Genomic DNA, 94,790 nt, shown 5'->3' with positions numbered 1-94,790 from the left:
TTGATAGGTTGGGTGTGTAAGCGCTGTGAGGCGTTGAGCTAACCAATACTAATTGCCCGTGAGGCTTGACCATATAACACCCAAGCAATTTGCTAGCGCGAATTGCGGTGGTGAAGACGAAACGAACCGAAAGTTCGAACGCACATCACAAAATCACATATCCGAATTCGCTGGGCTGTCCATCTGGACATTCTGGCTACAGAATTTCTTGACGACCATAGAGCATTGGAACCACCTGATCCCATCCCGAACTCAGTAGTGAAACGATGCATCGCCGATGGTAGTGTGGGGTTTCCCCATGTGAGAGTAGGTCATCGTCAAGATTCATTTCGCAAAACCCCTATCTGCGCATGCAGGTAGGGGTTTTGTCTTTTCAGCTTCTTAGCCGGAAAGTCGGCTCCCACATTTCGAGCTGGAACACTAGAATAGAGCCGACGTACCTATTCAGAACCTCGAGATGCCCAACCCAGTCGAAACCCAAGCGTTAGAGCAGTTGCCGCTGGACGAACTGGTCGCCTGCCACGAGTGCGACCTGCTGATGCGCAAGCCGAAACTGCAGCATGACGAAAAAGCCCAATGCCCGCGCTGTGGCTATGAGCTGTACGCTCACCGGCATAATGTGGTGAATCGCAGCCTTGCCCTGGTGCTGACTGCACTGCTGCTATTCGTGCCAGCCAACTTCCTGCCCATCATGCAGTTGCATCTGCTTGGCCAGACTTCCGACGATACGGTGTGGAGTGGGGTGGTGGGCTTGTACAACTCGGAAATGCGCGGCGTGGCCGTCGTGGTATTCCTCTGCAGCATGGCCATTCCGTTCCTCAAGCTGATGTGCCAGCTGGTGGTATTGCTGAGCATCCGTCTCAACACAGGGCGCAGCTTCGGCCTGCTGTTCTACCGCATCTATCACCACGTGCGCGACTGGGGCATGCTCGAGGTCTACTTCATGGGCGTGCTGGTGGCGATCGTCAAGCTGGTCGACCTGGCCGAGCTGACCGTTGGGCTGGGGTTGTTCTGTTTCATCAGCCTGCTGCTGGTCCAAGTATGGCTTGAAGTGGTGATGTCGCCCCACCAGATCTGGAGCGCGTTGTCGGGGGAGGATCTCCATGCGGGCGATTGATGCAGGCATCCGGGTCTGCAATGAGTGTCATGAACTGAATCGACAAGCGCCTGACGGTGCCTCGCAGGCCTGTACGCGCTGTGGTGCCATCGTGCATGCGCGGCGCCCCAACAGCATCCTGCGCACCTGGGCGCTGCTGATTGCCGCCTCGATTCTGTACATCCCGGCCAACCTGCTGCCGATCATGACCGTCAGTACGCTGGGGCAGGGCAGCCCGGACACTATCATGTCGGGTGTCATCACCCTGCTCCAGCACGGCATGGTGCCCATCGCGGCCGTGGTGTTCATCGCCAGTATCCTCGTGCCCACCTTCAAGCTGGTGGGCATCGGCCTGCTGCTGTATTCGGTCCAGCGCCGCCAGCCGTTGTCGGCGCGGCAACGGATCCTCATGTACCGCTTCATCGAATTCATAGGGCGCTGGTCCATGCTGGATATCTTCGTCATTGCCATCCTGGTGGCGGTGGTGAATTTCGGCCGTATCGCCAGTGTCGAAGCCAACCTGGGCGCTGTCGCCTTCGCTACTGTGGTGATTCTCACGATGCTCGCTGCTTTAACTTTCGATCCCCGTCTGATCTGGGATAACACGGAGTCGGATGACGACCATGAGTGACATGCCAACGGCTAAAACCCGCCCAGCCTCCAATTGGTCGGCCATCTGGATCCTGCCGCTGATCGCGCTGATGATCGGCGGCTGGCTGGCCTGGCAGGCCTATCGCGATGCCGGTGTGGAAATCGAGGTCCGTTTCGAAAGCGGTGAGGGTATCGTCGCCAACAAGACCGAAGTGATCTACAAAGGCATGCCGGTCGGTAAGGTCAAGAGCCTGGTGCTCGATGCCCAGGGGGAAAACCAGGGCGTCATCGCCACCATCGAGATGAACAAGGCCGCAGAGCCGCACCTGACCAAGGGCACGCGCTTCTGGCTGGTCAAGCCGAGTGTCACCCTGGCGGGTATCACTGGCCTCGAGACACTGGTGTCAGGCAACTACATTGCCGTCAGCCCCGGTGAAGGGGAGCGAACCAAGCGCTTCACTGCCCTGAAGGTGGCACCGCCGTTATCTGACAGCGAGCCTGGGCTGCACCTGATTCTCAAGGCCGAGCGCCTGGGTTCGCTCAACCGCGACAGCCCGGTGTTCTACAAGCAGATCCAGGTGGGTCGGGTGAAGAGCTATCGCCTCTCCGAAGACCAGAGCACAGTAGAGGTCAAAGTGTTCATCGAGCCGGCCTACGCCAGCCTGGTGCGCAAGCACACGCGTTTCTGGAACGCCAGTGGCATCAGCATCGATGCCGGCCTGTCCGGGGTCAAGGTGCGCAGCGAGTCGTTGTCCAGCATCGTTGCCGGGGGCATCGCCTTTGCCACGCCGGAGTACCGCAAGGACAGCCCGCCCACTGACCCGAGCCTGCCATTCCGCCTGTATGAAGACTTCGACGCCGCCCAGGCGGGTATCCGCGTCAAGGTCAAGTTGAGCGACTACGAGGGCCTGCAGGCCGGGCGCACGCCGGTCATGTACAAAGGCATTCAGGTCGGTTCGCTGAAAGCCCTGAAGATGGAAGACAACCTCGGCAGCGCCATGGCTGAGCTGACCCTGGACCCGCTGACCGAAGACTACCTGGTCGACGGTACGCAGTTCTGGGTGGTCAAGCCTTCGATTTCCCTGGCAGGTATCACCGGCCTGGAAGCCCTGGTCAAAGGCAACTACATAGCCATCCGTCCGGGTGAGAAGGGCGCCACGCCGCAACGCGAATTTGAAGCAAGGGCCAAGGCGCCGCCGCTGGATCTCAAGGCGCCTGGCCTGCACATGGTGCTGTTCGCCGATACCCTCGGTTCGCTGGAGGTCGGTAGCCCGGTGATGTACCGCCAGGTCAAGGTGGGCAGCGTGCAGAGCTACCAGTTCGCCCGCAACAGCAACCGCATCCTGATTGGTGTGCACATCGAAAAAGAGTACGAGAAGCTGGTCAACGGCTCCTCGCGCTTCTGGAACGTCAGTGGCATCACGCTCACGGGCGGCCTCTCCGGTATCAAGATCAAGAGTGAATCGCTGCAGACCCTGATGGCCGGTGGTATCGCCTTTGATACGCCAACACCGAATGTGGCACTCAAACGCCATATTCCGCGCTTCCGCCTGCATGACAGCCAGGAGGCGGTAAACCGTGCCGGTACCCTGATCACCATTCGTGTGGACCGTGCCGATGGCCTCAAGCCGGGCACGCCCATCCGTTTCCGCGGCCTGGATGTGGGCAGCATTGAAAGCGTCGACCTGACCAAGGACCTGCAGGCGGTGCTGTTGCGTGCTCGCATCACGGAATCGGCAGACCGCATTGCGCGGGCAGGGACGCAGTTCTGGGTGGTCAAGCCGGCGCTCGGCCTGGTGCGTACCGAGAACCTCGATACGCTGATTGGCGGGCAATACCTGGAGGTGCAGCCTGCGGTGAAGGACAAAGGCCCGCAGCGCGACTTCATCGCCCTGGCCGATGTGCCTGAGGTCAAAGGTGAGGAAGTCGGCCTGCCACTGACCCTCAGCGCCCCGCGCCGGGGTTCGATCAAGCCTGGCGTGCCGGTGACTTACCGTGAAGTCGCGGTGGGCAAGGTGACCGGCTTCGAGCTGGGCCAGACGGCAGACCGGGTACTGATCCACATCCTGATCGAGCCGCGCTATGCCGCGCTTGTGCGTGGCGGCAGCCGGTTCTGGAACAGCAGCGGTTTCGGTTTCGACTGGGGCCTGTTCAAGGGTGCCACCGTGCGTACCGAATCGCTGGAAACGCTTATCGATGGCGGCATCGCGTTCGCCACGCCTGACGGCGAGCAGATGGGCAACCCGGCGCGGCCGCAGCAGACCTTTGCCTTGTTCGACAAGCCGGAGGATGCCTGGCTGCAGTGGGCGCCGAAGATCCAGATCGCCAAGTGATGCTGGAGCAGGGCTGCCAGGCGCAGCCCTGCTTTTTTTGTTCATGCATGCTCGTTGCACAAAGTGCAGGCATAAAAAAACCGACCCTAGGGTCGGTTTTTTCGACTAAAGCGTCGCTTAGGCGGCTGCAGCTTCTTTCAGCGCCTTGATGTGGCCATTCAGACGGCCTTTGTGGCGAGCAGCTTTGTTCTTGTGGATGATACCTTTGTCGGCCATACGGTCGATTACGGGTACAGCCAGAACGTAAGCGGCTTGCGCTTTTTCGGCGTCTTTTGCGTCGATGGCTTTAACTACATTCTTGATGTAGGTGCGGACCATGGAACGCAGGCTGGCGTTGTGGCTGCGACGCTTCTCAGCCTGTTTTGCACGTTTCTTGGCGGAAGGTGTGTTGGCCACCGTCGAGCTCCTCGAAAGACTTTAGGTAAATAGCAAACAAAATAGGCCGCGAATCATGCCGATCAGTTGACCGGATGTCAAGGCCACCTGCAGGGTTCCGCCGAGCGGCGCACCAACAGGAGGGAAATATTCCTTTCTGCTGCACGACCTGTAAACTCGGGAATTTTTGGCTCCCCTGCGAAGGCGCGGGAGTATCGCACATTCGGACGCTGTCTGGCAGCGTCCTCTGCCCTTGGCGTGAATCTTTTCGATGAACCTGCTCAAATCCCTGGCTGCAGTCAGCTCCATCACCATGGTTTCCCGGGTGCTGGGCTTCGTGCGTGACACCATCCTGGCCCGTGTTTTCGGTGCCGGCATCGCCACCGACGCCTTCTTCATCGCCTTCAAGCTGCCCAACCTGCTGCGGCGGATCTTTGCCGAGGGGGCTTTTTCCCAGGCGTTCGTGCCGATCCTGGCCGAATACAAGACCCAGCAAGGCGAGGAGGCGACGCGCACCTTCATCGCCTATGTCAGTGGCCTGCTCACGCTGGTCCTGGCCCTGGTCACGGTGATCGGCATCTTCGCCGCGCCCTGGGTGGTCTGGGCCACCGCGCCGGGCTTTGTCGACAGCACCGAGAAATACCAGCTGACCACCGACCTGTTGCGGGTGACCTTTCCTTATATATTGCTGATCTCGCTGTCGTCCCTGGCCGGCGCGATCCTCAATACCTGGAACCGCTTCTCGGTCCCGGCCTTCACGCCGACCCTGCTCAACGTGGCGATGATCATCTTCGCCGTGCTGCTCACGCCGTACTTCGACCCGCCCATCATGGCGCTGGCCTGGGGCGTGCTGGCCGGCGGCCTGGCACAGTTGCTGTACCAGCTGCCGGCGCTGAAGAAGATCGGCATGCTCGTGCTGCCACGGCTGAACCTGCGTGACAGTGGCGTTTGGCGCGTGCTCAAGCAAATGCTGCCAGCCATCCTCGGCGTCTCGGTCAGCCAGATTTCGCTGATCATCAACACCATCTTTGCCTCTTTCCTGGTGGCCGGCTCGGTGTCGTGGATGTATTACGCCGACCGCCTCATGGAGCTGCCCTCGGGCGTGCTCGGCGTGGCGTTGGGCACCATCCTGCTGCCGACCCTGGCCAAGACCTACGCCAACAAAGACCGCGAAGAGTATTCGCGGATTCTCGACTGGGGCCTGCGCCTGTGTTTCCTGCTGGTGCTGCCATGCACCCTGGCCCTGGCAATCCTCGCCGAGCCACTGACCGTCGCGCTGTTCCAGTACGGCAAGTTCAGCGCTTTCGACGCAGCAATGACCCAGCGCGCACTGATTGCGTATTCGGTAGGCCTGCTGGCGATCATTCTGGTCAAGGTGCTGGCACCGGGCTTCTATGCGCAGCAGAATATCCGTACACCCGTGCGCATCGCGATTTTCACCCTGGTCTGCACCCAGCTGTTCAACCTGGCCCTGGTCGGGCCGCTGCAGCACGCGGGCCTGGCCCTGGCAATCAGCCTGGGCGCTTGCCTCAATGCCGGCCTGCTGTTCTGGAAGCTGCGCAGCAAGCAGCTGTTCCAGCCGCAGCCGGGCTGGGCGCTGTTCCTGCTCAAGCTGGTGTTGGCGGTGACCTTGATGGTGGCGGTACTGCTGGTGGGCATGCACTACCTGCCAGCCTGGGAACAAGGCAACATGTTCGAGCGCTTCATGCGCCTGGGGGCCTTGATCGCGGCCGGTATCGTGACGTATTTCGGTTGCCTGTACCTGTGCGGCTTCAGGCCTCGGCACTTCGCCCGCAACGCCCTGCACTAAGGGCGACGGCGGGTCAGGCGTCGGTTTTTCATCTTCCACGCCGCCCCCGGGCGCTGCTGCCTGTCACCAGCGCCCGGGTGTGGTTATAATCGGCCACTTTATGAGCAAGAAGCGCGTTATGCAGCTGGTTCGAGGTCTTCACAACCTGCGCCCCGAGCACCGGGGCTGTGTCGCCACCATTGGCAACTTCGACGGGGTTCACCGCGGCCACCAGGCGATCCTGGCGCGCCTGCGCGAGCGCGGCCAGGCGCTTGGCCTGCCGACCTGCGTGGTGATCTTCGAGCCGCAGCCACGCGAATACTTCGCCCCGGACACCGCACCGGCTCGCCTGGCGCGCCTGCGTGACAAGGTCGAGTTGCTGGCCGCCGAAGGCATCGACCGGGTGCTGTGCCTGGCCTTCAACCAGCGCCTGAGCAAGCTCAGCGCGGATGAATTCGTCAAGGCGATCCTGGTCGACGGCCTGGGCGTACGCCACCTTGAAGTGGGCGACGACTTCCGCTTCGGTTGCGACCGCGCTGGCGATTTCACCTTCCTGATCGAAGCCGGCAAGCAGTATGGCTTCACCGTCGAGGCTGCCAACACGGTGATCCAGGACGGCTTGCGGGTCAGCAGCACCGAGGTGCGCAAGGCGTTATCCGAAGGCAACTTCGAGCTTGCCGAGCATTTGCTGGGCCGCCCATACCGCATCACCGGGCGTGTCCTGCACGGCCAGAAGCTGGCCCGCCAGCTCGGCACGCCCACCGCCAACATCCAGCTCAAGCGCCGCCGCGTGCCGCTGTCCGGGGTTTACCTGGCCAGTATCGAGATCGACGGCAAGGCCTGGCCGGGTGTCGGCAACATCGGGGTACGCCCTACCGTGGCCGGTGACGGCCGCCCGCACCTCGAGATTCATCTACTGGATTATGCCGGCGATCTGTATGGCCGGCGCCTGACGGTGGAATTCCACCACAAGCTGCGTGAAGAGCAGCGATTCGCCTCCCTGGAGGCGCTGAAGTCGGCGATCGATGCGGATATCGCCGCCGCACGTGCACATTGGCACGCTCAACCGCTAACGAAGAGCCTGAAATGACCGACTACAAAGCCACGCTTAACCTTCCGGACACCGCCTTCCCCATGAAGGCCGGCCTGCCTCAGCGCGAACCGCAGATCCTGCAGCGCTGGGACAGCATTGGCCTGTACCAGAAGCTGCGCGAAATTGGCAAGGATCGTCCTAAGTTCGTCCTGCACGACGGCCCGCCCTATGCCAACGGCAAGATTCACATCGGTCATGCGCTGAACAAGATTCTCAAGGACATGATCGTCCGCTCCAAAACCCTGTCGGGCTTCGACGCACCGTATGTGCCGGGTTGGGACTGCCACGGCCTGCCGATCGAGCACAAGGTCGAGGTCACCCATGGCAAGCACCTGACCGCCGACCGCACCCGCGAGCTGTGCCGCGAGTACGCTGCCGAGCAGATCGAAGGGCAGAAGACCGAGTTCATCCGCCTGGGTGTGCTGGGTGACTGGGACAACCCGTACAAGACCATGAACTTCGCCAACGAGGCCGGTGAAATCCGCGCCCTGGCCGAAATGGTCAAGCAAGGCTTCGTGTTCAAGGGCCTCAAGCCTGTGAACTGGTGCTTCGATTGCGGCTCGGCCCTGGCCGAAGCCGAAGTCGAGTACGCCGACAAGAAGTCGCAGACCATCGACGTGGCCTTCCCGGTCGCCGATGCCGACAAGCTGGCCGCCGCATTCGGCCTGGCCTCGCTGGCCAAGCCTGCCGCCATCGTGATCTGGACCACCACCGCCTGGACCATCCCCGCCAACCAGGCGCTGAACATCCATCCGGAGTTCAAGTACGCCCTGGTCGATACCGGCGAGCGTCTGCTGGTGCTGGCCGAAGAGCTGGTCGAGTCGTGCCTCAAGCGCTACAACCTGGAAGGCTCGATCATCGCTACCGCCCAAGGTTCGGCCCTGGAGCTGATCAACTTCCGCCACCCGTTCTACGACCGCCTGTCGCCGATCTACCTGGCCGACTACGTCGAGCTGGGCGCCGGTACCGGTGTGGTTCACTCTGCGCCTGCCTACGGTGAAGACGACTTCGTCACCTGCAAGCGCTATGGCATGGTCAACGACGACATCCTCACTCCGGTGCAGAGCAACGGCGTGTACGTCGAGTCGCTGGAGTTCTTTGGCGGCCAGTTCATCTGGAAGGCCAACCCGGCCATCGTCGAGAAGCTGAGCGAAGCCGGTGCGCTGATGCACACCGAAACCATCAGCCACAGCTACATGCACTGCTGGCGCCACAAGACCCCGCTGATCTACCGCGCCACCGCGCAGTGGTTCGTCGGCATGGACAAGCAGCCAAGCACCGGCGAGCCGCTGCGTGAACGCGCGCTCAAGGCCATCGAAGACACCAAGTTCGTACCGGCCTGGGGCCAGGCGCGCCTGCATTCGATGATCGCCAACCGCCCGGACTGGTGCATCTCGCGTCAGCGCAACTGGGGCGTGCCGATCCCATTCTTCCTGCACAAGCAGACCGGCGAGCTGCACCCGCGCACCGTCGAGCTGATGGAAGCCGTGGCCAAGCGTGTCGAGCAAGAAGGCATCGAAGCCTGGTTCAAGCTGGACGCCACCGAACTGCTCGGTGACGAAGCGGGCCAGTACGACAAGATCACCGACACCCTGGACGTGTGGTTCGACTCCGGTACCACCCACTGGCACGTGCTGCGCGGCTCGCACGGCATCGGCCACGGCACCGGCCCGGTCGCCGACCTGTACCTCGAAGGCTCCGACCAGCACCGCGGCTGGTTCCACTCGTCGTTGCTCACCGGTTGCGCCATCGACAACCACGCGCCGTACCGCGAGCTGCTGACCCACGGCTTCACCGTGGACGAGAACGGCCGCAAGATGTCCAAGTCGTTGGGTAACACCATCGAGCCGGAGAAGGTCAACAACACCCTGGGTGCCGACATCCTGCGCCTGTGGGTTTCGGCCACCGACTACTCCGGTGAAATGGCGGTTTCCGAGCAGATCCTGCAGCGCAGTGCCGACGCCTACCGGCGTATCCGCAACACCGCGCGCTTCCTGCTCTCCAACCTGTCCGGCTTCGACCCGGCCCGTGACCTGCTGGCCCCAGAGGACATGCTGGCCCTGGACCGCTGGGCGGTGGACCGTGCCCTGCTGCTGCAGCGCGAGCTGGAAGAGCACTACGGTGAATACCGTTTCTGGAACGTCTACTCGAAGATCCACAACTTCTGCGTGCAGGAGCTGGGCGGCTTCTACCTCGACATTATCAAGGACCGCCAGTACACCACCGGCGCCAACAGTGTCGCCCGCCGTTCCTGCCAGACCGCGCTGTACCACATCAGCGAGGCGCTGGTGCGCTGGATTGCGCCGATCCTGGCCTTCACTGCCGACGAAATCTGGCAGTACCTGCCGGGCGAGCGCAACGAGTCGGTGATGCTCAACGGCTGGTACCAGGGCCTGAGCGAGCTGCCGGAAGGCATCGAGCTTGACCGCGCCTACTGGGACCGTGTGATGGCTGTGAAGGCTGCGGTGAACAAGGAGCTGGAAAACCAGCGTACCGCCAAGGTCATCGGCGGTAACCTGCAGGCCGAAGTGACCCTGTTCGCCGAGGAAGGCCTGAGCGCTGACCTGGCCAAGCTGGGCGACGAGCTGCGCTTCGTGCTGATTACCTCCGCTGCCAGCGTGGTACCGTTCGCCCAGGCGCCGGCCGAAGCCGTGGCCACCGAAGTCGAAGGTCTCAAGCTGCAAGTGGTCAAGTCCGGCCACGCCAAGTGCGGCCGTTGCTGGCACTTCCGCGCCGACGTCGGCAGCCACCCGGAGCACCCGGAAATCTGCAGCCGTTGCGTTGATAACCTGTCGGGCTCCGGTGAGGTGCGCCACTATGCCTAACCCTGCTGCTGGGCGCTTCGGGCGCCTTGGCTGGCTCTGGCTCAGCCTGCTGGTCCTGGTCCTCGACCAGGCCAGCAAGCTGTATTTCAACAATGCCCTGAGCATGTACCAGCAGATCGTGGTCATCCCTGACTACTTCAGCTGGACCCTGGCCTACAACACCGGCGCGGCGTTCAGCTTCCTGGCCGACAGCTCCGGCTGGCAGCGCTGGCTGTTCGCCCTGATCGCCGTGGTGGTCAGCGGTGTGCTGGTGGTCTGGCTCAAGCGCCTGGGGCGCAACGAGACCTGGCTGGCGGTCGCGCTGGCGTTGGTGCTGGGCGGCGCGCTGGGCAACCTGTACGACCGCATCGTGCTGGGCCACGTGGTCGATTTCATCCTGGTGCACTGGAAGAATATTCATCACTTCCCGGCCTTCAACCTGGCCGACAGCGCCATCACCGTTGGTGCGGTGATGCTGGCGCTGGACATGTTCAAGAGCAAGAAGTCCGAGGAGCCGGCCCATGACTGACACCCGTATCGGCCAGAACACCGAAGTCACCCTGCACTTCGCGCTGCACCTGGAAAACGGCGACACCGTCGACAGCACGTTCGACAAGGCCCCTGCCACCTTCAAGGTCGGCGACGGCAACCTGCTGCCAGGCTTCGAGTCCGCGCTGTTCGGCTTCAAGGCCGGTGACAAGCGCACGGTGGTGGTCGCTCCGGAGAATGCCTTCGGCCAGCCCAACCCGCAGAACGTGCAAGTCATGCCCAGGTCCAACTTCGAGGGCATGGAACTGTCCGAAGGGCTGCTGATCATCTTCAACGATGCCGCCAACACCGAGCTGCCGGGTGTGGTCAAAGCGTTCGATGACGACCAGGTGACCATCGACTTCAATCACCCATTGGCTGGCAAGACCCTGACCTTCGAGGTGGAGATCCTCGAGGTGAAGGCCCTGTAAGCCTGGAGCCGAGCATGCAAATCAAACTCGCCAACCCTCGCGGCTTCTGCGCGGGGGTCGACCGGGCGATCGAGATCGTCAACCGTGCGCTGGAAGTCTTCGGCCCGCCGATCTATGTGCGCCATGAAGTGGTGCACAACAAGTTCGTGGTGGAAGACTTGCGCAACCGTGGCGCCATCTTCGTCGAAGAGCTGGACCAGGTGCCGGACGACGTCATCGTCATCTTCAGCGCCCACGGAGTTTCCCAGGCCGTGCGCCAGGAAGCCGCCGGCCGTGGCCTGAAGGTGTTCGACGCCACCTGCCCGCTGGTGACCAAGGTGCACATCGAGGTCGCCAAGTACAGCCGCGACGGCCGTGAGTGCATCCTCATCGGCCACGAAGGGCACCCGGAAGTCGAAGGCACCATGGGCCAGTACGACCCGAGCAACGGCGGCGCCATCTACCTTGTCGAAGACGAGGACGATGTCGCCAAGCTGCAGGTGCGCGACCCGGACCACCTGGCCTTCGTCACCCAGACCACCCTGTCGATGGATGACACCAGCCGGGTCATCGACGCCCTGCGCGCACGCTTCCCGAACATCGGCGGCCCGCGCAAGGACGACATCTGCTACGCCACGCAAAACCGCCAGGACGCGGTCAAGCAGCTGGCGGGCGAATGCGACGTGGTGCTGGTGGTGGGCAGCCCCAACAGCTCCAACTCCAACCGCCTGCGCGAGCTGGCCGAACGCATGGGTACTCCGGCCTACCTGATCGATGGCGCTGAAGACATGCAGCGCGGCTGGTTCGACCAGGCGGCACGGATCGGCATCACCGCCGGTGCTTCGGCCCCCGAAGTGCTGGTGCGTGGCGTGATCGACCAGCTCAAGGCCTGGGGCGCCACGGGTGCAGAAGAACTGGATGGGCGCCCGGAGAACATCACGTTCTCCATGCCCAAAGAGCTGCGGGTCCGCTCGCTGATCTGATCAGGGGCCTGCGCACAGGGACTTTTCCGGTTCATTTGTGCGCAGGCTGATCCTGCCGCTGGTTGCCAGCACCACCCGATGCTGGCTGGTTGCGGAGGATCGTTCACAGACTTCCAGCCGCCCACCTGACAAGTTGTTGTTCTTCCCCAGCGGCACGCCCAGTGCGCTGAATTTCACCTGGCTTCCGGTATTGGCCTTCACCTGCAATGGCCGGGCGAGGCGATGTTCGCGCAGCAGGTGCTGGTTGTGTTCGATCAGCACACGCCAGCCATTTCCCCAATCATTGTCCAAAGATTGCACCAGCACCGTTTGGCCCTGCAGCATGGCGTGGCTGCGTGCGCTACGCAACGACTGGGCAAGGTCACGGGCTACTGCCGCCCGGTGTAAGCCGTCGCTCAATCTGGCGTAGGCCGGCATGCCCAGCTGTGTCAGCAGCACTGCCACAGCAAGTGCGAACATCATTTGTATCAGTGTTACGCCCTGTTGCTTCACCGTGCATTCCTCCCTGGAACTGCTTCGCTTAGCTTCAGGCCCGCCGGACAAGAGGTCCAGTCGGCCAGGTTTCACGCAATCGCGGGAAAAGTCGCAGGAGGTGCAGGGATGCACGCAAGACAACGGGGCATGACGCTGCTGGAAGTACTATTGGCCGTGGCGGTGATCGCCTTTGGCATGTTCGCTGCGGCGGCGCTGCAGATTCAGGCATTGCAGGCCACCGAGGCGGCGCATCGCGAGGTGCAGGTGGCGCTGGCAGCGCACACCCTGCATGAACGGGCCGGGTCCGCAGGCAAGCTGACGGTGCGTCAGCCATGAGGCGTACCCAGCATGGCTTTGGCCTGGTCGAAACGCTGCTGGCGCTTGCCATCGGGCTGATGTTGCTGACGGCGGCCAGCCAGCTGTTCATCTCGGCTCATCAGGGCTGGCGCCTGCAAGGCGCCGCCGTACGCATGCAGTCGGACGCCCGTTTGGCGCTGCTGCGCATGGCCCAGGACATCCGCATGGCCGGCATGTTCGGGTGCCTGCGCCTGGCGCCTGACGACTTCAAGGACCCGGCTGCGCGAGATGCCTTCGCCCACCCTGTGCAGGCCGGCCCGGCCAGCCTGAACCTGGTGGTGGCGGAGCTGCCGGGGCATACCGGTGCACCGGACTGGACTGTGCTGACCGACTGCGTGAGTGAGGCGCAGGTGCACAGGGGGCGTGCTCAAGGCAGCGGTCATCCCTGGGTACTCCCTGTCAGCCGTCACCGGTATCAACTCGAAGGCAGCACGCTGAGTTTCAGGCGCCGCAACAGTTCGCAGCCGCTGGTCGACCATGTGCGTGAACTGCGCGTTGAACAGGTCGATACGGCGGCCGGGCAACGGGTCGATGTGACGCTGACGCTGTTCGACCCGGCCCTGGAGATCGAGCAGCGCTACGACTTGAGCGTGGCAATCCGCAACGCGCTGGCCGAGCCATGAAGCGCCAGCGTGGGGTGGTGCTACTGCTGGCGCTGGTCCTGAGCCTGCTGCTTGGCCTGCTGGCGGCATCCGCCTTGCGCGATGCCCTGGTTGAAACACGCATGGCCGGCGACCTGCGCGATGGCTTGCAGGCCTTCGAGCAGGCCGAAGCCACGCTGCTGGCGGGCGAGGCCGAGGTGCTGCGGGCACCGCCGCCGTTGTGCCAGGCGTGCCCGCCACCGCCGCGCCCACATGACCTGCAAGGGCAATGGCAGGCCAGCGCGAACGGTTTCTTCCAGTTGCAGAACCTGGGCGAAAGCACGCGCGCCCTGCACCTGCCGGAGGGTGAAGCGGTCTCGCTGTTCCGCGTGACTGCGGTCAGCCGGCAATCCGCATCCAGGCAGGTGCTGGAAGCGATGTACGCCGTTCCGGCCGCTCAAGCACAGGCGCCCCAGCGCATTCTCTGGCGACAAAGACTGAGGGAAGACTGACATGCAGCAAGGGCTGAGCCTGATCGAGTTGTTGATTGTCGTGGCCGTCACCGGCATTCTGGCAGCCATTGCCTACCCCAGTTACAGCGACCAGCTCAGGCGAGCCGCACGCAGCGAAGTGGTTGGCCTGCTGCATGACGCCGCCCTGCGTCTGGAGCGCCAGCGCGTGCGCACCGGCCAATACGCCGAGGGCGACCCGGCGTTGCCCACCGCCAACCGTCACTACAGCCTGCAGGCCCAACGCGGCAGCGACACCTTCACGTTGCGCGCACGGCGGCTGCCGCATGGCCTGATGGCAGAGGATCGCTGTGGTGATTTTCAGCTCGACCAGGCCGGCGTGCAGAGCAATCCGGGTGCCGCCGAGGCCAGTGAACGCTGCTGGGGAAGCTGAAGGTTGAATGGTGCCCGTGCATCGCGGTTTTACTTCAGGTGTTGGATCGACAGATGAGCAAGCAAGTAGTGGTGGTCGGCGGCGGGGTGATTGGCCTGCTGACGGCGTTCAACCTGGCGGCGAAGGTCGGCCAGGTGGTGGTGTGTGACCAGGGCGAGGTTGGCCGTGAGTCGTCCTGGGCCGGCGGCGGCATCGTCTCGCCGCTGTACCCTTGGCGCTACAGCCCCGCGGTGACCGCCCTGGCGCACTGGTCGCAGGACTTTTATCCACAGCTGGGCGAGCGCCTGTTCGCCAGTACTGGCGTCGATCCCGAGGTCCATACCACTGGCTTGTACTGGCTTGACCTGGACGATGAGGCCGAGGCACTGGCCTGGGCACAGCGCGAGAAGCGGCCACTCAGCGCTGTGGATATCTCTGCGGCGTATGACGCGCTCCCGGTGCTGGGCCCAGGCTTCAAGCACGCGATCTACATGGCCGGTGTGGCCAACGTGCGCAACCCTCGGTTGGTCAAGTCGCTCAAGGCCGCGCTGTTGGCATTGCCCAACGTCACCTTGCGCGAACACTGCCAGATCACCGGCTTTGTTCAGGAGGGTGGACGCGTAACGGGTGTGCAGACGGCGGACGGTGCGCTGCAGGCCGATGAGGTGGTGCTCAGCGCCGGGGCCTGGAGCGGCGACCTGCTGCGCACGCTTGGCCTTGAGCTCCCGGTGGAACCGGTGAAGGGCCAGATGATCCTGTTCAAATGCGCCGAAGACTTCTTGCCGAGCATGGTGCTGGCCAAGGGGCGCTACGCGATCCCGCGCCGTGACGGGCACATTCTGGTGGGCAGCACGCTGGAGCATGCCGGGTACGACAAGACCCCGACCGAGGATGCGCTGGCCAGCCTCAAGGCTTCGGCAATCGAACTGTTGCCTGAGCTTGAGGGTGCCACGGTAGTGGGGCACTGGGCTGGGCTGCGGCCGGGGTCGCCTGAAGGCATTCCGTATATCGGGCCGGTGCCGGGGCATGACGGGTTGTGGTTGAACTGCGGGCATTACCGCAACGGGTTGGTGCTGGCGCCGGCTTCGTGTCAGTTGTTTACCGACTTGCTGACGGGGGCTGCGCCGATCATTGATCCCGCGCCGTATGCCCCGGCCGGGCGCCTGGGCTGAGATCGCCGGGGCCGCTTGGCGGCCCAATCGCCGGCTTGCCGGCGATTGGGCCGGTGGGGCCAGCTAATAACTCAGGCTTCAGCTCACCACCGGCGCCTGCAGATGCCGGCTCGGATAATGCTGCTCATAGACCTTGCACACCCGTAGCACCTGCTCATCGGCGAACCGCCCGGCAACCACCTGCAACCCCACCGGCAACCCCTCGCGGGTGAACCCGCACGGCACCGAAGCTGCCGGCTGCTGGGTCAAATTGAACGGGTAGCTGAACGGCGTCCACTCCATCCACTGCGCCATCCCCGACCCCGGTGGCACGTTGTGCCCTGCCTCGAAGGCCGCCAGCGGCAGCATCGGCGACAGCAGCACATCGTAACGCTGGTGGAAGGCATTCATCCGCGCTATCAGTTCGGCCCGCGCCTCCAGCGCCTGGGTGTATTCGCTCAAGCTGATCTGTGCGCCCTGTTCGGCAATCCCGCGCAGACCAGGATCCAGCAGCCCCCGCTGTTCATCGCTCAAGGTACTGGCCAGCCGCGCAGCCCCGGCGAACCACAGGGTATTGAAGGTTTCCAGCGGGTCACCGAACCCCGGGTCGACTTCCTCCACCTGCGCCCCCAGCTGCGCCAGGCGCTGCACCGCTTGCGCAACCAGCGCCTGGACCTGCGGATCGACCTGCACGTAGCCAAAGTTGGCGCTGTAGGCGATGCGCAACCCGCGCAGGTCCTGCCCCTGGCCCAACCACGGTGCCTGCCGGGCTGCACCGGCCAGCCCGTCGCGTGCATCGGGGCGGGCCACGCAGTCGAGCATCAGTACCGAGTCGTCGACGGTGCGGGTCATCGGCCCCAGGTGCGAGAGCACGGTCATGGCGCTGGCCGGCCACTGTGGCACGTAACCGAACGTGGGCTTGATGCCGAAGGTACCGGTGAAGGCGCAGGGAATGCGGATCGAGCCGCCGGCATCGCTGCCCTGGTGCAGTACGCCCAGGTTCAGCGCGGCCGCGGCCGCCGCGCCGCCGGATGAGCCACCTGCCGTCAGGCGGGTATCCCAGGGGTTGCGGGTGATGCCGTACAGCGGATTGTCGGTCACCCCCTTCCAGCCAAATTCCGGTGTAGTGGTCTTGCCCACCAGCACCGCACCAGCGTCGCGCATGAATGCGCTGAAAGGCGCATCGACATCCCACGGGCCAGCGCCGGACGTGGTGCGCGACCCCTTGCGCGTGGGCATCCCACGGGTGAGGGTCAGGTCCTTGATCGACGCGGGCACACCATCCAGGCGGCCGCACGGCTCACCGCGCTGCCAGCGCTGTTCGCTGGCGCGGGCAGCGGCGCGGGCGCCTTCGCCATCCACATGGCAGTAGGCGTTGACCGCCGGGTTGTGCTGGTCGATGCGGGCCAGCACATCATCGATCACCTCGACAGGCGACAGCTGGCGGCGTTGGTACAGTTCGAGCAATTCGACGGCGGTGAATTCGCCGATGGCGGTCTTGCCGGTCATCTCAATAGGCTCCCTGGTTGGCGGCCTGGAACATGGCGCGCAGCAGCACATCGCAGCCGTCGGCGAGGTCCTGTGGCGCGGCGTTTTCGATTTCGTTGTGGCTGATGCCGCCTTCGCACGGCACGAAGATCATCCCGGCCGGGCCCAGTTCGGCGAGGAAGATCGCGTCATGGCCAGCGCCGCTGACGATGTCCATATGGCTCAGGCCCAGCTCGCGCGCACCCTGGCGCACGGCATCGACGCATTGCTCGGCGAAGTACAGCGGTGGGAAGTCGGCGGTCGGTGTCAGCTCGAAACTCAGCCCGTGCTTGGCCGCACTGGCCTCGATCGCTTCGCGCACTTCGGCGACCATGCCGGCAAGGTGCGTGGGGTCGAGGTGGCGCAGGTCGATCGTCATGTGCACCTGGCCCGGGATGACGTTGCGCGAGCCTGGGTGCAGGGTCAGGCAGCCCACCGTGCCGCAGGCATGCGGCTGATGGGCGTGGGCCACACGGTTGACCGCCGCGACCACTTCGGCAGCGCCGACCAGGGCATCCTTGCGCAGGTGCATCGGCGTAGGCCCGGCGTGGGCTTCGACGCCGGTCAGCACCAGGTCGAACCACTTCTGCCCAAGGCAGCCCTGGACCACGCCGATGGTGGTGCGCTGGTCTTCCAGTACCGGGCCTTGTTCGATGTGCGCTTCGAAGTAGGCGCCTACGGCATGCCCGGTGGGCACGCGGGGGCCGGCGTAGCCGATGCGCGCCAGCTCGGCGCCCACCGACAGGCCTTGGTCATCGACCTTGTCCAGCGTTTCCTGCAGGCCGAACTTACCGGCGAACACGCCCGAGCCCATCATGCACGGCGGGAAGCGCGAACCTTCTTCGTTGGTCCATACCACCACTTCCAGCGGCGCTTCGGTGGTCAGCTGCAGGTCATTGAGCGTGCGGATCACCTCCAGCCCGGCCATCACCCCGTAGCAACCGTCGAACTTGCCGCCGGTGGGTTGGGTGTCGATATGGCTGCCGGTCATCACCGGCGCCAACGCCGGGTTACGCCCCGGGCGGCGGGCGAAAATATTGCCGATGGCGTCGACGCTGACCGTGCAGCCGGCCTCGCTGCACCAGTGCACGAAGAGGTCGCGGGCTTGGCGGTCGAGGTCGGTCAGGGCCAGGCGGCACACGCCGCCCTTGGCGGTGGCGCCGAGCCTGGCCAGGTCCATCAGCGATTGCCAGAGGCGCTCGCGGCTGACCAGCGCGCCTTGGCCGAGCCGATGCTGCGAGGGATCGATGCGGGTGTTCATGGGCATTCTCCTGTCAGGCGCTCAGGGCCAGGTAGCGGTTCTTGATGCTCGGGTCTTCGCGGAACTGCGCCGCGCTGCCCTGGTAGGCCACGCGGCCTTGTTCAAGTACGTAGTGGCGGTCGGCGAGGGCGTCGCACACCATCAGGTTCTGTTCCACCAGCAGGATCGACAGGCCTTCGCCCTTGATCCTCCGCAGGATTTTCACCAGCTCGTCGACGATCACCGGGGCCAGGCCCTCGGTGGGTTCGTCGAGGATCAGCAGCTTGGGGTCGTTGAGCAGGGCGCGGGCGATGGCCAGCATCTGCTGCTCGCCGCCTGACAGCGCAAAGCCGCCGTTGCGCCGCCGCTCCTTCAGGCGTGGGAACATCGTGTAGACGTCTTCCAACTGCCAGCGGCTGTCCTTGCGCACGGCAATCTTCAGGTTCTCCTCGACGCTGAGCTGGCGGAAGATGCCGCGATGCTCGGGCACCAGGGCGATGCCTTGGCGGGCGATGTCGAAGATTTCACGGCCGACCAGTTGCTGGCCGTTGAAGCTGATCTGGCCCTGGCGCGGGCGGACGATGCCGAGGATGCTGCGCAAGGTGGTGGTCTTGCCGGCACCGTTGCGCCCCAGCAAGGTCACCAGCTCGCCGTCACCGACCTGCAGCGAAACCCCTTCAAGCACATGGCTCTTGTCGTAGTAGGAATGGATCGATTCGACGTTGAGCATCAGGCGGCCTCTCCAAGGTAGGCGGTGCGCACGCGAGCGTCGTTGCGCACCTGGTCCGGGGTGCCCTCGACCAGGATCTGGCCGTGGCTCATGACAGTGATGCGCTGGCTGATCGACATGACGATGCTCATGTTGTGCTCGATCAGCAGCACGGTGTGGTCGCGGCCCAGGTCGCTGATCAGGTCGGTCATCACCGGGATATCGTCGATGCCCATGCCCGAGGTGGGCTCATCGAGCATCAGCAGGGTGGGCTTGGCGCAGATCGACATGCCCACCTCCAGCACCCGTTGCTGGCCGTGCGACAGTTCGCCGGCCAGGGTCTCGGCGCGGGCGGTCAATTTCAGGCGCTCGAGCACCTGGTCGGCGGTGTTCCAGTGGCTGCGCTTGTGTTCTACGCTGCGCCAGAAGTTCAGCGCGCCCAGGCCATCGCGGCCCTGGGCGGCCAGGCGCAGGTTTTCGCGCACCGACAGGTTCTGGAACAGGCTGGTAAGCTGGAACGAGCGCGCCATGCCCAGCGCCACGCGGCCGTGGGATGGCTTGCGGATGATGTCCTGGCCGTTGAACAGGATCTTGCCGCCGGTGGCCTGGCGCTCGCCGGTGAGGCAGTGGAACAGGCTGGTCTTGCCGGCGCCGTTGGGGCCGATGACTGTGTGAATGGTGCCGGCACGGACCTTCAGGTCGACGCCGGCGACTGCCTTGAACGGCCCGTAGGCCAGTTCCAGGTTACGGGTTTCCAGGAGGTAATCGCTCATCACAAGGTCTCCTTGGTCTTGGCAGGTATCTTGTCGGCACTGGGTCGCGACGGCCGCAGGCGCTTGCCCAGCTCGGCCAGCCCGCCCCACAGGCCGCCGCGCATGAACACCACGACCAGGATCAGGATCGCACCCAGTAGCATCAGCCAGCGCGGCCACAGCTCGGACAGCACGTCGCCCAGCACCACGATGGCGCCGGCACCGAGCAAGGACCCGAACAGCGAGCCGGTGCCGCCGACGATGGTCATGATCAGGATGTTCTCGCTCATCATCAGGTCGATGTTCGACAGCGGCGCGAAGTGCAGCAGCATTGCGTACAACGCCCCGGCGATGCCGGTGATGGCGCCGGACAGCATGAACACCAGGATCTTGAAATGGCGGGTGTCGTAGCCGATGGCGGCGGCGCGGGTCTCGTTCTCGCGGATGGCCAGCAGGGTGCTACCGAATGGTGAGCGGATCACCCGCAAGGCGCCGGCGAAAATCAGCAGGAACAGCACCGCGACGAACACATAGAAGTGCCGTGGGTCGGCCAGGTCGACCAACACGTGGCCGGCGATTTCGATGTTCGGCCGCGGCACGTCGAGCAAGCCGTTGTCACCACCGGTCCACCCGCTGAGGGTGTAAGCCAGGAAGTACGCCATCTGGCTGAAGGCCAGGGTCAGCATGACGAAGTAGATGCCCTTGCGGCGTATGGCCAGCGCCCCGACCAGCAGTGCCAGGAAGGCACCGAACACCGCTGCGCCGAGCAATGCGCTGAACATGCCCCACTTCAAATGAATCATCAGCAACGCCGCGCCGTAGGCGCCCACGCCAAAGAAGATTCCCTGGCCGAACGACAGCAGGCCGGTGTAGCCGAGCAGCAGGTTGCAGGCCAGCGCCGCCAGGGCAAAGATCAGGATCTCGGTAGCCAGGGTAGCCGACGGCAGAACCAGCGGCAGCGCCACCAGGCTGGCGAGCACCAGCAACAGCAGGGCAGGGGTGCGGCCCTTCACGGGCAATGGATTTTTCTCGCTCATCGTCATGCTCTCCCGAACAGGCCATAGGGGCGAACCAGGATGACCGCGGCCATGGCGCCGTAGATCATCAGGCTGGCGCCTTGCGGCCAGAGGCTGGTCATCATGCTTTGCACCACACCCACCAGCAGGCCGCCCACGAGCGCGCCGCCGAACGAGCCCATGCCGCCGATCACCACCACCACGAAGGCGATGCCGAGGATTTCCGGGCCGACGAACGGCTGGGCGCCGCGCAGCGGTGCGAACAGCACGCCCGCCACGCCGGCCAGGCCCACGCCCAAGGCGAAGGTCAGGGAGAACAGGCGGAAGATGTTGGTGCCCAGCAGCGAGACGGTTTCGGTGCTCTCGCTGCCGGCACGCACCAGCGCGCCGAAGCGGGTGCGTTCCAGCAGCAGCCACAGGCCGAGGCCGATCAGTGCGGCAAAGCCAATGAGGAACAAGCGGTAGTACGGGTAGATGAAGTCCCCGACGATCAGCACCCCGCGCAGCTCGGGCGGCACGGCGATGCTCTTGCCCACCGGGCCCCAGATCAGCACCGAGGCTTCCTGGATGATCAGCGCTATCCCCAAGGTGACGAGGATCTGGAAGGTGTGCGGCAAGTGGTAGATGCGTTTGATCAGCAAACGCTCGACTGCCCAGGCCAGCGCCGCCGCCACCAGCGGGGCGATCAGCAGCGCCAGCCAGAAGTTGCCGGTGATCGCCACGGCGGTGTAGCACAGGTAGGCGCCAAGCAGGAAGAACGCGCCGTGGGCGAAGTTGACGAAGTTGAGCAGGCCGAAAATGATCGTCAGGCCCACGGCGATGAGGAAGTAGATCATCCCCAGGCCCAGGCCGTTTAGCAGTTGGAACAGGTACAAATCGAGCATGAGTGTGCCCTCGACAGTGCGCGCAGCGCCTGCCTGTACGAGTGTGTTTGACTAGCGCCGCGGGTTCAGGCCAGGGCGCAACCGGTGTGGTCGACTTCGACGAACGAGCGCCCGGAGCTGATGACTTCGGCCAGGTCGTCCTCGTCGCGCATCTGCCCCTGGGGCTTGCCGCGCAACAGGTAGTAGTCCTTGAGCACCTGGTGGTCGCCGGGGCGGATCAGCTCATCGCCGGTCGGGCCCTGAAAGCGCATGCCCTGCAAGGCGGCCGACACACTGGCGCCATCCAGCGTGCCGGCTTTGCCGATGGCTTCGAGCATGACCTTGGTGCCGATGTAGTCGGCGGCCAGGGGGTAGTTGGGGTTGATGCCGTAGGCCTTCTGGGTGGCCACGACCAGCTGTTTGTTCAGCGGCGTATCGACCTGGTGCCAGTACTGCGCCCCCAGGTACACACCTTCGAGCACGTCGCTGCCCAGCTCCTGGAACTGGTCCAGCCCGGCCGACCACACCAGCAGCACTTTCATGCGGTCCTTGATGCCGAAGTTGACCGCCTGGCGCAGAGCGTTGGACGACTGGCTGCCGAAGTTGAGCAGCACCAGCACGTCGGGCTTGGCGGCGATGGCGTTGGTCAGGTAACCGGAGAATTCCTGCTCCTGCAGCGAGTGGTAGCTGTTACCGATGTGCTCCACGCCGAACTCGGCGAACACTTTGCGGGCGTTGTCCAGCAGCGCATCGCCGAACACGTATTGCGGGGTGATGGTGTACCAGCGCTTGGCCTGCGGCAGCTGGCGAATCATCGGGATCAGTGTCTCGCGGATGGCGCCATAGGTGGGCACCGACCAGCGGAAGGTCGAGGCGTTGCAGTCCTTGCCGGTGATCTCGTCAGCGCCGACCGGCGTCATGAACACACCGCCGGCCTTGTGGATCTCCTTCGACACGGCCAATGCCGAGGACGACAAGGTGCAGCCCTGGAAGAAGCGTGCGCCATCCTGGCCGATGGCTTCCTGTACCTTGCGCACCGCCTTGCCGGCGTTGCCTTCGGTGTCGATGACTTTGTACTTGAGCGGGTGGCCGAGCAGTTGCGGGTATTCGGCAATGGCCAGGCGCGACCCCATGTCGGCGTACTTGCCGTAACTGGCGAAGGCGCCAGACATGGATTTGAGCCCGTAGAAGGTCAGCGGTTCGTCGGCGAATGCCCGGTGCGCTCCCAGGGGGAGGCTACCTAAGGCACCCAGGGCAAGGCCTGCCTTGAGCAGGGTACGTCTTTGCATGAGTAACTCCTTGGTTGTGGTTATTAGGCAGGAGTGCAATGACAAAGCGGTGCGGCCGGGCCTGTGTGCAGGCCTCTGTCCAGGCGGATCAATGGTTGTGCGGGAACTCCAGCAGGAAGTTGCGGGCGACCTCGCCTTCCAGCGCGGTCATGTGGTGTTCGGCGTCGCACATGTGTTCGTGCATCAGCCGACGTACGGCGGGCTCGTCGCTGGCGCGAAGGGCCAGCAGCAGGTGCTTGTGATAGTCGATGTTGGCGGCGGCGAACTGCTGGCGCTTGGGCAGGTAGGCCTTCTTCAGCACCACCAGGTCGCGCAGCAGGTCGTTGAGGAACACCGCCATGAAGCGCAGCAGCGGGTTGGGGCAGCGGTGCGCCAGCAGGGTGTGGAACTCCAGCTCTGCCAGGCGCTGTTCGCGCTGGCCTTCTTCGCTGTCTTCGGGCGTGCTGCAGAAGTCGATGTTGGCCTGCAGGGCGGCGTAGTCCGCTTCGCTCAGCTGGCCCATGACCGATACCGCCAGCTCCACCTCGATGACCTTGCGCAACTGGTACACCTGCTCGCCGTCCAGGTGCTGGAAGTGCAGGTAGTTGCGCAGTGCGCGGCTGGCCGGGTCGGTGCCGACTTCATTGAGGTAGGCGCCGCCGCTGGGGCCGGTGCGGGTGCTGACCAGGCCTTCGACCTCCAGCGCCTTGAGCGCTTCGCGGGCGGTGCCCTTGGAGCACTCGAAGTGCTCCATCAACTCGCGCTCGGTGGGCAGGCGGTCGCCGGGGTGCAGGGCTTCGGTGACGATCGAGCGCTTGACCGATTCGACGATCACGTCGGACAGCTTCTGGCGCTTGCGTTTGGGTTTGAGCATTTCGCTATTTTTCGTATTTATGCGGATAAATAGGATTTAGCGAATTTTGCTGGGATGGGTCAATGGTGGCGGAGGGGGAGGGGTCGTAAATGGTGTGAAAGGGTCGGGGAGGGATATGTGGTTTTCAGATAGACAGGTCGGTCAGTGCCGGCCTTTTCGCGGGCTTGCCCCGCGAACAGGCCGGAACAGAATTAACGCGACTGGCCAGGCCCCTGCTGCAGGTGCGCCTGGCTGCAGTACCACTCATTGCCACGGTGTAACGCCCGGTCATTGGGCAGGTGCACGCCGCAATGGGCGCAGCGCACCATCTGCAACGGTGCGTCGAGTTTGCGCTCGGACGACGATTGCTGGCTGATCTTGAATTTGCGCCACAGCCAGAACGCGGCAGCGATCAGGGCGATCCAGAAAAGTAGGCGAACCATGGTGTCCAGCTTGTCGAGAAAAGAAGCCAACAGTCTAGGACGCGGCCAATAAAAAAGGGAGGCCTCAGGCCTCCCTTTCTCGTACCAGCATGAATCAGTCGAACAGACCAAAGGTCATGTAGCTGAACCATGAGCGGTCTTTTTCGGCTTCTTTCGGGCCTTCCGGCAGGATCGGGTCGCCGTTTTCATCTTTCGGCAACAGGTCTTGCGGCATCTCGGCGCGGGCGTCCTGGAACTGGCGAACCACGTCCTGGTTGGCGCGGGTTTCACCCGGTGGCAGCGGCGTGTCGGTTTCGATCAGGCCCAGGGTGGCCTTGGACAGCCAGCCACGGCCATCGGTCTCGGTCTGCTTCGGCTGGAACTCGCCGTCCACCAGGCTTGGGTGGTCTGGGTAGTTGAGCTTGAGGGTTTCCAGGCTGGTGGCGGCCAGGTCGTCCAGGTGCATCTTCTGGTACGACTCGACCATGACGGCCAGGCCGTCGCCGACCGATGGGGTTTCCTGGAAGTTTTCCACCACGTAGCGGCCACGGTTGGCAGCGGCGACATAAGCCTGGCGGCTCAGGTAGTAGTCGGCCACGTGAATTTCATAGGAGGCCAGCAGGTTGCGCAGGTAGATCATGCGCTGCTTGGCGTCCGGGGCGTAGCGGCTGTTGGGGAAGCGGCTGGTCAGCTGGGCGAACTCGTTGTACGAGTCGCGCGCGGCGCCCGGGTCACGCTTGGTCATGTCCAGCGGCAGGAAGCGCGCCAGCAGGCCGCGGTCCTGGTCGAACGAGGTCAGGCCCTTGAGGTAGTAGGCGTAGTCGACGTTCGGGTGCTGCGGGTGCAGGCGGATGAAGCGCTCGGCAGCCGATTTGGCAGCCTCGGGCTCGGCGTTCTTGTAGTTGGCGTAGATCAGCTCGAGCTGCGCCTGGTCGGCGTAACGGCCGAACGGGTAACGCGACTCCAGGGCCTTGAGCTTGTTCACGGCGCTGGTGTAGCTGGAGTTGTCCAGGTCAGCCTGAGCCTGTTGATACAGCTCGGCTTCGCTGAGGTTCTCGTCAATCACCTCTTTATTAGAGGAACAGGCCGCGGTAAGCCCGAGGATGGCGATCAGCAGCAGGTGTTTCACTTGCATGGCGGCTTGCGTCCCTTTGACGGCCGCTGTCTTGGGCGGTGCCGTCCTGTTATGATGAGCGCCCCGGCCAACCCCGGGACAAAAGAAGCCGTATTTAACCACAAGCTCGCAGCCGAAACCAAAGGCTGTGCGCCCGCCGAATCGAGCATGTCCGAGATCATTCAACTTAGCGCAGAGGTACCGTCCGAACTGGGCGGTCAACGCCTCGACCAGGTCGCCGCCCAATTGTTCGCCGAGTACTCGCGTTCGCGGCTTACCACGTGGATCAAAGAGGGCCGCCTGACGGTCGATGGCGCGGTCGTGCGCCCTCGAGATACCGTCCATGGTGGTTCCCTGCTGGCCCTGGAGGCCGAGCAAGAGGCCCAGGGCGAGTGGGTCGCCGAAGACATCGAGCTGGACATCGTCTATGAAGACGACCAGATCCTGGTGATCAACAAGCCGGCCGGGCTGGTCGTGCACCCGGCTGCCGGGCATGCCAGCGGCACGCTGCTCAATGCCTTGCTGCACCACGTGCCGGATATCATCAACGTGCCGCGCGCTGGCATTGTCCATCGCCTGGACAAGGACACCACCGGCCTGATGGTGGTGGCCAAGACCCTGCAGGCGCAGACCAAGCTGGTCGAGCAGCTGCAAAGCCGTACGGTCAGCCGGATCTACGAGTGCATCGTGGTGGGTGTGGTGATCGCGGGCGGCAAGATCAACGCCCCGATCGGCCGTCACGGTGGCGTGCGCCAGCGCATGGCCGTGACTGAAGGCGGCAAGCCGGCGGTCAGCCACTACCGGGTGCTCAAGCGCTTCCGCTCTCACACCCATGTGCGCGTCAAGCTGGAAACCGGCCGTACCCACCAGATCCGTGTGCACATGGCGCATGTCGGTTATCCGCTGGTCGGCGACCAGACGTACGGCGTGCGTTTCCGCATTCCGCCGGCGGCCAGCGTGGCCATGGTCGAGGCGGTGAAGAACTTCCCGCGTCAGGCCCTGCACGCGCGCTTCCTGGCGCTGGACCACCCGACCACCGGTGAACGGATGGAATGGGCTTCGCCGCTGCCGGACGACTTCACCTGGTTGTTGTCGCTGCTGAACCAGGACCGCGAGAGCTTTATCGGATGAGTGGGCTGACGCAGTCGCTGCTGTTGCCCGACTGGCCTGCCCCGGCCTCGGTCCGCGCCTGCGTCACCACCCGTCAGGGCGGCATCAGCCTGCCGCCCTACGAATCCTTCAACCTCGGTGACCATGTGGGCGATGACCCACGGGCTGTCGCCGAGAACCGCCGTCGCCTGAGCGGCGAGTTCGCTATCCAGCCCGCCTGGCTCAAGCAAGTGCACGGCCTGGTGGTGGCGGATGCCGACCCGTCTGTGGTCGCCGAGGCCGACGCCAGCTGGACCGACCAACCCGGCATTGCCTGCACCGTGATGACTGCCGATTGCCTGCCCGCACTGTTTTGCGACCGCGCCGGCACCCGTGTGGCGGCCGCGCATGCTGGCTGGCGCGGGCTGGCCGGTGGTGTGCTGGAAGCCACCCTCGATCGCCTGGCACTGCCGCCTGACGAGGTGCTGGTGTGGTTGGGCCCGGCCATTGGCCCGCAGGCGTTCGAGGTGGGCCTTGAGGTGCGTGATGCCTTCACGGTGGTGCACCCGGAGGCTGCCGAGGCCTTTGTCGACGGTGAGCGGCCAGGCAAGCTGATGGCCGACATTTATAAGCTGGCGCGTATTCGCTTGGCGGCGCGCGGTGTGACAGCTGTATATGGCGGCGGTTTTTGCACCGTCAGCGATGCGCGGTTCTTCTCCTATCGCCGCACCCCGCAGGGTGGCCGGTTTGCTTCTTTGGTCTGGCTAGATCCTCGCTGACAGGCCCGGCCTCATCGCCGGCAAGCCGGCTCCTACAAGTACCCACCTTTCTTGAAGTTTGCGCCTTCCTGTGGGAACCGGCTTGCCGGCGAATGGGCCTCCGCTAATCCATCAGACTGACCTCGGTCAACCCCGCTACGCTTGAATCTTCCAGAATCAGCCTTATCTATAAGGTCATCTCTGGCAGGTTTCTACATTAAAGGTGCTGTCCATCGCTCCGACCTGCCCTTACAGGAAGGTACTCCCATGCGAATAGACCGTTTAACCAGCAAGCTTCAGTTAGCGATATCCGATGCCCAGTCCTTGGCCGTTGGCATGGACCACCCCGCCATCGAGCCCTTGCACCTGCTGCAGGCGCTGATCGAGCAGCAGGGTGGTTCGATCAAGCCACTGCTGATGCAGGTTGGCTTCGACATCAACAGCCTGCGCCAGGCCCTGGTAAAAGAGCTCGACCAGCTGCCGAAAATCCAGAACCCCACCGGCGACGTGAACATGTCGCAGGACCTGGCGCGTCTGCTCAACCAGGCCGACCGTCTGGCCCAGCAAAAAGGCGATCAGTTCATTTCCAGCGAACTGGTGCTGCTGGCCTCCATGGACGAGAACAGCAAGCTCGGCAAGCTGCTGCTGAGCCAGGGTGTGAGCAAGAAGGCCCTGGAAAACGCCATCAACAACCTGCGCGGCGGCGCGGCGGTGAATGACGCCAACGCCGAAGAGTCGCGCCAGGCATTGGACAAGTACACCGTCGACCTGACCAAGCGTGCCGAAGAAGGCAAGCTGGACCCGGTGATCGGCCGTGACGACGAAATCCGCCGCACCGTGCAGGTGCTGCAGCGCCGGACCAAGAACAACCCGGTGCTGATCGGCGAGCCTGGCGTGGGCAAGACAGCCATCGCCGAAGGCCTGGCCCAGCGCATCATCAACGGTGAAGTGCCCGACGGCCTTAAAGGCAAGCGCCTGCTGGCGCTGGACATGGGCGCGCTGATTGCCGGTGCCAAGTACCGCGGCGAGTTTGAAGAGCGCCTCAAAGGCCTGCTCAACGAGCTGTCCAAACAGGAAGGCCAGATCATCCTGTTCATCGACGAGCTGCACACCATGGTCGGCGCCGGTAAAGGCGAGGGCGCCATGGACGCCGGCAACATGCTCAAGCCGGCCCTGGCCCGTGGCGAGCTGCACTGCGTCGGCGCCACCACGCTCAACGAATACCGCCAGTTCATCGAGAAGGACGCCGCCCTGGAGCGCCGCTTCCAGAAGGTACTGGTGGAAGAGCCGAGCGAGGAAGACACCATTGCCATCCTGCGCGGCCTGAAAGAGCGCTACGAAGTGCACCACAAGGTCGCCATCACCGACGGCGCAATCATTGCTGCGGCCAAACTCAGCCACCGTTACATCACCGACCGCCAGCTGCCGGACAAGGCCATCGACCTCATCGACGAGGCGGCCAGCCGCATCCGCATGGAAATCGACTCCAAGCCGGAAGTGCTCGACCGCCTCGACCGTCGCCTGATCCAGCTGAAGGTAGAATCGCAGGCGCTGAAGAAAGAAGAAGACGAAGCGGCGAAAAAACGCCTGGAAAAACTGACCGAAGAAATCGAGCGCCTGGAGCGCGAGTATTCCGACCTGGAAGAAATCTGGGCGTCCGAAAAGGCAGAAGTGCAGGGCTCGGCGCAGATCCAGCAAAAGATCGAGCAGGCCCGCCAGGAGCTGGAAGCGGCTCGCCGCAAAGGCGACTTGAGCCGTATGGCCGAGCTGCAGTACGGGGTGATCCCGGACCTGGAGCGCAGCCTGCAGATGGTCGACCAGCACGGCAAGACCGAGAACCAGCTGCTGCGCAACAAGGTGACCGAGGAAGAGATTGCCGAAGTGGTGTCCAAGTGGACCGGTATCCCGGTGGCCAAGATGCTCGAAGGCGAGCGCGAGAAGCTGCTGAAAATGGAAGACCTGCTGCACCAGCGCGTGATCGGCCAGAACGAAGCCGTCACCGCCGTGGCCAACGCTGTGCGCCGTTCGCGTGCTGGCTTGTCCGACCCGAACCGGCCAAGTGGTTCGTTCCTGTTCCTCGGCCCGACCGGTGTGGGCAAGACCGAACTGTGCAAGGCGCTGGCCGAGTTCCTGTTCGACACTGAAGAGGCCATGGTGCGCATCGACATGTCCGAGTTCATGGAGAAACACTCCGTGGCTCGCCTGATCGGCGCCCCACCTGGGTATGTGGGTTATGAAGAGGGCGGTTACCTGACCGAGGCGGTACGCCGCAAGCCTTACTCGGTGGTGCTGCTGGACGAGGTGGAGAAAGCCCACCCGGATGTGTTCAACGTGCTGCTGCAGGTGCTTGAGGATGGCCGCCTGACCGACAGCCATGGCCGTACCGTGGACTTCCGCAACACGGTGATCGTGATGACCTCCAACCTGGGCTCGGCGCAGATCCAGGAGCTGGTGGGGGATCGTGATGCTCAGCGTGCGGCGGTGATGGATGCGGTGGGTGCGCACTTCCGTCCGGAGTTCATCAACCGGATCGACGAAGTGGTGGTGTTCGAACCCCTGGGCCGCGAACAGATCGCCGGCATCACGGAGATCCAGCTCGGTCGCCTGCGCAGCCGCCTGGCCGAACGCGAACTGGCACTGAACCTGGGCCCGGAGGCGTTGGACAAGCTGATCGCGGTCGGTTACGACCCGGTGTATGGCGCACGGCCGCTGAAGCGGGCGATCCAGCGCTGGATCGAGAACCCGCTGGCGCAACTGATTCTGGCCGGCGAATTCCTGCCGGGTTCGGCGATCACTGCCAAGGTGGAAGGCGACGAAATCGTCTTTGCCTGATCCATCCGCTTCAAAAAACAGCCCCGCATCCGCGGGGCTTTTTTATGGCCGTAACGTTTCGGCAGCCAGCATTGAGCCCTGTGGGAGCCGGCTTGCTGGCGAAGAAGCCCGCCCAAACCCCGAAAAATCGGGGCCCCGCCAGTTTTTTTCATAACTTGCTGAAATTTTTGAAAAAAACGCTTGCGCAGAAATTAGAGTGCCCCTAATATACGCCGCGTTGTCAGGCACTAAGCGAATCACCAGGAACATCGGTGTTAGCAAAACAACTTAGAAATCAGTAAGTTGAATGAAAAAAAGTGGTTGACAAGCAAAACGAAGAATGTAGAATAGCCGGCCTCAGCAGCGACAAAGCGAAAGCAGAGAAGCTGAAGGGTTCGAAGCTAACACAGACTTCGAAGCAGTAAAGATGTACCGAAGTTCAGTTCCGCGATAGCTCAGTCGGTAGAGCAAATGACTGTTAATCATTGGGTCCCTGGTTCGAGTCCAGGTCGCGGAGCCAATCTCGGGGTGTAGCGCAGTCCGGTAGCGCGCCTGCTTTGGGAGCAGGATGTCAGGAGTTCGAATCCCCTCACCCCGACCATTTTCAGGGTCGTTAGCTCAGTTGGTAGAGCAGTTGGCTTTTAACCAATTGGTCGTAGGTTCGAATCCTACACGACCCACCATGTAAAGAGGGCATCTCGACAGAGATGCCCTTTTTCTTTTGTCTCGCGAAAAGTGTTGGCCAGCACCGCCAACCGCAGGCGAAAAAAAAGGGCCGCATCAGCGGCCCCTTTTCAGCACGATCAGTGCAACTTCAGCCGCGGCTCCGTGCCCCGGCCAATCTTGCTGCCCAGCATCATCATCGCCGTGCGGAAGAACCCGTACAGCGCCATCTGGTGCATGCGGTACAGCGATACATAGAACATCCGCGCCAGCCAGCCTTCCAGCTTCACGCTGCCCATCAGGTTGCCCATCAAGTTACCTACCGCCGAGAAGCGCGACAGCGAAACCAGCGAGCCGTAGTCCTTGTAGGCGTAGGTCGGCAGCGGCTTGTTCTCCAGGCGCGCCTTCAGGCTCTTGGCCAACATTTCGGCCTGCTGGTGAGCCGCCTGTGCACGTGGCGGCACATTGCGGTCACTGCCGGGCTGCGGGCAGGCGGCGCAGTCGCCAAAGGCGAAGATGTCATCGTCACGGGTGGTCTGCAGGGTAGGGCGCACCACCAGCTGGTTGATGCGGTTGGTTTCCAGGCCGTCGATGTCCTTGAGGAAGCCTGGCGCACGAATACCGGCAGCCCACACCTTCAGGCTGGCCTGGATCACTTCGCCGCTGGCCGTCTTCAGGCCATCCGCCGTCACTTCGCTGACCGCAGCGTTGGTCATCACCGTCACGCCGAGTTTTTCCAGGGTCTTGTGCACCGGTACGCTGATGCGCTCTGGCAGCGCCGGCAACACGCGCGGGCCCGCCTCGATCACGGTGATGTGCATGTCCTTGGGCTGGATGCGGTCCAGGCCATAGGCGGCCAGCTCATGGGCGGCGTGGTGCAGTTCTGCCGCCAGTTCGACACCGGTGGCACCGGCGCCGACGATCGCCACGCTGATCTGCTGGCTGGCCTGGTCGCCTGCGTGGGCGCGCAGGTAGTGGTTGAGCAGTTGCTGGTGGAAGCGCTCAGCCTGCTTGCGGGTATCCAGGAACAGGCAGTGCTGCGCCGCGCCCAGGGTGCCGAAGTCGTTGGTGTTGCTGCCCACGGCAATGACCAGGGTGTCGTAACGCAGGGTGCGCGCAGGCACCAGCTCGCGGCCCTCTTCGTCGAGGGTGGCGGCCAGTTGGATTTGCTTGCCTTCACGGTCCAGGCCGCTCATGCGCCCCAGCTGGAAGTTGAAGTGGTTCCACTTGGCCTGGGCCACGTAGTTCAGTTCGTCTTCCGAGGAGTTGAGCGAGCCGGCGGCCACTTCGTGCAGCAGTGGCTTCCAGATGTGCGTGAGGTTGGCGTCGACCAGGGTGATCTCGGCCTGCTTGCGCTTGCCCAGGGTCTTACCCAGGCGGGTCGCCAGTTCCAGGCCGCCGGCGCCGCCGCCGACAATCACGATGCGATGAGTCATGGGGATATCTCATAAGGTTTACGGAATTCGTGGCCCTGGGGGCCGGCCGCAAACTGCATGAGGGGAGGGCGAGCGCGAGGCAGCTCATAGCACCAGTCCACTCAACAGGCGGCTGATGAGGCCCAACCCGATGGTCACCGCCAGCACCAGCACAAGGAGCAGCCATGGCCTGAAGGGCTTGCGCTCGACTTGGTGCTGAGGGGCTTGCAGGTACTCATCGACACGACGCTGATCTTCCGGATTCAGTCGGCTGGTCATGGCAGGGCCTCGTCAGGTAGACGTATGTGACTGCCTGAACGCTACAGCGTTCGGGCAAGTACTTGAGACAAATGATAAAGCTTTCTATCCCTGGCGCCGAGTGTACGCCATCGCAAAGACTCTCGGCACTGGATCAAAGACTGATGCCCACGTCGAACACGATGCTGCGCCCCAGGTTGCCACGCAAAAAATCCGGCGCGTCGGGGTGGGCGAACAGCACCCGGGCAAAGGTCGGCCCCACCAGTGACAGCGAGCGCCAGCCCTGGCGCAGGTATTCGGTGGGCGGCGGGAAATGGGTATTGAGGTCGAGTACTTCGCGCTTGAGGCTGGCGAAGGCGATGATGTCCAGCTCGCTCAGGTCCAGCCCGCGTTCCCGGTAGTTGTGCGCCTTCTTGCGCAGGGTCGGTGCCAGCCGCGCCAGCAGCTCGGTGGCGGCGATGCGCCTGGGCCGTGCCTCGCGCCGCACCAACTGGGCCAGGGAAAAGGCACTGCGCCGGCGCTGCAGCTCTTCGCGCCACTCGTCGTTGAGGCGTCGCCCTTCATCAAGCACGAAAAACACCTCGAACGACGCATCGCGGAAGAGCACATCCGGTGGTTCCTGGCCGGCCGGGGTGAACTCTTCGCTGCGATAGGGGATGTTCAGCCCCTGTAGCAGGCGCTGGCATACCCATCGCTCCCGCTCCCATTTACGTGCATTGGAGAGGAACGCGTTGGCTTGTTCGGCCTGGATGGTGAGCAGGCGCAGGTAGTCTGAGTCATCCATGCAGACAAGCTTAGACGCTAAACCATGACGATAAGATGCTGTTTTGCAATGGGTGTAGACTCAGGTATGTCCACAGGCTCGACAGGGGCATTCATTACGTGATCAGCGCGCAGGTCTTGTCCGATACCAGCCTGACCCTCGGTTGGCTGGGTTATGTGCCTTTACTGGTGTGGGCGGCCAGCCGTACCCGCTGGCTGGAACTGTTCACCGACAGCCGCCGGCAGCACCTCCTGTTCGGCACGGTGTTCTGCCTGTTTGCGCTGTGGTTGGTGCGGCGCGACTTCGACACCGGTGTGTCGTACCACTTTATCGGCATGACCGCCGTGACCTTGCTGCTGGACTGGCCACTGGCGGTGCTCGGCGGGTTTCTTGCCCAGCTCGGTTTGCTGGCGCTTGGGCGCCAGGACCTGGCGGCACTTGGGGTCAACGGCTTGCTGCTGATTGGCCTACCGGTACTGGTCACCGAAGTGTGCGCGATCCTGGTCGAACGCGCGCAGCCACGTAATCTGTTCGTCTACATCTTTTGCTCGGGTTTTTTCCCTGCCGCACTGAGCGTGCTGGTGTGCCTGCTGGCAGGGCTGGGGTTGTTGTGGCTGGATGGGCTGTTCGCCATGCCCGAGTGGCTCAGCGACTTTGTCGGCTACCTGTGGCTGATGATGTTCCCGGAGGCGTTCATCAACGGCATGGTGATCAGTGCGCTGGTGGTGTTCAGCCCGGAGTGGCTGGAGACGTTCAACCGCACGCGGTACCTGCAGGCGCCGTGGAAGGATGAAGAGCGTTGATTTTGTGCTGGCTGTGCTGTCCTCTTCCCGCCGGGCCGCCGCGAAGAGGACAGCAAGCCCAGCTTGCAACTTGCTTAGTGCCGCGGCTCCAGGTCCCCCGAATACAATTCATCCTCGGACTCTTCAGCGCCAGCAATCTTGTGCTCCTCAGCCGCCCAGGCACCCAGGTCGATCAATTTGCAACGGTCAGAACAGAACGGCCGGAACGCGCTCTTCTCGTTCCATTCCACAGGTGCGCCACAGGTCGGGCAATCGACGGTCAATGGCTGGCTCATGGCTGGCCTCCTCGTAAAGTCAGGTAAAAGTGGTGCAGATGGTCGATCTGCGCATGCAGCGCGGCAAGGTCGCTGTCGTTGACCACCACGTCATCGGCATGGCGCAAGCGCTCCTCGCGGGCCAGCTGGGCCTTGAGAATCGCCTGCACCTGCTCGGCGCTGGTGTTGTCACGCAGCAAGGTGCGCGCCACCTGCAGTTCTTGTGGTGCATCGATCACCAGCACGCGCTGGGTTTTCTGGTACTGGCCAGACTCGATCAGCAGCGGCGACACATACACCGCATACGGCGACTCGGCCTTGGCCAGGTAGCTGAAAATCTCCTGCCCGATCAGCGGGTGCAGCAGCTGTTCCAGCCATTTGCGCTGGGCCGGGTCGGCGAAGATCAGCTGGCGCAACGCCGCACGATCGAGCTGGCCGTCGTCCAACAGCACGCCAGGGCCAAAGCGCTCGACGATGCTGGCCAGGGCTGGGCGGCCAGGTTCGACCACCCAACGTGCGGCCTGATCGGCATCGACCAGGTGCACGCCAAGCTCGACGAAGCGCTCGGCGGCGGCGCTCTTGCCGCTGCCGATGCCGCCGGTAAGCCCGAGTATCCAGGGGGTGAAGGCCGCAGTGGTCATCAGAATCCAAGCAGTTGCAGGTAGGAGGCGTATATTTCATCACCCCAGAGCACAGCAATCCACCCCGCAATGGCCAGATAAGGGCCAAAAGGTATCGCCGTGCCGACCGAATGCTTGCGAAGGCGCAGCAGGCACAGCCCGACCACCGCCCCGACCACCGACGACAACATCAAGGTCAGCGGCACCACCTGCCAGCCACCCCAGGCGCCGATCAGTGCCAGCAGCTTGAAGTCGCCGTAGCCCATGCCTTCCTTGCCGGTGATCAGTTTGAACAACCAATACACCGTCCACAGGCTGAGGTAACCGGCCACCGCGCCCCAGAGGGCATCGGGCAACGGCACCACGGTGTGGAAGGCATTGACGATCAGCCCCAGCCAGAGCGTCGGCAACACCAGCACATCGGGCAGCAGTTGCTGGTCATGGTCGATCAGGCTCAGTGCCAGTAGGCTCCAGGTGAGCGGCAGCAGGGCCATTGCTTGCAAGCCGGGCCCCGCATGCCAGGCGACCGTCAGCGAGAGCAGCGCACAGGCCAGTTCGACCAGTGGATAACGTGCGCTGATGGGGTGCTTGCAAGCAGAACAGCGCCCGCGCAAGGCCAGGTAGCTGAGCAGCGGAACATTCTCCCAGGCGCGGATCGGGTGCGCACAGTGCGGGCAGCGTGAAGCGGGCAGGCACAGGTCGAAACGCTCGTGCGCAACGGTCGGTAGCCCCAAAACCTCCTGCGCCTCACGCTGCCATTGGCGCTCCAGCATGATCGGCAGGCGATAGACCACTACATTGATGAAGCTGCCGACCAGCAAGCCGAGCAGCGCCGCCAAGGCCAAGAAGTACGCTGGCTGTTCAGCCAGGAAAGTCCATAAAGTCATGTTCAGATCAAACTACCCAACTGGAAGATCGGCAGGTACATCGCCACCACCAGGCCGCCGACCAGCAGGCCCAGGATCAGCACGATGGCCGGCTCCAGCAGGCTGGTCAACTGGTCCAGCGCCTGGCTGACCTGTTCCTCGTAATGGCTGGCGGCTTTCTCCAGCATCTGGTCCAGCGTACCGCTGGATTCGCCGATGGCCGTAAGCTGCACCAGCAATGGCGGGAACAGCGGCTCCACGGCCATTGCCTGGTTCAGCCCCTGCCCATTGGCCATGCCCTGGCGCAGCCGCTGAATCGCCTGTTCATGCAAATCGCTTCCGCTGGCCTTGGCCACCGTGCCCAGCGCATCCAGCAGCGGCACCCCGGCGGCATAAGCCGTGGCCAGGCTGCGCGCAAAACGGGCCAGCGCCGCCTGCGCGAGCAGCCCGCCGAACACCGGTAAACGCAGCACCTGTGAAGATATCCACAGGCGCGCTGGCGCATGGGTTCGATACAGCTGGCGCACCCCGAACACCAGTGCGAGGGCAGTGATCAGCAGCAGCGGTGCATGCCGCGCCAGCCCTGTGGACAAGTCGATGACCCATTGCGTGAATGCCGGCAGTGCCGCATCGAACCCGGCAAACAGGCTCTGAAACCGTGGAATCACTTCCAGCAACAAAATCGCCGACACGCCCAGCCCGGTCAGCAACAGCAGCAGCGGGTAGAGCATGGCCTTGCGCACCCGTTTGCGCAGCGCCTGGCCCTGCTCCAGCATGCCCGCCAGTTGTTCCAGTTGGCGGTCGAGCGTACCCGACTGCTCCCCCACCCGCACCAGGTTGCAGTACAACCCGTCGAACCACAGCGGATGGCGCTGCAGCGCATCGGCCAACCCCAGCCCCGACGCCACATCCTGTTTCAATCCCGCCAACAACGCCGCCTGCCCGGCGCTGCAACCACTGCGCCCCATCACCTCGAACGCCTGCAACAGCGGCACGCCTGCCTTGAGCAAGGTCGCCAGCTGCCGGCTGAAACCCGCCGGGTCGCTCTTCTCGCGCAGCTGTGGCCAGCGCCAGGCCAGCCTGCTGGCACGCCGCAGGCTGGCAACGCGAATACCCTGGCGCAGCAAGCCCGCACGCACATGCGCCGGGCTACGCCCCGCCACCTGGCCGCTGACCGGCGCCCCACTGGCATTGGTGCCATGCCAGGCATAAAGCTGTGTCGAATGGTTCATGCAAAGGTCCTTTTCTGCCCGTGTGACAAGCTTGGAAACAGCTTGCCGCATCCATGAAGGGGCGCGCGTCCGTGATGCTCACTAGAGTAGTTCAGCGAAGATGACGCCCCGGCAGGCAGGGGTGACAAAAGGTGTCTGTTCAGGCCTACTGCGCCGCTGCCAGCCGGGGTCGAGAGTGACCTCAATGCATACGCGTATCAAAAAGGAAAACGTTCATGAAAGGGCAACGCGGTATCACCCTTATCGAACTGATGATCGTCGTCGCGATCATCGGCATCCTGGCGACCATCGCCATCCCGATGTACACCAACCACCAGTCCCGCACCAAAGCCACCGCCGGCCTGCTGGAAATCTCCGCGCTGAGGACAGCCATGGACCTGCGCCTGAACGAAGGCAAGGACGTGCCCGACGTGGCCGCACTCGGCGGCCAACCCGCGACCGCGCACTGTGCGATCACGGCCCAAGGCACGGCCGCCAACGGCAACGGCAGCATCGTCTGCACCCTGGTCGACGCGCCTGCCAACGTGGTCGGCAAAGCCCTCACCCTGACCCGTTCGGCCAGCGGTTGGAGCTGCGCCACCACCATCGAGGACGATCTGGCGCCGAGCGGCTGCAAAGGGGCGTGAGGGCAGGGCAATAAGTAGGGGAAACAGGGGTTTGCGTAACGAGTGCCGCAGTGGTACGTTGCGCTACACGCCGGTGTAGCTCAGTCGGTAGAGCAGCGCACTCGTAACGCGAAGGTCGCAGGTTCGATTCCTGTCTCCGGCACCACATCCAGCTCCACTGCATTCCGCTGAATGCTTTGGAAGCCCTCTAAACCGGCCTTCTGGCCAATTTATCGTTTCCACGACCCTCCGTCGGGAACCAACTAAATCCCCAATAACCGGGGATATTTGTGGGATACAGCTACGCAGGGCTGCAGGCACTGAAAGGTATGTTCGGCGGTGATCATTAAGGCACGCTGATCGGTAGCTGGCATTCGTGAAATGGTGCAGTTCCGAACAGTAACTTTTAACCGCTAGTGCGCGAGTGCTTGATTTATAAATATGATAATTTGATTGTCGTGATTTTAGTAGAGCACTTTTTTACGGCGCTCTACTCACCAGTCGCGTGTTGTTTTTATATTTTAAAGTGTGGGTTTTATGCGCAGATATTTCCCAGTTGTGGATGAATAGACTGGTAAAATGCGTGTGTCCAGTTATTTACTGAGTTGGCCTTGGTTTGCTGTGTTATAAAAGTTTCGAGCTCTGCTTCTCTTTGGTCAGGTGTTAATTTGTCGGAAATTATTCTTTCAATTTTAGGGGCTTCTTCTGATGTGGCCTTTGCAGTAGAGTATGAGAAACGCTATTTCCTGAGCTTGGAGAGTCTCTAGGAGACCAGGGGCGATTCACAGCAAGGGGACTAAACATTCCCTAGGAAGAACTCATTAAAGTCGCCGCTGAGTAGAAAGGAGCGTCGTTTGAGGTGTTTAGGCCATAAGTCGGGTGCCTACGGGGCAGGAGGGGTTTGATCTAATCTTTCTTCGTTATAGTTTAAGGGGGAGCAGGGGGGAGTGGCCCTGCATTTGATGCAATGCAAATGGACCGAGAATAGGGCAGGCTAGGCTAGCGAGGGTGAAGAGGCACGACAGGTATAGTGTGTGCGGTTGCCCGCCATTGCTAAAAGCAACGAGACCTAATCCTTCCGATGCGAGCACCCGATCTCATAAGTAGCCACCTTGCGGTGTAAAGCCCATCGTGCCTCTTCATCAAGTATCCTAGCCAATTAGTAACCGCTAAGCAATTCCTTTTTCTCTAGGACTGTCAAAAGATCGAAGCTTCGCCAGTTAACAAACCAGATGTTTTCGTCAAAGAATTTTAGTAGGGTTTTCAGTTTTTCTTTTCCTGGCTTACTGTTATGCACTAGCTCATGTAGGCGAATAGCAGTTTCTTTCCGAAGCTCCACGTCTATGTAAGGGCAGGTCAATAAGTCCAGTACCAAGTGAATCTTATGCGAGTTGACCCGTATGTCGTCTAGGTAAATCAAGTGATGCTTTATGCTCTTTTGGATTTTGTTTTTGGCTTCTATATAGAATGACTCTTCCCCGATATAGTAGAGTAGACTGATTATCTCAAAGTAATTCAGGTGGTCATCTGAAGAGAGTTTGGCGATACCATGTAATGCTTCTTTGGGTAGGAGATATTGTGGCCCAAGCTCTTTGCATAAGGCTAGAATATTCATCGCTTCTAATAGGCTAACATTTCTGTCTGTAGATAATGTTCCTAGATGTCCACTCCCCGTAAAAAACTCCTTGCATAGCTGGTATATAAGGGTTTTGATATTGTCGACTTCGTGCGGCATATGTTTTTCGTAGAACATGCAAGCAAGCTTCACTGCTGTGCAAAGCTTGACAGATGAACGGTGGCTCGGGTTGATGCTGTAGAAGTGGAATATTGCACGAATTGTGAAGCTGTAAAAGTTTGTAAATGCTTGGAGTTTAGGCTCCAAGTTTGTTCGGTTTATATTTTCGTCGGTCGCCGAGATAATTCGGTTGCTCAACCAGCCGACTACATAGCCACTAATGAGTTGATATGCGTCTGGGTCAGAACTGCAGGCTGCTTTAATGTCATCAATGAAATGCAATGTAACAGTTTTTTGATTCGACAGCTTTCGCGGCGAGCCATAATCTTCGCCTTCGAATAATGATTCTTTAAGAGAGAAAAGTCTCCGTTGTACCGACCTGAGAGATTTGGTTTTAGAGGTAATAAAGGGTCTTTCTGCTTTTAGGGTCTTAGACTCATTGATGTTAAGCTTGTATGCTTTGCACTCTGATTCGATGGTGTGCGCAACTTGATTTGAAACAATGTCCGAGTTTGAGAATATAAAGAAGTCATCTACATATCTTCGTATGGTGTAGTGAGTGTCTACTTTGTATCCCAGGGCGAGCAGTTTCTTTTCTACTCGTTCATCTATCTCTTGGAATATGATCTCGGCAAAAATTCGGCTAATCTCAGGTCCAATTGGAATGCCAGCCGTCTCATTGTAGTTTGAGCAGCGCATGGTTGTATCGAAGATGTCACCAAAAACCCCATCTATTCCTATGTGGCGCTTAGTGTACTCTTTCGTCTTTATAGCCCACGCTATTGAATGAGTATAAATGCTGTCAAAGCACTTTGAAATGTCCATGGACCAGAATTGAGAATATTTCTTTTCTAAGCTCAGGTAGTCAAAAGATTCAAAAAATTTATGAAGCCGGATGTTCTCTCCGTACGCAAAGTAAGAAGTAAGATGGCGGTCGCTTAACTCGGATTCAGCCGAGGCTATCTTGTCGGACCTGTACTTCTTTATGTTTTCTTGTTGGTTTTTTATGAAGTATTTGCTGGTTACTTTTAGCGGTGCTCTTAGGCTGAACTTGCTTTTAGTGCAGCAAAGTAATATTTGGTTGTCAAACTTTTTGTATAGTTCAACAAAGTGTAGCTGCGAGCGAGGATGGATTAAAGATAGGGTGCGGGGCGATTCAAAGTCTTTTCTTATGTTGTAAACGTAGGGTATAGAGAATTTTGGCTCTTTTGGGTCTGTGAGAAGATGAATAATTATCTTTTTTATGTCCTCAGGCCTTTCGTCTAGTCTCTGAACTTGTTTGTATAATCCGAAGTTGTCGAAGATGACGGGTGTTTCATAGGGGCAGGTCTCAGTTAATAGTATGCGCCCATAGTCCTGCTTACGAACCCGCTGTGATGGCTTGCTTATACTCATAACCAAACCTTTTTTATTACTTCGAAGCTCTTGTACGAGAAAGAGTGGAAGCGCTGACTGTCAAATCCAGTTTTAAAGCTATATCCGATCAACATTTTTCGTCTTCGCATTGATAGCGCTTTTTGTATTCTTTTGGAAAGTGGGAAGTCGTTTGAAAAGATCAGTCCCCTGAAGAATCGGTCTAGTTTTAAAAGGGCACAGTCAACGCTTGTGTTTTTATGGATGTAGTTAAAATATATTCCGGTTTTGATTGTTATCTTTGTCGTGGGGTCGCGAATCTCATAGTTTCCGGTTATTGCGCGTATTCTGTTTTTCAAAAGCTTAAAGTCGCTGGCTTTTCTTTTGCTTCCAATATAGTTGGTGAATGACTTGATAAGCCTTGATTGAAGTTTAAGAATTTTATTCTCTGATATGTCAACTAACACTTCGCGTCGGGATGCGCCGAGCAGTACGTCGTTTGTGCTGTTGTTTGAGATTTTAATTCGATAGCCGAGATAGCTGAGTTCGTAATACCTTTGTACGGATTCGTTTCTCTTTTTTGCAGAGTGAATCGGAGGTATCGGGTAGAAGGAACGTTTTTCCCCGTCATGCAGAACTAGTTCTGAAGGTAAGCATTCGGTAACGAACTCATCGAATATTTCTTTGTCCTTTCTGTCGGATGTAATGGCAATGACATCATCGACAAACCGTCCGTAAAAAAATACGTCATTATCATGTCTTATTGATTGGTCAAACTCCAGCATGCGTAATTCAGCTAAGGCACCGCTAATGGACAGCCCTCTTGGTAAGCCGGGTATTTCATAGATGTCTAGTATGTTGAAAAGCTTTTGAATTAGGAGTATGGTTTGCCAAGTACAGATCCCATCGCTTATGATTTTTTCTAATAATAGCTTTCGGTCGATGCTCTCATAAAAACTTTTGATGTCGTAGCGATACACATTATATCCCAGGCACTCTTGCATTATTGAGATACTATTGCTCACAAGAAACTGTCTATTTGTCTGCGAGGCGGGGTAAGCCGAACGAATGTTTTTAGCCAAAAGTCTTGCGATAAGAGTATCTGTGATATCTCCGAAGCCGTAGCCAAACTTACTTCCAAGGCGGAAAGAGGTAATGCCTGAACAAAATGCGGTTCCGCTTAATATACGTTGCGACGACGCTGTCGCGGCTTTTCGTCGAGCATCAGAAACGTTAAGGCTGCCATCCTTGCATTTGTCAGCGAATGTTATTCGTCGACCCAAATTCGTGGGCGTATACGGCTGTTCTCTCATCGCTGTTGCCGTCCCATTTCCTGCCTCTATGTGATTCCAGAACGGTATCAAAGCCAATTGCTAAATGCCATGACGACGGAGGATCAGTCGGAGCACTGTTTAGGGTGGGTGTATTGTTGCCCAACATTAGCAGATTGTGCGCCCCGGTCGCGGCGACCAGCAGAGCCCGCTTGGCCGCCTCCTGGCCTTGTACCTCCGACAGGTCGAGATAGGGCCGGTCGGCCAGGACCAGCCCGTTGGCCTTGAACGGCACCAGGGGCGCGGTGCCGGTGAAATGCCCGACCAGCTCCAGCAGGTGCTCCGCCGCGATCACCGTCAGCTCGTTGGCCAGGCTGGCTTCCTCTGCATTTACCCGAGGCACCACCAGGCAGCGCCCGGCGTCACGCGCCGCAAGCGCAGCGGGTAACACCCCTTGTACCGGCCGCAATTGGCCGATTGCTGCCCCTCGCAAGAGGGGCAGCTATGAGTCGTTTTATGCCTTAGCCACTTAGGAAAAGCGGGGAGGCGTAGCTCACATTGAAGCTTAAAAATTCCTGATTCGATTCCACGGAAAGCCATAACTAGCTGATTTTTTTATAGATACCCTATGAGGTACAGCTAGAAATCCACCAAATTCCAGCCCCGCAAAAATCGGGCCCTCACGACCAACACCCGTCCGTCTGTCTCCGGCACCACATCCAGATTGGCCAGTGGCGGTTTCTCGCTAATTGGCACCTCAGAAAAGCCCGCCTTGTGCGGGTTTTTTGTGGCTGTTTTTTAGCCTCCGCATCTTTGTGTTTTGAATAGAGGGGCGCGGTTTTCCACTTACGGTTGAATGATTTTCTAGGCAACTATCAGACTGCCGATCAGGTTTTGATCAACGTTTACGGACTACCCCGATTCTATCCAGATAATGCCTTTTCGCTTTTGAGAAAATTTTGAGATGCCCGCTCATCCACTGTTGGGCTCCCCAGCACTGGCTGACCCACCCCAGATTTGTCACAATCGCGCTTTACTGATGGCGTTGTGATATCGCTTCGTGACGCACTCATTTTGGATAGGTGGGAGGCAGAGTGTTAGATCGCGAGTTGATTGAGTTGTCAGCCAGGTCCATCGGGCTAGAGCTGTCATTCCAGAATGGCTCGGCAGGCTATTACCGAGATTTCGGAGACTGCGTTGCCTGGATTCCGTGGGACCCGATCGTGGATGGGGCTGATGCCATGCGGCTTGTGGTGCAGCATGGCATGCAGATAAATGCCGGTGTTGTGAGCTGCCGGGTTGGCGCCCACCAACGAGAGCATCTTCGGGCTTACCCTACAGCGGCAAGCGCGGAAACCGATGTTGATCTCGCAACCCAGGCACTTTGCAGGGCGATTGCTGAGGTCGCGGCAGACATTCACAACGCCAGGGTCGCTGCTTAAGCTTAAGTCAGCGTGGTGGACTGCACAGGCAATGCGCGGCAAAACGAGTTTGTTGCAAGGTAATGCTGGGGAGTCTTGATAAGGCCGGTCGCGGAGCTTTGGTAATCCGTAAGTTTTGAACGGTTGGTCATGAGGGCTAAGAGGCATGACGTGCACCGACGGTGGGCTCAGCCGAATCACCGGTGCAGCAGCGATTTTTCTCTTTCGTGGCGGGATTCTTCCCGCCTGGCCCGATGGCCAGGCAAAGCGCTTGAACTCGGGATGCATTGGAACCGACAGTGCGGTTTCAGCATCTTTGATTCACATGCGCCGAGGGCGGTCGGTAAGACGACCAGCGAGGCGCAGCGTTGAACGCCAGAAGGAGTACTGCCTGTGAGTGCAGAGCAAAAACGCAGAAGCACCATCAACCCGCCCGTTTTCTTTACCAGCGCAGTGCTTGTCCTGTTACTGGTGCTATACGCCAGCCTGTTCCAAGAGCCTGCCCAACGTATTTTCGAGCACGTGCAGCAATGGATCGTCACCAACGCCAGCTGGTTCTACATCCTGGCCGTGGCGGTGGTGCTGATCAGCGTGGTGTTCCTGGCGGTTAGCCGTTATGGCGATATCAAGCTGGGCCCGGACCACAGCGAGCCGGACTACGCCAACAAAAGCTGGTTCGCCATGCTGTTTTCCGCAGGCATGGGCATTGGCCTGATGTTCTTTGGCGTGGCCGAGCCGGTGATGCACTACATCAACCCGCCCGTGGGTGACCCCGACACGGTGGCCGCGGCGCGCGAGGCGATGAACATCACGTTCTTCCACTGGGGGCTGCACGCCTGGGCGATCTACGCCATCGTCGCGCTGATCCTGGCGTATTTCAGCTTTCGCAATGGGCTGCCGTTGACCCTTCGTTCGGCGTTGTACCCGTTGATCGGCGAGCGCATCTACGGGCCGATCGGGCATGCGGTGGATATCTTCGCGATCCTGGGTACTGTGTTCGGGGTGGCCACCTCGCTCGGTTATGGGGTGCTGCAGATCAACAGCGGCCTGAACCAGTTGTTCGGCCTGCCGATCAGTACCACGGTGCAGGTCATCCTGATTGCCGTTACCTGCGCACTGGCCACCTTGTCGGTCGCCAGCGGGCTCGACAAGGGTATCCGCATCCTGTCCGAGCTCAACCTTGGCCTGGCAGTGGTGCTGATGCTCTTCGTGCTGGCGGTGGGGCCGACGGTGTTCCTGCTGCAGGCCTATGTGCAGAACACCGGGGCGTACCTGTCCGATATCGTCAACAAGACCTTCAACCTGTTCGCCTACGAGCCCACCGACTGGATCGGCGGCTGGACCTTGCTCTACTGGGGCTGGTGGCTGTCCTGGTCGCCCTTTGTCGGGCTGTTCATCGCGCGGATTTCCCGTGGCCGTACCATTCGCGAGTTCGTCTGCGGTGTGCTGTTGGTGCCGACCGGGTTCACCTTGCTGTGGATGACGGTGTTCGGTGATTCTGCCATCCACATGATCATGCATGGCGGTGCCCAGGAGCTTGCGGGGGTGGTCGAGCAGGACAGTTCGCTGGCGTTGTTCGCGTTTCTGCAGCATTTCCCGTGGTCGACGGCGGTTTCGATGCTGGCGGTGCTGATGGTGGTGGTGTTCTTCGTCACTTCGGCAGACTCCGGCGCGTTGGTCGTGGACATGCTGGCTTCGTCGGGCAAAGGCCATTCGCCCTTGTGGCAGCGCGTGTTCTGGTCGGTGACCATGGGCGCGGTGGCCATCGCCTTGTTGCTGGCCAACGGCCTCAAGGCGCTGCAGGCCGCCACCATCGCCAGCGCCTTGCCGTTCGCGGTGATCCTGTTGTTTGCCATCTGGGGGCTGTTCAAGGCACTCGGGCTGGATGCCACGCGGCGAGGGCTGCGCACCCAGGCCATGCCCGGGCAGCGCCAGCATCGCCAGGGCCACGGTGGCTGGCAGCGGCGCCTGCGTAACATCGCCATGATGCCGCGCAGGGCGCACGTCACCCGCTTCATCACCGAGGTGGTCAAGCCGGCCTGCGAGGAAGTGGCCCAGGAGCTGCGCAAGCAAGGCTACGACGTCACGGTCGAGGAGCGCGAAGATGGCCGTGTTGCGCTGGAGCTTTCCCACGCAGGCGAAGGGCGCTTCAGGTACGAGGTACGGCCTCGTGCCTTCAATTCCCCCAGCTTCGTACTGCGCGACACGGACGAAGGCAGCGATGCGCGCAAGTACTTTCGTGCCGAGGTGTATCTGCGTGAAGGAGGCCAGGATTACGACGTGATGGGCTGGAGCCGTGAGGATGTGATCGGCGACATACTCGATCAATACGAACGTCACCTGCATTACCTTCATGTGGTGAGTTGAGCCGATACGGGCGGGCTGGCCAACGGCAACGTTGGCTAGCCGTTCAAAAAAACGCATCGAAAGGCAGGGCTGGCAAGCGCGATTGCCTTAGAATTCCACGATGCCGCCAAGGGTCTCTGGTCTGGCACTGCGAGCGACCTGCACCGCACCGTGGCGACTGCTCAACGCTGCCGATCAAGGAAAAGTATTATGGCTAAGCCACACCACTGGAATGACTGGGTTGACGGAGTGAGCCTGGTCCTTCGGACCGTCGTTTACGGCCCACTGCTTTACATCATTTTCATGCCCTGGCTGTGCCTTGCGCTCGTCAGCGCTGGGGCAGTTCCGTTCCTGCCTGGGTTTTTCCGGGCGATGGCCGCGACAGGGTGGCTGGTGGCTTCGGGGCTTACGGTGCTGGCCATTCTGATCAGCGTGGTTCGGGCCAGCCTACGCAAGCGTAAGCGCAGGGCGGAATTGGCTGCCAAAGGCCGGTGAGCATCAGGATGCTTGAGGACCAACGCATCAGGCATAGCACACCACCTGGAGGCACGAAGCGGCCTTATTCCCAATCGCGCAAAGCCGCCACGGGTGTGGTAATGCGCTCGGCGAACGAAACCTGAGTCAGAGAGAATCCCTTACTGCTTGCAACGTTCAAGTCGTTGCTATAGCGGTTTGCGAAGCATGAAAAAGCCCGGCACTCAGGCCGGGCTTTTTCACATCAGGCTAACGCCAATCAGTTGCCGTACACCGGCAGCTGCTTGCAGATGGCCTTGACCTTTTCACGCACGGCGTCGATGACGGCGTCGTTGTTCAGGTCGGCGAGGATGTCGCAGATCCAGCCAGCCAGTTCCTTGCACTCGGCTTCTTTGAAGCCGCGGGTGGTGACGGCTGGGGTGCCGAAACGCAGGCCCGAGGTCACGAACGGGGAGCGTGGGTCGTTCGGCACCGAGTTTTTATTGACGGTGATGAAGGCCTTGCCCAGGGCCGCGTCGGCGTCCTTACCGGAGATTTCCTGCTTGATCAGCGACAGCAGGAACAGGTGGTTCTGGGTGCCGCCGGAAACGACGTCGAAACCACGCTCGATGAACACGCTGGCCATGGCCTGGGCGTTTTTCACCACTTGCTGCTGGTAAGCCTTGAACTCAGGCTGGAGGGCTTCCTTGAAGCAGATGGCCTTGGCGGCAATCACGTGCTCCAGCGGGCCGCCTTGGGCGCCTGGGAAGACGGCAGAGTTCAGCTTCTTCTCGATGTCGGCGTTGGCACGGGCCAGGATCAGGCCGCCACGCGGGCCGCGCAGGGTCTTGTGGGTGGTGGTGGTGACCACGTCGGCGAACGGCACCGGGTTCGGGTACACGCCAGCGGCAACCAGGCCAGCCACGTGGGCCATGTCGACGAACAGGTAGGCACCGACCTTGTCGGCGATTTCGCGGAAGCGTGGGAAGTCCAGCACTTGCGAGTAGGCCGAGAAGCCGGCAACGATCATCTTCGGCTTGTGCTCTACAGCCAGGCGCTCGACTTCGTCGTAGTCGATCAGGCCATTGCCGTCGATACCGTACTGGATAGCGTTGTACAGCTTGCCCGACGAGCTGACCGAAGCACCGTGGGTCAGGTGGCCGCCGTGGGCCAGGCTCATGCCCAGGATGGTGTCACCGGCCGACAGCAGGGCCAGGTAGACCGCGGCGTTGGCTTGCGAGCCTGCGTGCGGCTGGACGTTGGCGTAGTCGGCGCCGAACAGCTCCTTGGCGCGGTCGATGGCCAGTTGCTCGACCACGTCGACGTACTCGCAACCACCGTAGTAACGCTTGCCTGGGTAGCCTTCGGCGTACTTGTTGGTCAGGACCGAACCCTGAGCTTCCATGACCGCTGGGCTGGTGTAGTTTTCCGAAGCGATCAGCTCGATATGCTCTTCCTGGCGCAGAGCTTCTTGCTGCATGGCTTCGAAGAGCTCGGCGTCGTACTTGGCAATGGTCAAATCACGGCTGAACATAACGGTCCTCAAGGATCGGGATGAATTGGGGGGGCATTCTAACCGATTGATTCGCGCCTGGCATATGAAGTGGCGTCAAGTCGCGGACCAATGGGCTTCATGTTGCATCCCGCGCCGTGCCTGGGCTGGCTGGGGGGCGTGAGTTGACTTTCAGGTCCGCTTTTTGGGCGCAGATTTCAGCCGCAGCACCGTACCTGTGGGGGCGCGTCAACACGCTCCCACAGGGATCGGGTCACCTTGCACGGGTTCACTGGAACATGAACAACGTCTCGTTGGCGAACTGCGCCTCGAACTGGTTGGCCGGCATCGGCCGGCCGAACAGGTAACCCTGCACCTCATCGCAACCGTGCTCGCGCAAGAATTCCAGCTGCTCGTGAGTTTCGACACCTTCGGCGATCACCGCCAGGTTCAGGCTGTGGGCCATGGCGATGATCGCCCGGGCGATCTGCGCGTCCTGCTCGCCCTCGGGCAGGCCATCGACGAAGGTGCGGTCGATCTTCAGCACGTCGATGGGGAACTGCTTGAGGTAGTTGAGCGACGAGTAGCCGGTACCGAAGTCGTCGACCGCGATACTCAGGCCCAGCACTTTCAGGCCGTCGAGTATCTGCATCGCTTCGTTCACGTCGCGCATCAGGATACTTTCGGTCAGCTCAAGCTCCAGGCAGGCCGGCGGCAGGCCGCTTTCTTCCAAGATGGTGGCGATGCGGTTGCCCAGCTGGCCGTCGGAGAACTGCCGCGCCGAAATGTTCACCGACACCTTCGGCACGCGCACCTTGGCCTTGTGCCAGGCCTTGAGCTGGCGGCTGGCCTCGCGCAGCACCCAGTCGCCGACATCCACCACCAGGCCCAGCTCTTCGATCACCGGGATGAAGTCGCCCGGTGGCACCAGGCCGCGGGTCGGGTGGCGCCAGCGCAGCAGCGCCTCGGCACCGGTCAGGCGCTTGCCGTCGCCGCTGAACTGCGGCTGGTAGTAGAGGATGAACTCGTTCTGCTCCAGGGCGTGGCGCAGGTCGCTTTCCAGCTCCAGGCGCTCCAGGGCGCTGGCGTTCATCTCGGCCTGGTAGAACTGGAAGTTGTTCTTGCCGCGCTCCTTGGCGTGGTACATGGCGGTGTCGGCGTTCTTCATCAGCTGGCTCAGCTCGCTGCCGTCCTGCGGGCTGAGGGCGATGCCGATACTGGCGGTAACGAAGAACTCGCGGCCCTCCAGCACGAACGGCCGCACCAGGCTGGCGAGGATGTTCTCGGCCACGTGGATGGCGCGGTTGAGCGCCATCTCGCGGGTGGCGCGCGATTGCAGCAGCAGGGTGAACTCGTCGCCGCCCATGCGCGCCACGGTGTCGTCGTCGTCGACGCAGGCCAGCAGGCGCAGGGCCATGTCCTTGAGCATGCGGTCGCCGGCGGCGTGGCCGAGCGAGTCGTTGATCGGCTTGAAACGGTCAAGGTCGAGGAACATCAGCACCACCCAAGACTTCTGCCGGTCGGCCTGTTGCAGCGCGGTGTGCAGGCGGTCCTGGAACAGCGTGCGGTTGGGCAGGTGGGTGAGGGCGTCGTAGTACGCCAGGCGGTGGATGCGCTGCTCGCTGGCCTTGCGCTCGCTGATGTCGGTGAAGAAGCACACGTAGCTGGCCAGGTCGCCTTCGTCGTCGAGCACCGCGGTAATGCCGACCCACGCCGGGTAGCGCTCGCCATCGCGGCGCTTGAGCCACACTTCGCCTTCCCAGCTGCCGCGTTGGCTTAGTTGCTTGAGGATGTAGCGCAGGTGGCCTTCCTGCTGTTCGTCGACGGTGAGCATGCTCGGCAGCTGGTCGAGCACGTCGCTGACCTGGTAGCCGCTGACCCGGCTGAACGCCTCGTTGGCCTGCACGATGTAGCCGGCCGGGTCGGTGATGAGGATCGCCGAGGTGGAGTGCTCGAATACCGTGGCGGCCATGCGCAGGTCTTTTTCCGCCCGGCGTTGCTGGCTGATGTCGCGGCCCACGCCCAGCACGCCTTCGAAGCGCTCGTGGTCGTCCCACACCAGCACCAGGCGCAGCTCGATGGGGATCTTGCGGCCGTCGGCGCGCAGGCAGTCGAACAGGAACAGCTGGGTGGGCAACTGGCGGCGCAGTTGCGCCAGCTGCTCGCTGTCGCCCATGGCTTTGCTGACCCGCTCCATCAGGCTGTAGATGCCGGTGAGCTGGGACGGGTTGGCGATGATCGACTGCCAGCCGTTGTCGAAGATCCAGTCGGCCTGGTAGCCCAGCACCGCCTGCACCGACGGGCTGACGTAGTTCAGCTGCAGGCGGCTGTCGGTGCAGAAAATCACGTCGCTGATGCTTTCGGCGAGCATGCGGTAGCGTTGTTCGCTGTCACGCAGCGACTGGCTGGCCTCGATCTGCACGGTGACGTCCTTGCCCACGCCGATGATCCGCGTCACCAGGCCATCGCCGTCGCGGGTCAGCACTTGTTCGCGGATGTCGTAGCAGCGCCAGCCGCCGTCGCGGTGGCGGAAGCGCAACTGGCAATGCAGTGGCTGGTCGTGGCCGTTGCCGCGCTGCTGTTGGCGCAAGGCCTGGTAATGCGCGGCGTCTTCAGGGTGCAGCAGCAGCTCCCAGAAGCGGTCGCCCATCTGCGCAAGCTCGGTGCGGTCGTAGCCGAGGGTCTGGCCGAGGTGGCGGTTGCTGAAGATCATCCGCTGGCTGAGCACGTCCTGCACGTACAGCTGGTCGGGCACGGTGCGCACCACGTCCGACCAGAAGCTTTCGCGCTCCAGCAACGACAGCTCCACCTGCTTGCGGCTGGTGATGTCGCTGATGCTCAGGATCACCGCCTGGTAGTCGCGCCGTTGCTCGGGCAGGCGCGCCATCAGCCACAGGTGCAGCTCGCCACCCAGCGGCGCGGGCAGGCGTACCTCCAGTTCAAGCAGCGAGCGCTGTTCGATCAGCGCGTCGATCAATTGCATGCCGACGCTGTCGAGGCCATTGCCGCTGCCGTCGATCAGCCGTTGCCAGGCGCCTTCGTGGCAGTCGACATTGAGCAGTTGGCGCGCCACCTGGTTGATCTCGGTGATCTTCAGTTCCTGCAGCAGCGAGCGGCGCAGGTTGGGGTCGAGCGCCAGGCTCTGCTTGAGCGCGGCGAGGTTGCGCAGGTGGTAGCGGTCGAGCTGGCCAGGCAGGCTGGAGAGGTCGAGTACGCACAGCGCTACGCCGGTGCCCTCGAAAATTTCGTGGTAACGCCGGCGGTCTTCCTGCAGGGCGCGCTGGCGGCGGCGCATGTTGATTAGCGCCAGCACGGGTAGCAGGGCGCAGAACAGAGCCAGCAGCACCTTGCCGAGCAGCGCCGGCAGCAGTTTCTGCTGGGCCAGCCCGGCATCGAACAGGCCGCGCAGTTGCCAGGCGCTGTTGTCGATGAAGGCCAGCATCACGCTTTGCAGCGGTTCGTCGCTGCTGTGCGTGGGCGCGTGGCGTTCCAGTACATCGCCACTGCGGCTGTTTTCCAGCAGCCACAGCGGATGGTTGGGGCCGTCGAGGTGCACGGTGAGTGTGCGGTAATAATCGCTGGTAAGGCGCAGCAGCCAGTAGCCGCGGTCCTGTTCGGCCGCCTGGCGCAGCAGCAGGTAGACGGTGCGGTTGTCCGCCGAGTTGGCGAAGAAGTACGGGCGCCCCTGGTTCAGCTGGAACAGCTCGTCAATCAGCTGACGGTCGGGGCTGCCGGCCAGGCTGTCGCTCAGCAGCTGGCCGCTGTGGTCCAGCCAGGCCAGGTCGCGCAGGGTAGGCAGGCGCTCGCGCAGGGTGCCGAGCAGGCTCGGCAGGGCGGCGGGCGTCGGCGCTTTGACATACGGCTGTACCACATTCAGCGCCTGCTGGGCCTTGAGCGCCATGTTCAGGCCCAGGTGGTCGGCCAGCTCGGCGCTCGCCTCCAGGTTCTGCTGGCGCTGGTCGGCCTGGGTGTGGCGGAACTGCGCGAACAGTTGCCATAGCAGCAGGCCCAGCAGCACCAGGGCCAGCAGGGCCAGCGCGCCTTTGACCGAGCCGCGCATCGACGCGGCGGGAGCCGGCGTGGCGGGGCGCAACGGAGACGGATGATTGAGATTGGTCAAGCGTTGATCCTGCTATTGGGCTGGCGATGGCAGGGATTGATCATGCACGGTGTATGCCGGTGCCTGGGTGGCCGGGCCGCGGTGGCGCACTATAAGGCCGGACACCCGAAACGGGCTAGCATGCCTATCATTATGGCAAAGTGCCAGCCCTGCTGAGCGCTGCCGATGGTCGTGGTCAACGCTGGCGGTTCGGCAAGCCCCTGCTTCCTGTGCGAGAATGCCGGCCGCTTCAATGACAACGCATCGGAGATGTTCGCTTTTGGTTACTCACTTTTCCTCCAATGGCCTCGATTCCGCCTGTGGGCGCAGCAGTCAGACCCTTGTCAGCACTGCCGTGACCGAGGACGTATCCTGCAAGTCGTGCCAGCGGTCGCTGGTCAAACCTGAGGCTTCTGCTTCGAAGAACAAGACGCCTTCGTTGGCCGAACTGCGCAAGACCGCCAAGGCGGCAGCACCGGCTGAGGTTGAGGTGGCGGCAAAGCCTGCCACCAAGGCAGTCAGCAACACGCCCGCCAGCCAACCTGCCGCCAAGCCGGCCAAGGTTGCCGAGCAGCCTGCCCGTACTGGCGGCTTCAGTGTCAAATCCGCCTGGGCCGCGCGCCTGGCCGAGCAGGGCGGCGGTTGCCGCTTGCCGCGTGGCAAGGCTAAACAGCGTCACGTCTGAGCCATCCTGGGCCGCACGGCGGCCCCTGTTGATCCCACCATCCGACCACCCTGTGCAACGCCGCGCGTTGGCGTAGAATGGTCGACTTTGTTCAATGACACCCCGTAAACACATCCCCCTGGCCACCTGGCCGGGCGTTTGTCGATGTCTTTACCTATCTGATTAGAGGGCTTGGTTTTGGCTCAATACGTCTACACCATGCATCGGCTGAGCAAGGTCGTGCCGCCGAAGCGGGAAATTCTCAAGAACATTTCCCTGTCGTTCTTCCCGGGCGCCAAGATCGGCGTACTCGGCTTGAACGGCGCGGGTAAATCGACCCTGCTGCGGATCATGGCGGGCGTCGACAAGGAATTCGACGGCGAAGCCCGTCCGATGCCCGACATCAACGTCGGTTACCTGCCGCAGGAACCGCAACTGGACCCGACCAAGACCGTACGTGAAGTGGTCGAGGAAGCGGTCAGCGTGATCAAGGACGCCCAGGCTCGCCTGGACGAGGTCTACGCCGCCTACGCGGAACCGGACGCCGACTTCGACAAGCTGGCTGCCGAACAGGCCAAGCTGGAGTCCATCCTGCAGGCTGCCGACGGCCACAACCTGGAGCGCCAGCTGGACGTCGCCGCCGACGCGCTGCGCCTGCCGGCCTGGGACGCAAAAATCGAACACCTGTCCGGTGGTGAAAAACGCCGTGTGGCGCTGTGCCGCCTGCTGCTGTCGGCCCCCGACATGCTGCTGCTCGACGAACCGACCAACCACCTGGATGCCGATTCGGTCGCCTGGCTTGAGCGCTTCCTGCACGATTTCCCGGGCACCGTGGTTGCGATTACCCACGACCGTTACTTCCTCGACAACGTCGCCGGCTGGATCCTCGAACTGGACCGCGGCGCCGGCATCCCGTACGAAGGCAACTACTCGGGCTGGCTGGAGGCCAAGTCGGACCGCTTGGCGCAAGAGTCCAAGCAGCAGAGCGCCCACGAGAAGGCCATGAAAGAGGAACTGGAGTGGGTGCGCAAAGGCGCCAAGGCCCGCCAGTCCAAATCCAAGGCCCGTCTGCAGCGTTTCGAAGAAATGCAGTCGCAGGAATTCCAGAAGCGCAGCGAGACCAACGAGATCTACATCCCGGCCGGCCCGCGCCTGGGTGACAAGGTCATCGAGTTCAAGAACGTCTCCAAAGGCTATGGCGACCGCGTGCTGATCGACAACCTGTCGTTCGCCATGCCGAAGGGCGCCATCGTTGGCGTGATCGGCGGTAACGGCGCCGGTAAGTCGACCCTGTTCCGCATGCTGATGGGCAAGGAGCAGCCGGACTCGGGCAGCATCGAGATCGGTGAAACCGTGCAGCTGGCCTGTGTGGACCAGAGCCGCGAAGACCTGGACGGTGCCAAGACCGTGTTCCAGCAGATTTCCGACGGTTCCGACCAGATCCGCATCGGCAACTACGAGATCCCGTCGCGCACCTACGTGGGCCGTTTCAACTTCAAAGGCGGCGACCAGCAGAAGTTCGTCAAGGACCTGTCCGGTGGTGAGCGTGGCCGCCTGCACCTGGCCCTGACCCTGAAGGAGGGCGGCAACGTCCTGCTGCTCGACGAACCGTCCAACGACCTGGACGTCGAAACCTTGCGTTCGCTGGAAGAAGCCCTGCTGGACTTCCCGGGCGCCGCGATCGTGATTTCCCACGACCGTTGGTTCCTGGACCGTGTGGCGACCCACATCCTGGCGTACGAAGACGACTCGAACGTGATGTTCTTCGAGGGCAACTACACCGAGTACGAAGCCGACCGCAAGAAGCGCCTGGGCGATGCTGCTGCCCAGCCGCACCGTGTGCGTCACAAGAAGCTGGCCCAGTAAGCCGGTTTAAGCTGCACAAGAATGGGGCCCTCGGTGGCCCCATTTTTGTGCCTTCCATAAAAGCTGCGCTGGCCCTTCCGCGGGCAGGCTCAGCTCCCACAGATTCGCCACAGGCTTTGAAAACAGTGCAGAGCTGGTGGAAGCGGACTTGCCCGCGAAGCGGACACCGCTAAGGTGATTTTGTATACATTTATATAAAGCGCACCAAATAATTTCATAAAAACGACATTTCGCCCTATTCCAGTGCGATTGCTTCTTGGTACATTCGAAAAAAACCAATAAGTCCAATCCCTCTTGGTGAGACGTCTACCATGATCGAATCCGTCGACAATTTCCTCGCGCGCCTGAAGCAACGCGACCCGGCCCAGCCCGAATTTCACCAGGCGGTGGAAGAAGTGCTGCGCAGCCTGTGGCCGTTCCTCGAAGCCAACCCGCACTACCTGCAAGCCGGCATCCTCGAGCGCATGGTCGAGCCTGAGCGTGCCGTGCTGTTCCGCGTGTCGTGGGTCGATGACCAGGGCAAGGTCCAGGTCAACCGCGGCTACCGCATCCAGATGAGCAGCGCCATCGGCCCTTACAAGGGCGGCCTGCGCTTCCACCCGTCGGTGAACCTGGGCGTGCTCAAGTTCCTGGCCTTCGAGCAGGTGTTCAAGAACTCTCTCACCTCGCTGCCCATGGGCGGCGGCAAGGGCGGTTCGGATTTCGACCCGAAGGGCAAGAGCGATGCCGAAGTGATGCGCTTCTGCCAGGCGTTCATGAGCGAGCTGTACCGCCACATCGGCGCCGACTGCGACGTGCCGGCCGGTGACATCGGCGTTGGTGCTCGTGAGATCGGCTTCATGTTCGGCCAGTACAAGCGCCTGGCCAACCAGTTCACTTCGGTGCTGACCGGCAAGGGCATGACCTACGGCGGCAGCCTGATCCGCCCTGAAGCCACTGGCTACGGCTGTGTGTACTTCGCCGAAGAAATGCTCAAGCGCCAGAACCTGCGCATCGACGGCCGCCGCGTGGCCATCTCTGGCTCCGGCAACGTGGCCCAGTATGCCGCGCGCAAGGTCATGGACCTGGGTGGCAAGGTCATCTCGCTGTCCGACTCCGAAGGCACCCTGTACGCCGAAGCCGGCCTGACCGACGCTCAGTGGGACGCCGTGATGGAGCTGAAGAACGTCAAGCGTGGCCGCATCAGCGAACTGGCCGCGCAGTTCGGCCTGGAGTTCCGCAAGGGCCAGACCCCATGGACCCTGCCGTGCGACATCGCGCTGCCGTGTGCCACGCAGAACGAGCTGGGCACCGAAGACGCCCGCACCCTGCTGCGCAATGGCTGCATCTGCGTGGCCGAAGGCGCCAACATGCCGACCACGCTGGAGGCTGTGGATATCTTCCTGGAGGCCGGCATCCTGTACGCACCGGGCAAGGCCTCCAATGCCGGCGGCGTGGCCGTGTCGGGCCTGGAAATGTCGCAGAACGCCATGCGCCTGCTGTGGACTGCCGGTGAAGTGGACAGCAAGTTGCACCACATCATGCAGTCGATTCACCATGCCTGCGTGCACTACGGTGAAGAGGCCGATGGCAAGATCAACTACGTGAAGGGCGCCAACATCGCCGGCTTCGTGAAAGTGGCCGATGCCATGCTGGCGCAAGGCGTGGTCTGATTCGACGCCTCGGGGCTGCCTTGCAGCCCACTCGCCGGCAAGCCGGCTCCCACCGGTACCGCGCCGGCCTCAGGCTCAGCGCTGTCCCTGTAGGAGCCGGCTTGCCGGCGAGTAGGGTGCGCAGCGGCCCTTTTCTTCAAGCCTCGCTTACGATAGCGATGACCTCGATCATCTGGTCCCCCGCCGGCCGCCGCCACATCACCTCATCCCCAGGCCCCGCGCCCAATAACGCCCGCCCCAGGGGCGACCCCCAGTTGATCAGCCCATGGCTGGCATCGGCTTCATCCTCACCCACCAGCTGCACGCTGTGCTCCTGGCCCCGTTCATCAACAAACGTCACCCGGCTGCCAATCTGCACCTTGCTGTTCGAGGTAGCGGCAGGCACCACCTGCGCGCTTTGCACCCTGGCGCTGAAGTAACGCAGATCACGCTCGGCATCGGCCAGGCGCTGCTTGTCAGCACGGTCGCCCTGGGCCTGCTGCTCGGCGCGCAAGGCATTCAGCTCGGCCACGCGCTGCTGCAACTGGCGCAGGCCGCTGACGGTCACGTAATTGGGCTGGTCGCTGACACGCCGCTCCACTGGCTGGTCGGCCTGGGCGGCGGCCTGGTCCTCGTTGACGAATGCTCGGCTCATGCGGGGCCTCCTTGTGCTGGAGACCATGGTGGCAGGTTGCGGGTTTCAATGGATGTCCGTTTGCGACCTAATCGTGGCGGTAGGCCCGGGCGGCGCCGCGGTCCTTCTCCTGCTGCCACTCGCGGTCACGCTCGTCCCAGAAGCGCTCGTGGTATTGGCGTTGCGCTTCGCTGTTCTGCATCGCATGGCATTGGCGAAAGCCGTCGTCCCAGCCGCTTTCGTACTGGCGGTTGTGCAGGTAGCGCGGCACGTCCTTGCTAAAACCGCCAACCATCAACCCGGCCGCCTGGCGGCCGCTGCTGCAACCGTCCTGGAAACCGTCGGCATAGGCGGGGGGATAGCCGCGGCTGATCATCTGCTCGTGGGTGGTTTCGCAACCGGAAAGCAACACCGCAATGCACACGCAAAACCAGTACCGCGACATGGCCACCAGACCCTCTGAATGATGCAGGAAAGTCTAGGTGGCCCGTTGTCGAGGCGCTGTCAAAACCGTGTCAAAGAGTCGGTTGGTTCACAGTGTCTGGTGTTGACTGTACCGGCCCTATCGGCGGCATGCCGGCGATAGGGCCGGTACAGTCAATAGTGATACCACTTCACCTCAAGCATCACTTCGTTCTGCGCGGTAGCCAGGTGGCTGAACTCGCGTGAAGCACTCAACCTCAACCCCAGGTTCTGGCTGATCTCCCACTGCTGGTTCAGGCTCACGCTGCGCCGAACTTCGCCATTGGTGAAGTAATCGCCCTTGGCCTCCAGCGTCAGGTTGCCCAGGCCGTTGCGCCACAACACCCCGCCATTGAACCCTGCCGCGGGGGCGATGAACTGGGCGAAGTCATTGTGGTGCTCGACCCGCACCGTGCCCAGGGCAAAGCCCAACAGGCCGTCGGCCAGCTGCCAGGTGCCGCCGGCACCGCCGTTGACGTGGCTGACCAGCACCTCGTCGTCGTGCTTGCCTGGCACCCGCTCCAGCCCTCCGGCAACCTGCCATGACCACGGTTTGAGCAGGTCGTTGCGGGGTGTCAGCGAGCGGATGGTAGCCAGGTCCAGGCGCTGCACCTGCCAGTCGTTGCCTTCGTACTGGCGCACCTTGAGCTGCAGGATCTCGATCTGCGCGCCGAGTGGGAAGCCATAGGCGTTGTCGTTGAGGTCGTGATAGGCCATGCGCAAGCCGTACTCGGCATAAGCGCGGTCCTCGCGGGTGCCGACGCCGAGCTGCCAGGTGCGCGAGTCGTGGCCGTCCTCGGGCAGCCCTGGGCGTTCGATCTGCAGGGGCGGCGGCGGGTTGCTGTTGATCGCCCGCAGCAGCTCGAAGCTGCGCTTGGCCTGGCCGGGATCGCGTTGCTGGCCGTTGGCGCGGTAGCGCTCCAGGCGGTACGCGGCATCCTGCACCAGCGCCTGGCGCTCGCGGGGCAGGGCGGTGAAGCCCGGGCTTTGCAGCTGTGCGGTGTCGGCACTCACGGCCAGTACCTGGCGTTTCTCGTTATGGTCCAGTGGCTCGGCGCGGGCCAGCAGTTCGCGCTCGCGCGAAGGGCGGTAGGTTTCGCTGGCGACCAGGCCGGACTGTTTGACGGCCTTGACCGTGTCGGTGGGGATCGCGGTGAGCGGGAACTGCGAGGTCAGGTCCAGGCTCGGCCGGGCCACCTGCAGCAGCTCCAGCAGGCGATAGGAGCAGTTTTCGTCGAAGAAGAAGTAGTCGAACTGGACCTGCTTGAGCTCCCACACGTGCTCGACCATGCGCCCGGTTTCTTCGGGCGTGAGGTCCAGTTGGTATTCCCACAGGTCGCGGTTTTCCAGGCTGCGGTATTCGGAGAGTTTTTCCTGATAGGGCATCAGCGCGAACAGACCGGGGTAGCCGCCCATCAGGCCCTTCCAGGCATACAGGATGCTGTTGTCGCTGCCTTCGATGTAGGCACCGAAGTTGATCGCGTAGCTCAGCAGCGTGGTGTCGTCGCTGCGGGTGTTGGACTGGTCGATGCGCAGCAGGGTATGGCCGAACATCGACGAGGGGCTGTTCAGGTAGGCCGCCGGGAAGATCAGCGCCGCGCTGTGCGGGTCGATCGACTGGTACCAGGTCTTGAATTCCTGGCAATCCGGCTGCGGCAAACCCTTCAGGCCGAGCTGCTCACTCAGCCAGCGGGTACGTGCCGGGAAAACGCACTGGGCGTGTTTGTCACCCAGGCTGGCCGGGGCGTACAGCGCCTGGACCGTGGCCCGCAGCTCTTGGTCAGGGTGGTGCGCGCCGTCTTCGGCGAGGAAGAACTTTCGGTCGTCGACATAGCTGCGCCAGCCGCCGAGCTTGGCGGTTTCGTAATGGCCCAGGGCAATCCAGTAGGGGGTGTTGGCCAGTTGCTGGAGACGGCCTTCATCCAGCGCGGGCGCGGCATGAACAGGGGCGCAGGCACACAGCGCCAGGTAAGCGAGGCGTTTGAGCATGTCGGGCAACTACTTCTAAACGATGCCGATAAAAAGGCGAAAACCCGCCCCAGGGCTGGGGCGGGAGCAGCCGCGCTTAAGCTTCGGTTGCGTACTTGGCCAGGCGTGGGTCGTTTTTCAGCACCGCCAGGGTGTTGCTGTGGACAGTCTCGGCAGTCACGTCGGCGCTGCTGAAGATCTGGTTGAAGTGCTGGTGGGCGACCGAGTTGAAGTAGCCACGGTCTTCCGGTGCCACGCCCAGGACCACGGCGTACGTGGTGAGCGCTTCGCCTTGGCCCATGGCCATGTCTTCGGACAGCTCGTTCATCATGCCATTCATGGCGAACCAGGACTTGCCGCCGTAGGTCAGCGAAGCCTTGGTGGAGCAGCCGTTGGTGCCGGAGGTCATGCCGAAGGTGGCGTTGCCGGAGGTGCCGTTGGTGGTGGAGGCCAGGAAGTGGGCCGGGGTGCCGCGCTGGCCTTCGAAGAGCATGTTGCCCCAGCCGCAGTTCGGGCCACCTGGCGCTTCGGCCATGGCGTTGAGGGAGACCACGGTGAACAGAGTACCCAGAAGAATCCGTTTCATAGCATTTGTTCTCTATTTGTCTTAACCAAGGGTCAGGGTTTCTGGCAACTCGGTTGCCAGGCGGGAAAGCGTTTCACCCACCCGCGCAGCTTGGAGTTTAGGCACGATCTAAAGGTTGCGTTGCTGATTGCTAAAAATTTGCTTGAGCATCAGGCCACACCCGCTGCGACATAAAGTCCTGACATGCCTTGCAAGGCGCGCGTGGGCAGCGCCAGAATGCTGCGTATCTGCCCCGCCGAAGTAAGGATACCCAATGCCCGATCCTGTCGCTGCGCGCCTGCGTCTCGCGCCTGAAGCTTTGACCAGGCGCTTTTCCCCCGAGCAGTTTGCCTTTGCCACCACCGACGATCTGGAGCCGTTTCGCGGAGTCCTGGGCCAGGAACGTGCTGTCGAGGCCCTGCAATTCGGCGTGGCCATGCCACGCCCTGGCTACAACGTGTATGTGATGGGCGAGCCCGGCACCGGTCGCTTCTCGTTCGTCAAACGCTACCTCAAGGCCGAGGGCAAGCGCCAGCAGACCCCGGCCGACTGGGTCTACGTCAACCACTTCGATGACGCCCGCGAGCCGCGTGCGCTGGAGCTGCCGTCGGGCAGCGCGGCCGAATTCATCAGCGACATGGGGGGCCTGATCGACAACCTGCTGGCGACCTTCCCGGCCGTGTTCGAGCACCCGTCCTATCAGCAGAAGAAGGGCGCCATCGACCGCGCCTTCAACCAGCGTTACGACCGCGCCCTGGATGTGATCGAGCGCGCCTCGCTGGAAAAAGACGTGGCCCTGTACCGCGACGCCAGCAACGTGGCCTTCACCCCGATGGCCGACGGCAAGGCGCTGGACGAGGCTGAATTCGCCCAGCTTCCGGAAGAAGTCCGCGAGCAGTTCCACGAGGACATCGCCTTCCTCGAGGAGCGCCTCAACGAAGAGCTGGCCAGCTTGCCGCAATGGAAGCGCGAGTCGAACAACCAGCTGCGCCACCTCAACGAAGAAACCATCACCCTGGCACTGCAGCCATTGCTGGCGCCTTTGTCGGAAAAGTACGCCGAGAACGCGGAAGTGTGCGCCTACCTGCAATCGGTGCAGCTGAACCTGCTGCGTACCGTGGTCGAGCAGTTGGTCGATGACAGCAAGACCGACGCCGTGGCGCGCAAGCTGCTCGAAGAGCAGTACGCCCCCAGCCTGGTGGTCGGCCACCATGCCGCTGGCGGTGCCCCGGTGGTGTTCGAGCCGCACCCGACCTACGACAATCTGTTCGGCCGCATCGAATACAGCACCGACCAGGGTGCGCTGTACACCTCCTACCGCCAGTTGCGCCCGGGCGCGCTGCACCGCGCCAATGGCGGCTTCCTGATCCTCGAAGCGGAGAAGATGCTCGGCGAGCCGTTCGTTTGGGATGCGCTGAAGCGCGCCCTGCAGTCGCGCAAGCTGAAGATGGAATCGCCGATCGGTGAGCTGGGCCGCGTTGCCAGTGTCAGCCTGCAGCCGCAGATGATCCCGCTGAACGTGAAACTGGTGATCATCGGCTCGCGTCAGCTGTACTACGCGCTGCAGGACCACGATTCGGACTTCCAGGAGATGTTCCGGGTGCTGGTGGACTTCGATGAAGACATGCCGATGGTCGACGAAAACCTCGAACAGTTCGCCCAGCTGCTGCGTACCCGTACCAACGAGGAGGGCATGGCGCCGCTGACCAGCGATGCGGTGGCGCGCCTGGCCACCTACAGCGCGCGCCTGGCGGAAAACCAGTCGCGCCTGTCGGCGCGCATCGGTGACCTGTTCCAGCTGGTCAGCGAGGCCGATTTCATCCGCCAGCTGGCCAGTGACGAGATGACCGACGCCGGGCACATCGAACGTGCGCTCAAAGCCAAGGCTACCCGCACCGGGCGCGTCTCGCAGCGAGTGCTCGACGACATGCTCGCCGGCATCATCCTGATCGACACGGAAGGCGCGGCCATCGGCAAGTGCAACGGGCTTACCGTGCTGGAAGTCGGCGACTCGGCATTCGGCATGCCGGCGCGTATCTCCGCTACGGTCTACCCGGGCGGCAGCGGCATCGTCGACATCGAGCGCGAGGTCAACCTGGGCCAGCCGATCCACTCCAAAGGGGTGATGATCCTCACCGGTTACCTGGGCAGCCGTTACGCTCAGGAATTCCCCCTGGCGATTTCGGCAAGCATCGCCCTGGAACAGTCCTACGGTTATGTGGACGGTGACAGTGCATCGCTGGGTGAAGCGTGCACACTGATCTCGGCGTTGTCGCGTACACCGCTCAAGCAGTGCTTTGCCATTACCGGCTCGATCAACCAGTTTGGTGAAGTACAGGCGGTGGGTGGGGTCAACGAGAAGATCGAAGGCTTCTTCCGCCTGTGCGAGGCCCGCGGCCTGACCGGCGAGCAAGGGGTGATCATCCCGCGCGCCAACGTCGCCACGTTGATGCTCGACGAGCGTGTGCTGCAGGCGGTCGAGAATGGCATGTTCCACGTCTACGCGGTCAGCCAGGCCGACGAGGCGCTGAGCCTGCTGGTGGGCGAGGAGGCCGGGGTGCTGAACGACGAGGGTCTGTTCACCGAGGGCAGCGTCAACGCCCGGGTGGTCGAGCGCCTGCGCGAGATCGCCGAGATGATCAGCGAGGAAGACATCGAGAAGGCGGAAAAGGAACGCCTGGAAGAGGTGATTGCCCAGGCCAAGCCGGCCTGAGTCAATAAATCGGCGCTGGCGGCCATGTGCTACCGTTCAGCGCCGGTTTTCCATCTTTTTACAGCATTATTCTATGCTGGAACTTAAGGACGGCAGCAGGGTTCAGGATGGAGACAGCCCGAACGTTTCGGGTTGAACAGGGCTTATTGGAGGGGGACGCTGCCATGCGCAACCTCAGCCTTACTCGCCAGTGCCTGGGCCTGGTGACCCGTATTGAATGCAGCATCCGTCCGCTGGCCGGCGACAACGGCATGTGGACCTTGCTGTTCGCCGCCGGCATGGCCGGTGAACAACCCTCTGCCATCAAGGCCCAGGGGCCGTTCCATGGCCCGCTGGTGGCCGAGTCGGTGCTCAATGCCATCGTCGACAGCCTGACCCTGCACGGGTACCAGGTGGCCGAGGACCCGCAGATCTGGTGCTTGCACCTGCAGGCGCAATTGCGCCGCATCAACGGTGAGCGTTGCCGTAACCTGGGGGATTACCAGTTCCATCCAGAAACCTGAGTGAATGGTCTCGATTGTATGTAGGGCGGCTGCGGCAACTGACCGCAGGCTTTTGCTGTCACAGGTGGCTGGCTATACTCGGGCTCGCTTTTCCAGTCACCTGACGAGTCCCAAACCCTCCATGGAACGTATTCTCGAAAACGCGATGTATGCCTCGCGCTGGCTGCTCGCCCCCATTTACTTCGGCTTGTCGCTGGGCCTGCTGGCGCTGGCGCTGAAGTTCTTCCAGGAAGTTGTCCACGTCCTGCCCAACGTCTTTGCCCTGAGCGAAGCCGACCTGATCCTGGTGATCCTGTCGCTGATCGACATGTCGCTGGTCGGCGGCCTGCTGGTGATGGTGATGATCTCCGGCTACGAAAACTTCGTTTCGCAGTTGGACATCGACGACAGCAAGGAGAAGCTCAACTGGCTGGGCAAGATGGACTCCTCGTCGCTGAAGATGAAGGTCGCCGCCTCGATCGTGGCGATTTCCTCCATCCACCTGCTGCGGGTGTTCATGGACGCCCAGAACATCTCCACCGACTACTTGATGTGGTATGTGATCATTCACATGACCTTCGTGGTCTCGGCGTTCTGCATGGGTTACCTGGACAAGCTGACCAAGCACTGAGTGCTGGCCAGACTGCGCCGCCCGTTCGTTGCAAAACGGACGGGCGGTGGCGTTTTCAGCTTGTGCTTTCGGCGGGGCTGTATGAAAAATGAGCACTCATGCCTGGTTCCGCCAGCGAGGTGCTCCCATGAACCTGCATCAGCTCAATCTTGAGGCCAGGGCAGGCCATGTCGACGAAGTGAACCTGATCGCCATCGAAGGCGGCGATTATCTCCTTGAAGCCCGGCTCAAGGGCCGTGCCCACCCGCTCTCCGATACCCGTGGTGAACGCCTGCGCGTGCACTCGGTAGAGGATGCCCGCAAGTTGCTGCAAACCATCCCGATGGTCTCGATGAACCTGGTGCACTGGTCTGTTCAGGACGAGATGTGCGGCATGGGTTCGCACCCGGAAGAAGACCTCAAAGTGCCGATTTCCCAGCGTTCGGCCTGGTAGCTGCTCGCAGCGCCCCAGTGTGCTAGGCTGCTCGCCCTTTTCATCAAGGGCGCGGCTGCACTGCGCCCTGCAGTGGAGCACAACCATGTCCGAACTCAACCTGTCCACCGACGAAACCCGCGTAAGCTACGGCATCGGCCGTCAGCTGGGCGGCCAGCTGCGCGACAACCCGCCACCGGGCGTGAGCCTGGAAGCCATCCTGGCTGGCCTGACCGACGCCTTCAACGGCGCCGACAGCCGCGTCAGCGAAGCCGACCTGTCGGCCAGCTTCAAAGTGATCCGCGACATCATGCAAGCCGAAGCTGCAGCCAAGGCTGAAGCCGCTGCTGGCGCTGGCAAGGAATTCCTGGCCGAAAACGCCAAGCGTGAAGGCATTACCACCCTGGCCTCGGGCCTGCAGTTCGAAGTGCTGACCGCAGGTGAAGGCGCCAAGCCGACCCGCGAGAGCAACGTGCGTACCCACTACCACGGCACCCTGATCGACGGCACCGTGTTCGACAGTTCCTACGACCGTGGCCAGCCGGCTGAATTCCCGGTTGGCGGCGTGATCGCTGGCTGGACCGAAGCCCTGCAGCTGATGAACGCGGGCAGCAAATGGCGCCTGTACGTGCCGAGCGAGCTGGCTTACGGCGCCCAAGGCGTTGGCAGCATCCCGCCGCACAGCGTGCTGGTATTCGACGTCGAGCTGCTCGACGTTCTGTAATGCCCCTGGGGCCGCTAGGCGGCCCATTCGCCGGCTTGCCAGCGATGAGGCCGGTACTGCCGGCCTCAGTTCCAATCCGTTCCCACCGGGCGCAAGGCCCGCGCATAGCAGAACAGGAACAAATTCCGCACCAGCTCCTTGAGCACCACCGGCTCGCTCGAATTCAACCCGTTCATGTCCAGGTCACCCTGCTCACGCAGTTCGTCGAGGGCTTCTTCCTCGAGTACGGCGCACACTTCGCCGGTCTCGCGGTGCAAGATGCGCAGATAGGGGTGAGGGCGGTCCAGCCAGGCGTCGATCAGGTAGGTCATGGCTATTCTCCTTGGATAGCAGTTCCAATGAGAATAATTCTTATTATCAAAATAGCAAGGGTCTATTGGAAGAATTCTTCCAAATGGTGCCGATGATCCTCTTGCAGGATCTGTCAGGGCCACCTGAATAGCAGCCCTGTCGCACACTGCAATCAGACCTTGCGCACGAACTCCGACTTAAGCTTCATGGCGCCGATGCCGTCAATTTTGCAGTCGATGTCGTGGTCGCCGTCGCACAGGCGGATGTTCTTGACCTTGGTGCCGACCTTGACCACCAGGGACGAGCCCTTGACCTTGAGGTCCTTGATCACGGTGACGGTGTCGCCGTCCTGCAGCACATTGCCGACCGAATCCTTCTTCACCACGTCATCGCTGGCCACATCGGCTTCGCCGTTGGCCGACCACTCGTGGGCGCATTCGGGGCAGATCAGTTGAGTGCCATCCTCATAGGTGTATTCGGAGTTGCATTTGGGGCAGGCTGGCAGAGTGCTCACTTCGGTTCCTTAAACAGACAGGCGGTTAAAGGCCCATATTGTATAAGGTTTTAACCGGGAAGTGTTTTTGTCCGTACAAAAGCATTCGCGGGACAGGCCCGCTCCCGCAGGTTCTCCACCAAGCTCAAGGGCGGTGGTGTACCTGTGGGAGCGGGCTTGTCCCGCGAAGAGGGCGACGCGGTCTTAGTGCGTACGCGCTACCGCAAACTCACTCAGCTCAGCCAGCGCATCCCGGTACTCACTGGCCGGCAGCACTTCCAGGCAGGCAATGGCACGCTTCACGTAATCGCGAGCCATTTGCGCGGTGTAGTCCAGCGCACCCGAAGCCTCGACCGCCGCGCGGATCTGCTCCAGGTCTTCCAGGCCACCCTTCTGAATCGCCTTACGCACCAGTGCCGCTTGCTCAGGCGTACCTTCGCGCATGGTGTAGATCAGGGGTAGGGTCGGCTTGCCTTCGGCCAGGTCGTCGCCGACGTTCTTGCCCAGGGTTTCCGAATCGCCCTTGTAGTCGAGCAGGTCGTCGACCAGCTGGAAGGCCACACCCAGGTGGTCGCCGAAGGTGCGCAGAGCCTCACGCTGTTCGTCGGTCGCCTCGGCCAGCGCGGCGGCGCTGTGGGTCGAGGCCTCGAACAGCATCGCGGTCTTGCCGCGGATGACCTCCATGTACACCTCTTCGGTGGTGCTGGCATCGCGCACGCGCGACAGCTGCAGCACTTCGCCTTCGGCGATCACCCGGGTGGCCTTGGAGAGAATCTGCATGACCGGCATCGAGCCCAGCTCGACCATCATTTCGAACGAGCGCGAATAAAGGAAGTCGCCCACCAGCACGCTCGGCGCATTGCCCCACAGGGCGTTGGCGGTGGAGCGGCCGCGGCGCATGCCCGACATGTCGACCACGTCGTCATGCAGCAGGGTGGCGGTGTGCAGGAATTCGATGGTTGCGGCCAGCAGGCGCAGGTCGTCACCCTCGCGGCCCAGTGCCTTGCCGCACAGCAGCACCAGCAGCGGGCGCAGGCGCTTGCCACCCGCGGACGTGATATAGTCGCCGATCTTCGATACCAGCGGCACGCGCGAGGTCAGCTGCTTCTTGATGATCTCGTCGACGGCGCTGAAATCGTCAGCTACCGCGCGGTAGAAGGTTTGGGGTTGCATCGGCTGCTCCAGTGAGGTTGCGCGGCATGCTAGGTCGCGGGTCCCGTGGTGTCAAGGCGCGGTGCCCGGGCGGCGGGGCCGGTACTTGCAAGCAAAACCCGGGTTGCGTACAATCGCGCACCCTAACTTCCTGGGCAGCACCTGCCTTACGCAATTGCACCGGGCCGTTCCAGCCCCATGCAGCCATGCCAGCCAATACTCAATATATAAAGCGCTGGGTGAGCAGGATTATCGGAGAAATACCCATGTCTTACGCAGTAATCGTTACCGGCGGCAAGCAGTACAAAGTCGCTGAAGGTGAATTCCTCAAGATCGAGAAACTGGAAGTCGCCACTGGCGAATCCGTGACCTTCGATCGCGTTCTGCTGGTTGCCAACGGTGAAGAAGTCACCATCGGCGCTCCAGTCGTCGCTGGCGCTAAAGTTGTTGCCGAAGTCGTTTCGCAAGGCCGTCACGATAAAGTACGCATCATCAAGTTCCGTCGCCGTAAGCACCACATGAAGCGTATGGGCCACCGCCAGTGGTTCACCGAGATCAAAATCACCGGCATCCAGGCTTAATCCCCTAGATCCCCTGAATTTATTTGGAGAATTGAACCATGGCTCACAAGAAGGCTGGTGGTAGTACCCGTAACGGTCGCGACTCAGAATCGAAACGCCTTGGCGTGAAGATGTATGGCAGCCAGGTCGTCAAGGCCGGCAACATCATCGTCCGTCAGCGCGGCACCCAGTTCCACGCCGGCTACGGCGTTGGCATGGGCAAGGATCACACCCTGTTCGCCAAGATCGAAGGCGTGATCAAGTTCGAGAAGAAAGGCGAGTTCAACCGCCGTTACGTGAGCATCGTCGCCGCTTAATCGCGACGTCGCTCCAGAAGCCCCGTCATGCGACGGGGCTTTTTCGTTTGTGGTGAGCCTCTTGCAAAGCTGTTTGTATGGGCTGCCGGCGTGGGTTTCTACGGTCGTACGGGGCCGCCGCGCTCAATTTTGCAAGAGCCTCAGGTTTTTCAAGTATTCAGCTCGCCGGAAGGCGAGGGGCGGTTTTAAATGAAGTTTGTTGACGAAGTATCGATTCGGGTCAAGGCCGGTGACGGCGGTAACGGTTGCATGAGCTTCCGTCGTGAGAAATTCATCGAGAACGGTGGCCCCAACGGCGGCGACGGTGGCGATGGCGGCTCGGTGTACATGGTGGCCGACGAAAACCTCAACACCCTGGTCGATTACCGCTACACCCGTCACCACGAAGCCCAGCGCGGCTCCAACGGCGGCAGCACCGATTGCACCGGCAAGAAGGGTGAAGACCTGTTCCTGCGCGTGCCGGTCGGCACCACGGTGATCGACGCCTCCACCCAGGAAGTGATCGGCGACCTGGTTACCCCGGGCCAGAAGCTGATGGTCGCCCAAGGCGGCTGGCACGGCCTGGGCAACACCCGTTTCAAGTCCAGCACCAACCGCGCGCCGCGCCAGACCACCCCAGGCAAGCCGGGTGACCAGCGCGACCTGAAGATGGAGCTGAAGGTCCTGGCCGACGTGGGCCTGCTGGGCCTGCCGAATGCCGGCAAGAGCACCTTCATCCGTTCGGTGTCGGCCGCCAAGCCGAAAGTCGCCGACTACCCGTTCACCACCCTGGTACCCAACCTGGGCGTGGTCAGCGTCGACCGCTGGAAGAGCTTCGTCATCGCCGACATCCCCGGCCTGATCGAAGGCGCCTCCGACGGTGCCGGCCTGGGTATCCGCTTCCTCAAGCACCTGGCGCGTACCCGCGTGCTGCTGCACCTGGTCGACCTGGCGCCGCTGGACGGCAGCAGCCCGGCCGATGCCGCCGAAGTGATCATCAACGAGCTGACCCGCTTCAGCCCGTCGCTGACCGACCGTGAGCGCTGGCTGGTGCTGAACAAGTCGGACATGCTGATGGACGACGAGCGCGACGAGCGGGTCAAGGAAGTGGTCGAGCGCCTGCAGTGGGACGGCCCGGTCTACGTGATCTCGGCCATCTCCAAACAGGGCACCGAGCAGCTCAGCCACGACCTGATGCGCTACATCGAAGACCGCGCCGACCGCCTGGCCAACGACCCGGCCTATGCCGAAGAGCTGGCCGAGCTGGACCAGCGCATCGAAGACGAAGCCCGTGCCCAGCTGCAGGCCCTGGACGACGCCCGTACCCTGCGTCGCACCGGCGTCAAGAGCGTGCATGACATCGGCGATGATGACGCGTGGGACGATGATTTCGAGGACGACGAAGACGGCCCGGAAATCATTTACGTGCGCGACTGACCGGTTGCAGTACACTAAACGCCGCTCTTTGGAGCGGCGTTTTTGTATCCACGGTATCTACAGATTCGACATAGGTTGGAAGAGAAGATGCGAAGCAAGGTGACTGGCGCCAAGCGCTGGGTCGTGAAGATCGGCAGTGCGCTGCTCACGGCGGATGGCAAGGGCCTGGACCGCGGTGCCATGGCCGTATGGGTCGAGCAGATGGTCGCGCTGCGTGAGGCGGGCGTGGAGTTGGTACTGGTCTCCTCCGGGGCCGTGGCTGCCGGCATGAGCCAGCTGGGCTGGACCTCGCGACCGAGCGCGATGAACGAGCTGCAGGCCGCCGCTTCGATTGGCCAGATGCGCCTGGTGCAAGCCTGGGAGTCGAGCTTCGGCGAGCATGGCAAGCACACCGCGCAGATCCTTCTGACCCACGACGACCTGTCCGACCGCAAGCGTTACCTCAATGCCCGCAGCACCCTGCGCACGCTGGTCGACCTGGGCGTGGTGCCGGTGATCAACGAAAACGACACCGTGGTCACCGACGAGATCCGCTTCGGCGACAACGACACGCTGGCCGCGCTGGTCGCCAACCTGGTAGAGGCTGACCTGCTGGTGATCCTCACCGACCGTGACGGCATGTTCGACGCCGACCCGCGCAACAACCCCGATGCCCAGCTGATCTATGAAGCCCGTGCCGATGACCCGTCGCTCGACGCCGTGGCTGGCGGTACCGGTGGCGCCCTGGGCCGTGGCGGCATGCAGACCAAGCTGCGCGCCGCGCGCCTGGCGGCACGTTCGGGTGCGCACACCATCATCATCGGTGGCCGTATCGAGCGCGTGCTGGATCGCCTGAAGGCCGGTGAACGCCTGGGCACCTTGTTGTCGCCCGAGCGTGGCATGCTGGCAGCGCGCAAGCAGTGGCTGGCGGGCCACTTGCAAACCCGTGGCACCCTGGTGCTCGACGCCGGTGCCGTGCAGGCCCTGCGCCAGGCCAACAAGAGCCTGCTGCCGGTGGGGGTGAAGACCGTGCAAGGCAGCTTCCGTCGCGGCGAGATGGTGGTGTGCGTGGGCCCGGACGGTATCGAAGTGGCCCGCGGCCTGGCCAACTACAGTGCCTTGGAAGCCCAGAAGATCATCGGCCAGTCGTCCGATGCCATCGAGGCGCTGCTGGGGTACAGCGCCGAGCCGGAATTGGTGCACCGCGACAACCTGGTGCTGGTATGAACAGGCTCAAGCGGGTAATCGCCGTGGCGGCGCTGGCGCTGCCGATGCTGGCAGGGGCCGAAGAGGTCGGCCAGGTGTCGACCGTGTTCAAGTTCCTTGGGCCGAACGACCGTATCGTGGTCGAGGCCTTCGACGACCCCAAGGTCGAGGGGGTGACCTGCTACCTGTCACGCGCCAAGACGGGCGGTATGAAGGGTGGTTTGGGTTTGGCCGAGGACCGTGCAGAGGCGTCGATTGCCTGCCGTCAGGTCGGGCCGATCAACTTCAAGGGTGAGCTGAAGGACGGCGAGGAAGTGTTCAAGGAGCGCACCTCGCTGGTGTTCAAGACCATGCAGGTGGTGCGCTTCCTGGACAAGAAGCGCAATACGCTGGTGTACCTGGTGTACAGCGACCGCATGATCGAAGGCAGCCCGCAGAATGCCGTGACGGCCATCCCGATCTTGCCTTGGGCGCATTGATGTAATCGGGAGGCCTTTGGCCTCCAATCGCTGGCAAGCCAGCTCCCACTGGGTTATCACGGCTCTTGAGGGCTGTGGAGATCCCTGCGGGAGCCGGCTTGCCGGCGAAGGGGCCGCTAAGCGGCCCCATTACTCCAGACTCAGGCCAACTCCTCAGCCTGATCCTTGCGCACAACCGCCTTTTCCACATCCCGACGGCTGATGTACTTCCAGTCCGCCTCATCGATGTAGATGCCATTCGGCCCACTGCCGCCTTCCAGGTCGATCGCCACATGCGCCGACACCTGCGGCTTCACGCTCGCCAGAATCGGCACGAAGCCCAGCTGCAGGCTGGTCTCCAGCAGCGCCGCCTGGTTGCGTTCGTCGATGTCCGCGGCCTCGTCGAGGTAGTACGGCAGGCGAATGCGCCCGGCCAGGTCGCGGTCCATCAGGTGCAGCAACAGGTACATGTTGGTCAGCGCCTTGATGGTCATGGTGGTGCCGTTGGAGGCAGCGCCGTCGATGTCAGCGTGGATCACTGGCTGGCTGTTGATCTTGGTGATCTCGAAGGCCAGTTCGAACAGGTCTTTCAGGCCTAGCTGGTTGTGGTTTGCCGCCACCAGCCGCGCCAGGTATTCCTTGGCCTCTTCGTTCTTGTGATCCTGCTCCGAACTCTGCGTCAGGTCGAACACCGACAGCGTCTCGCCTTCTTCGTACTGGCCGGCGCTGTGGATGATCTGGTCGATGTGCTTGAGCGCTTCCTTGTTCGGCGCCAGCACCACGCGGAAGCTCTCCAGGTTGGACACCTGGCGCTTGTTGATCTCGCGGTTGAACAACGCCAGCTGGTGCTCGAGGCTGTCGTAGTCGCTGCGGATGTTGCGCAGCGTGCGGGCGATGTCGGTGACTGCGGCGCGGCGCGCCTTGGCCAGCGTCAGGGCCTCGTCGGTGCGGTGCGCATAGGCGTTCACCAGCAGCTGCAGGCGGCGCTCCATGTCGTCTTCGCTGTCGAACTTGGCCACGCCTTTGAGGCGCACCTGGGCGTACAGCGCCTCGATCTGGTTGTCGACGCGCTGCAAGCCCTGCCAGCTGTCCTGGTAGTCGTTGAGCAGCGGCAGCAGGTTATCCATCGAGTCGTCGACCGCTTCCATGAACGGCGTGCCGAACGGCAGGTCGGCCGGCAGCAGCTGGCGACGGCGCAGGGCGTCTTCCAGCGTACGCTGTTTGGACTCCAGGTCGCCGATCTGGCGGCCAACCAACTGAAGCTTGGCCGACAGCTGCTGGACGCGCTCGGTGAAGGCATCGCTGGAGCGCTTGAGTTCGTCCTGGGCGGCTTCCAGCTGCGCCAGGTGCTCCAGCTTCTCGGGCTCTTCGGCGGCCAGGGTTTCGCTGCGGCGGTAGTCTTCCAGGGCCTTTTGCGCGTCCAGCACCTGCTGGTACAGGGCTTCGGTCTGCGCCTTGGAGGCGGTGCGGTCGGCGGCTACCGACTGCTGGGTCTTGAGCTGCTTGAGCTCACGTTCCAGGCGGTCCTTCTGGTCGCGCAGGGCAGCGCGGTCGGCCAGGGCCTGCAGGGCGGGCGGGTCGATATGGGAGATATCGATGGAAATGCCCGGGGCCTCGAAGCGCTCGCCCTTGAAGCCATCGAGTACCGCTTCCAGCGATTTTACCCACAGGTCGCTGTCGTCCAGCTCGATGCCGCGGTCGCCCAGCGGCAAGCTGAACAGTGCGCCGTTGAACAGGCGCATCAGGCGGTCGACGTCTGCTTGCGAGAATTCTTCGCGCAGGCGGGCGTAGCTGTTGTTGTCGGCGTGGTCGAGCTGCTGCTTGACCTGCTTCACGCGCTTTTCCAGGTCGCGCACACGCTCGTCAAGGTCTTCGGCGGAGAACTGCCGCGACTGGGCCAGTGCGCCGGCCAGTTCGTCGTGGGCGTCCTTGGCGGCCAGCAATTGCTGCTCGAGGACCTTCACGTCATCGACCAGGGCGAAGCGGTGCTTGAGCACCGACAGCTCGCCAAGCCAGCGCTGGATGCCGGTGATTTCACGCTCCAGGCGCATCAGCTCCTGGGTACCGCCGCGCTGGTCGTTCTGCAGGCGGTCCTGCTCGCCGCGGAAGTGCTCGGCCTGGATCACCAGCTCTTCCTTGCGCGCCATGGCGTATTCCTGCCAAGTGCCCAGCAGGTTGTCGAGCAGGGGCGAAAGGCGGTGCAGCTTGCCGCGCAGGATGTCGCGCTGGGCCACGCCGCCGGCCAGGGCCTCGACCAGCGGGCCGGCAGCGACCAGGGCGTTGTAGTCCTGCTCCATGCGGCGCACGTCGCGGAAGGCTTCTTCGCAGGCGGCGATGTAGTCGACGCTGCCCGAGCGCAAGCTGTGCTCGAAGGCATCGAGGAACAGCTGCTTGAGCTTGGCAGCGGTGATTTCGCGCATGTGCAGCAGGTTGATGAACAACGCGCGGAAGGTTTTCAGGCTTTGCTCGCTGGTCGAGCGCAGCGGGATCATGGTCAGGTCCAGCGGCACCGACGTGTGGCCGCCGACCAGCAGCCGGCGCAATTCGTCCGGCTTCAGCTCATAGGCCTTCAGGCCCAGGCGTTCAAGGTTGGTGAACAGCTCTTTCTGGCGCAGGCAAGTGTCGTTTTTCTGGTAGTGGGCAAGGTCCAGCTCGCCTTTGTAGGCGAAGAACTGGTGGCCGAAACCGCCGCCCGGGCCGCGGCCGACCACGCCGATCACGTGCGGGCCGTGGGGCAGGTTGAGTTCGCAGAGGATGTACGAGGTGTCGCTGGCGAAGTAGAAGCGGCGCGACTGCTCCAGACTGTACTTGCCGAAACTCATGTCGGACATGCGCGCCAGGATCGGGAACTGCAGGGCGTTGATCGAGGCCGACTTACCCAGGTTGTTGGCGCCGTAGACCGACAGCGGGTGTTCCAACGGGAACAGGCCAAGGCTGTAGCCGGCGGTGTTGAGCAGTGCGAAGCGGCGGATGCCGTAGCGTTCCTGGCTCATGCGTCAATCTCCTGTTGCTCTTCGCGGATGGCCCGGGCCAGGGCGTCTTCTTCGCTTTCCTCGGCTTCGAACGGCGCCAGGTCGAGTGGGTCGTCGGTGCGCGCCAGTTCTTCGGCGCTTTCTTCTTCGACCAGTACCGGGGTGGGCAGCGGTAGGTCGCTGTGCAGGCTGGCGGCCAGGTCGCGGTCCTGCTGCACCGACAGGCACACGTCGAGGAAGCGGTGCATCGGCGGTAGGAAGCGGTAGATACCGCCTTCTTCATGGGCAAAGCCGAGCTGGGTCATGCGCCGCATGATCTTTTCTTCCAGTTCGTCGACGGTCTGTACTTCGGCCTGCAGGAACAGGTCGCGGTACTTGTCCAGCAGCGACGGCAGTTCGTCGCGGCCGATGCTGCCGCCGTCGAGCACGGCCATCGGGTCGCGGCCTTGGTCGGCCAGGTGCTCGACCAGGATGAAGGTGAACAGCGACAGGCGCTGGGCGGTCTTGTTGACCTGCGCGGCGGCCTGGTCGGGGACGAAGTAGTAGAAGCCGCGGGTATCGCACACCAGCTCGAAGCCCAGGGCCTTGAACAGGGTGCGGTACTGGTCCTGGAAGTTCGACAGCTGGGCGTACAGCTCCGGGTCGCGACGGCTGACGTGGAAGCCCTTGAACAGCTCGCGGAAGATCGGCGCGAGCTGGGACAGTTCGGAAAGATCAAGATGCATTGGCTGGGCTCAAGTGGGTTTCAGGTTGCGCTTCGCGGCTGGAGGTCAGGGCAAACGAGCGCAGGCTGACCAGGTGTTCCTGGGTGGTGTATTCGCGGCGTTCGAGGCGTTCACGCTTGAAGCGCTTTTCGCGTGACAGGCGCGAGAACCAGTACAGCAATTCGTCGGTGGCGCCTTCTGGCTCCTGGTCCAGCAGCCAGACCATGAGGTCGGGCAGCGGCAGGGCGTTTTCGCAGCGCTCGAGCATTTCCTTGACCGTGCGCGGTGCCCGCGGCAGCACGCCACTCTGGGTCTTGTGCGCCTTGGGGAACTTGGCCGGTTTCGGTTCGAAGCGGGCAAGGGCGTAGACATACGCCTCGACCTGGCTGGCGCTGCCGAGGAAGGTGCTCTGCGGGCGGGTGAACAGCGGCATGGCGGCGTGCGGCACGGCGTCGATACCTTTGCGGCGGATCACCGACAGGGCCAGCGCGGCGCCACGGGTCACGGCGTTGTGCCGGCGCGCTTCTTCACGCAGCGGCAGCAGCAGCTCGCGGGCGTGGCGCAGGGTCAACTGGGCGCTGGTCTGCATTTCGAGGATGCGTGCGTGGGTACGCAGCAGCATGTCGTCGTCGACCAGGTGGCCCAGGCGCGCCTGTTCGCCCAGCAGTTTCAGCAGCACGGTCTCGACCTTGCGCACGCCCTGTTCGAAGGCGCCGTCGGCGTTGACCAGCTGGATCATCGGCTCGACGTATTCGTCCCAGGTCGCCAGCACCTCGGCATAACGCTGGCGCAACGGGATCTGGCGGTTGCTGGTCTTGGCCCGTTCGGCCACGGCCACTAATGCCTGCTCGTCGTTGTCGAGCTTCTTCAGCACGTCGCGCACACGCATGTCGAGCAGGCGCAACTGGCGCGCCAGGTCGTCGCTGTCGCGGTTGTCGAAGGCGTCCTGGATATGCCCGGCGAGGCGCTCCAGGTGGCGCAGGTAGGCCTCGATCTCCAGGCACAGGCCCAGGCGGTGCTCGCGGCGCAGGTAGGCGAGGAAATCGTGGATCTGGGCGTTGAGCTCGAAACGGTTCGGGCTCTTGGCCACCGGCACCAGGATATCCAGGCGGATCCACACGTCGAGCAGCTGGGTGATGTCCTGCGGCGTGCTTTCCACTTGCTGGCGGCCCAGTTGCTGGCGCAGTTCGACCAGGCTCAGGGTGCCTTGGTCGAAACGCTCGCACAGCGGTTCGATCAGGGCCCAGTGTTCAGCTAGGGCGCGCAGGACGCGCTTGGGTTCGATCATTGGCGTCTACTCGTTGCCAAGTAAAAAGGGGGCGATTGTACTGCATCCCGGGGGGAGGATTTCACCCCTTGGTCTGTAATGAGAGATAACCCTGATTCTGATAGGGTTTTCTCTGGCCTTATCGCCGGCAAGCCGGCTCCTGCAGGCATTCCATCAGTCTCAAGGGCAGTGCTATCCCTGTGGGAGCCGGCTTGCCGGCGATGAGGCCAGTGCGTACAGCAATTTTCTGCCGACCTGTTGCGGCGTTCGCTGCGCAACAGCGTTAGAATGCGCGATTGTTTTAGCCCCCCGGATACCCGTGCCTTGCTGACCGAGTCCCGCCGCCGCGCCTACCTTTCCGCCATGCAAGTGGTGCATTGGCTGCCGCGCGCCGAACTGCCGTTCGCCGCCCCGTCGCGCCCCGAGCTGCTGTTGCCGCAGGTGCCGGTCGAGGAAGCCGAATTCGAGATCAGGCCATCCGCACCGGCCGCCCACGAAGCGCCGGCGGTACCGCAGGCGCGTTCCGGCGAGCGGCCGAAAATCGAGATCCCACGCCCGGGCAGCACGCCCAAGCCCGCCGCCAAGGCGGTCGAGGCCGAGCAGCCGGCCCCCGCGCCGCGCCCGGCCCTGGTCCCGCCACCGCGTTTCTCGCTGCAACTGTTGCGCGCCGGCAACTGCCTGCTGCTGGTCGAACTGGCCACCGGTCAACCATTCCAGAGCCGCGACCCGTCCTACCTGCTGCTCAAGGACATGCTGCGCGCCGCCGGGCTGCCCGACGCCCCGCAGATCGTCGGCGAGCCGGTGCGCTGGCCGCTGTTGGTACGCGGCAACATGGACCAGGGCCCAGACGCCGCGCGTGATTTCGTCAAAGGCTTCATTCAGGCGCGCCTGGAAGAAGCCCCGTGCACCTGCCTGTGGCTGGTCGGCCTGCCGGCCCTGCGCTTCGCCGCCAGTGCCGATGCCGAAGCCTATTACCAAGTACTGAAGCTCGACGGCCTGGGCGATGCCTGGGCCTTGCCGGGCCTTGAACTGTTGATGGACGAGCCGCAACGCAAGGCGGACGTCTGGCAAGCGATGCGCCAGCTGATGGCGCGCTGGAAGAGCGTTGAATGAGTGAATCGATCAGTTTCCGCCCGATGACCGAGGCGGATCTGGATGCCGTGCTTAAGATCGAATATGCCGCGTTCAGCCATCCCTGGACCCGCGGGATCTTCCAGGATGCGCTCAAATCCTATGAAGTGTGGTTGATGTTCGAGGGCCAGCAGCAGGTCGGCCATGGCGTGATCAACGTGATCATCGATGAGGCCCACCTGCTGAACATCACCGTCAAGCCGGAGAGCCAGGGGCGGGGGTTGGGCTTGCGGTTGCTCGAGCACCTGATGGCGCGGGCGTACCAGCTCAATGGGCGGGAGTGCTTCCTGGAAGTTCGGGCGAGCAACCAGTCGGCGTATCGGTTGTATGAGCGGTATGGCTTCAACGAGATTGGCCGTCGACGGGATTACTACCCGGTGGCGGGTGGGCGTGAAGATGCATTGGTGATGGCCTGTACGTTGCTGGAAGACTGACCATTCTGTTGTCGAATGGCTGTGGGGCATTTGTAGGGCGATGAAATCCGTCATGATTTTCGTGGGGTTACACAAATCGAGCGCCGCCCGCGCGGCGCTCGATCTCTGATCCCCCCAAAGTCGTGTGTTTCTCCGCGTTGCCCTCAACATGTCCTGTACCAGGTCATTCGATGTCCGCGGGCTTGCGCAAATCCCTCAGGCTCCTCGTCACCACCCCACTGTTGCACTTCGCCGCTGCCTGTTCCGGCGTGTACTTGCGCACCGTGCGGAAGAACAGCTCGCAGGTCTGCTTTTTCTGCGTCACCTGCCATTTGGTCGAGCAGGCATCGAGCGTCAGCTTGGCATCGGCCCGCGGGTTGCGGCCCATGCCTGCCTGCCAGCACGCTGCCGTCAAATCCTGCCCCATCATTTTCAGCCCTGCCGCGTCGGCCTTGTCCTCATCACCCTCGTAGTTGCTCTTGTCTGCCGCGTACCAGATCGCGCTGGGGTGGTTGGCGCCCAGTACCGGCACCTTGGCACCGGCCTGGGGACTGATGCTGACCAGGCCCAGCACACCCACCTGTGGCCCGTACTGCTGCTGGATCCAGCTGCGCACAGGGGCGCCGAACGCAACCATTGGCAGCGGCGTTGCGGCGTCTTGCAGGGTCATTTCCTTGACCATGCGCAGCTGGTAGTCCTTGAAGTAGCTGTAGGTCTCTTTCAGCGTTTCGCCCGCACTGGCCGGGGCGGCAATCGGGGCGATGTCGATGATGGTCTGGTAGGCCGGGGTGTCGCTGGTCGCCACGCCGTTGTAAGTCAGCAGCTCGGCCCAGCGGTCGGTGGTGTTGCTGCGCAGGTAGTCCTGGGCCTGGGTCAGCGAGTAGTCCGGCGGGAAGTGCAGCAACTCGATGCTGCGGCGGTTCTGCAGGGCCATGCCCAAGGGCAGGAACAGGTACCAGTCATAAGACCATTTACCGTCCTTGTTCAGCCGAGAGGCGCCTTGGTAAGCCAGCTCGCCGCTGTCGAGCAGCTTGCGCAGCGGTTCGGCATAGCTCGCAGGCACATCGCTGAGGGTGGCGTGCAGCCGGTCGGCCTCGCGGCTCACGTGTACCTGGGCGTTGGCATGGCCGTCGCGGCGCACGCTCTGGGTCAGGTAGTGCTCGACGGTCTGCTCCAGCGTCCAGTCGCGAAAGCAGATCACATGGCAGTTGTTGGGGAAGGCGAACAGGCGGGTGACGCGTTGCGCGTCGCCCAGGTCGATCCGCGCGTCGGCGGCGGCCAGGCCGCTGAAGGCGAGGGCGGCCAGGCTCGATAGGGCAATCCTAGGCATGCTTAACTCCTTGTCAGGCCGCCAGGGTTGGCGGCAGTGCCCATACTGGAGCGGGGGACCGGGAATGAGAAGTGCAAAAGGCGGGCTGCTGGCGGTGGCGGTGGCATTGGTCGTGGGCGCGGCACAGGCCGATGAACGTGACCTGTGGATGTTCGCGCAATGGGCGGGGGATCATCAGACCCGGCCCTTGCGCGAGATGCTGGTGGACGCACGCTTGTATGGCGTGGTGCCAATTTACCAGTTGCTGCGTTCGGCATCGGACTGGCGCCTGTGCAAGGCTTCTCCCTTCGCCGTGCCCCCGCCCGGCAACTGGCCTGCTGTGCGCAGCACGCTGGCGCTGATCAAGACGCTGGCTGATCAGGGCATCCTGCGCCAGTTCGAAGTGGTCTCGGCCTACCGCGACCCTGCCCTCAACCGCTGCGCCGGTGGCGCCGTGGGCAGTGCCCATACCCGTGCCTTCGCGGTCGATATCCTGCTGCCGGCCTGGGCCGACCCCAACCCGCTGTGCCGCTTCTGGCAGCAGCATGGCCAGGCCTGGAACATGGGCCTGGGGCGTTACCCGTCAGGCCGTATCCATGTGGACACCGCGGGCTATCGCACCTGGGGGGGCGATGGCAGCGCCGGGTCGTCGTTCTGCAGCAAACCCAGGTGAGCGAGGCAGGCCTGGCTTTCGTTGATCACCCATTCGGCAAAGCGCTGGCGCTTGCCGCCATCATCCAGCGGTTGCGGGCTCAGCAGGTGATAGGCCGAGCTGTCGCGCAGGAAGCCGAACGGCGCCTGTAGCTGGCCGCTGTCGAGTTCGTCGCACACCATCAGCGCCGAAGCAATGGCCAGCCCCAGGCCGGCATTGGCTGCCTGCAGTGACAGGTAGAAGTGTTCGTAGTCGCTGCGTTGACTGTGCAGCGCCTGCTGGCCGCTCAGACGCAACCATGCAGGCCAGGCGCTGGAGCGGGTGTTGCTGTGCAGCAGGCGCTGGCCTTCGAGCGCGCTGCTGCCGTCGCGGTTGACCGGGCCGATCCATTCATCGCAGATCTTTTGGCTGTGCAGTGCGGGCGGCCAGTGAAAGTCGTCGCGGCGCAGCGCCAGGTCGACGCCGCTGCGGGCGAAGTCCAGGGGCCCGCCAGCGGCCACCAGGTGCAGCTGCAGGTCTGGGTGGGCAGCATGAAAGCGCGGCAGGCGGGGGATCAGCCAGCGCATGGCGATGGTAGGTTCGCAGGACAGCACCAGCACGTTGTCTCGCTCCTGCTGTTGCAGGCGCTGCACCGCGCCTTCGAGCTGCTCGAAGATGGCCTGGGTGGTGCCCTGCAGGGCGCGGCCGGCGGGGGTCAGAAAGATCGCCCGGTTACGCCGCTCGAACAGCGCGATGCCGAGATACTCTTCGAGCAAGCGCACCTGCCGGCTGACGGCACCGTGAGTGACGTGCAGGCGCTCAGCGGCGCGCACGAAACTCTCGGTTTCGGCGGCGATGTCGAAGTAGCGCAAGGCACTGAGTGGCGGCAGTTTCATGGGTTCCCTATCGGTCAATGCCGGCCTCTTTGTGCCGAGCCACCGCGAAGAGGCCGGCGCTGCAAGTGCATTTCTGTGAGAAAAACTAGCGGATTTGCATCACTATAAATCGATTTTCCACTCGATGGGTGCCCCCGATAATCAGTGCATCTGTGTTTTTGCATCGCCTATCGAGGACCCGTCCGTGACCGAACTGCTCGCCGTTGCCCTTTTCACCCTCCTGGCGGTCATCAGCCCCGGTGCCGATTTCGCCATGGTCACCCGCTGCAGTTATGCACAGGGCCGCAAGGCCGGGTTGGCGGCGGCGGTGGGCATCGCTCTGGGGGTGCAGGTGCATGTGCTGTACACGGTGCTGGGCATTGCCGTGATCATCAGTCAGAGCCCCGCGCTGTTCCTGGCCATGAAGGTGCTCGGTGCGGGCTACCTGATCTACCTGGGGTATCAATCGCTGACCAACACCACCCGCTTGAGCCTTGAAGGGCAGGTATCCGCCAAGGGCTTGCTCGCTGTAATGCGTACGGGCTTTCTGACCAACGCCTTGAACCCCAAAACCCTGCTCTTTGTGGTTAGCGCCTACACCCAGGTCGTCCAGCCGGGCACGCCATTGGGGCTGGATTTCGCATACGGAGCCTTCATGTCTTTTGCCCACTGGGCGTGGTTCAGCCTAGTGGCGGTGTTCTTTTCGAGTGCGGGGCTGCGCAAGGCAATGATCGAACGGCAGGTGATGGTCGATCGGCTGATCGGCGTGGCGCTGATTGGCCTGGGGGTGGCGGTGGTGGTGGCGGGTGTGCGTTGACGGCGGGCTGCTGATTTTTTGGCCAAGGGACGTATTCAAAGGCGACCTTTGAGCGGCTGTGCAAACAAAAGCATACTAAGGCGTGAATGAAGGGAAACCCCGGTGAACAACAGCAAGGAAAGCAAGATAGTGAACATGATCACTCGCAAAACCACCATGGCCAGCTTCGCTTTGGCCTTCATCGCCTTATCTGGATGCGGGCAGTCTGAGCAGCCGAACGTATCGAACGTTCAGCTCAAGAAGATCAACAAACAGGTTGCGGACATCAGTCTCACGCTCAAGAAGCTAGAAGCGAACCAGGCCAAGGCGTTGCAGCTGCAACAGGCTCAGTACATGGCGCAGTTAGAAAATACTCAACTTCTGCTTCAGATGCTCGGCAAACTATCCGCATTGCTTCCTGCACAGCCGCAATCGAAGCTGATTCCGAATAATGGAACGGCCAAGCCCAACGGTTAACGTAAATTCGCACCAGGTACACCCCAAGCCCAGCCAGCTCCCGCGAGGGTGCTGTCGGACAGGGGGCGGCGTTTCTCAATACGCTTCATCGACTGGTATCCCTTCGGTTCGATTTTTGCCCAAGGGATACACAGCGGGATGCACGGTGTGAAGGGATAGGGGGTAGCTAGGGACATACAGTCAGAAACAAGAAAGCCCGCACAAGGCGGGCTTTCAGGTCGTTTCGTAGACTGTCAGAGACAGGCCGAAACAAGTGTTTGGTGGCTACACAGGGACTTGAACCCCGGACCCCAGCATTATGAATGCTATGCTCTAACCAACTGAGCTATGTAGCCGATGGCGCGCATTATTCGCTTGTGAGGCCCCTGTGTCAACACTCATTTCAAAAAAAATTTGCACGCTTTCAAAAACTTAGCCGCCAAGCCCGATTTTATTGGACGATCAGCCACTGCCCGAGCACGCCGTGCAGCTTCAGGTGCTGCTCGGCAGCCAATGCGTCGAGGGTTTCGCCGGGGCGGTCGAGGTTGAAGTCACCGCTGACGCGTCGATACGCCGTCTGCTCGTCCATCAGCCATACGCGGCGGCCCTGATAGCTGGCCAGGCGCTCGATCACCTGGCCCAAGGGGATGTCAGTGGCGCGCAGCTGGCCGTTGCGCCAGGCATCTGCGGTTCTGGCATCGATTTTTTCCACCGGGTTGATCCGCGCCTCGGTGAACGTCACCCGTTCGCCGGCCGACACCATGCGCTGGTCGCCGCCCTGGAGGATCATGGCCTTGCCGCTGAGCACCACCAGTTCGGCCTGGTCGGCACGGCGCGCCACCATCAGCCGCGTGCCGAACACCTGGATGCGCGCATCGCCCACTTCTACTTCCATGGCGCGGCCATCGAGCATCACTTCCAGATAGACCTGGCCCTGCACCAGGTGCAGCAGGCGGGTACGCCCGCGCAGGTCGACATTCATTGCGCTGGCACTGTCCAGGTGCAGGGTGGAGCCATCGGCCAGGCGCAGGCTGCGCCGTTCGCCAGCGTCGGTGTGCAGTTCACTGCCCAGGCGTTGCATCAGCGGCCAATACATATAAGCCAGCCCGGCCAGCGCCAGCAGAAACAACAGCGCCAGCCCTTTGCCCAATTGGCTGCGGCGTGCCTCGACCTGGCGCGGGCGAGGGCGGGCAGCCGGCACGTGCAGTTGCTGCCAGCAGGCTTCCAGCTCGGCATAGGCATGCGCATTGAGCGGGTCCTGGCACCACTGCGCGAAGGCATGACGTTCGCGTTCGTTGCAGCCTGGTTGACGCAGGCGGGAGAACCATTCCAGTGCTTCCTGCTGGGGGGCGGCCTGAATCTGCGTGGCGGGCATCGGGCTCATGGGGGAGTGCTCGCGAAAGGGCGGTTTCGCCCAACGATTACGGGGGAAATTATGCGAGGATGCTAAATATATTGAGAACCATTTACAAGTACGTGGTGACAGAGGGATAAAAAGGTAGCTATGTATCCATTTGTTTCTTGATAATCGGATCCCAAACCTGCGGACGGAAATCAACACCATGGCCATCAGCAGCACCCCCACCGCCAGCACCGGGTCGGCAAGCCAAGCCAACCCGCTGGTGATGCGTATCATCACCTTCTGCGCGCTGGCGCACCTGATCAACGACCTCATCCAGTCGGTGCTGCCGGCGATCTACCCAATGCTCAAGGCCAATTACGACCTGAGCTTCGCCCAGATCGGCCTGATCACCCTGACCTTCCAGATTACCGCCTCGCTGTTGCAGCCCTGGGTCGGGTTCTTCACTGACCGCCGGCCGACGCCGAACCTGCTGCCGCTGGGCACCCTGTGTACGTTGGTGGGCATTGTCATGCTGGCCTTCGTCGGCAGTTTCCCGATGATTCTGCTGGCCTCGGCGCTGGTCGGGATTGGTTCGTCGACCTTCCACCCGGAAACCTCGCGTATTGCACGCCTGGCCTCGGGCGGGCGTTTCGGCCTGGCGCAGTCGACCTTCCAGGTGGGCGGTAACGCGGGTTCGGCCTTTGGCCCGTTGCTGGCGGCTGCCATCGTCATCCCGTTCGGCCAGACCCACGTGGCCTGGTTCGGCGTGGCCGGGCTGCTGTTCTTCGCCGTGACCCTGATGCTGCGCCGCTGGTACACCGAGCACCTCAGCCAGGCCAAGGCGCGCAAGGCGGTGCAGGCCACCCATGGCATCTCGCGCCAGCGGGTGATCGCGGCGCTGATCGTGTTGGGCCTGCTGGTGTTCTCCAAATACTTCTACATGGCCAGTTTCACCAGCTACTTCACCTTCTACCTAATCGAGAAGTTCGACCTGTCGGTGGCCAGCTCGCAGTTGCACCTGTTCCTGTTCCTGGGCGCCGTGGCGGCGGGCACCTTCTTTGGTGGGCCGATCGGTGACCGTATCGGGCGCAAGGCGGTGATCTGGTTCTCGATCCTCGGCGTGGCGCCGTTCACCCTGGCGCTGCCCTATGCCGACCTGTTCTGGACCACCGTGCTGAGCGTGGTGATCGGCTTCATCCTGGCGTCGGCGTTCTCGGCGATCGTGGTGTATGCCCAGGAGCTGGTGCCGGGCAGTGTGGGCATGATTGCCGGCATCTTCTTCGGCCTGATGTTCGGCTTCGGCGGCATTGGCGCGGCGTTGCTGGGGTACCTGGCCGACCTGCGCGGCATCGAATACGTGTATGGGTTGTGCTCGTTCCTGCCGTTGTTCGGCTTGTTGGCGGTGTTTCTGCCAAATACCGGTAAACGTTGAGGGTGTCGGGGTGGCTTTGTCGCCCATTCGCGGGGCAAGCCCGCTCCCACAGGTCTAGTGCTGAGCCTGAATCCAGCCGGGCCCATGTGGGAGCGGGCTTGGCCCGCGAATGGGCCGCCCTGCGGCCCCGGGCAATTGACGACTCAACCTGGCTTGGCCTAGAGTGCCGCCTCTTTCCAACCACCTGCGTAGTAGCCCAAGCAATGCGCCGTAGCCAGTCCCTCCCACACGCTCGCCAGCCTGCCCTCCAGGCCATGCGTCGTGCGTGGCCGAGCGACACGGTGCTCAAGCGTCGCCGCAGCGTGCTGTTTGCCTTCACTTTCTCGCCACACCTCGTTCTGAACTGACCTGCGCCTTTGCGTCGCCCGCCGTCCCGGCGTGCGCGTGGGCGCCTGTATCTGCGCGTCTTTTCAGTTTTCCAGGAGTGGTACATGAACATGCGTTTGCTGGCGGGCCTTCTGTTCGCCGTGTCGGTGGTCGGCTTTAGTTTGGGGGCCAGCCTGCCGCTGGTGTCGTTGCGCTTGCATGAGGCCGGCGCCGGCACCTTGCAGATCGGCATCATCTCGGCCATTCCCGCGGCGGGCATGATGCTCTCGGCGTTCATGGTCGACGCCTGCTGCCGGCACCTGACCCGGCGCACCATCTACCTGCTCAGCTTCAGTCTGTGCACCGTCAGCATCGCCTTGCTGGAGTCGGCATTCGATTCGATCTGGCTGCTGGCCGCACTGCGCCTGGGCCTGGGGATTGGCATGGGCATCGCGATCATTCTCGGCGAGTCGTGGGTCAACGAGCTGTGCCCCGACCACAATCGCGGCAAGATCATGGCGTTGTACGCCACCAGCTTCACCGGCTTCCAGGTGCTGGGGCCGGCGATGCTCGCGGTGATCGGTGCCAACAGCCCGTGGATCACCGGTGTGGTGACCTTCTGCTACGGCCTGGCGCTGCTGTGCATCCTGTTCACGGTGCCCAACGACCCTGTGGAGCACGGCGAAGAAGGCGAGAAAAGCTTTGGCCTGGCGGGCTTCTTCCGCGTGGCGCCGGCGTTGTGCGTGGCGGTGCTGTTCTTCTCGTTCTTCGATGCCGTGGTGCTGTCGCTGTTGCCGGTCTATGCCACCAGCCATGGCTTTGCCGTGGGCGTGGCGGCGCTGATGGTGACGGTGGTGTTCGCCGGTGACATGGTCTTCCAGCTACCGCTGGGCTGGCTGGCCGACCGCGTCGAGCGCACCGGGCTGCACCTGGTGTGTGGGCTGGTGGCGATGGCAATCGGCATCGCACTGCCATGGTTACTGCAGATGACCTGGCTGCTGTGGCCGTTGCTGGTGGTGCTGGGCGCGGTGGCGGGGGGCATCTACACCCTGGCGCTGGTGCTGATCGGCCAGCGCTTCAAGGGCCAGGACCTGGTCACCGCCAATGCCAGCGTTGGTTTGCTGTGGGGCGTAGGTAGCCTGGTAGGGCCGCTGGTCAGCGGCGCAGCGATGGATGTGGCGCCGCACGGGTTACCGATGGCGCTGGCGATCATGGCCGGGCTGTTCGTGTGCTTTGCCCGGCAGTCATACCGGCGGGCGGGGAAGTTGCGCGCGGTGGTGGATTGACACTCTGCTTCTGTCAGTGGCGGCCCCTTCGCGAGCTTGCCCACGAAGGGCCGCCACTGACAGTCCTGGTCAGAAGCTGCCGCGCAGGGTCACAGACACATTGCGCGGATCGCCCCAGTAATACCCGGTCGGCGTTGGCGCGACCTGGCGGTAGTACTTCTTGTCGAAGATATTGTTGGCATTGAACTGCAGTGAATAATGGTCGTTGAAGCGGTAGTTGACCATCGCGTTGTACACCGCGTACCCCGCCTGCGACGCCTCGGCGCTGCCGCTGCGGTTGTAGATGTCGCTCTGCGCCTGCACGCCGCCACCCACGGTCCACGCCTCCAGTTCGCCGGGCAGGCGATAGCTGGTAAACAGCCGCAACATGCGTTTGGGGTCGGTGGTACGGATGGCGTTGCCGGTGTTGCTGATAGTGTCCTTGAGTTGCTTGGTGGTGTTGTAGGTGTAGCCACCGGTCACGTTCCACCCCGGCAGCACTTCGCCGGAAACCTCCAGTTCGAAGCCCTGGCTGCGGTTCTTCCCAGACGCCACCTTGCAGTAGCCCGAGGGGTAGTTGGGCAGGCAGGGGTTGGGGCCGCTCACGTCATCCAGAGGGTTGCCGACCTGGTAGATACGGAAAAACGCCAGCGAAGTGTTCAGGCGCCCCTCGTAGAACTCGCCCTTGATGCCGGTCTCGTAAGCCTCACCGGTGGTCGGCTCCAGCACCGAGCCGCTGACATCGGTGGCGGTCTGCGGGTTGAAGATCTCGGTATAGCTGGCGTAGGTGCTGAAGTTGTCGTTGAGGTCGTAGATCAGCGCCGCGTACGGCACGATCTTGTTGTCGACGCTGAAGGTGCCGTTGGACTTGGTGTTGTTTTCCTGCTCGTAGTCATACCAGTTGGCCCGCGCCCCGATGATCGCCGTGAGCGGGTCGGCCAGGGAAATGCGCCAGGTGGCATAGGCCGCTTCCTGGGTGGTGCGTGTACGCACTGGGTGCGCCGTGATGTTGATGTTCGGCTCGGCCAGGCTGGTCTTCGGGTCCCACTCGCGGATGTCAAACACCCCGGAAGACACGAAATTGGTGGCCGAGGCGTATGAATCGTTGCGAATGCGCTCGACGCCGAGCATCAGTTCATGGGTACGACCAAGCAGGTCGAACGGCCCGTTGAGGGTGGCGCTCAGGTTGTTCTGCAGGCTCTCGCCGCCATCGCCCTCGGTGACCTGGTAGTTCATCAGGTAAGGGTTGTTGCTGGGGTTGGTGGCGCCGCTGGCACGTGTGAAGTAGGTCTGCTTGAAACCGTGGTCATCCAGCTCGAAGTGCGTGCGCTGGGCCATCAGCTTGAGCTTCCAGTCGTTGTCGAAGCGGTGTTCGAGTTCGGCAAAGGTCTGCAGGTTGCTGCGGTCCCAGCGGTTCCAGTCGGCACCCAGGTAGGTGCTGCGGCCAAACGGCAGGGGCGAGCCGTCGTAGTCGGCGGGCAGGTTGCCCCAGGCGCCGGTGGCATCGAGCTTGGTCCATTCCAGGCCGGTGGTCAGCGTGGTGCTGTCGTTCAGGTCGAAGGCCAGCACGCCGTAGAACACCTCTTTGCGCTCCTGGCGCGATTCCTGAAAGTGGTCCTTGTCATCGTGCACGGCAATCACCCGGCCCCGCACGTTGCCGGTTTCGGTCAGCGGGCCAGAGATATCGGCGACGTAGCGCTGGGCATCCCAAGACCCGAGGGTGACGCTGCCTTCGCCCTGGAACTCGTGAGTGGGGCGCTTGCGCACCAGGTTGACGGTGCCGGACGGGTTGCCGGCGCCGCGGATCATGCCGGTGGCGCCGCGCAGGATCTCGGCGCGGTCGATGAGCGCCGAATCGCTCTGGATGAACGAACCGCCGCCGCTGCCCTGCACCACGGTGGCGCCGTCGTACTGGATGGCGTCGATCGCATAGCCGCGCGAGTAGTACTGCACGCGCTCGCTGTCGGTCATGTTCACCACCACGCCCGGGGTCTGTTCGAGCAGGGTGGTGAGGTTGGTGATGTTCTGGTCGTCGATGCGCTGGCGGGTGACCACGGTAACCGACTGCGGCGTGTGGCGCAGGCTTTGCGCGGTCTTGCCGATGGTCACTGCGCCGGTGGTGTACGAGCCGCTGTGCTCGGTGGTCTCGCCCAGGCGGTTGCTGGAGATGCTGGTGGCGCCGAGCTCCAGGGCCCCGCCAACGTCCAGGGCCGGAATCAGCAGGTAGCTGTTGCCGCCTTCCTGCTGAACCTGCACATCGCTGCCCTGCAGCAGGATCGACAGTGCCTGGCCGCGCTCATGGCGGCCCTTCACGCCCTGGGTGGTCTTGCCTTGCAGGCTGTTCGCATCGAACGACAGGTTCAGCCCGCCTTGGCGTGCCAGCTGGTCCAGAGCAGGGGCCAATTGGCCTGCCGGGATGTTCCAGTCGAGCTGCTGGTGCTGGTTGGCGGGTGCTGCCTGGGCCATGGCGGGGATTGCCAGGCCAGTGGCCAGGCCGAGGCTGAACACAGCCGCGCGTACAGCATGGCGCAGCCTGTCGTTGCGGGGGGAACACGGGTGAATCATGGAGCGCTCCTGAAGGTTTCGTAGACCACTTTTCGGGCTTTGTTCCTTCAGGCCGCACGAGAATGAGATTCCACCTCATTCTTTTTCAAAAAATATCAGGCGGCGCCGACGTTGACCCAGTAGCGGGTGCGGTAGTCGATACGCACCGGCAGGCTGCGGGCGAGCAATTGCAGGATTTGTTCGCTGTCGTCCAGCTGGTAAGTGCCAGACACCTTCAGTTCGGCCACCTCGGGAGCGCAGCGCAATAACCCTGGGCGGTAGCGCGCCAATTCTGCGCAGAACTCGCCGAGCGGCATCTGCTGCACGCTGAGCACGCCGTCGGTCCAGCCCCACGGGTCGCCATGCAGTGTGGCGAGCTGATAGTGCCCGCCAGGCGACACCTGCAGCACCTCGCCTGCCTTTACCAGGCGTGGCGAAGTGGAGGAGGGGAACAGCGTGACTTCGCCGCTGCGCACGGCCAGCAGCAGGCCCTGATCGTTCTCGCGCAGCAGCAGTTGGCCGTCACGGGTGCCGAGGGCGCCGACGCGGGTGGTAATGCGGAACGGGCGATTGTCGCCGGAGTTGCTGGCCAGGCTGACTTCACCGCGCAGCAAGGCCAGTTCGCGCTGCTCGGCGCTGTACCGCAGGTCGATGGCGCTGGCCGTGTTGAGTTGGATCTGGCTGCCATCGCTGCCCTGTAACCGGCGGCGTTCGCCAGTACCGGTGCTGCTGTCGGCCACCAGTGCCGGCAGGCCCAAAGGTTCGCGCGCGGCCCAGCCGACGCTGCCGCCGACCGCCAATACCGCCAGCAGCTTGAGGTGGTCACGGCGGCTGATACGCTGGCGCTGGCTGCCGTCGAGGGTGCGCCGACTCAGCTCGGTGGGCAGCCCTGCCAAATCGTCGCTCAGGCTGCTTACCCGTTGCCAGGCCTGGGCATTGTGCGGGTGGCACGTCAGCCACTGCTGGAACTGCTGTTCGATGGCCGGGCTCGGGGTATCGAAACGCAGCTTCACCAGCCACTCGATGGCCTGGTCGACCTGGGCCTGTGCGGGCGCATGATCAGAACTCGGCATAGCGCAACCGATAGCAAACGCCCAAGGCCTTGGCCAGGTCGCGCTCGACGGTGGCCCGCGACACGCCGAGGCGCAGGGCGATCTGCGGGATGCTCAAGCCCTCGAGCTGGGCCAGCAGGAAAGCCTGGCGGGCACGTGGCTTGAGCTGGTGCAGCGCGCGGTCGAGGCGTTCGAGGGTATCGAGAATTACCCGGCGGTGTTCTTCACTGGGCACTTCGCCTTCAGGCAGATGGGCCAGGCTTTCCTGATAGGCACGCTCCAGGGCGCGTCGGCGGAACTGGTCGATCATCAGCCCGCGGGCGATGCTGCTCAGGTAGGCGCGGGGTTCTTTCAGCGGCGACACCTGCCGCGCACGCAGCAGGCGCACGAAAGTGTCCTGTGCCAGGTCGGCGGCATTCTCCTGGCAGCCCACCCGGTTGCGCAGCCAGCCACGCAGCCAGGCATGGTGGGACTGATAGAGCAGGGCGACTTCGGCCGGTTTGAGCGTGTCGTTGATCTGCATCGTAGTGAAGGCCCGGTCCCGTCAAACGTGTGCGATTGTGAATAGTTCTCAATTCTATGCGGGGACGATGGCGCGGGGCAATGGTATGCCAGGAATTAGCGGCGCAAGATCCGGGGTTTCGTCGGTAAGCGGCTGGGCTAAGCTGGACCTGCCCTGCACCCACTGGAGCAACGGATGATCCGCGCCGACCTCTCGCCTGACGCCTACCGCGAGGCCACCGGTTATCTGGCCGCGCTGGACCCTGACTGGGCGCGGCACATCGCTGCAGTCGGGCCCTGCCTGCATCGCGCGACGCCGGGCCGCGAGCCTTACGAGGCCCTGGTGCGGGCGATTGCCTATCAGCAACTGCATGCGCGAGCGGCCGAGGCGATTCTTGGGCGATTGCTGGCGTTATTCCCGGAAGAGGCGTTTCCCGCGCCACAGCAGTTGCTGGCGGTGGCGCCGGAAACGATACGCGCCTGTGGGTTTTCGGCGAGCAAGCTGGCCACTGTTCAGGGGATTGCCCAGGCCACGCTGGACGGTGCGGTGCCTGGCCGTGAAGAGGCGCTGGGCATGACGGACGATGCGTTGATCGAACGCTTGGTCGCCTTGCGCGGTGTGGGGCGCTGGACGGTGGAAATGCTGCTGATCTACAGCTTGGAGCGTTCGGATATTTTGCCGGTTGACGATTTTGGCGTGCGTGAGGGGTATCGTCGGCTCAAGGGGCTGGAGAAGGCACCCACACCGGCGCAGATGCGCTCGCTGGGTAGCCCGTGGAGCCCGCACCGGACCGTGGCGGCCTGGTATCTGTGGCGGGCTTGATGTTCTTCCAGTGGCTTGCCCCGCGAAAGGGCCGGCATACACGAAACCAGTAGATGAGGCACACCGCGATGAACGCCTACACCACCGACGACCAGCGCTGGCAAGCCGTACATACCCGAGACGCCCGTGCCGCCAGTCACTTCGTCTACGCCGTGCGCACCACCGGCGTGTACTGCCAGCCCGGCTGCACATCACGCATGGCCAAACGCGAGAACGTCGAATTCTTCACCGACGCCGCCGCCGCCGAAACCGCAGGCTACCGCGCGTGCCGCCGCTGCCAGGTCAAAGCCGCGGCCAACCGCCGCCCCGACCTGGTGGCCCGCGCCTGTCGCCTGCTCGAAGCCAGCGACAACCCGCCCAGCCTCGACCAGCTCGGCGCACAGCTGGCCGTCAGCCCATTCCACCTGCACCGCCTGTTCAAGGCCGAAACCGGCCTTACACCGAAAGCCTATGCGTCAGCCTTCCGCGCCCAGCGCCTGCGTGCCAGCCTGAGCGACGGGCACAATTCGGTAACCGACGCCATCTTCGAGGCCGGCTACAACTCCAACAGCCGTTTCTACGAAAGCGCCGACCAGCGCCTGGGCATGCGCCCACGCCAGTACCGTGCCGGTGGCGCGGGTGCGACCCTTCACTTTGCCGTTGGTCAGTGTTCACTAGGGGCGATCCTGGTGGCGCAGAGCGAGAAGGGCATCTGCGCGATCCTCCTGGGCGACGACCCCGAACGGTTGCTCGAACAGTTGCAGGACCAGTTCCCCAACGCGCGGCTGGTCGGCGGCAATGCCGACTACGAGCGTGTGGTCGCCGAGGTGGTGGGCTTTGTCGAGGCGCCCGCGCTGGGCCTGAACTTGCCCCTGGACGTGCAGGGCACCGCGTTTCAGGAGCGGGTCTGGCAAGCCTTGCGCGAAGTGCCGTTGGGTTGCCGGGTGAGCTATAGCGAGATCGCCGAGCGCATCGGCGCGCCCAACGCCGTGCGCGCTGTTGCCATGGCCTGTGCGGCTAACCGCATTGCCGTGGCCATCCCCTGCCACCGGGTAGTGCGCCGTGACGGCGACATCAGTGGCTACCGGTGGGGCGTGGAGCGTAAGCGGCAGCTATTGGCGCGAGAGACGGCACTCTCCTGATTGCAATAAGCCGCGTAGAATCCACCGCCAAATCGAGTTGTAAAGAGGAATGTTCGATGAGGCGTGTAAGCCTTGCCCGTTATTGCCTGGGTGTAATGGCCCTGATGCTGGCGCTCGCTGCGCCGGCCTGGTCGGCCGCCACGCCGGTGTCCAACCTGGCCGCTGGCGAGTTGCCGGCGCTTGATGAGAATGCCAGCATCGAGCAACTGAGCGATCGGCTCGATCAGATCCGCCAGGGGGTCACCAGCAACGCCAATGATGACGTGCTCTCGCAGCTACGCATGGCCGCTGTGCAGGTGCAGCGTCAAGCCGACGCGTTAAGTACGGTGCGCACGGGCGATGTGCAAAAAATCGATGACCAGTTGAAAGTCATCGGCCCGCCGCAGCCGGATGAAGCTGCAAGCCTCACGCTGCAGCGCAAGGACCTCGAGGCACAGAAGAAAGCGTTGGTTGCCGAGCAGGACCAGGCCACCAAGCTGACCCAGTCAGCCCGCGACCTGTCCACGCAGATCGTCAACTTGCGCCGCAGCCAGTTCAACTCCCAGGTCACCAGCCGCGCAACCAGCCCGCTGACCCCTGCGTTCTGGCAGTCGTTGATACGCCCGACCGAAGATGACGTGATGCGCCTGCGCGACCTGCGCGGCGAGGCAAGCGATGCCCTGGGCAGCGCCTTGAGCCCTGAACACCGCTGGTTCTTCATCAGCAGCCTGGTGGCCGCGATCCTCGTCTGGACACTGGTGCGCCTGCTCTTCGAGCGCCTGCTCGCCGACGCCATGGTCCGCTGGCTGCCCGAAGGGCGCTTGCGCCGCAGCGCACTGGCCTTGAGCGTAAGCCTGGCCACCCTGGGCACCATCGCCGGCTCCGTGTCGCTGTTGCGCTGGGGCCTGCAGAGCAGCGCCGAACTGGGCTCCGACATCGCTAGCCTGACCAACCACTTCCTCACCCTGGTGGTGTTCAGCGCCTTCATCACCGGCCTGGGCCGCGCCATGCTGATGCTGCAGCGCCCGTCCTGGCGCCTGCCGCCGATCCACGACGAAGTGGCCAGTGCGCTGGGCTGGTTCCCCAAGTTGCTGGCCCTGGCGCTGATGGTGATGCTGACCATGGAGCGCATCAACAGCGTGATCGGCACCAGCCTGGCGCTGACCGTGGCGACCAACGGGCTGACTGCGCTGGTGGTGGCGGCGATCTTCACGGCAGCGCTTGTCCGCTACCGCCGTACCCTGCGCAAGCATGAGCTGGAACGGCCGACCGGCCTGGCCGGGCTGATCCCGTTCGTGATCGTGGTGTGGGTTGGCCTGATCGTGCTGACGCTGCTGGCCGGTTACCTGACCCTGGCCTACTTCCTCACCGCCAAGCTGCTGTGGATCAGTGTGGTCGCCACCTGCGCCTACCTGTTGACCACCTTTATCGGTGACCTCTTCGAAACCCTGCTGTCGCCGCGCCAACCTGGCGGCCTGGCGCTGGCGTCGACACTGGGCCTGGCGCCACGCCACCAGGCGCAAGCCAGTACCATCCTGACCGGTATCGGTCGTACGGTGCTGCTGTTCCTGGCCGTGATGCTGGCGCTGATGCCGTCGGGCACCAGCCCGGGCGAGCTGCTGTTGAGCCTGGGCGATTGGGACGGCACGGGTGGCAAACTGCTTGGCAACCTGAACATCGTGCCTGGCGACATTCTGCTGGCCGTGGGGATGCTGTTTGGCGGCATGCTCGGTATCCGCGTGCTCAAGCGTTGGCTGAGCGAGCGTCTGCTGCCGGAAACCGACATGGACGCCGGCATGCGGGCTTCGCTGGTGACCTTGGTCGGCTACCTGGGCTTCCTGTTCCTGGCCATGCTGGTGATGTCGACCCTGCGTATCAACCTCACCAGCCTGACGTGGGTGGTCAGTGCGCTGTCGGTGGGTATCGGTTTCGGCTTGCAGCAAATCGTGCAGAACTTCATCTCCGGCCTGATCCTGCTCACCGAGCGCCCGGTCAAGGTGGGGGACTGGGTGAGCCTGGCCGGCGTCGAGGGTGATATTCGCCGGATCAACGTGCGCGCCACCGAAATCCAGATGTCCGACCGTTCCACGGTGATCGTGCCCAACTCGCAGTTCATCTCGCAGAACGTGCGTAACGTGACCATGGGCAATGCGCTGGGCGTAGTGGGGATCACCTTGACCCTGCCGCTGGAGACCGATGCCAACCGGGTGCGCGAGCTGTTGCTGGCGGCCTACCACGAGCACGAGTCGATCCTGGATGCGCCATCGCCTTCGGTGACCTTCAAGGACCTGACGGCGAGTGGCATGGTGATCAGTGTGAGTGGTTATGTGGCCGGGCCGCGGCAGGTGTCGGGTGCCCGCAGCGATCTGCTGTTCACCATCCTCGGCCGCTTGCGAGATGAGGATATTCCCCTGTCCTCACCGCAGAGCATGGTGCTGGTGCAGGAAGGTTCGCGCCCGGCTGACGAGCCGGCGTGACCCAGGGGCCGCTGTGCGGCCCATTCGCGGAACAGTGGGAGCCGGCTTGCCGGCGATTGGGGCCGCGCAGCGGCCCCTGTGGGTGTCAGCCCATGCACCGTGTGACGTGCTTCACCGACAAATACCCCGACAGCCCCCAAGGCCCGAGTTCGCGCCCGATCCCGCTGCCCTTTGTGCCGCCCCACGATGTTTCGACGAACACCGCCTGCACCGAGTTGATCCACACATGCCCGACTTCCAGCGCATCGGCCACACGATCGGCGCGTTCCAGGTCGGCCGAGCAGACGGTGGCGACGAGGCCAAAGCGGCTGTCGTTCGCTTCGGCAATCGCTTGCGCTTCAGTCGAGAAGCGACGTGCGCACAGTACCGGCCCAAAGATCTCTTCGGTCCACAGGCGGCTGTCCGTTGGCACATCGGCGTACAGCGTCGGGCTGACAAACCAGCCATCGCGATCCAGCGCCCTGCCACCGGCCAGGCACTGCAGCCCCTCTTCACGCCCAGTGGCAAAGTAGCTGGCAACTTTCAACCATTGCGCCTGGCTGGTCAGTGGCCCCATGTCCACTTCTTCTGTCAGCGGGTTACCAACGCGCAGCGTTTCCAAGGCGTGTTGCAGGCGTGGTAGCAGCGCATCGGCGATGCCTTCTTGTACCAGCAACCGCGAAGTGGCCGAGCACATCTGCCCCGCGTTCCAGCTGATGCCGGCGACAATCCATTCCACTGCCTGGTCGACATCGCAGTCGTCGAACACCATGATCGCCGACTTGCCGCCCAGCTCCAGCGTCACCGGCCGGCACTGCGCCGAAGCGCTGCGCATCACCTGGCTGCCGACGCTGTTGCTGCCAGTGAACGACAGCTTGTCCAGGCCGTTGTGGCTGCTCAGTGCCGCGCCGGTTTCGGCCTTGCCGTTGACGATATTCAGCACGCCTGCGGGCAGGCCCAAGGCGTCGGCGATCTGGCCGTAGGCCTGCTCGATCAGCGGGGTGACTTCCGAGGGTTTGAGCACCACGGTGCAGCCCGCTGCCAATGCCGGGGCGAGCTTCCAGGCGCTGGTCACCAGCGGGAAATTCCACGGCACGATCAGGCCGACCACGCCTACCGGTTCCAGGCGGGTACGGGCGCTGAATCCAGGTGCGGCCAGGGGCACGTCGCGGTTTTTTTCCGGCAGTTGCTCGGCCAGATCGGCGTAGTAGTTGAATGTGGCGATCGCGTCGTCCAGGTCGATTTCGGCCTCGTGACGCGGCTTGCCGTTGTT

General features: G+C 62.7%; 84 protein-coding genes, 5 tRNA genes, 2 rRNA genes and 1 pseudogene (1 of these 92 running past the window's edge). 50 read left to right on the top strand and 42 right to left on the bottom strand.

Annotation, left to right across the window (positions count from 1 at the left end; genetic code table 11):
• The 5 genes from ACIPIJ_RS05265 to ACIPIJ_RS05245 form a co-directional block, all read left to right on the top strand.
• Positions 1-73, top strand: a 23S ribosomal RNA gene (locus tag ACIPIJ_RS05265); the annotation flags it as partial.
• A 134-nt stretch (positions 74-207) separates the two neighbouring features.
• Positions 208-323: ribosomal RNA gene (gene rrf, locus ACIPIJ_RS05260) — 5S ribosomal RNA — on the top strand.
• 134 nt (positions 324-457) lie between these two features.
• Positions 458-1,117, top strand: a complete 660-nt coding sequence (locus tag ACIPIJ_RS05255; protein ID WP_401073374.1) for a paraquat-inducible protein A — start codon at positions 458-460, stop codon at positions 1,115-1,117.
• Entirely contained in the window at positions 1,104-1,727 is a 624-nt protein-coding gene (locus tag ACIPIJ_RS05250; RefSeq protein ID WP_401073371.1) for a paraquat-inducible protein A, read from the top strand. Before ACIPIJ_RS05255 ends, ACIPIJ_RS05250 begins: the two co-directional genes overlap by 14 nt.
• Entirely contained in the window at positions 1,720-4,020 is a 2,301-nt protein-coding gene (locus ACIPIJ_RS05245; protein ID WP_401073368.1) for an MlaD family protein, read from the top strand. The genes ACIPIJ_RS05250 and ACIPIJ_RS05245 overlap by 8 nt, the downstream gene beginning before the upstream one ends.
• Positions 4,021-4,137: 117 nt before the next feature.
• On the opposite strand, the gene rpsT is transcribed toward ACIPIJ_RS05245, so the two are convergent.
• Entirely contained in the window at positions 4,138-4,416 is a 279-nt protein-coding gene (gene rpsT, locus ACIPIJ_RS05240) for a 30S ribosomal protein S20 (protein WP_003247625.1), read from the bottom strand.
• A gap of 250 nt (positions 4,417-4,666) precedes the next feature.
• Here rpsT and murJ point away from each other — a divergent pair, with 250 nt between their 5' ends.
• The 6 genes from murJ to ispH all read left to right on the top strand — a co-directional run bounded on the left by murJ (position 4,667) and on the right by ispH (position 12,002).
• Positions 4,667-6,205, top strand: coding sequence for a murein biosynthesis integral membrane protein MurJ (gene murJ / locus ACIPIJ_RS05235; protein ID WP_401073366.1), 1,539 nt, complete (start codon positions 4,667-4,669; stop codon positions 6,203-6,205).
• A 118-nt stretch (positions 6,206-6,323) separates the two neighbouring features.
• Positions 6,324-7,274: a bifunctional riboflavin kinase/FAD synthetase gene (gene ribF, locus ACIPIJ_RS05230; RefSeq protein WP_401073363.1), complete on the top strand. Its 951-nt coding sequence runs from the start codon at positions 6,324-6,326 to the stop codon at positions 7,272-7,274.
• The gene (gene ileS, locus ACIPIJ_RS05225; RefSeq protein ID WP_401073360.1) at positions 7,271-10,102 is read left to right on the top strand and encodes an isoleucine--tRNA ligase; all 2,832 of its coding nucleotides are present in this window, start codon (positions 7,271-7,273) and stop codon (positions 10,100-10,102) included. The genes ribF and ileS overlap by 4 nt, the downstream gene beginning before the upstream one ends.
• Complete coding sequence (gene lspA / locus ACIPIJ_RS05220; RefSeq protein WP_401073358.1) at positions 10,095-10,610, top strand: signal peptidase II; 516 nt, start codon at positions 10,095-10,097, stop codon at positions 10,608-10,610. Before ileS ends, lspA begins: the two co-directional genes overlap by 8 nt.
• On the top strand, positions 10,603-11,040 hold the full coding sequence (gene fkpB / locus ACIPIJ_RS05215) for an FKBP-type peptidyl-prolyl cis-trans isomerase (RefSeq protein ID WP_012270371.1): 438 nt from the start codon (positions 10,603-10,605) through the stop codon (positions 11,038-11,040). Before lspA ends, fkpB begins: the two co-directional genes overlap by 8 nt.
• Positions 11,041-11,054: 14 nt before the next feature.
• Positions 11,055-12,002: a 4-hydroxy-3-methylbut-2-enyl diphosphate reductase gene (gene ispH / locus ACIPIJ_RS05210; protein ID WP_401073355.1), complete on the top strand. Its 948-nt coding sequence runs from the start codon at positions 11,055-11,057 to the stop codon at positions 12,000-12,002.
• Here the strand turns inward: ispH and ACIPIJ_RS05205 are convergent, their stop codons facing one another.
• Positions 12,003-12,494 (bottom strand): GspH/FimT family pseudopilin, encoded by a 492-nt coding sequence (locus ACIPIJ_RS05205; protein WP_401073352.1) that lies wholly within the window; start codon positions 12,492-12,494, stop codon positions 12,003-12,005.
• 108 nt (positions 12,495-12,602) lie between these two features.
• Here ACIPIJ_RS05205 and ACIPIJ_RS05200 point away from each other — a divergent pair, with 108 nt between their 5' ends.
• The 5 genes from ACIPIJ_RS05200 to thiO are packed head-to-tail and all read left to right on the top strand — an operon-like array spanning position 12,603 to position 15,468.
• The gene (locus ACIPIJ_RS05200; protein WP_401073350.1) at positions 12,603-12,812 is read left to right on the top strand and encodes a prepilin-type N-terminal cleavage/methylation domain-containing protein; all 210 of its coding nucleotides are present in this window, start codon (positions 12,603-12,605) and stop codon (positions 12,810-12,812) included.
• Positions 12,809-13,456, top strand: a complete 648-nt coding sequence (locus ACIPIJ_RS05195; protein WP_401073348.1) for a PilW family protein — start codon at positions 12,809-12,811, stop codon at positions 13,454-13,456. The genes ACIPIJ_RS05200 and ACIPIJ_RS05195 overlap by 4 nt, the downstream gene beginning before the upstream one ends.
• Positions 13,453-13,926 (top strand): hypothetical protein, encoded by a 474-nt coding sequence (locus ACIPIJ_RS05190; RefSeq protein ID WP_401073346.1) that lies wholly within the window; start codon positions 13,453-13,455, stop codon positions 13,924-13,926. The genes ACIPIJ_RS05195 and ACIPIJ_RS05190 overlap by 4 nt, the downstream gene beginning before the upstream one ends.
• A gap of 1 nt (position 13,927) precedes the next feature.
• A complete protein-coding gene (locus tag ACIPIJ_RS05185) occupies positions 13,928-14,317 on the top strand; it encodes a type IV pilin protein (protein ID WP_401073343.1) in 390 nt (129 codons plus the stop codon).
• A gap of 53 nt (positions 14,318-14,370) precedes the next feature.
• The gene (gene thiO / locus ACIPIJ_RS05180) at positions 14,371-15,468 is read left to right on the top strand and encodes a glycine oxidase ThiO (protein ID WP_401073341.1); all 1,098 of its coding nucleotides are present in this window, start codon (positions 14,371-14,373) and stop codon (positions 15,466-15,468) included.
• A gap of 78 nt (positions 15,469-15,546) precedes the next feature.
• On the opposite strand, the gene ACIPIJ_RS05175 is transcribed toward thiO, so the two are convergent.
• The 10 genes from ACIPIJ_RS05175 to ACIPIJ_RS05130 all read right to left on the bottom strand — a co-directional run bounded on the left by ACIPIJ_RS05175 (position 15,547) and on the right by ACIPIJ_RS05130 (position 25,232).
• Entirely contained in the window at positions 15,547-16,956 is a 1,410-nt protein-coding gene (locus ACIPIJ_RS05175) for an amidase (protein ID WP_401073338.1), read from the bottom strand.
• Between the two features lies 1 nt (position 16,957).
• The gene (locus ACIPIJ_RS05170) at positions 16,958-18,235 is read right to left on the bottom strand and encodes a Zn-dependent hydrolase (protein WP_401073336.1); all 1,278 of its coding nucleotides are present in this window, start codon (positions 18,233-18,235) and stop codon (positions 16,958-16,960) included.
• Between the two features lie 13 nt (positions 18,236-18,248).
• Positions 18,249-18,944 (bottom strand): ABC transporter ATP-binding protein, encoded by a 696-nt coding sequence (locus ACIPIJ_RS05165; protein WP_400638965.1) that lies wholly within the window; start codon positions 18,942-18,944, stop codon positions 18,249-18,251.
• Positions 18,944-19,696: an ABC transporter ATP-binding protein gene (locus ACIPIJ_RS05160; protein WP_401073333.1), complete on the bottom strand. Its 753-nt coding sequence runs from the start codon at positions 19,694-19,696 to the stop codon at positions 18,944-18,946. The genes ACIPIJ_RS05165 and ACIPIJ_RS05160 overlap by 1 nt, the downstream gene beginning before the upstream one ends.
• Positions 19,696-20,712 (bottom strand): branched-chain amino acid ABC transporter permease, encoded by a 1,017-nt coding sequence (locus ACIPIJ_RS05155; RefSeq protein WP_401073330.1) that lies wholly within the window; start codon positions 20,710-20,712, stop codon positions 19,696-19,698. The genes ACIPIJ_RS05160 and ACIPIJ_RS05155 overlap by 1 nt, the downstream gene beginning before the upstream one ends.
• A gap of 2 nt (positions 20,713-20,714) precedes the next feature.
• Positions 20,715-21,575 carry a branched-chain amino acid ABC transporter permease gene (locus ACIPIJ_RS05150; protein WP_401073327.1) on the bottom strand — a complete coding sequence of 287 codons (861 nt, stop codon included), beginning with the start codon at positions 21,573-21,575 and terminating at the stop codon, positions 20,715-20,717.
• A gap of 65 nt (positions 21,576-21,640) precedes the next feature.
• The gene (locus tag ACIPIJ_RS05145) at positions 21,641-22,843 is read right to left on the bottom strand and encodes an ABC transporter substrate-binding protein (protein ID WP_401073324.1); all 1,203 of its coding nucleotides are present in this window, start codon (positions 22,841-22,843) and stop codon (positions 21,641-21,643) included.
• A gap of 88 nt (positions 22,844-22,931) precedes the next feature.
• Entirely contained in the window at positions 22,932-23,696 is a 765-nt protein-coding gene (locus ACIPIJ_RS05140) for a FadR/GntR family transcriptional regulator (RefSeq protein ID WP_401073322.1), read from the bottom strand.
• A 191-nt stretch (positions 23,697-23,887) separates the two neighbouring features.
• Entirely contained in the window at positions 23,888-24,118 is a 231-nt protein-coding gene (locus ACIPIJ_RS05135) for a PP0621 family protein (protein WP_401073320.1), read from the bottom strand.
• 94 nt (positions 24,119-24,212) lie between these two features.
• Complete coding sequence (locus ACIPIJ_RS05130) at positions 24,213-25,232, bottom strand: outer membrane protein assembly factor BamD (protein ID WP_401073317.1); 1,020 nt, start codon at positions 25,230-25,232, stop codon at positions 24,213-24,215.
• A 147-nt stretch (positions 25,233-25,379) separates the two neighbouring features.
• Between ACIPIJ_RS05130 and rluD the strand changes: the two genes are divergently transcribed.
• The 6 genes from rluD to ACIPIJ_RS05100 all read left to right on the top strand — a co-directional run bounded on the left by rluD (position 25,380) and on the right by ACIPIJ_RS05100 (position 30,552).
• Positions 25,380-26,342: a 23S rRNA pseudouridine(1911/1915/1917) synthase RluD gene (gene rluD / locus ACIPIJ_RS05125; RefSeq protein WP_401073314.1), complete on the top strand. Its 963-nt coding sequence runs from the start codon at positions 25,380-25,382 to the stop codon at positions 26,340-26,342.
• Positions 26,339-27,079 (top strand): peptidoglycan editing factor PgeF, encoded by a 741-nt coding sequence (gene pgeF / locus ACIPIJ_RS05120; protein ID WP_401073312.1) that lies wholly within the window; start codon positions 26,339-26,341, stop codon positions 27,077-27,079. Before rluD ends, pgeF begins: the two co-directional genes overlap by 4 nt.
• Positions 27,080-27,325: 246 nt before the next feature.
• Positions 27,326-29,890 carry an ATP-dependent chaperone ClpB gene (gene clpB / locus ACIPIJ_RS05115; protein ID WP_401073309.1) on the top strand — a complete coding sequence of 855 codons (2,565 nt, stop codon included), beginning with the start codon at positions 27,326-27,328 and terminating at the stop codon, positions 29,888-29,890.
• A gap of 423 nt (positions 29,891-30,313) precedes the next feature.
• Positions 30,314-30,389, top strand: a tRNA-Asn gene (locus tag ACIPIJ_RS05110).
• 4 nt (positions 30,390-30,393) lie between these two features.
• Positions 30,394-30,470: transfer RNA gene (locus ACIPIJ_RS05105), tRNA-Pro, on the top strand.
• 6 nt (positions 30,471-30,476) lie between these two features.
• Positions 30,477-30,552 (top strand) — tRNA-Lys (locus ACIPIJ_RS05100).
• A gap of 120 nt (positions 30,553-30,672) precedes the next feature.
• On the opposite strand, the gene ACIPIJ_RS05095 is transcribed toward ACIPIJ_RS05100, so the two are convergent.
• The 3 genes from ACIPIJ_RS05095 to ACIPIJ_RS05085 all read right to left on the bottom strand — a co-directional run bounded on the left by ACIPIJ_RS05095 (position 30,673) and on the right by ACIPIJ_RS05085 (position 32,989).
• Positions 30,673-31,968 (bottom strand): NAD(P)/FAD-dependent oxidoreductase, encoded by a 1,296-nt coding sequence (locus ACIPIJ_RS05095; protein WP_401073306.1) that lies wholly within the window; start codon positions 31,966-31,968, stop codon positions 30,673-30,675.
• Positions 31,969-32,052: 84 nt separating this feature from the next.
• A complete protein-coding gene (locus tag ACIPIJ_RS05090) occupies positions 32,053-32,226 on the bottom strand; it encodes a DUF3094 domain-containing protein (protein WP_346615901.1) in 174 nt (57 codons plus the stop codon).
• A 133-nt stretch (positions 32,227-32,359) separates the two neighbouring features.
• Positions 32,360-32,989, bottom strand: a complete 630-nt coding sequence (locus ACIPIJ_RS05085; protein WP_267818893.1) for a DUF1780 domain-containing protein — start codon at positions 32,987-32,989, stop codon at positions 32,360-32,362.
• A 35-nt stretch (positions 32,990-33,024) separates the two neighbouring features.
• On the opposite strand from ACIPIJ_RS05085, the gene ACIPIJ_RS05080 reads away from it, so the two are divergent.
• Positions 33,025-33,771: an energy-coupling factor ABC transporter permease gene (locus tag ACIPIJ_RS05080; RefSeq protein WP_401073302.1), complete on the top strand. Its 747-nt coding sequence runs from the start codon at positions 33,025-33,027 to the stop codon at positions 33,769-33,771.
• Between the two features lie 74 nt (positions 33,772-33,845).
• Here ACIPIJ_RS05080 and yacG read toward each other — a convergent pair whose 3' ends face one another.
• The 4 genes from yacG to ACIPIJ_RS05060 are packed head-to-tail and all read right to left on the bottom strand — an operon-like array spanning position 33,846 to position 36,743.
• Positions 33,846-34,046, bottom strand: a complete 201-nt coding sequence (gene yacG, locus ACIPIJ_RS05075; RefSeq protein WP_401073300.1) for a DNA gyrase inhibitor YacG — start codon at positions 34,044-34,046, stop codon at positions 33,846-33,848.
• On the bottom strand, positions 34,043-34,666 hold the full coding sequence (coaE, locus tag ACIPIJ_RS05070; protein WP_401073297.1) for a dephospho-CoA kinase: 624 nt from the start codon (positions 34,664-34,666) through the stop codon (positions 34,043-34,045). The genes yacG and coaE overlap by 4 nt, the downstream gene beginning before the upstream one ends.
• Entirely contained in the window at positions 34,666-35,532 is an 867-nt protein-coding gene (locus ACIPIJ_RS05065; RefSeq protein WP_401073294.1) for a prepilin peptidase, read from the bottom strand. Before ACIPIJ_RS05065 ends, coaE begins: the two co-directional genes overlap by 1 nt.
• A gap of 2 nt (positions 35,533-35,534) precedes the next feature.
• On the bottom strand, positions 35,535-36,743 hold the full coding sequence (locus tag ACIPIJ_RS05060; RefSeq protein ID WP_401073291.1) for a type II secretion system F family protein: 1,209 nt from the start codon (positions 36,741-36,743) through the stop codon (positions 35,535-35,537).
• A 215-nt stretch (positions 36,744-36,958) separates the two neighbouring features.
• On the opposite strand from ACIPIJ_RS05060, the gene ACIPIJ_RS05055 reads away from it, so the two are divergent.
• A complete protein-coding gene (locus ACIPIJ_RS05055; protein WP_401073288.1) occupies positions 36,959-37,369 on the top strand; it encodes a pilin in 411 nt (136 codons plus the stop codon).
• Between the two features lie 69 nt (positions 37,370-37,438).
• Positions 37,439-37,514 (top strand) — tRNA-Thr (locus tag ACIPIJ_RS05050).
• A gap of 993 nt (positions 37,515-38,507) precedes the next feature.
• Here ACIPIJ_RS05050 and drt3b read toward each other — a convergent pair.
• From drt3b to ACIPIJ_RS05035, 3 genes and pseudogenes are all read right to left on the bottom strand, one after another.
• Positions 38,508-40,478, bottom strand: a complete 1,971-nt coding sequence (gene drt3b, locus ACIPIJ_RS05045) for an antiviral reverse transcriptase Drt3b (protein WP_401073285.1) — start codon at positions 40,476-40,478, stop codon at positions 38,508-38,510.
• Positions 40,475-41,749: an antiviral reverse transcriptase Drt3a gene (drt3a, locus tag ACIPIJ_RS05040; RefSeq protein ID WP_401073283.1), complete on the bottom strand. Its 1,275-nt coding sequence runs from the start codon at positions 41,747-41,749 to the stop codon at positions 40,475-40,477. The genes drt3b and drt3a overlap by 4 nt, the downstream gene beginning before the upstream one ends.
• 118 nt (positions 41,750-41,867) lie before the next feature.
• Positions 41,868-42,191, bottom strand: a pseudogene (locus ACIPIJ_RS05035) (ATP-binding protein); the annotation flags it as partial.
• 1,330 nt (positions 42,192-43,521) lie between these two features.
• Here ACIPIJ_RS05035 and ACIPIJ_RS05030 point away from each other — a divergent pair.
• Together ACIPIJ_RS05030 and ACIPIJ_RS05025 are read left to right on the top strand one after the other, a co-directional pair.
• On the top strand, positions 43,522-45,495 hold the full coding sequence (locus ACIPIJ_RS05030; RefSeq protein ID WP_401073280.1) for a BCCT family transporter: 1,974 nt from the start codon (positions 43,522-43,524) through the stop codon (positions 45,493-45,495).
• A 189-nt stretch (positions 45,496-45,684) separates the two neighbouring features.
• Complete coding sequence (locus ACIPIJ_RS05025) at positions 45,685-45,969, top strand: hypothetical protein (protein ID WP_401073278.1); 285 nt, start codon at positions 45,685-45,687, stop codon at positions 45,967-45,969.
• A 238-nt stretch (positions 45,970-46,207) separates the two neighbouring features.
• Here the strand turns inward: ACIPIJ_RS05025 and glyA are convergent, their stop codons facing one another.
• Positions 46,208-47,461: a serine hydroxymethyltransferase gene (gene glyA, locus ACIPIJ_RS05020; RefSeq protein WP_401073275.1), complete on the bottom strand. Its 1,254-nt coding sequence runs from the start codon at positions 47,459-47,461 to the stop codon at positions 46,208-46,210.
• 247 nt (positions 47,462-47,708) lie between these two features.
• Complete coding sequence (locus tag ACIPIJ_RS05015) at positions 47,709-51,539, bottom strand: EAL domain-containing protein (protein WP_401073272.1); 3,831 nt, start codon at positions 51,537-51,539, stop codon at positions 47,709-47,711.
• Positions 51,540-51,798: 259 nt separating this feature from the next.
• Between ACIPIJ_RS05015 and ACIPIJ_RS05010 the strand changes: the two genes are divergently transcribed.
• From ACIPIJ_RS05010 to gdhA, 3 genes are all read left to right on the top strand, one after another.
• Entirely contained in the window at positions 51,799-52,203 is a 405-nt protein-coding gene (locus ACIPIJ_RS05010) for a hypothetical protein (RefSeq protein ID WP_401073270.1), read from the top strand.
• 177 nt (positions 52,204-52,380) lie between these two features.
• Positions 52,381-54,048, top strand: a complete 1,668-nt coding sequence (gene ettA / locus ACIPIJ_RS05005) for an energy-dependent translational throttle protein EttA (RefSeq protein ID WP_401073267.1) — start codon at positions 52,381-52,383, stop codon at positions 54,046-54,048.
• Between the two features lie 311 nt (positions 54,049-54,359).
• A complete protein-coding gene (gdhA, locus tag ACIPIJ_RS05000; protein WP_401073264.1) occupies positions 54,360-55,700 on the top strand; it encodes an NADP-specific glutamate dehydrogenase in 1,341 nt (446 codons plus the stop codon).
• A 136-nt stretch (positions 55,701-55,836) separates the two neighbouring features.
• On the opposite strand, the gene ACIPIJ_RS04995 is transcribed toward gdhA, so the two are convergent.
• The 4 genes from ACIPIJ_RS04995 to ACIPIJ_RS04980 all read right to left on the bottom strand — a co-directional run bounded on the left by ACIPIJ_RS04995 (position 55,837) and on the right by ACIPIJ_RS04980 (position 59,329).
• Positions 55,837-56,334, bottom strand: a complete 498-nt coding sequence (locus tag ACIPIJ_RS04995) for a GreA/GreB family elongation factor (protein ID WP_401073261.1) — start codon at positions 56,332-56,334, stop codon at positions 55,837-55,839.
• Positions 56,335-56,401: 67 nt separating this feature from the next.
• Entirely contained in the window at positions 56,402-56,758 is a 357-nt protein-coding gene (locus ACIPIJ_RS04990) for a hypothetical protein (RefSeq protein WP_401073258.1), read from the bottom strand.
• Positions 56,759-56,910: 152 nt separating this feature from the next.
• Positions 56,911-58,764, bottom strand: coding sequence for a DUF4105 domain-containing protein (locus ACIPIJ_RS04985; RefSeq protein ID WP_401073255.1), 1,854 nt, complete (start codon positions 58,762-58,764; stop codon positions 56,911-56,913).
• Between the two features lie 76 nt (positions 58,765-58,840).
• Positions 58,841-59,329: a DUF3015 domain-containing protein gene (locus ACIPIJ_RS04980; RefSeq protein WP_400797926.1), complete on the bottom strand. Its 489-nt coding sequence runs from the start codon at positions 59,327-59,329 to the stop codon at positions 58,841-58,843.
• Between the two features lie 253 nt (positions 59,330-59,582).
• On the opposite strand from ACIPIJ_RS04980, the gene ACIPIJ_RS04975 reads away from it, so the two are divergent.
• The 5 genes from ACIPIJ_RS04975 to ACIPIJ_RS04955 all read left to right on the top strand — a co-directional run bounded on the left by ACIPIJ_RS04975 (position 59,583) and on the right by ACIPIJ_RS04955 (position 64,270).
• Complete coding sequence (locus ACIPIJ_RS04975) at positions 59,583-62,021, top strand: Lon protease family protein (RefSeq protein WP_401073252.1); 2,439 nt, start codon at positions 59,583-59,585, stop codon at positions 62,019-62,021.
• 164 nt (positions 62,022-62,185) lie between these two features.
• Positions 62,186-62,524, top strand: a complete 339-nt coding sequence (locus tag ACIPIJ_RS04970) for a hypothetical protein (RefSeq protein WP_003247487.1) — start codon at positions 62,186-62,188, stop codon at positions 62,522-62,524.
• Between the two features lie 121 nt (positions 62,525-62,645).
• Positions 62,646-63,134 carry a TIGR00645 family protein gene (locus ACIPIJ_RS04965; RefSeq protein ID WP_016501546.1) on the top strand — a complete coding sequence of 163 codons (489 nt, stop codon included), beginning with the start codon at positions 62,646-62,648 and terminating at the stop codon, positions 63,132-63,134.
• 127 nt (positions 63,135-63,261) lie between these two features.
• The gene (locus ACIPIJ_RS04960; protein ID WP_401073249.1) at positions 63,262-63,567 is read left to right on the top strand and encodes a DUF6482 family protein; all 306 of its coding nucleotides are present in this window, start codon (positions 63,262-63,264) and stop codon (positions 63,565-63,567) included.
• 85 nt (positions 63,568-63,652) lie between these two features.
• Positions 63,653-64,270, top strand: a complete 618-nt coding sequence (locus tag ACIPIJ_RS04955) for an FKBP-type peptidyl-prolyl cis-trans isomerase (protein WP_401073246.1) — start codon at positions 63,653-63,655, stop codon at positions 64,268-64,270.
• A gap of 65 nt (positions 64,271-64,335) precedes the next feature.
• On the opposite strand, the gene ACIPIJ_RS04950 is transcribed toward ACIPIJ_RS04955, so the two are convergent.
• The 3 genes from ACIPIJ_RS04950 to ACIPIJ_RS04940 form a co-directional block, all read right to left on the bottom strand.
• Positions 64,336-64,581 (bottom strand): hypothetical protein, encoded by a 246-nt coding sequence (locus ACIPIJ_RS04950; protein WP_401073244.1) that lies wholly within the window; start codon positions 64,579-64,581, stop codon positions 64,336-64,338.
• A 152-nt stretch (positions 64,582-64,733) separates the two neighbouring features.
• Positions 64,734-65,075, bottom strand: a complete 342-nt coding sequence (locus ACIPIJ_RS04945) for a zinc ribbon domain-containing protein YjdM (RefSeq protein ID WP_401073242.1) — start codon at positions 65,073-65,075, stop codon at positions 64,734-64,736.
• 183 nt (positions 65,076-65,258) lie between these two features.
• Positions 65,259-66,227, bottom strand: coding sequence for a polyprenyl synthetase family protein (locus ACIPIJ_RS04940; RefSeq protein WP_401073240.1), 969 nt, complete (start codon positions 66,225-66,227; stop codon positions 65,259-65,261).
• 245 nt (positions 66,228-66,472) lie between these two features.
• Here ACIPIJ_RS04940 and rplU point away from each other — a divergent pair, with 245 nt between their 5' ends.
• The 5 genes from rplU (at position 66,473) to ACIPIJ_RS04915 (ending at position 70,163) form a co-directional block, all read left to right on the top strand.
• Positions 66,473-66,787 carry a 50S ribosomal protein L21 gene (rplU, locus tag ACIPIJ_RS04935; RefSeq protein WP_003247466.1) on the top strand — a complete coding sequence of 105 codons (315 nt, stop codon included), beginning with the start codon at positions 66,473-66,475 and terminating at the stop codon, positions 66,785-66,787.
• A 38-nt stretch (positions 66,788-66,825) separates the two neighbouring features.
• Entirely contained in the window at positions 66,826-67,083 is a 258-nt protein-coding gene (gene rpmA / locus ACIPIJ_RS04930) for a 50S ribosomal protein L27 (protein ID WP_008092023.1), read from the top strand.
• Between the two features lie 189 nt (positions 67,084-67,272).
• Positions 67,273-68,499 carry an Obg family GTPase CgtA gene (cgtA, locus tag ACIPIJ_RS04925; protein WP_401073238.1) on the top strand — a complete coding sequence of 409 codons (1,227 nt, stop codon included), beginning with the start codon at positions 67,273-67,275 and terminating at the stop codon, positions 68,497-68,499.
• 87 nt (positions 68,500-68,586) lie between these two features.
• Positions 68,587-69,705 (top strand): glutamate 5-kinase, encoded by a 1,119-nt coding sequence (gene proB / locus ACIPIJ_RS04920; RefSeq protein ID WP_401073236.1) that lies wholly within the window; start codon positions 68,587-68,589, stop codon positions 69,703-69,705.
• Complete coding sequence (locus ACIPIJ_RS04915; RefSeq protein ID WP_401073233.1) at positions 69,702-70,163, top strand: CreA family protein; 462 nt, start codon at positions 69,702-69,704, stop codon at positions 70,161-70,163. Before proB ends, ACIPIJ_RS04915 begins: the two co-directional genes overlap by 4 nt.
• Before the next feature lie 140 nt (positions 70,164-70,303).
• On the opposite strand, the gene mksF is transcribed toward ACIPIJ_RS04915, so the two are convergent.
• Genes mksF through mksB form a run of 3 tightly spaced genes read right to left on the bottom strand, consistent with a single transcriptional unit; the run spans position 70,304 to position 75,106 of the window.
• Positions 70,304-73,135: an Mks condensin complex protein MksF gene (gene mksF / locus ACIPIJ_RS04910; RefSeq protein WP_401073230.1), complete on the bottom strand. Its 2,832-nt coding sequence runs from the start codon at positions 73,133-73,135 to the stop codon at positions 70,304-70,306.
• The gene (mksE, locus tag ACIPIJ_RS04905; protein WP_401073227.1) at positions 73,132-73,839 is read right to left on the bottom strand and encodes an Mks condensin complex protein MksE; all 708 of its coding nucleotides are present in this window, start codon (positions 73,837-73,839) and stop codon (positions 73,132-73,134) included. The genes mksF and mksE overlap by 4 nt, the downstream gene beginning before the upstream one ends.
• The gene (mksB, locus tag ACIPIJ_RS04900) at positions 73,829-75,106 is read right to left on the bottom strand and encodes an Mks condensin complex protein MksB (RefSeq protein WP_401073225.1); all 1,278 of its coding nucleotides are present in this window, start codon (positions 75,104-75,106) and stop codon (positions 73,829-73,831) included. Before mksB ends, mksE begins: the two co-directional genes overlap by 11 nt.
• A 303-nt stretch (positions 75,107-75,409) precedes the next feature.
• Between mksB and ACIPIJ_RS04895 the strand changes: the two genes are divergently transcribed.
• Positions 75,410-76,198, top strand: a complete 789-nt coding sequence (locus ACIPIJ_RS04895; protein ID WP_401073455.1) for an energy transducer TonB — start codon at positions 75,410-75,412, stop codon at positions 76,196-76,198.
• The gene (gene rimI, locus ACIPIJ_RS04890) at positions 76,195-76,650 is read left to right on the top strand and encodes a ribosomal protein S18-alanine N-acetyltransferase (RefSeq protein WP_401073223.1); all 456 of its coding nucleotides are present in this window, start codon (positions 76,195-76,197) and stop codon (positions 76,648-76,650) included. The genes ACIPIJ_RS04895 and rimI overlap by 4 nt, the downstream gene beginning before the upstream one ends.
• Before the next feature lie 163 nt (positions 76,651-76,813).
• Here rimI and ACIPIJ_RS04885 read toward each other — a convergent pair whose 3' ends face one another.
• A complete protein-coding gene (locus tag ACIPIJ_RS04885; RefSeq protein ID WP_401073220.1) occupies positions 76,814-77,959 on the bottom strand; it encodes a hypothetical protein in 1,146 nt (381 codons plus the stop codon).
• Between the two features lie 64 nt (positions 77,960-78,023).
• Here ACIPIJ_RS04885 and ACIPIJ_RS04880 point away from each other — a divergent pair, with 64 nt between their 5' ends.
• Entirely contained in the window at positions 78,024-78,611 is a 588-nt protein-coding gene (locus ACIPIJ_RS04880; protein ID WP_401073217.1) for a D-Ala-D-Ala carboxypeptidase family metallohydrolase, read from the top strand.
• Here the strand turns inward: ACIPIJ_RS04880 and ACIPIJ_RS04875 are convergent.
• The gene (locus ACIPIJ_RS04875) at positions 78,551-79,465 is read right to left on the bottom strand and encodes a LysR substrate-binding domain-containing protein (RefSeq protein ID WP_401073214.1); all 915 of its coding nucleotides are present in this window, start codon (positions 79,463-79,465) and stop codon (positions 78,551-78,553) included. The genes ACIPIJ_RS04880 and ACIPIJ_RS04875 overlap by 61 nt on opposite strands.
• A gap of 184 nt (positions 79,466-79,649) precedes the next feature.
• Between ACIPIJ_RS04875 and ACIPIJ_RS04870 the strand changes: the two genes are divergently transcribed.
• Positions 79,650-80,261, top strand: coding sequence for a LysE family translocator (locus ACIPIJ_RS04870; protein ID WP_401073212.1), 612 nt, complete (start codon positions 79,650-79,652; stop codon positions 80,259-80,261).
• Positions 80,262-80,363: 102 nt separating this feature from the next.
• Entirely contained in the window at positions 80,364-80,717 is a 354-nt protein-coding gene (locus ACIPIJ_RS04865; protein WP_401073209.1) for a hypothetical protein, read from the top strand.
• A gap of 258 nt (positions 80,718-80,975) precedes the next feature.
• Here ACIPIJ_RS04865 and ACIPIJ_RS04860 read toward each other — a convergent pair.
• Both ACIPIJ_RS04860 and ACIPIJ_RS04855 read right to left on the bottom strand, forming a co-directional pair.
• A tRNA-Met gene (locus ACIPIJ_RS04860) sits at positions 80,976-81,052 on the bottom strand.
• Between the two features lie 95 nt (positions 81,053-81,147).
• Positions 81,148-82,080, bottom strand: coding sequence for a FecR family protein (locus ACIPIJ_RS04855; RefSeq protein WP_401073206.1), 933 nt, complete (start codon positions 82,078-82,080; stop codon positions 81,148-81,150).
• Positions 82,081-82,258: 178 nt separating this feature from the next.
• Between ACIPIJ_RS04855 and ACIPIJ_RS04850 the strand changes: the two genes are divergently transcribed.
• Positions 82,259-83,470, top strand: a complete 1,212-nt coding sequence (locus ACIPIJ_RS04850) for an MFS transporter (protein WP_401073204.1) — start codon at positions 82,259-82,261, stop codon at positions 83,468-83,470.
• 431 nt (positions 83,471-83,901) lie between these two features.
• Positions 83,902-85,062, top strand: coding sequence for an MFS transporter (locus ACIPIJ_RS04845; RefSeq protein WP_401073201.1), 1,161 nt, complete (start codon positions 83,902-83,904; stop codon positions 85,060-85,062).
• A 69-nt stretch (positions 85,063-85,131) separates the two neighbouring features.
• Here the strand turns inward: ACIPIJ_RS04845 and ACIPIJ_RS04840 are convergent, their stop codons facing one another.
• The 3 genes from ACIPIJ_RS04840 to ACIPIJ_RS04830 all read right to left on the bottom strand — a co-directional run bounded on the left by ACIPIJ_RS04840 (position 85,132) and on the right by ACIPIJ_RS04830 (position 89,160).
• Positions 85,132-87,606, bottom strand: a complete 2,475-nt coding sequence (locus tag ACIPIJ_RS04840; RefSeq protein ID WP_401073198.1) for a TonB-dependent siderophore receptor — start codon at positions 87,604-87,606, stop codon at positions 85,132-85,134.
• A 95-nt stretch (positions 87,607-87,701) separates the two neighbouring features.
• A complete protein-coding gene (locus ACIPIJ_RS04835; RefSeq protein ID WP_401073195.1) occupies positions 87,702-88,658 on the bottom strand; it encodes a FecR domain-containing protein in 957 nt (318 codons plus the stop codon).
• Positions 88,645-89,160, bottom strand: a complete 516-nt coding sequence (locus ACIPIJ_RS04830; RefSeq protein ID WP_401073194.1) for a sigma-70 family RNA polymerase sigma factor — start codon at positions 89,158-89,160, stop codon at positions 88,645-88,647. Before ACIPIJ_RS04830 ends, ACIPIJ_RS04835 begins: the two co-directional genes overlap by 14 nt.
• 174 nt (positions 89,161-89,334) lie before the next feature.
• Between ACIPIJ_RS04830 and ACIPIJ_RS04825 the strand changes: the two genes are divergently transcribed.
• The 3 genes from ACIPIJ_RS04825 to ACIPIJ_RS04815 all read left to right on the top strand — a co-directional run bounded on the left by ACIPIJ_RS04825 (position 89,335) and on the right by ACIPIJ_RS04815 (position 93,538).
• On the top strand, positions 89,335-89,961 hold the full coding sequence (locus tag ACIPIJ_RS04825; protein WP_401073192.1) for a DNA-3-methyladenine glycosylase family protein: 627 nt from the start codon (positions 89,335-89,337) through the stop codon (positions 89,959-89,961).
• Between the two features lie 68 nt (positions 89,962-90,029).
• On the top strand, positions 90,030-91,082 hold the full coding sequence (gene ada, locus ACIPIJ_RS04820; RefSeq protein WP_401073190.1) for a bifunctional DNA-binding transcriptional regulator/O6-methylguanine-DNA methyltransferase Ada: 1,053 nt from the start codon (positions 90,030-90,032) through the stop codon (positions 91,080-91,082).
• 56 nt (positions 91,083-91,138) lie between these two features.
• Complete coding sequence (locus ACIPIJ_RS04815) at positions 91,139-93,538, top strand: DUF3772 domain-containing protein (RefSeq protein WP_401073187.1); 2,400 nt, start codon at positions 91,139-91,141, stop codon at positions 93,536-93,538.
• 85 nt (positions 93,539-93,623) lie between these two features.
• Here ACIPIJ_RS04815 and ACIPIJ_RS04810 read toward each other — a convergent pair whose 3' ends face one another.
• A protein-coding gene (locus tag ACIPIJ_RS04810; RefSeq protein WP_401073184.1) for an aldehyde dehydrogenase family protein crosses the window boundary here: on the bottom strand, positions 93,624-94,790 show its 3' portion. The gene runs 264 nt beyond the window's last position; 1,167 of the gene's 1,431 nt are visible here — the last part of the coding sequence; its start codon lies off the right edge, out of view; its stop codon occupies positions 93,624-93,626.

The sequence above is a fragment of the Pseudomonas sp. NPDC087185 genome, from assembly GCF_044744955.1.
Lineage (GTDB): Bacteria > Pseudomonadota > Gammaproteobacteria > Pseudomonadales > Pseudomonadaceae > Aquipseudomonas.
The sequence above is the reverse complement of the archived record's forward strand: the minus strand, read 5'-3'. Positions and strand labels throughout refer to the sequence as shown.

Excerpts from the sequence above, each read along its gene's own strand:
- ACIPIJ_RS05185 (WP_401073343.1), top strand. The coding sequence starts at position 13,928 with ATGCAGCAAGGGCTGAGCCTGATCGAGTTGTTGATTGTCGTGGCCGTC.
- ACIPIJ_RS04830 (WP_401073194.1), bottom strand. The coding sequence starts at position 89,160 with ATGCAGATCAACGACACGCTCAAACCGGCCGAAGTCGCCCTGCTCTAT.
- yacG (WP_401073300.1), bottom strand. The coding sequence starts at position 34,046 with ATGAGCCAGCCATTGACCGTCGATTGCCCGACCTGTGGCGCACCTGTG.
- ACIPIJ_RS04835 (WP_401073195.1), bottom strand. The coding sequence starts at position 88,658 with ATGCCGAGTTCTGATCATGCGCCCGCACAGGCCCAGGTCGACCAGGCC.
- ACIPIJ_RS05175 (WP_401073338.1), bottom strand. The coding sequence starts at position 16,956 with ATGACCGGCAAGACCGCCATCGGCGAATTCACCGCCGTCGAATTGCTC.
- ACIPIJ_RS05255 (WP_401073374.1), top strand. The coding sequence starts at position 458 with ATGCCCAACCCAGTCGAAACCCAAGCGTTAGAGCAGTTGCCGCTGGAC.
- mksE (WP_401073227.1), bottom strand. The coding sequence starts at position 73,839 with ATGCATCTTGATCTTTCCGAACTGTCCCAGCTCGCGCCGATCTTCCGC.
- ileS (WP_401073360.1), top strand. The coding sequence starts at position 7,271 with ATGACCGACTACAAAGCCACGCTTAACCTTCCGGACACCGCCTTCCCC.
- murJ (WP_401073366.1), top strand. The coding sequence starts at position 4,667 with ATGAACCTGCTCAAATCCCTGGCTGCAGTCAGCTCCATCACCATGGTT.
- ACIPIJ_RS05190 (WP_401073346.1), top strand. The coding sequence starts at position 13,453 with ATGAAGCGCCAGCGTGGGGTGGTGCTACTGCTGGCGCTGGTCCTGAGC.
- ACIPIJ_RS04980 (WP_400797926.1), bottom strand. The coding sequence starts at position 59,329 with ATGAAACGGATTCTTCTGGGTACTCTGTTCACCGTGGTCTCCCTCAAC.
- ACIPIJ_RS04915 (WP_401073233.1), top strand. The coding sequence starts at position 69,702 with ATGAACAGGCTCAAGCGGGTAATCGCCGTGGCGGCGCTGGCGCTGCCG.
- rpmA (WP_008092023.1), top strand. The coding sequence starts at position 66,826 with ATGGCTCACAAGAAGGCTGGTGGTAGTACCCGTAACGGTCGCGACTCA.
- ACIPIJ_RS05065 (WP_401073294.1), bottom strand. The coding sequence starts at position 35,532 with ATGACTTTATGGACTTTCCTGGCTGAACAGCCAGCGTACTTCTTGGCC.
- glyA (WP_401073275.1), bottom strand. The coding sequence starts at position 47,461 with ATGTTCAGCCGTGATTTGACCATTGCCAAGTACGACGCCGAGCTCTTC.
- ACIPIJ_RS05080 (WP_401073302.1), top strand. The coding sequence starts at position 33,025 with ATGCTGTTTTGCAATGGGTGTAGACTCAGGTATGTCCACAGGCTCGAC.
- ACIPIJ_RS05155 (WP_401073330.1), bottom strand. The coding sequence starts at position 20,712 with ATGAGCGAGAAAAATCCATTGCCCGTGAAGGGCCGCACCCCTGCCCTG.
- rluD (WP_401073314.1), top strand. The coding sequence starts at position 25,380 with ATGTCCGAGATCATTCAACTTAGCGCAGAGGTACCGTCCGAACTGGGC.
- ACIPIJ_RS05090 (WP_346615901.1), bottom strand. The coding sequence starts at position 32,226 with ATGACCAGCCGACTGAATCCGGAAGATCAGCGTCGTGTCGATGAGTAC.
- ACIPIJ_RS04995 (WP_401073261.1), bottom strand. The coding sequence starts at position 56,334 with ATGAGCCGAGCATTCGTCAACGAGGACCAGGCCGCCGCCCAGGCCGAC.
- ACIPIJ_RS04975 (WP_401073252.1), top strand. The coding sequence starts at position 59,583 with ATGCCCGATCCTGTCGCTGCGCGCCTGCGTCTCGCGCCTGAAGCTTTG.
- ribF (WP_401073363.1), top strand. The coding sequence starts at position 6,324 with ATGCAGCTGGTTCGAGGTCTTCACAACCTGCGCCCCGAGCACCGGGGC.
- ACIPIJ_RS05150 (WP_401073327.1), bottom strand. The coding sequence starts at position 21,575 with ATGCTCGATTTGTACCTGTTCCAACTGCTAAACGGCCTGGGCCTGGGG.
- ACIPIJ_RS04825 (WP_401073192.1), top strand. The coding sequence starts at position 89,335 with ATGATCCGCGCCGACCTCTCGCCTGACGCCTACCGCGAGGCCACCGGT.
- ACIPIJ_RS05055 (WP_401073288.1), top strand. The coding sequence starts at position 36,959 with ATGAAAGGGCAACGCGGTATCACCCTTATCGAACTGATGATCGTCGTC.
- mksB (WP_401073225.1), bottom strand. The coding sequence starts at position 75,106 with ATGATCGAACCCAAGCGCGTCCTGCGCGCCCTAGCTGAACACTGGGCC.
- ispH (WP_401073355.1), top strand. The coding sequence starts at position 11,055 with ATGCAAATCAAACTCGCCAACCCTCGCGGCTTCTGCGCGGGGGTCGAC.
- cgtA (WP_401073238.1), top strand. The coding sequence starts at position 67,273 with ATGAAGTTTGTTGACGAAGTATCGATTCGGGTCAAGGCCGGTGACGGC.
- ACIPIJ_RS04960 (WP_401073249.1), top strand. The coding sequence starts at position 63,262 with ATGAACCTGCATCAGCTCAATCTTGAGGCCAGGGCAGGCCATGTCGAC.
- ACIPIJ_RS05250 (WP_401073371.1), top strand. The coding sequence starts at position 1,104 with ATGCGGGCGATTGATGCAGGCATCCGGGTCTGCAATGAGTGTCATGAA.
- thiO (WP_401073341.1), top strand. The coding sequence starts at position 14,371 with ATGAGCAAGCAAGTAGTGGTGGTCGGCGGCGGGGTGATTGGCCTGCTG.
- pgeF (WP_401073312.1), top strand. The coding sequence starts at position 26,339 with ATGAGTGGGCTGACGCAGTCGCTGCTGTTGCCCGACTGGCCTGCCCCG.
- ACIPIJ_RS04970 (WP_003247487.1), top strand. The coding sequence starts at position 62,186 with ATGCGCAACCTCAGCCTTACTCGCCAGTGCCTGGGCCTGGTGACCCGT.
- ACIPIJ_RS04855 (WP_401073206.1), bottom strand. The coding sequence starts at position 82,080 with ATGAGCCCGATGCCCGCCACGCAGATTCAGGCCGCCCCCCAGCAGGAA.
- ACIPIJ_RS05160 (WP_401073333.1), bottom strand. The coding sequence starts at position 19,696 with ATGAGCGATTACCTCCTGGAAACCCGTAACCTGGAACTGGCCTACGGG.
- mksF (WP_401073230.1), bottom strand. The coding sequence starts at position 73,135 with ATGAGCCAGGAACGCTACGGCATCCGCCGCTTCGCACTGCTCAACACC.
- ACIPIJ_RS04965 (WP_016501546.1), top strand. The coding sequence starts at position 62,646 with ATGGAACGTATTCTCGAAAACGCGATGTATGCCTCGCGCTGGCTGCTC.
- rimI (WP_401073223.1), top strand. The coding sequence starts at position 76,195 with ATGAGTGAATCGATCAGTTTCCGCCCGATGACCGAGGCGGATCTGGAT.
- fkpB (WP_012270371.1), top strand. The coding sequence starts at position 10,603 with ATGACTGACACCCGTATCGGCCAGAACACCGAAGTCACCCTGCACTTC.
- ACIPIJ_RS05135 (WP_401073320.1), bottom strand. The coding sequence starts at position 24,118 with ATGGTTCGCCTACTTTTCTGGATCGCCCTGATCGCTGCCGCGTTCTGG.
- ACIPIJ_RS05195 (WP_401073348.1), top strand. The coding sequence starts at position 12,809 with ATGAGGCGTACCCAGCATGGCTTTGGCCTGGTCGAAACGCTGCTGGCG.
- proB (WP_401073236.1), top strand. The coding sequence starts at position 68,587 with ATGCGAAGCAAGGTGACTGGCGCCAAGCGCTGGGTCGTGAAGATCGGC.
- ACIPIJ_RS05025 (WP_401073278.1), top strand. The coding sequence starts at position 45,685 with ATGGCTAAGCCACACCACTGGAATGACTGGGTTGACGGAGTGAGCCTG.
- ACIPIJ_RS05245 (WP_401073368.1), top strand. The coding sequence starts at position 1,720 with ATGAGTGACATGCCAACGGCTAAAACCCGCCCAGCCTCCAATTGGTCG.
- ACIPIJ_RS04845 (WP_401073201.1), top strand. The coding sequence starts at position 83,902 with ATGAACATGCGTTTGCTGGCGGGCCTTCTGTTCGCCGTGTCGGTGGTC.
- ACIPIJ_RS04850 (WP_401073204.1), top strand. The coding sequence starts at position 82,259 with ATGGCCATCAGCAGCACCCCCACCGCCAGCACCGGGTCGGCAAGCCAA.
- ACIPIJ_RS05145 (WP_401073324.1), bottom strand. The coding sequence starts at position 22,843 with ATGCAAAGACGTACCCTGCTCAAGGCAGGCCTTGCCCTGGGTGCCTTA.
- rplU (WP_003247466.1), top strand. The coding sequence starts at position 66,473 with ATGTCTTACGCAGTAATCGTTACCGGCGGCAAGCAGTACAAAGTCGCT.
- ACIPIJ_RS04840 (WP_401073198.1), bottom strand. The coding sequence starts at position 87,606 with ATGATTCACCCGTGTTCCCCCCGCAACGACAGGCTGCGCCATGCTGTA.
- ACIPIJ_RS05170 (WP_401073336.1), bottom strand. The coding sequence starts at position 18,235 with ATGAACACCCGCATCGATCCCTCGCAGCATCGGCTCGGCCAAGGCGCG.
- ACIPIJ_RS05130 (WP_401073317.1), bottom strand. The coding sequence starts at position 25,232 with ATGCAAGTGAAACACCTGCTGCTGATCGCCATCCTCGGGCTTACCGCG.
- drt3b (WP_401073285.1), bottom strand. The coding sequence starts at position 40,478 with ATGAGTATAAGCAAGCCATCACAGCGGGTTCGTAAGCAGGACTATGGG.
- gdhA (WP_401073264.1), top strand. The coding sequence starts at position 54,360 with ATGATCGAATCCGTCGACAATTTCCTCGCGCGCCTGAAGCAACGCGAC.
- ada (WP_401073190.1), top strand. The coding sequence starts at position 90,030 with ATGAACGCCTACACCACCGACGACCAGCGCTGGCAAGCCGTACATACC.
- ACIPIJ_RS04990 (WP_401073258.1), bottom strand. The coding sequence starts at position 56,758 with ATGTCGCGGTACTGGTTTTGCGTGTGCATTGCGGTGTTGCTTTCCGGT.
- ACIPIJ_RS04875 (WP_401073214.1), bottom strand. The coding sequence starts at position 79,465 with ATGAAACTGCCGCCACTCAGTGCCTTGCGCTACTTCGACATCGCCGCC.
- coaE (WP_401073297.1), bottom strand. The coding sequence starts at position 34,666 with ATGACCACTGCGGCCTTCACCCCCTGGATACTCGGGCTTACCGGCGGC.
- ACIPIJ_RS05140 (WP_401073322.1), bottom strand. The coding sequence starts at position 23,696 with ATGCTCAAACCCAAACGCAAGCGCCAGAAGCTGTCCGACGTGATCGTC.
- ACIPIJ_RS05085 (WP_267818893.1), bottom strand. The coding sequence starts at position 32,989 with ATGGATGACTCAGACTACCTGCGCCTGCTCACCATCCAGGCCGAACAA.
- lspA (WP_401073358.1), top strand. The coding sequence starts at position 10,095 with ATGCCTAACCCTGCTGCTGGGCGCTTCGGGCGCCTTGGCTGGCTCTGG.
- ACIPIJ_RS05095 (WP_401073306.1), bottom strand. The coding sequence starts at position 31,968 with ATGACTCATCGCATCGTGATTGTCGGCGGCGGCGCCGGCGGCCTGGAA.
- ACIPIJ_RS04880 (WP_401073217.1), top strand. The coding sequence starts at position 78,024 with ATGAGAAGTGCAAAAGGCGGGCTGCTGGCGGTGGCGGTGGCATTGGTC.
- ACIPIJ_RS04985 (WP_401073255.1), bottom strand. The coding sequence starts at position 58,764 with ATGCTCAAACGCCTCGCTTACCTGGCGCTGTGTGCCTGCGCCCCTGTT.
- ACIPIJ_RS05165 (WP_400638965.1), bottom strand. The coding sequence starts at position 18,944 with ATGCTCAACGTCGAATCGATCCATTCCTACTACGACAAGAGCCATGTG.
- ACIPIJ_RS05060 (WP_401073291.1), bottom strand. The coding sequence starts at position 36,743 with ATGAACCATTCGACACAGCTTTATGCCTGGCATGGCACCAATGCCAGT.
- drt3a (WP_401073283.1), bottom strand. The coding sequence starts at position 41,749 with ATGAGAGAACAGCCGTATACGCCCACGAATTTGGGTCGACGAATAACA.
- ACIPIJ_RS04950 (WP_401073244.1), bottom strand. The coding sequence starts at position 64,581 with ATGACCTACCTGATCGACGCCTGGCTGGACCGCCCTCACCCCTATCTG.
- ACIPIJ_RS04815 (WP_401073187.1), top strand. The coding sequence starts at position 91,139 with ATGAGGCGTGTAAGCCTTGCCCGTTATTGCCTGGGTGTAATGGCCCTG.
- ACIPIJ_RS04885 (WP_401073220.1), bottom strand. The coding sequence starts at position 77,959 with ATGCCTAGGATTGCCCTATCGAGCCTGGCCGCCCTCGCCTTCAGCGGC.
- ACIPIJ_RS05200 (WP_401073350.1), top strand. The coding sequence starts at position 12,603 with ATGCACGCAAGACAACGGGGCATGACGCTGCTGGAAGTACTATTGGCC.
- ACIPIJ_RS04955 (WP_401073246.1), top strand. The coding sequence starts at position 63,653 with ATGTCCGAACTCAACCTGTCCACCGACGAAACCCGCGTAAGCTACGGC.
- ACIPIJ_RS04940 (WP_401073240.1), bottom strand. The coding sequence starts at position 66,227 with ATGCAACCCCAAACCTTCTACCGCGCGGTAGCTGACGATTTCAGCGCC.
- clpB (WP_401073309.1), top strand. The coding sequence starts at position 27,326 with ATGCGAATAGACCGTTTAACCAGCAAGCTTCAGTTAGCGATATCCGAT.